The sequence below is a fragment of the Salinibacterium sp. 10G20-15 genome, assembly GCF_057365065.1.
On sequence record NZ_CP195118.1, the window covers coordinates 230687 to 345239 of the forward strand.

Here is a 114553-nt window from a genome sequence, read left to right on the forward strand (position 1 = left end):
GATTGAGCAGCCCGAGCCAGAGGTGAGCCGCGATGAACAGCAGCCAGAGCCCAATGGCGCTGACGGCATGACGCGTCAGCACTGCGGTCGGGTGTCAGTCGCGACCGCGTCCGTGCAGGCCGCGGCAAGTTCAGCGACGACCCGGGAGACATTGCTGCACAGCTCAAGAATGGTGAGTGGGCCGCCGTCGCTCGCGAGAGCTGCCGCGCGCCCGTGCACATAGGAGGCTGTGGCAGCGAGCCCCACGAGTAGTGCGGGGTTTGCCAGCACCGCAGGGCTATGAGTGGCCACGAGGGCCCCCAGGATGCCGCCCAGCGCGTCTCCGGCGCCGGCGGTAGCCAACCACGCGGGAGCAGCTGCAATCACGGCCGTCGTCGTGCCGTCGGACACGTACGTCGTGTGCCCCTTCAGCAGCACGGTGCAGTCGAGTTGGGTGGCGGCGGATTCCGCCCAGTCGCGCGGGGTTGCCGCAATTGACTCCGTGGGTTCGTCGAGCAACCGGCCCAGTTCGCGGTAGTGCGGCGTGATGACGGTGGGCGTCGTGACCCGGTGCACCACGTCGAGCGCTCCCCCGTCGAGCACAAGCGGTACGTTCTGGCCGAGCGCAGCAGTGATGTGGCGTTCGGCATCCGACTCTCTCGCGGCATGATCCATGCCCGAACCGATGAGCCACGCCTGAACCCTGCCATCGGCCATCACAGCTTCGGGTCGGCGCTGCAGAATAAGGTCTTGAGCTCGTTGCGCTCCGAGGTAGCGAATCATGCCCACGCCCGTACGTGCGGCAGCCTCGACGCCCAGCACGGCGGCGCCCGGGTACTGGGCCGATCCGGTGATCAGGCCGAGTACACCGCGGGAGTACTTGTCGTCGCTTTCGTGGGGCAGAGCGATGTGGCGTGCCGCGTCAGCAGCACTCCACATCGACTCAGCATCCATGGATGACAACGATAGTTGAGAACGTCGTTAGCGTCGCCGGGTGGCGTCTTGCACTTCGCCGACGAGCACCTCGATGATGTCCTCGAGGAAGAGCACACCGGTGGTCGCGCCGGTGGCGTCGAAGCTGCGCGCCACGTGAACGCCCGAGCGACGCATGGTCGCGAGGGCATCTTCGAGGTCGGTCTCGCAGTACATCGAAATGAGCTGGCGAATCCGCTTGGGCGGAACGGGCTCGTGGAACTCGCTCTCGTCGAGATCGATGACATCCTTGAGGTGCAGGTAGCCGGTGGGCTCCCCCGCGTCGTTCAGCAGAATGTAACGCGAGAATCCTCGTTGAGCTACCGCCTTCTCGAGGTCCGCCGGGGCGGCGTCCTCGGGCAACGTGACAAGCCCCGACATCGGAATGGCGACATCGCGAACCTTTTTCGACGTGAACTCGAACGCACCGGTGAGGGTGCCTCCAGCATCCGTCAGCACACCTTCCCGTGTCGACTGCGCGACAATCGTCGCCACTTCGTCGAGAGTGAAGACACTGTTCGCTTCATTCTTGGGTTCCACTTTGAAGAGGTGCAGAATTCCGTTCGCTGTCGCGTTGAGGGCGACGATGATGGGGCGGAATACTCGGGCGATGAACACGAGCGGCGGAGCCAAGATCAAGACCGCGCGGTCGGGAACCGAGAACGAGAGGTTCTTCGGCACCATTTCTCCGAGCACGACGTGCAGGAACGAGACAATGATGAGCGCCATGATGAAAGCGATCGTGCTGATCAGTTCTTCACTCAAACCAGTCAGTGCCAGTGGCACCTCAAGTAAGTGATGAATTGCAGGCTCAGACACGTTCAGAATCAGCAGCGAACACACCGTGATGCCCAGTTGGCAGGCCGCAAGCATGAGCGTCGCATGCTCCATGGCCCACAGCGCAGTCTTCGCTGATCGCGAACCGGATGCCGCAAGCGGCTCAATCTGCGAGCGACGTGCCGAGATGACAGCAAATTCTGCGCCAACGAAGAAGGCGTTGACGATCAGCAGTACAAATAGCCAGATGATTCCCCAGACGTCCATTAGCTCACCACCTCAGCATCGGTAGCGGTGACAATCGGATCAGGGGTAAACCTCACGCGGTCGATGCGTCGACCTTCCAGTCGTTCAATGCGGAACACTCCGCCCGCGGCGGTAATCGTGTCGCCCGTGCGCGGAACGCGACCGAGCTCACTCATGAGCCAACCGGCCACAGTTTCGTAGGGCCCTTCTTCGGGCACTTCAACGCCGGTGCGCTCGAGGAGCTCATCCGGGCGCAGAATGGCAGGGAAGGTAAACCAGTCGCGAGAACGAACCACGTCGGCCTTCGAGCGGTCATGCTCATCAGAGACTTCGCCGACGAGTTCTTCCACGAGGTCTTCGAGAGTGGCGACTCCTGCGGTCCCGCCGTATTCGTCAACAACGACGGCCATTTGGTAGCCGCGGCCACGCAGTTCGGCGAGCAGGGCATCCAGTCGCATCGTTTCTGGCACTTGGAGCGCTTCCGTCTGCAGAGCCGAAACGGGCACGTCGGCACGCTTCTTGTGGGGCACCGCGACAGCTTGCTTGATGTGCACGAGACCCACGACATCGTCGATGCTGTCGTCGATTACGGGGAAGCGAGAAAATCCGGTGCGCTTGGCCAGATCGATTACGTCTTGAGCGCTGTCGGTGCGGTCGATGCTGTCGACCCGTGGTCGCGGGGTCATCACGTCTTGCGCTGTGTGATCGGCAAAGGCAAGGGTGCGGGCGAGCAGAGTCGCTGTGTCCGCCTCGAGACTGCCCTCGCTCGCCGAACGACGCACGAGGGAGGTGAGTTCCTCCGCGGTGCGGGCGCCCGAAAGTTCTTCCTTCGGCTCGATTCCGACGGAGCGCAGGATCGCGTTTGCAGTGTTATTGAGCAAACTCACCGCGGGTTTGAACACCGCAGTAAAGAGCAATTGGAAGGGCACCACGAACTTAGCAGTCGCTCGGGGAAGCGCGAGTGCGAAGTTCTTTGGCACAAGTTCGCCCACGATCATCGACAGGAGCGTGGCCAAGGTGACAGCAAGAACGCTCGCAATAACGATGACGGCTGGCCCCGGGAGCACCCCACCGAGTGGGATCTCAAGCCACGTACTCAGGGCGGGCTCGAGGGTATAACCAGCTAACAGAGTCGTGAGGGTAATACCCAATTGCGCGCTCGAAAGATGCGTTGACGTGTGCTTCAACGCCGAGATGGTCGCAGCGAGTCGCTTCTCGCCTCGCTCTTGGCGGACTTCGAGATCAGAACGGTCGAGGTTTACGAGTGCGAACTCCGAGGCCACAAAGAAACCGGTTCCGACGGTCAGCACGAGGCCAGCGGCGAAGAGCAGCCATTCATTCATGACAAATCACCTCCAGCCGCGGAAGTGAAAAGAGAACGGGCGAAAAATAAGTGATGGTCGCACGGAACAGTGTTCCGGCGACAACTAGAGGGAGGGTCGTCCATTATGGGCTTGAGTATAGGACAAATCGCTGAGAAACAAGAGTTGAATTACCAGCTCACTGGCAAAGCCTTGCCCTCCTCGTACCCTGCCGCAGACTGGATTCCCACGAGCGCGCGTTCACGAAATTCGCGGAGGTTTGCGGCGCCTGCGTAGGTGCACGAACTCCGAACCCCCGATGTGATCATGTCAACGAGATCATCGATCGAAGGACGTGCCGGGTCGAGGTAAATTTTCGACCCCGAGATGCCCTCTGCGAACAATTCTTTGCGGGCGAGTTCGTAGGCGTTGAGCCCGCCGAAACGAGCGCGTACGGCCTTCGTGGATGCCATACCCCAGCTGGTCTTGTAGAGTGCGCCGGCATCGTCGGTACGCAACTCTCCCGGCGCTTCGATCGTGCCGGCGAACCAGGAACCGATCATGACGGATGCTCCCCCTGCTGCGAGGGCGAGCGCAACATCTCGCGGGTAGCGCACGCCGCCGTCTGCCCACACGTGCGCGCCCAGCTCTCGAGCGATGGCAGCGGTTTCGAGCACGGCAGAGAACTGCGGACGACCGACCGCGGTCATCATGCGCGTAGTGCACATGGCGCCGGGCCCAACGCCGACTTTGATGATCGTGGCGCCCGCTCCCACGAGATCGCGAACGGCGGCGCTCGTCACGACGTTACCGGCGACGATGGGCACGCCCAGGTCAAGCGCGGCCACAATCTCAACGGCTCGCACCATTCCTTCTTGATGGCCGTGCGCGGTGTCAAGAACGAGGGTGCTCGCGCCAGCAGCGACGAGGGCGCGAGCCTTCGCCGCAACGTCACCGTTAACTCCGAGGGCGGCAGCGACGGCAAGCTTGCCTTCGCTGTCGAGCGCTGGCGTATAGAGAGTGGAACGGAGCGCACTCGTCTTGCTTGTAGTGCCGACTACCGTGCCACCATCCACCACAGCGGCGAAGCTAAGGTCGCGCTCCACCAGAAGGTCGAAGAGTTCGCGGGCACTACCGAAGTCTGCGCGCTCGATGGCGTGGGTGTCAGCGCCGGCGATATCGCCCAGCTCAGCACCGGGCAACGCGGTGGTCAGGCGTTCGGCATCCACCACTCCGGCGAGCGCGCCGTCGTTCATCAAGACAACGCCGTGGCCCGCGAGCGGTGGAACCAGAAGCAACGCTTGTTCCACTGTGTCGTGCGGGCTTAAGAACACGGCGGAATCGAGATCGGTGGGCTGCGCGCGCACCCAAGCCAGAGCATCCGCCATGTCGGTGTCGCTGAGGTCTTGCGGCAGCACTCCGAGTCCACCGCGGCGAGCGAGACTCGCGGCCAACCGCGGGCCGGTGACCGAGTTCATATTCGACGCCACGAGCGGAATGGTCGCCGTCGTTCCGTCATCGGGCGCAAGCGAGACCGACATTCGACTCCCCACAGCCGACCGGCTCGGCACCAAAAACACGTCTGAGTAGGTCAAATCATGTGTGGGCGTGGTCTCGTAGAAATCCATACTCTCGAGCCTAAACGTCGCAAGTCGAAAGCATTCTGCAAAAAATTCACGAAAATAGCGAAGATCGCCGTCTCACGACCAGCAGACGCACAACAAAGCGATTAACATTGATGGGGATGTCTGGCGCGCAGACTGCGCGCCGTTTTTGTGAACACCAGAACTGAAAGTAGGCGGTTTGACGTGTCAGGCCAAGTAACCGGAATCGCAGCGGACGGAGATTCCTCGGGCGACTTCGGGGCCAACGAATGGTTGGTCGACGAGATGTACGCAAAGTACCTCGAAGACAAGACTCTTGTGGATGAGGCATGGTGGCCCTTCCTCGAGAACTATCAGCCATCGAAAGAGTCGACCTCCACCGCACCCGCTGCCGCACCGTCGACCTCAGATGCTCCTGCAGCGGCTGCCGAGCCGTCACCGTCGCACTCTTCGCCGTCAACCAGCGCGGCCGCCCCAACAGCATCAGGCTCTGCGGCGACGCCCTCTGAAAAACCCTTCGTTGATGAGGCGAATCCCGGCACGGGCAGTCAGCCTGTCGCTCGCACGACGTCTGTGGAGCCGAAGCCGCAACCCATCCCTGCCGAGGCACCCGCGACCACCCCGATCGAGACCACAAAGGCAGAAGCGGACGCGAAACCGAAGGCTGAGAACGTTGTTGCCCCACTTCGTGGCGCCGCGAAGGCCCTTGCCTCGAACATGGACTCAAGCCTCACTGTTCCCACCGCCACGAGTGTTCGCACGATCCCGGCGAAACTCATGATCGATAACCGCATCGTCATCAATAACCATTTGAAGCGTGCGCGCGGTGGCAAGGTGTCGTTCACTCACCTCATTGCCTGGGCGATCATCCAGACTCTCAAAGAGTTCCCCAGCCAAAATGTTTACTACGACGAGCCCGATGGCAAGCCCTCGGTCGTCACGCCTGCGCACATCAACCTCGGCATCGCAATCGACATGCCCAAACCTGACGGAAGCCGCGCGCTCGTCGTTCCCGGCATCAAGAACGCCGAGACCATGGGCTTCGGCGAGTTTCTCGCAGCCTATGAAGATGTTGTTTCTCGCGCCCGAGCGAACAAGCTCACGGGCGCCGACTATATGGGAAACACGATTTCGCTCACCAACCCCGGCGGCATCGGCACCGAGCACTCGGTTCCTCGCCTCATGCGCGGTGCTGGAACCATCGTCGGCGCTGGAGCACTGGAATACCCGGCAGAGTTCCAGGGTGCAAGCCTGCGTACGCTGACCGAGCTCGGCATTGGCAAAACCGTCACCCTCACGAGCACGTACGATCACCGAGTCATTCAGGGCGCTGGTTCGGGTGAATTCCTCAAGAAGATTCACGAACGCCTCATCGGCGAAAACCATTTCTACGAAGATATCTTCGCTGCCTTGCGCATCCCGTACGACCCCATCCACTGGGCCAACGACATCAACGTCGATCTTGCCGACAACATCAACAAGACCTCACGAGTTCAGGAGCTCATTAACGCTTTCCGTGTTCGTGGACACTTGATGGCTGACACCGACCCACTGGAGTACCGTCAGCGTTCGCACCCCGACCTCGATATTTCGAGCCACGGCCTTACGTTCTGGGATCTCGACCGCGAATTTGTCACGGGCGGTTTCGGTGGCAAGCGTCAAGCTTTGCTGCGCGAGATTCTCGGCATGCTGCGTGATGCCTACTGCCGCACCGTCGGCATTGAGTACATGCACATTCAAGACCCTGAACAGCGCCGCTGGATTCAGGATCACGTTGAGAAGCCGTACACGAAGCCCACTCACGATGAACAAATGCGCATCTTGGGCAAGCTCAACGAGGCCGAAGCGTTCGAGACGTTCTTGCAGACCAAGTACGTTGGGCAAAAACGCTTTAGCCTCGAGGGTGGCGAGTCTACGATTGCCCTGCTCGACGCCGTGATTCAGAAGGCCGCAGAAGCCAACCTCGAAGAGGTCGCCATTGGGATGGCTCACCGCGGACGCTTGAGCGTACTCACGAACATTGCCGGCAAAACCTACGGTCAGATTTTCCGTGAGTTTGAAGGAACTCAAGACCCCCGCACGGTGCAAGGTTCCGGTGATGTCAAGTACCACCTCGGCACTGAGGGAACCTTTACCGCTGCAGACGGTCGCCAGATCCCCGTCTACCTTGCCGCAAATCCGTCGCACCTCGAAGCAGTGGATGGAGTGCTCGAGGGAATCGTTCGCGCCAAGCAAGACCGACGCCCCATTGGGTCCTACGCTGTTCTCCCCGTTATGGTGCACGGAGACGCGGCCATGGCCGGCCAGGGAATCGTTGTAGAGATTCTGCAGATGTCACAGTTGCGTGCCTACCGCACCGGAGGCACCATCCACATCAACATCAACAATCAGGTTGGATTCACGACGCCGCCGAGCGAAGGTCGCAGCTCGCAGTACTCGAGTGATGTTGCCAAGACGATCCAAGCTCCGATCTTCCACGTGAACGGCGATGACCCTGAGGCCGTTGTTCGCGTTGCAGAGCTCGCGTTCGCCTACCGCCAGAAGTTCCACCGCGATGTTGTTATCGACCTGATTTGCTACCGCCGCCGCGGTCACAACGAGGGTGACGACCCCTCGATGACGCAGCCGCTCATGTACAACCTGATCGAAGCCAAGCGCTCCGTTCGTACCCTCTACACCGAGGGCCTCGTCGGTCGTGGCGACATCACTCAGGAAGAGTACGAAGCAAGCCACCAGGACTTCCAAGACCGCCTGGAGCGCGCTTTCGCCGAAACGCATGCCGCGCAGACCGGTTCGATGCCCATCCTCACCAAGGATGGCAATGGAGTGTCTGATCTCGAGCGGCCCGGTTCCCAGCGAGATGACGCCATTGGTGAGCCCATCACCACCGGCATCGACGAAAGTGTCATTCACCTCATCGGCGATGCGCACGCAAACCCGCCCGCTAACTTCTCGGTGCACAAGAAGCTCCAGGCGTTGCTCAAGAAGCGCACCGACATGAGCCGAAAGGGCGGTATCGACTGGGCCTTCGCTGAGTTGCTCGCGATCGGTTCCGTTCTACTCGAGGGCACTCCCGTGCGAATGGCCGGTCAGGATGCTCGCCGAGGAACTTTCGTGCAGCGTCACGCCGTGCTTCACGACCGCCAGAACGGTCAGGAGTGGCTGCCCCTGCAGAATCTTTCCGAAAACCAGTCGCGTTTCTGGATCTACGATTCACTTCTCAGCGAATATGCTGCACTCGGATTCGAATACGGTTACTCGGTTGAGCGCGCGGATGCTCTCGTCATGTGGGAAGCCCAGTTTGGGGACTTCGCTAACGGTGCCCAGATCGTCGTCGACGAGTTCATTTCGAGCGCCGAGCAGAAGTGGTCGCAGCGGTCAAGCGTTGTCATGCTGCTGCCGCACGGCTATGAGGGTCAAGGCCCTGACCACTCGTCGGCTCGCATCGAGCGCTACCTGCAGTTATGTGCTGAAAACAACATGATTGTGGCTCGCCCGTCAACCCCAGCATCGTACTTCCACTTGCTGCGTCGTCAGGCGTACTCGCGTCCGCGTCGTCCGCTGATCGTCTTTACTCCTAAGGCGATGCTCCGTCTACGCGGTGCCACAAGCGATGTCGCTGACTTCACGAGCGGTCGTTTCGAACCCGTTATTGACGATGTTCGTCTCGACGACAAGTCGGCCGTAACTCGCGTCATCGTCACCTCGGGCAAGACGTACTACGACATCGTCGCCGAACTCGACAAGCGGGATATTTCCCACATCGCCGTGGTGCGAATGGAACAGTTCTACCCCCTTCCCGTCACCGATATGACCGAGGTACTCGACCAGTACCCGAACGCCGACATCGTGTGGGCCCAGGATGAGCCTGAGAACCAGGGTGCGTGGCCGTTCATTAGTCTGGAGTTGCAGCGCCACATTCAGTCGCGCGAAATCAAGCTCGCGTCGCGTCCGGCATCCGCCTCACCGGCGACCGGTTCGTCGAAGCGCAGCGCTCTCGAGCAGGCCGAACTGATCGACCACGCGATTACCCAGCCGTAACCGCAACCGCGTTAACGACAAGCGGGCATCCTCTTCGGAGGATGCCCGCTTGTCTTAGGCGGTGAGCACTCGGGATGCTCAGCGTGGGAATTCTTATTACGCGTCTGCCAGCTTCGACAGAATTGCGCTCCGCAGATCATCGGGCGCTGTCTCACGACAAGCCTGTTTGACTTTGAGCTTCAGCGCGAGCGCAACGAGGTGTTCGCTTGAGCAGGACTCGCAGTTGTCAAGGTGATCCGAAACATCCTGAAAGTCGGCTTCGTTGAGTTCGCGGTCGAGGTATTCCTCGAGTTCGGCTTTTGCTTTTTCGCAACCGCAGTCGGTCATTTGGTGCTCCTTGATGCTGCTGGCGTGCCGGGGGTGCGGTCACGCGCGTAGTCGGCCAATAGTTCACGCAACATGCGACGGCCACGGTGCAGTCGACTCATTACGGTGCCTACGGGGGTTTTCATGATGTCGGCGATCTCTTGATACGAGAAACCCTCGACATCAGCGAAGTAGACCGCGAGGCGGAAGTCTTCGGGGATCGATTGCAGAGCATCCTTCACTGCGCTATCAGGCAAGTGATCGATGGCTTCTGCTTCAGCCGAACGCGTCGAGACCGACTGAGTGACCGACTCTGCGCCGCCCAACTGCCAGTCTTCGAGTTCATCGATGGTGCCCTGATACGGGTTCCGTTGGTTTTTACGATAAATGTTGATGAACGTGTTGGTCTGGATGCGGTACAACCAGGCCTTCAGATTCGTGCCCTGCTGAAATTGACCGAACGCCTGAAACGCCTTGATGAAGGTCTCTTGAACGAGATCTGCAGCGTCGGTGGGGTTACGAGTCATGCGCATAGCGGCGCCAAAAAGCTGGTCCATATAGGGCAGCGCTTGCTCTTCAAACTGTCGTCGTTTGTCGTCAGCGGCAGCATCGGTGGCGCTGGGCTCAACTCTGTCGGTAGTCATTAGCGACAATTCTAGTTCGCTGATCACTGCATCCTGCTGAGTACTCAGTACTGCTGTCATATGGGCGCCTCCTCCGTGGGGTCTAAAACGCCGATACTCTTAGTAACTGATGTTCGTATCTAAGTATTCCAACCCAGAGTTCAGCCCGTATGACGACGAGACGGTGCCAGACACCACGGTGCCCGGAAACTGGCCGGCGCCTACCGTCACTCACGCGCTCTCGGCATCGCTGAGTTTGCCGGGCAGCAAGAGCCTCACGAACCGCGAATTGATCCTGGCGGCGCTCTCCGATGCCCCCTCGCGCCTGCACTCTCCTCTGCACTCGCGCGACAGCGCCCTGATGATTCAAGCCTTGCGGGCGCTCGGTGTCGGAATCGCGGAGATCCCGACCGGAAATGCCTTCGGCCCCGATCTGCAGGTCACCCCCGGTGAACTCGAGGGCGGAACATCCATCGACTGCGGCCTCGCGGGCACCGTCATGCGCTTCCTTCCCCCCGTTGCTGCTCTCGCACTCGGCCCTGTCGCGTTCGATGGTGACGAAGCAGCTCGCCGTCGCCCGATGCGCACCACGATTGACTCGTTGCGCGCGTTGGGCGTCGATGTCTCCGACGACGGCCGCGGCACCCTTCCTTTTAGCTTGTATGGCAGGGGAAAGGTAGTCGGTGGCGAAGTCAGCATCGATGCTTCCGCATCCAGCCAGTTTGTCTCCGGCCTCCTACTCGCGGCGGCACGCTTTGAGAACGGCCTGACGCTGCGTCACACCGGCGAAAAACTACCGAGCATGCCGCACATCGAGATGACGATTGAGTGCCTCGCTGCGCGCGGCGTTGTTGTCGAAAGCCCCGAGCCTGGCGTGTGGGTTGTTCCCGCTGGACCGATCCGCGCCATCGATGTCGTTCTCGAACCTGATCTCTCTAACGCTGCTCCCTTCTTGGCTGCCGCTGTCGTTGCGGGCGGAACTGTCACGATTGAGGGCTGGCCCGATACCACCACGCAGGTGGGCGCTGATCTTGAGCAGTTGCTCCCGCTGTTCGGCGCAACCGCCATTCGCAAGGATGGCGCACTCACGATCGACGGAGGCGCGGGAGTCGTTGGCGGTCAGCGCTACCCCGGAATCGAGCTCGACCTTTCCACGGGCGGCGAACTCGCTCCCGCGATCGTCGCTCTTGCAGCGCTGGCGTCCTCCGCCAGCACAATCACCGGCATCGGCCACCTTCGCGGACACGAAACCGACCGTCTTGCTGCTCTGCGCACCGAGATCAACGCACTCGGCGGATCCGTCACCGAACTCGACGATGGGCTTCACATCGAGCCCGCCGATCTGCACGGCGGCATCTGGCACAGTTACGACGATCACCGGATGTCGACGGCCGGAGCAATCATTGGCCTTGCCATCGAGGGCATCGAAATCGAGGGCATCGAGTCAACCGCTAAGACGCTCCCCCAGTTCCCCGAGCTGTGGCGCACGCTGGTCGGCGACGCTCCCCTCACCACCGACACCCTCGGGCTGCTCTAACGATGAGTTGGCTCACAGGTGACGACGATGATGACGACCGCGCCTACAGCGAATACGACGAGAGTTCGGTGCGCATGCGCCCGAACCCCAAAGCCAACAAGCCACGCAGCAAAATTCGCCCGCAGCATTCGGATGCGATAGAAGGGCGCGTCTTCAGCGTCGACCGCGGCCGCTACGGCGTCTGGGTTGCCGAAGGAACCCCCGAAGAACGCCAGATCATTGCCGCCCGCGCTCGTGAGCTAGGCCGCAACCAGCACGGCAAGGTTTCTGTTGTCACGGGCGACTGGGTTGATCTCGTCGGCGACACGAGCGGCACCGAAGGAACCCTCTCGCGCATTGTGCGCATTCGCGAACGCACCACACTTTTGCGCCGAAGCGCCGACGACACGGATGCCGTCGAACGCATCATTGTCGCTAACGCCGACCAGATGCTCATTGTTGTTGCCGCAGCAGACCCGGAGCCGCGACCGCGACTCGTCGATCGCTATCTTGTTGCTGCGTACGACGCGGGAATCGATCCGATTCTCTGCATCACTAAAACTGACTTACAGGATCCGGCACCGTTCTTGGAGAACTTCGCCGGTCTCGACTTGAAGGTCATCGCGAGCCGCTCTGATGAGGTTCCCCTCGACGAGTTGCGCGCTGCTCTCGAAGGCCACACGACGGTAGCCGTTGGGCACTCGGGCGTGGGCAAGTCCACGCTCGTCAATGCCCTGGTACCGGATGCCAATCGTGCGGTGGGGCGCGTCAACTCGGTTACCGGTCGTGGGCGCCACACCTCATCGTCAACGATGTCGTACCGCGTCGGTTCTGGCTGGGTCGTTGATACCCCGGGTGTACGTTCGTTTGGGCTCGGGCACATCGACCCGAGCAAGATTCTTTCGTCATTCACTGATCTCGCCGAACTCGCTGAAGACTGCCCCCGCGGCTGCACGCACTTGCCGGATGCTCCCGACTGCGCCATCTCCGAGGCTGTCGCTTCCGGCGTTCTGGGCGAGGTCGGCCGGCTACGTCTTGACTCGTTCCAGCGGCTCATCACGACGCTCGGTTCCGCTAGCGTGTAACTGTGACCGAATACACTCTCGCCGACGATCTTTCTCTGGCCCTCGCTCTCGCAGGCGATGCCGACCTCATCTCCCTCGACCGCTTCACCGCGCTCGATCTTGAGGTCACGACGAAGCCTGACCGCACTCCGGTAACGGATGCCGACAAGGCTGTCGAGCGCAGCATCCGTGCCGGCATTGCTGCTGCACGCCCGGGCGATTCGATTCTCGGTGAAGAGTACGGCGAGGCCGGTGACTCGAACCGTCAGTGGATCATCGACCCGATCGACGGCACCTCTAACTTTTTGCGCGGAGTACCGATCTGGGGCACCCTGATTTCGCTCGTGATCGACGGCGTTCCGCAAGTGGGTGTCGTGAGCTCGCCGGCTCTCGGCAAGCGCTGGTGGGCCGCAACTGGTCACGGCGCGTTCGCGCAGGCCCGCGATGGCGAGGCCGAGCAGATTTTCGTCAGTAAGGTTGCTGCGCTGGATGCCGCATCCATCAGCTACAACAGCCTGTCGGGGTGGGATGGCGCAGGTCGCTTGGATGCCGCTATTGCGCTCACGCGCGCGACGTGGCGTTCGCGTGCCATCGGCGATATGTGGGCGTATATGTTGCTCGCTGAGGGCGCGCTCGATGTCGTCGGGGAGTTCGATTTACAGCCCTACGACATGGCGGCGCTCATCCCTATCGTGCAGGAGGCCGGCGGACGTTTCACCTCGGTCGACGGCGAAGAAGGCCCCTGGCACGGCAGTGCGCTCGCCACAAATGGCATTCTTCATAACGATTCGTTGAACTTTCTGCGGTCTCACTAGAAGTTCACCCTGTTGCGTTACCTGTGAAAAGCCTGTGTTAAGTAGTCTTATCTAGTACGAAGCGCGACACATTCACACGAAAGAGACTTACTTCTATGTCGACAGAGACAATCTGGCGCCGCACGATTGCCGTTGCCACAGTAGCGGCTGCCGCCGTGGCCCTGAGCGGATGCAGCATCCTCGATCAGGTCACCAACGGAATCAGTGACGCCGTTGACTCCGGCCCGGGCACCACGCAAGACATTTTCAGCCTCGTTATTGGTGACTGCGAAGTCGGCAACCAAGACGGTGGAGAGGTCTCCAGCACGAAGACCATCGACTGCGCTGAGCCGCACGACGCTGAAGTGTACGCCGCTTCGTACCTCGCCGATGGCGACTTCCCCGGCGACAGCGTCATCGAAGAGCAGGCCACTAACGACTGCTACGCCGAGTTCAGCACCTTCATGGGTGTCGAGTACGACGACTCCGTGTACGACTTCTCCTGGTACTACCCCACCGAGGGCAGCTGGTCTGAGGGCGACCGCGAGATCCTGTGCCTCATTTATGACCCCTCCGGCGACCAGATCACCGGATCGCTCGCAGGCTCCGGACTGTAACTAGCCACACTCCAACGGCCGGCGAAGACATGCTCTTCGCCGGCCGTTGTGTGGTTAAGGGAAGAAACCGCGCCCCCGGCGACGTTGCACTCTGTAACTCCCTACGAGACGCTGGGAGCAGTAAAGAACAAGGCGGTAGAGAACGATGAAGATTGAATTTCCCGGCTCCAACGGCACAATGCTTGCCGCCCGTCTCGATCTTCCCGAGGGAGCACCCTCGGCGTACGCGCTCTTTGCGCACTGTTTCACCTGCTCCAAGGACTCTTTCGCTGCGTCTCGCATCTCTCGCGCGCTCGGCGACTACGGCATCGCCGTACTACGTTTCGACTTCACTGGACTGGGCGGATCCGACGGAGACTTCTCCAACACCAACTTCAGTTCCAACATTGACGACGTCGTAGCAGCCACCGAGTATCTGCGAGGCAACTATCGGGCGCCGACCATCCTCATCGGCCACTCTCTCGGAGGCGCTGCTGTGTTGGCCGCCGCTCACCGCGTGCCCTCAGCCCGCGCGGTGGCAACTCTCGGCAGCCCGAGCGACCCCGCTCACATCAGCAACCTCTTCTCCCACGCGAGCGCCGAGATTGTGGCCGAGGGAGAAGCAACGGTTCAATTGGGCGGCCGCCCGTTCCGCATCCGCAAGCAACTGCTCGACGACATCGCCTCTCAGCCGCAAAGCGAACGCCTACGGGATTTGGATGCCGCGTTGCTCGTGCTGCATTCCCCCATTGACCAAACGGTGGGCATCGACAACGCTCGGGAAATTTTTGATGCGGCACGGCATCCGAAGTCCTTCGTCGCCTTGGATGGCGCCGACCACCTCCTGAGCGACCGGGATGACGCCGCCTTTGCTGCGAGCATGATTGCCGCGTGGGCCGCCCGCTACGCTTTCGATCGCGCCGATACCGCGGTGACGCCTCAGCCCGGGCCAGCGAACTCGACGGCGGCTTCTACCGCAACGACGCCTACAACCGCGTCAGCGCCTGCAGTCAACCCGAGCGCCACCGTGACAGTCGACGGGAGTGCCGTCATCGTCACCGAGAGCGGCCCCGCGCGCTACGAACAGCGCGTGTTTGCTTCCGGTCACGAGATTGTTGCCGACGAACCCGCACCACTCAGCGAAAACCACGGCCCGGCCCCGTACGACTTCATTCTGGCGGGCCTCGGCAGCTGCACCTCGATCACGATCCGCATGTACGCCGATCGCAAAAAGATGCCGCTCAAGGGCGTCAGCGTACGGCTCACGCGCGAACGGATCAAAGCCGCCGACTGCGACCACTGCACGTCGACCGAGGGAATGGTCGAGCACTTTACGCGCGAACTCACCTTCGACGGTGATCTCACCGACGAGCAACGCGATTCGCTCCTCGTCATCGCCGATAAGTGCCCCGTGCACCGCTCGCTCGAGGGCGAAATCTCGATCAGCACGACGCTGGCCGCCCAGAGCTAGAACGCCGCAACGGCTCGTAGCCTCAGGGCTAAGAACCTCAGCGCGTGGACGCTTCAAAGGTAATTCGAAGCAACTCTCCCTAGCCCTCACCAGCCTGGCGAGCTACAGTAGTTAGGTAACCCTAACTTCTTAGCGAAATGAGCCGGCGCCTCGCGCCCACAATCTATGACTTTTGAACGCGAATCCGTCAAGCACCCTCTCGCCGCACGCCGTCTTTCGGTGAGCGCCGTGAACTACCCCGCCCCGTCGATCGCTCGCATCACGCTCAGCGGAGACGAGCTCGAGGGGTTCATCAGCAGCGGCCCCACCGATCACGTCAAGGCCTTCTTCCCCGACCCCGCCACCGGTGTTTTGACGGCACCCACCATGACTGAAGACGGTCTCAAGCGCGTCGGCGAGGGTAAGGTCTTCTCCCGTGACTACACCCCGCTCGGCTTCCGCAGCCACGACGGGCACCACGAACTCGACATCGATTTCGTCGTCCACGGTGACGAAGGTCCCGCCTCCGCCTGGGCCGGACAAGCAAAAGTTGGCGACGAGATCGTCATTGCTGGCCCGCGCGGCTCGAAGCTTCTCCCGCAGGGCGCAACGCACGTCATCCTGATCGCCGACGAAACCGCGCTTCCGGCTGCATCGCGCTGGATCGAAATGTTGCCCACCTCGGTGCGCATCACCGCGCTGTTCGACGTGGCCGACGAGAGCGTCGAGAGTTACTTCAGCGAGGAGCTCAACGCCCGTATGGACGCCCAGTGGTTCTACCGTCGCGATGGCCTCGGACAGCTGGAAGCTGCGCTGCGTGCCCTCGGTGAGATTGGCGAATCTACCTTCGTCTTCCTCGCCGGCGAAGCGACAACGTTGGTGCCGCTGCGCCGTTACCTCCGTCGCGAGCTCGGGCTCCCTAAGCAGCAAGTAACCGCCGACGGCTACTGGCGTCGCGGTGTCACGGATGCCGATCACCACGCTCCCCTCGACCCGAGCGACCCCGAAGACTAGCGATCGCAGCGGGCACGCGCGGGCACGGTTTTCCGCCGACCGCCCGTGCTCGACTGAGCACCTGTTTCCGTGCACATTTCCGGCCGCCACATCGGCCCCGAGTGTATGCTGAGGGCACAAGTGAACAGCCGTCATTCCGCCGCGGGAGAGTCCTTCCGATCGATGGTTGGCGCCGTAGGAGCAAACCCTCTCCGGGAATCTCTCAGGCCCCAGTACCGCAGTGGATAGGCAACTCTGAAAAGTAGTCGGCCCTGTCCGACTCGCCGACGGGGCAACGCGACGCCACAAGCGTGCGGAAACTCTCAGGCCCAATACAGAGCGGAGAGGACTCAACGACGCCCGTACGACGCTGTGCGGTGAAGAAATGGAGTCACCGTGGCCATTCGCAATCTGACCCCCACCACCGAAGTACCCACTCCTTCTCTCGAAGAAGTGCCGCTCAGCAGCTTTGACCTCTTTACGGTCGGCATCGGCCCTTCGAGTTCGCACACCGTGGGCCCCATGCGCGCTGCGGCGTCCTTCGCCGTTGATCTTGCCGAGCACGGGATGCTCGACTCTGTCGCCACCGTGACGGTGCGCCTCTACGGTTCCCTCGCCGCCACCGGTGCAGGCCACGGCACGATGAGCGCTGTGCTGATCGGTTTAGAGGGCAAACTTCCCGACCAGGTTCTTCCTGCCGAGATGGAAGAGATTCTGGCGAGGATCGAAGAGACCGGAACTCTCAGTCTGGCCGGCAGCCGCGACGTGCCGTTCCGCGAGACCGAGATTGCCCTGCACCCGCTGACCGTTCTCGACGGTCACCCGAATGGTATGCGCTTTGCGGCATTCTCGGAAGCCGGCGAGCCCGTTCTCGAAGCAACTTACTTTTCCATCGGCGGTGGTTTCATCTATCGCGAGGGAGACAACCGCGATGGCAGCAACGGTCTCGATCACGTTGCCGATCCTTTGCCGTTCCGCACGGCGGCGCAGCTGCTCGCGCACTGCCGTTCCGAGGGCCTCTCGTTCAGTGGCGTGATGTTGCGCAACGAGCTTGCCCGCCGCTCTGAGGCGGAGGTTCGCGCCGGCCTGCTTCACATCCGCGACGTCATGGACGAGTGCAAGAACAACAGCCTCGAGCGCACCGGCAACTTGCCGGGCACACTCAATGTGCGCCGCCGCGCTCCTGATTGGCATGCGCGACTGCGCACCGAAGACCCCAACCGCGACCCGGCTTTCTGGCAAGAGTGGGTCAACCTCGTCGCCCTCGCGGTCAACGAAGAGAACGCCTCTGGTGGCCGCGTGGTCACCGCCCCCACCAATGGCGCTGCTGGCATCATCCCCGCCGTGCTGTTTTTCGCGACGCATTACGCTCCCGGCATGAAAGACGCCGATCAAGCGATGAAGGATGACGTTACCGTACGCTTCTTGCTAGCCAGCGCCGCTGTGGGCGTACTTTACAAGCGCATGGCCTCCATCTCGGGCGCAGAGGTCGGATGCCAGGGAGAGGTCGGCTCAGCCTCCTCGATGGCGGCTGCGGGCTTGGCCGAGATTTTGGGCGGAACGCCCGAGCAAGTCGAGAACGCTGCGGAGATCGCGATGGAGCACAACCTCGGACTCACCTGCGACCCCATCGGCGGTCTGGTGCAGATTCCCTGCATCGAACGCAATGCCATTGCCGCGGCGAAGGCAATCAACGCCGCCAAGATGGCTTTGTGGGGCGACGGTACCCACCGAGTCTCGCTCGACGAGGTCATCATTACGATGGCCGAGACCGGCAAGGATATGAGTTCGCGCTACAAGGAGACGTCGATGGGTGGCCTCGCCGTCAACGTCGTCGAGTGCTAGCAGCCAACACGCTTACGAGCGCGTGTAGCGCAGCAGCAGCGTCCCATCCGGAGCGCTTAAAGCGTGGACCAGCATCATGTCTTGAGGGGTTGCATCGGCGGCGTCGACAATGCGACGCGCAGACCCACCCTCAAGTCGTGGACTGACCGTAAGGCACAGCTCGTCGACAACGCCTTGAGCGATCATCGTCGCAAACAGCGTCGGTCCGCCCTCACTGTGCAGTTGAGGATACCCGCGCTCTGTCAGCGCGTGTTTCAACTCCACGGTGTCGACGTGCGACTCCCCCGCAACGATGACGTCCGCGACTTCTTCGATGCGTTTGCGTTGCTCAGCGGAGGCTTTCTCGGTGGTGATCACGAACGGCCGTGTGGCGTACGACTCGAGGTCTTTTGGCTCCAGCCGGAGTGATGCGGTGACAATCGCGAAGGGCGGCTGCGCGCTGAGTCCGTTCGTGGTTCGCCAAGACACCGACTCCTCGTCGAGAGCGAGATTGCGGTAGCCCTCGTGACGCACGGTGCCCGCACCGACGACGATGACATCCGCGAGTCTGCGCAGAAGCGGGAACACGCGCCCGTCCGCCGGTGTTCCGAGACCTCCCGAAACGCCCTCGTGAGTAGCGGCCCCGTCGATGCTCGACACGAAGTTAGCGCGCAACCACGGCGTCGCTCGATCAGCCACAGCGTAGCTCGCGAGCAGTTGCTCGTCACTCAGTGCAGTTCCTGCAGTCAGGGAGTGGATGTCGGATGCAGCGGCCACGGTCTACCTTTCGTTGGCGTCGGACATGTTGTGCTTCAGCACCGCCGGCTCGCGGAGCCCAAGAATCGCTTCAGCCATTCGTACGGCATCCACCGTCTCGGCCACTTCGTGCACGCGCACGACGCGGGCGCCGTTCAGCACGCAGGCCACCGCGGCCGCGAGCGAGCCTTCGAGACGCTGGCGCTTCGGCTTTTCGAGCACTTCACCGATGAAGTCTTTGTTCGATAGGGCAACGAGCGCGGGCAGCCCCAGCTCGGTAATCACATCGAGGCGACGCGTGAGCTCAAGGCTATGTAGCGTGTTCTTGTTGAGGTCGTGCCCGGGATCAACAAAGAGACGGTCATCCGGAACACCGGCCTTTATGGCCTGCTCGACGCGGCTCTGGAGAAAGTCCCGCACGTCGATAGCGACGTCGTCGTACTGCGGACGAGCGAATTGGGTTCGTGGCTGGGCCCGCGAATGAACCAGGATCAGCGACGCCTCGCTGTCGGCAACAACGCGGGCAAGATTGGGATCACTGAGCCCCGTGGTGTCGTTGATCACCGTAGCGCCAGCGGCGATGCTGCGACGCGCAACTTCAGAGTGGAAGGTGTCCACCGAGATAACGACATCGGATTCTGCTCGCAGCGCCTCGACAACCGGCACTACACGGTCGCACTCCTCCTCAACGCTGAGAGGGTCACCCGGAGCAAAGGGCACACCCCCGATGTCGATCCAATCAGCACCATCGCGTACCGCTCGCAGCGATGCTGCCACGGCATCGTCGAGCGCATAGTTTGCGCCGGCGTCGTAGAAGGAATCAGGCGTGCGGTTAACAATCGCCATCACTGCCACGCGCTGCGAAAAGTCAAAGGTTCGATCACCGATGGTGCGGCGGGGATTCCGCAGCGAAGGAAGCACAAAACTCATACTCCCTATACTGGGCGACGATACTGACAACTCCACCCACCTAGCCGGATTGACGCCGAGAACTTCCATGAACGTCACGAACCCGGAGCCGACTCATCGCGAAAGAGCCCGGATGACCACCGTCGCCATTGCCCGCATCTACGAGCAACCGCAGGCCGCTGATGGAGTCCGCGTGCTCGTTGATCGTTTGTGGCCACGAGGCGTGAGCAAGCGGGCGGCACAACTTGACGAGTGGAACAAGGATCTCGCGCCGAGCACAGAGCTGCGCACCTGGTGGAACCACGATCCCGATACCTTCGAGAACTTCGCCGACCGCTATCGAGCAGAACTGGAGGAGCGCCCTGAGGTAGCGGCAGCCGTCGAACGACTTCGCACCCACGACAGAGTGACTCTGCTCTATGCCGCGCGAGACCCAGCGATCAACCACGCGATCGTGCTCCGCGACTTTCTCCTCAGCGCCCTCGACAACTAACCGGCGCTAGTGTCGCTATGGAAGTGAGCAAGAGCCCGCTCCGACGACAACGCTCCGTTAGGTGCTGAGCAGCAAAATACCCGCGAGCACAGATGCGGCTGCGATCGCCATCGCAATCCCCAGCAGTACCGCGTGCACCCGATAGAACGCTGTCGGCGTGCCAGCGGAATCGCGTGCGCGCGGGTCACCGCTCACACGCTTGAAGAAGCGGGGCCAGGCAAGGACATTGAACAGTGCGCTGACGAATAGAACGATCGCGGCAAACAACTCCATGGTTCTCAAGCCTACGCCCGACGCGCAGCGCCCTGCACCCGTCATCCCTCGTCCGTCATCGCTCATCCCGCATCCCTCATCCCTCATCCCTCATCCCTCAGACACCCTCCCCATAAGCCACAATGGGTGGATGCTCGAATACACGCTTCGCGGAGGCCCCGGCGCCTCTGCCGAAGCTGAACTCGAAGTAAAGCGCTCGCGCTTTCTCTGCACTCTGGTGCGAGTCGCGAGCGAGGAGGATGCCCGCGACGTCATTGAACTCGCCCGCAAGACTCACTGGGATGCCCGTCACCACTGCTCCGCGTTCGTATTGGGTTCAGCAACTGAGCCCTCGCAGGTGCGACGCTCCAATGATGATGGCGAACCTTCTGGCACGGCAGGGCGACCCATCCTTGATGTGCTCACTGGCCGCAATCTCATCGATTGCGTTGCCGTGGTCTCCCGCAATTTCGGAGGGACCCTTCTGGGCACTGGTGGCCTGATTCGTGCTTACTCGGATGCTGCCGCACTAGCCCTCGATGGAGCGCGGGCCCAGCACCGCCTTGTGGTCCGCGAACGCCGGGAGCTGTTTCGCCTGGCTTTGTCTCACGCAGATGCCGGACGTGTAGAAGCCGAGCTGCGTCAGCACGGCGTGACAGTGCTCGGCACGGATTACGCAGCGCAGGCGATTCTCACGCTAGCAACGGATGCGCAGGGTGCAGTGGATCTCGCTTCCCGCGTCGCCGGCGTCACGGCGGGCACTGGCGCTCTGGAACCCGCGGGCGCCGAGTGGGTGGATGTCGAGGCCTAAGCCGTGACCCCTGAGCCCTGAGTTGTGGCGTTTAACGCTGTCGACGTGATGTTGGCCCACACGACGGCTGGCTCGTCGACGTGAGCGTTAACGCAAGAAAGCCACCCAGCAGAAAGTACTTTTCAGTACCCCTACGGGTGGCTCTCTCACAATTTAAGTCCGGCGGTGTCCTACTCTCCCACAAGGTCCCCCTTGCAGTACCATCGGCGCAGAGAGTCTTAGCTTCCGGGTTCGGAATGTAACCGGGCGTTTCCCTCTCGCTATGGCCGCCGAAACACTATTGATTTATGTATCAGTCTGGGCCAGTTCACATCACAGAGCATTCCACCGAAGTGGGTGCTCAGCAGTGTGTGCTGGGCGCAGTTCCCGACCGTAAATCGGGAACCACAAAGTGGACGCGAGAATTCTTCTCAGTCACCATTCACATCCGAAGATGTCAGTGAGGTGGGGTGTTATCAATTTGTCGACATATTAGTACTGGTCAGCTCCACAGGTCGTTAGTCCCTGCTTCCACATCCAGCCTATCAACGCAGTAGTCTAGCTGCGAGTCTCTCAGCCTAAAAGGCCATGGAAATCTCATCTTGAAGCTGGCTTCCCGCTTAGATGCTTTCAGCGGTTATCCATTCCGAACGTAGCTAATCAGCGGTGCTCCTGGCGGAACAACTGACACACCAGAGGTTCGTCCATCCCGGTCCTCTCGTACTAGGGATAGATCTTCTCAAATTTCCTGCGCGCGCAGAGGATAGGGACCGAACTGTCTCACGACGTTCTAAACCCAGCTCGCGTACCGCTTTAATGGGCGAACAGCCCAACCCTTGGGACCTACTCCAGCCCCAGGATGCGACGAGCCGACATCGAGGTGCCAAACCATGCCGTCGATATGGACTCTTGGGCAAGATCAGCCTGTTATCCCCGAGGTACCTTTTATCCGTTGAGCGACAGCGCTTCCACAAGCCACTGCCGGATCACTAGTCCCGACTTTCGTCCCTGCTCGACTTGTCAGTCTCACAGTCAAGCTCCCTTGTGCACTTACACTCGACACCTGATTACCAACCAGGTTGAGGGAACCTTTGGGCGCCTCCGTTACTTTTTGGGAGGCAACCGCCCCAGTTAAACTACCCACCATGCACTGTCCCTGAACCGGATCACGGTCCGAAGTTAGATATCCAATATGACCAGAGTGGTATTTCAACAATGACTCCACCTGAACTAGCGTCCAAGCTTCACAGTCTCCCACCTATCCTACACAGGCCACACCGAACACCAATACAAAGCTATAGTAAAGGTCACGGGGTCTTTCCGTCCTTCTGCGCGTAACGAGCATCTTTACTCGTAGTGCAATTTCGCCGAGTTCGCGGTTGAGACAGCTGGGAAGTCGTTACGCCATTCGTGCAGGTCGGAACTTACCCGACAAGGAATTTCGCTACCTTAGGATGGTTATAGTTACCACCGCCGTTTACTGGGGCTTAAATTCACAGCTTCGCCTTACGGCTAACCGTTCCTCTTAACCTTCCAGCACCGGGCAGGCGTCAGTCCGTATACATCGTCTTGCGACTTAGCACGGACCTGTGTTTTTAGTAAACAGTCGCTTCCCACTGGTCTCTGCGGCCCTGCAGCGCTCCCGGAGCAAGTCCGTTCACGCCTTAGGCCCCCCTTATCCCGAAGTTACGGGGGCATTTTGCCGAGTTCCTTAACCACGATTCTCTCGATCTCCTTAGTATTCTCTACCTGATCACCTGAGTCGGTTTGGGGTACGGGTAACTTGAACCTCGCGTCGATGCTTTTCTTGGCAGCATAGGATCACTGATTTCGTCCGTGAGGACTACCCATCGAGTCTCAGCCGTCATGAGAGACGGATTTGCCTATCTCTCGGCCTACATTCTTAGACCGGGACAACCATCGCCCGGCTCAGCTACCTTCCTGCGTCACACCTGTTAATACGCTAACCGCACCAGCATAGGGTCGTACGCTAGGCCTTGACTCTCACCCCGAAGGGATCGATATCAAGGATTCAGATACTTAGCATTACTGGATTAGTTGGGGCGGTTCTTCGTCAGTACGGGAATATCAACCCGTTGTCCATCGACTACGCCTGTCGGCCTCGCCTTAGGTCCCGACTTACCCAGGGCGGATTAGCCTGGCCCTGGAACCCTTGATCATTCGGAGGACGGGTTTCTCGCCCGTCTTTCGCTACTCATGCCTGCATTCTCACTCGTGTAGGCTCCACGGCTGGTTTACACCGCCGCTTCACTGCCCACACGACGCTCTCCTACCACTCCGTACGGCTGAACCACGAAGGCTTACCTAAAATACGAAATCTACAACTTCGGTGGTGTGCTTGAGCCCCGTTACATTGTCGGCGCGGAATCACTTGACCAGTGAGCTATTACGCACTCTTTCAAGGGTGGCTGCTTCTAAGCCAACCTCCTGGTTGTCTATGCAACTCCACATCCTTTCCCACTTAGCACACGCTTGGGGACCTTAGTTGGTAGTCTGGGTTGTTTCCCTCTCGACGATGAAGCTTATCCCCCACCGTCTCACTGCTGCGCTCTGACTTACCGGCATTCGGAGTTTGGCTAACGTCAGTAACCTTTTGGGGCCCATCAGCTATCCAGTAGCTCTACCTCCGGCAAGAAACACGCAACGCTGCACCTAAATGCATTTCGGAGAGAACCAGCTATCACGAAGTTTGATTGGCCTTTCACCCCTATCCACAGCTCATCCCCTCAGTTTTCAACCTAAGTGGGTTCGGTCCTCCACGCGCTCTTACACGCGCTTCAACCTGGCCATGGATAGATCACTTCGCTTCGGGTCTAGAACCAGCGACTATTTCGCCCTATTAAGACTCGCTTTCGCTACGGCTGCCCCACACGGGTTAACCTCGCCACTGATCACTAACTCGCAGGCTCATTCTTCAAAAGGCACGCTGTCACAGCTACTAAGGCTGCTCCAACGGTTTGTAAGCAAACGGTTTCAGGTACTATTTCACTCCCCTCCCGGGGTACTTTTCACCTTTCCCTCACGGTACTTGTCCGCTATCGGTCATCTGGAAGTATTTAGGCTTATCAGGTGGTCCTGACAGATTCACACGGGATTTCTCGGGCCCCGTGCTACTTGGGATACTCTTCGGACCATTGACACATTTCGACTACCGGGCTGGCACCGTCTATGGCTGGGCTTTCAATCCCATTCGTCTATATATCGTTGTAATCCTTGCTGTACGGCAGTAACAGCTGAAAAGTCCCACTACCCCGACCATGCAACGCCTGCCGGCTATCACACATGATCGGTTTGGCCTGATCCGGTTTCGCTCGCCACTACTAACGGAATCACGGTTGTTTTCTCTTCCTGTGGGTACTGAGATGTTTCACTTCCCCACGTTCCCTCTACCCGCCCTATATATTCAGGCGGGAGTCACTGAGTCGTCTTGCAACGCCCAGCGGGGTTTCCCCATTCGGAAATCCTCGGATCACAGCTCTATTATCAGCTCCCCGAGGCTTATCGCAGATTTATACGTCCTTCTTCGGCTCCAGATGCCAAGGCATCCACCGTTTGCTCTTAGAAAATTGATATCACATGAGTATAAGAATCGATCGCAACACCTTTCGATGTTGAGATTGACCAATGAGTGACCCAACACCGAAGTGTTGGATGTCATCGTTTTGTTCTTGTGACTCGACCTTTCGGTCGAATCTAAGATGCTCGCGTCCACTGTGTAGTTCTCAAAATACGGGCGGTATCCTCCACCATCCCCAACCAAAGTCAGAAACAGCACCAGGATCCATCAGACCCAAACACTCTTACGAGTGCCCCGGCCCTAAGGTACGAACACGAATCCAAAAGATCCGTAGCCCGGTCCCTCAGGACCCAACAACGTGCACAGACCAGCACCCCTGAAACCTCCCGTTCCAACCAGCAAGCTGGCGTACTAAAGAAACAACAGTTCCTCTGATCACAATGTCAATGTTCCACCCATGAGCGCCGTCCAACCCGAACAGGCTGGTACGACTCATGCAACATAAATTCGGTCATCCTTGACTCTGTGTATACCGCAGAGACGACAACCGAGTTGCACATGCTCCTTAGAAAGGAGGTGATCCAGCCGCACCTTCCGGTACGGCTACCTTGTTACGACTTAGTCCTAATCACCAATCCCACCTTCGACAGCTCCCTCCTTGCGGTTGGGCCACTGGCTTCGGGTGTTACCGACTTTCATGACTTGACGGGCGGTGTGTACAAGGCCCGGGAACGTATTCACCGCAGCGTTGCTGATCTGCGATTACTAGCGACTCCGACTTCATGAGGTCGAGTTGCAGACCTCAATCCGAACTGAGACCGACTTTTTGGGATTCGCTCCACCTCGCGGTATTGCAGCCCTTTGTATCGGCCATTGTAGCATGCGTGAAGCCCAAGACATAAGGGGCATGATGATTTGACGTCATCCCCACCTTCCTCCGAGTTGACCCCGGCAGTCTCCTTTGAGTTCCCACCATTACGTGCTGGCAACAAAGAACGAGGGTTGCGCTCGTTGCGGGACTTAACCCAACATCTCACGACACGAGCTGACGACAACCATGCACCACCTGTTTACGAGTGTCCAAAGAGTGAACTATTTCTAGCCCGTTCTCGTATATGTCAAGTCTTGGTAAGGTTCTTCGCGTTGCATCGAATTAATCCGCATGCTCCGCCGCTTGTGCGGGCCCCCGTCAATTCCTTTGAGTTTTAGCCTTGCGGCCGTACTCCCCAGGCGGGGAACTTAATGCGTTAGCTGCGACACAGAAACCGTGGAATGGCCCCTACATCTAGTTCCCAACGTTTACGGCATGGACTACCAGGGTATCTAATCCTGTTCGCTCCCCATGCTTTCGCTCCTCAGCGTCAGTTACGGCCCAGAGATCTGCCTTCGCCATCGGTGTTCCTCCTGATATCTGCGCATTCCACCGCTACACCAGGAATTCCAATCTCCCCTACCGCACTCTAGTCTGCCCGTACCCACTGCAGGCTGGGGGTTGAGCCCCCAGTTTTCACAGCAGACGCGACAAACCGCCTACGAGCTCTTTACGCCCAATAATTCCGGATAACGCTTGCACCCTACGTATTACCGCGGCTGCTGGCACGTAGTTAGCCGGTGCTTTTTCTGCAGGTACCGTCATGATGTGACAAGCACATCGCTTCTTCCCTACTAAAAGAGGTTTACAACCCGAAGGCCGTCATCCCTCACGCGGCGTTGCTGCATCAGGCTTGCGCCCATTGTGCAATATTCCCCACTGCTGCCTCCCGTAGGAGTCTGGACCGTGTCTCAGTTCCAGTGTGGCCGGTCACCCTCTCAGGCCGGCTACCCGTCGTAGGCTTGGTGAGCCATTACCTCACCAACTACCTGATAGGCCGCGAGTCCATCCTTGACCGAAATTCTTTCCAGCTCCTCACCATGCGGCGGAAGCTCGTATCCGGTATTAGACGTCGTTTCCAACGCTTATTCCAGAGTCAAGGGCAGGTTACTCACGTGTTACTCACCCGTTCGCCACTAATTCACCAGAGCAAGCTCCGGCTTCATCGTTCGACTTGCATGTGTTAAGCACGCCGCCAGCGTTCATCCTGAGCCAGGATCAAACTCTCCATAAATGTTTGATTGAACGGCTACAAGTAACCGAACACATCTTGCGTCACCCGCATCCGGAATAGGATGTCGAGGCGACAAGTTTGAAACTGACAGAACAAATCAATACTGACTTGCTTTGTTGTTTATATCTTTTCCAAAGGAATCCGCTGCACTCACAATCACGACCCGAATGGGACGATCCTGATAAGCACAGTCGGGTTTTTGGCATTTGACATTGTGCACGCTGTTGAGTTCTCAAGGATCGGACGCTCCTGACCTCCACCGAAAACGGCTTCACCCCAGGGCTTACAAACCTGTGTTGGCAACCTTCACATAACTGCGAAAGGCAACCTGTCTAACTTACCAGCTTCAGCCTGCATGTCAAACCAGCAATCCCGGACCGAAACAGCCCGAAACAACCAACCGACACACGCATAAAGCGGGTACTCATCCTAAGATCTGATACCGCCACCCACAAGGGGTAAACCAGCATTTGACTCGACCAAAACCATAAAAGAATCTGGAGGATGTTCGCCCCCACTTGAGGCCGGAAACTCAGCAGCGAAAGCTGACTTCGTTTTCCGCACCTTTGGGGTGACTAGAAAGAACAATACGTGCATTGTCAGCACCCCACCAACACGGTGTGCATCCCGGGCGTGTCGTTCGAATAGGGGTCGCGTATTAGCAGTTTTCCCGGGCCGATTCTTCGACCGTGCACCAAGATAGTTGGGTGCCCAGTTTCATCACCAGAGCCGCACGGCTCGACGACGCCACCGAGCTCGCCGCCGTGCATACGCAGTCGTGGCAAGAGACCTATACCGGATTGTTCCCGGCTCAAGCGTGGAGCGCCGAGTCCCGCGCCCGCCGCGAGGCCATGTGGAACGTATTACTCACCGACCACGACACCACCTCAGTCGTCGCTGAGGTCGATGGTGCAATTGTTGGTCTGGCGCACGCAGAACACAATCGCGACGAGCCAGACCTGCCTGCCGAAGAACTCAAGATGATCTACGTCCTGGCGAGCGCTCACGGCACCGGCGCCGGCCAAGCCCTCATTGACGCTGCGCTCGGCGGTGCCCCAGCTAGCGTGTGGGTACTCGAGCAAAATCCTCGTGCCCGTGCCTTTTACGCCAAGAACCGTTTCATGCATGACGGGACCGTGCGCGAAATGGATTTCAATCCGAACATCCGGGAACTTCGACTTCTTCGGCGTTAGCATCTCAAGTTCCCCGACACCACGGCACAGTCCAGAGAGGGCAACCCGTGCAGCATCGCGTGCCGTTCACGTGATGAGAGTAGACGCCTGTACTCAATAATCATATTATTGGACCAACATGGGGTGTGGAGCTGCAACCGCCGTTCCACCGCTGCTTCGACGTAAAGGACGACGATGACTTGGATGGTGACCGGCGGCGCCGGCTATATCGGCGCGCACGTGGTGCGCGCCCTCATCAGCGCGGGAATGAGAACCGTAATTGTGGACGACCTTTCGAGCGGATCCCCGAACTTCGTTCTCGAAGAAGTGCCCCTCGTGCAGGCAAGCATCCTCGACAAAACAACGCTCGTGGATGCGATGAAGACGCACGGCGTGACGGGAGTCATCCACGTAGCGGGCTTCAAGTACGCCGGCGTATCCGTGCACCGCCCGCTTCACACCTATACCCAGAATGTGACGGGAACAATCGTGCTGCTCGAGGCGATGGCAGAGTGCGACGTCGAGCAGATCGTGTTCTCGTCGAGCGCGGCTGTGTTCGGAACCCCGGATGTGGACCAGGTCACCGAAACGACCGCAAAAGCGCCCCTCTCCCCCTACGGCGAGTCGAAGCTCATCGGCGAGTGGCTGCTGCGCGATCAGGAGATCGCCACCGGCCTTCGCCACACGTCGCTGCGCTACTTCAACGTTGTCGGTTCCGGCGATGCCGCCGTCTACGACACGAGCCCCCACAACCTCTTTCCGCTCGTGTTCGAAGCCCTCGTTGCGGGTAAGACACCGCGGATCAACGGCGACGACTATCCCACCCCGGACGGAACAAACGTGCGCGACTACGTTCACGTCGCAGACATCGCCGCGGCCCACGTGGCCGCAGCACAACGCCTCGAAGCCCACGACAGCATCGAACCGGCCTACAACCTGGGAAGCGGAGATGGCCTCTCCGTTGCCGAGATAATGACGGCCGTCGCATCGGTCACGGGAATTGACTTCACGCCTGAAATCGCTCCCCGCCGCGCTGGGGATCCGCCTCGCATTGTGGCGAACGGCGACCTCGCTGCTCGCGATCTGAACTGGAAAATGCGGCATACCGCTGAAGAAATGGTTCGAAGTGCTTGGGAAGCTCGCCTGCGCGCCGAAGAAGGAAGTGCGAAATGACCTCGAAGATCACCAAGCGCCCGACTACCTTGAACGACGGTCGCGAACTCATTTACTTCGATGATGCGGACACGACGCTCGGCGAAGACCGCTCGGTCGACAGCCGCACGCTCGACCCTCGCCCCGCCACGGCCACCATGCGCCAAGACATCCTCACCGGTGAATGGGTATCGATCGCGGCAGCGCGCCAGAACCGTGTGTTCTTGCCGCCCGCCGATCAGGACCCACTCGCGCCACAAACGGCGAGCAACCCCTCCGAGGTTCCGGCTCTCTATGACGTAGCAGTGTTCGAGAACCGTTCGCCCTCGTTTGGCCCCGCCCTTGCCGGAAGCGAAAACGCCCCCAACGGGCTTGACGATCTGGCGGAGCTCGGACTCGGCCGCACACGCAGCTCCATCGGACGCTGCGAGGTCGTCTGTTTTAGCCCCGACCATGAAGGATCATTCGGCACACAAACCGAAAGCCGCGCCCGCACGGTAATCGAAGCGTGGGCCGACCGCACCGAAGCGCTCTCCGGGCTTGACGGCGTGCAGCAGGTCTTCCCCTTTGAAAACAGAGGCGAAGCAATCGGTGTGACGCTGCATCATCCGCACGGCCAGATCTACTCGTACCCCTACATCACGCCGAAAACTCAGCGGACCCTCGACTCCATCGAGCGCACCTCGCCCACGATGTTTCAGGACATTCTTGACTTCGAGCGAGCCGGTGACCGAGTTGTCTTGAGCGGGGAGCACTGGACCGCATTCGTGCCCTTCGCTGCCCGCTGGCCCATCGAGATTCACATGATGCCGCACCGTCACGTGCCGGACTTCGCGGCGACTTCTGAAGCTGAACGCGACGAACTCGCGGACCTTTACTTGAAACTGCTGCGCGGAGTCGATGCCATCTATGACACCCCCACTCCATACATCGCGGCCTGGCATCAAGCCCCCGTCAATCGAGCACGCGATACCTTCCGCCTGCACTTGCAACTGACGTCGCCGCGACGCTCGGCAGACAAGCTGAAGTACCTCGCCGGCTCCGAGTCAGCAATGGGCGCCTGGATTGGCGACGTCACGCCCGAAGCCGCAGCCGCCACCATCCGAGAGGCCATCGAACGAGCATGAGCACCACCGAACACGACCTCATCACGAATTTCACCGAACTGACCGGCCAAGCACCGGAAGGCATCTGGTCGGCGCCGGGCCGCGTGAACCTCATCGGCGAACACACCGACTACAACGAAGGCTTCGTGCTGCCGTTCGCCATCGATCGGCGCACCCGCGCCGCTGTCGGCCTCCGCGCTGACGGAACCATTCGAGTGACAAGCACCTTCGACGACACCTCGGTTCAGTTCGAGCTCGCCGCTCTCGATGCTGCCCGCGCTGCGGGTGAGATCACCGGCTGGAGCGCATACCCGCTCGGAGTCGCCTGGGCGCTCGGCCAGCACGGCGCTGACCTGAGCCGCGTGACCGGCGTAGACATCCTTATCGACTCGACCGTTCCGGTGGGGGCAGGGTTGTCGTCATCCGCCGCCATCGAAAGTTCGGTTGCCTTGGCGCTCAACGACCTCTGGAGCCTCGGCTTTACCCGCGAAACGCTCGCCAAGGTGGGGCAGCTCGCCGAGAATGAGGTCGTAGGCGCTCCCACCGGCATCATGGATCAATCGGCGTCTCTCCTCGGCGCTACCGATTCGGCAGTCTTTCTCGACTGCCGCTCGCTCGAGGCCGAAGTAGTGCCACTTGGCCTGGCGAAAGCGGAGTTGAGCATCCTCGTCATGGACACGCGCGTATCGCACTCGCATGCCACCGGCGGATACTCCGAACGTCGCGCCGCGTGCGAAGCAGGAGCTGCCGCAATGGGTGCTTCCTCGCTGCGCGACGTGAACGTCACCGACCTCGATCGCGCGAAGGAGCTACTTGACGACGTCACCTATCGCCGGGTGCGCCACGTCGTTACGGAAAACCAGCGAGTGCTCGACACCGTTCGGGCTCTGAGCGACGAAGGCCCGCTCGCCATCGGGGCGCTGCTCGATGCCTCGCACGTCTCGATGCGCGATGACTTCGAGATCTCGATTCCCGAACTCGACCTCGCCGTGGAAACGGCACGCGACAACGGAGCCATCGGCGCCCGGATGACCGGCGGTGGCTTTGGCGGAGCAGCAATCGCCCTCGTGCCGCACGCTCTCGTTACGACCGTGGAAACTGCGGTTCACGCAGCATTCGCCGCGGCTGGCTACACGGACCCCGTCACCTTCACGGTGACTCCGTCACGCGGTGCCGAGCGCAGCGATGTCTAGCCGCGGCGCGCTGAGGGCTGCCGCCGGCTAAGCGTCAACGAGTAATCGAAACGTATTCGCCCGGGAGCAATTCAAAATCGCCCTTTTTCTTGATTCGTTCCAGCTGAGAGATCGCCTTCTTCGGCTCTGAAAACGACAATCCTGAGAGGTGACGGGGGTGAAAATCCCACCACTCGAGCTTCTGCAAGCGCGCGATAACTTTCGGCTCGAAGCGGTAACGAATGATTTTGGCCGGAACGCCGCCGACGATCGCGTAGGGCGGAACATCCTTCGCCACGACGGCGCCAGCCGCAACGATCGCTCCGTCTCCAATCGTGACGCCACGCAACAGAGTCACGCGGTCGCCAATCCAAACGTCGTTACCGATAACGACGCGCTTTCCAAAAATTCGAGCAAACGACTTCAGTGGAATTGTCTCCGCTTCGAAGCCATCGAGCGAGGAATGCCATGACCATTTATCGCGAAAATTGTATTGAACCGGCGACGTGCTGAGCCAATCCACGGGATGATTCGGCTCACCGATTACGACCTCGCGCGCGATCGAGCAGTAGCGTCCGATATGGCTGCGCACTCGCACTCGTGCCGACATGATGTAGCTATACGCCCCGATAGAAAGCGGCGCAGCCTTGATGAGCTTCGCGGCTTCAAAGATTTTGACGGGCGCTTCGACCATCAACGTGGAATCTGCGCTCATCGATACACGCTCGAACCCCCACAGGCTCTCTTTGATAACGCCAGCGTCTTGGCCGCTGAGCTCGTTCGTAACCTTTAAGTCGAATTTTTTCATTAGGCATTCGATGCAGTCAGCATCAGTATCGCTCTCTGCAGGGCTCAAGGATGAGCTTTTTGGGCGTTCGGAATGCGGCAATCTCAGAGAAAAAGCGCACCGTGGTAGTGAGTACGTAACTCACAACGCGACAACGACCGGTGGTGGAGATGGGGGGAATTGAACCCCCGTCCACTGCTGTAATTCCATGCCTTCTACGGGTGTAGCTTGTGCAGACGTTCTACTCGGCTCTGACCTTTGCCACAAGCACCTAGGTCAACGAGCCCAGCCAGAGTGCAAGTCCCACGTAGCCCTCAGGCGTAACTACGCAGCAATCTCTCTTAATTGCGCCAGAATCCGAGTAGAGAGCATTCCCGGTCTGACGGACTTCTTTAGTGCGCTCGCTTAGGCAGCGAGGGCGAAGTCAGTGCGCTTTGAATTGGCACTTATAGTTTGCAGTCATCGTTAACGAGATAAGGCTGCATTCTCGACCCGCTTCTCACAGTTTTGCAGGCAATGTCGAAACCGATCATCCCCCTGTGTGGGTCGTTGTCGCGCTGTGGAGTTATCAACACTGCTCACGAATGGGCAGCCCTCAATGATAGGTCAGAAACCTGCGACAAACCAGTCCATGAAGCAAGCCCTCAGTTTTGAGCGCGGGCCAGGGCGGCACCTTTGCGTGTTCACCCACGCTTCCAGCGAACGCACCGCGCACATCCAGTCGACGAGAAGTAAGTTGGAGTTATGAGCGAATCCACTACAGCTAATCCCACCAAAGTAACGATGTACGGAGCAGACTGGTGCCGCGACTGCCGACGGTCTGAAGCACTCCTTAACTCGCTAGGCATCGAGTGGGACAAAGTCGACGTTGAGAAGGACCCCACGGCCGCCGATCGCGCACAGGCCATCAGCGGTCGCCTCAACATCCCCGTTGTTCACTTCACTGACGGGACCTTCCAGGTTGAGCCCAGCGATAACGACCTCAAGACGAAGCTGGCAGAGCTCGGCGCTATCTAGCGATGCCTCTTGTCATCACCGTTCGAGGTGAGCACGAGTCGTGGCACGCTGCCGAGCGCGGCATCGTGCACCTATCGGTGGCTATCGACGGCCCCGATCGGAGTGATGTGTTCGATGCCGCCATGCAGTCATCGGGGCGAGTGCATGCACTTCTGACTCAGCTCGCCTCGAACGATGGCGCAATCACCCGGTGGTCATCAGACACCGTCCGCGTGACATCGCAACGGCCGTGGAACAGCACCGGAGAGCAACTTCCCTTGGTCTACTCCGCCGCCATTGGTTTCGTCGCCCGTTTTCGCGACTTCGATGCTCTCGCATTGTTTATCGAATACGTAAGCGCGGTTGATCACACTTCCGTGACACTCGTTGAATGGGAACTCACTGAAGACGCCACCCGCATCGCACTTGCTGATGCGCGCCATCTCGCCGTAATCGATGCCTACACCAAAGCGCGCGAGTACGCCGAAAGTGTCGGCCTTTCCGAGGTCACGACAACGGCGATCGCGGACCCGGGGATGCTCGCCGATGTGGGCCCCGGCTCAGCCGCCAACAACCTGACGCGAGCCTCTACGCGGATGATGGGCGCTCCCGGCGACGGCGGCCAACTTGCACTCAAGCCCGAGAAAATAGCTGTCGCGGCCAGCGTCGAAGCACGATTCCACGCCAGTTAAACGCTACGACGAGACGTCGCGAAACGACTCGTTACTCCCCCATGTTCTTACGGGCGGCGATGGCTCGATCCGCTTCGCGCTTATCTTGACGCTCGCGAAGAGTTTGCCGTTTGTCGTACTCACGCTTACCTTTAGCAACAGCGAGCTCGACCTTGGCGCGACCATCCGAAAAGTAGATGGATAGCGGCACAAGGGTGTAACCCCCTTGCTTGATCTTGTTGCGGATCTTCAGGATCTGTTCTTTGTGCAGCAACATCTTGCGCTTGCGGCGGGGCGGATGATTGGTCCACGACGCTTGAAAAAACTCGGGAATGTGCACAGCATCCAACCATGCCTCGGCGTGATCATCGATATAGCCGTAGCCATCGACGAGACTCGCGCGCCCCAATCGCAGAGACTTTACCTCCGTGCCCGACAGCACGAGACCAGCCTCATAGGTGTCCTCGATGCTGTAATCGTGGCGGGCCTTACGGTTGCTGGCAACAACCTTCCGCTCACTATCCTTAGGCATGGTGCACTTCTCTCTCAGATACGAATGCCACTCAACTGCGGCGAGTGCCGACAGCGCAGCAGACCAGTTTAGCGCGAGCCACCCACCGCGGCTACACCCTGACGCTACCGGCTACACCTTCAGGTAGCGGCTGATGGCAACGCCCGCCGAAATTGCAGCCAACCCGGCGCCCACCGCGATCAAGATCGGCACCACCACCAACGCCTCATCCATTCCAAGCAAACTCGTGTTGACCGGCAACGTTGTGGCCAAATAGCCGCGGACGAAGAACTGAACTATCGCAACGATTGCACCACCGGCCAGCACGGAACCGATTAATGATGCGAAGACGCCTTCCAAGATGAACGGGGTCTGGATAAACCTGTTCGACGCCCCCACCAACCTCATGATTCCCAGCTCACGACGGCGAGAGAACGCACTGAGGCGAATGGTGGTTGCAATGAGAAGTACCGCAGCGACGAGCATGAGCCCGGCGACGCCGATCGCAGTGTAGCTAGCCGCATTCAGGATCGCGAAAATTGGCTCGAGATAGGCGCGTTGATCTTCCACACTCTCGACGCCGGCAAGGCCAGAGAGGCTCTCGATAAGAACATCGGCCTGCTCCGGGTCGACAAGATTCACTCGGAAACTCTCGTTCAGAGACTCAGGCGTGATAATGCCTTCAAAGGTCGTGTCTGCGAACTGCTCTGTGAAGTTCTCGTAGGCCTGTTCGTGCGTTTCGAACTGCACTTCGTTGATATACGGCGCGAGCGTTGGCGAATCTAACTGTTGCTGAACTGCAGCGATCTGGTCTTCCGTGGCTTCGGTCAACGTGCAGTTGCCTGTTGTGTCTATCTCAGTGCACATGTACACCGCGACCTGCGCCCGGTCGTACCAATACCCCTTCATCTGGCCGATCTGCATCTGCAGAAGAATCGAGGCTCCCACAAATGTCAACGAGATGAAGGTCACCAGCACGACAGAGACCACCATCGAAAGGTTGCGCCGGAGGCCGCTGCCAACCTCGCCCAGAATTAGCCCAAGCCTCATGCGTCGAGCCCCTCACCCTGCGAAGACGACTGCACGGAAGGACGCTGCGGCGAAGCCTGCATGGTTGTGGCAGAAGCCGGTTTGCTCGCGGCGGGATGCGGAACTCGGCCCTGAGTGGGAACGGCCTGTGTCTGGTACCCACCCTGACGCTCGTCGCGCACAATCTGGCCGCCAATGAGTTCGATCACCCGGCGCTTCATCTGATCTACGATGCCCGCATCGTGAGTCGCCATCAGCACGGTAGTGCCGCCAAGATTGATTCGCTCAAGAAGAGTCATGATGCCCGCAGCTGTAGCCGGGTCAAGGTTTCCCGTCGGCTCATCGGCAAGCATGATGGCGGGCTTGTTGACGACAGCGCGAGCAATCGCTACTCGCTGCTGCTCACCACCCGATAGTTCGTGAGGGAACCGATTCGATTTGCCAGCGAGCCCAACCATTTTGAGAGCATCCGGAACAGCCTCTTGGATGAAACCACGGCTCTTACCGATGACCTGCAGCGTGAAGGCAACATTGTCGAAGACCGTCTTATTCGGCAGCAGACGGAAATCCTGAAACACGACTCCCAAATTGCGACGGAAATACGGAACCTTGCGGCTCGACAGCGTGTTCAGGTGCTGACCGAGCACATGAATAGAACCCTTCGAGGGGTTTTCCTCTTTGAGGATCAAGCGCAAAAAGCTCGACTTACCCGAGCCGGATGCGCCAACAAGAAACACGAACTCGCCCTTGAGAATCTCAAGGTCAACAGAGTTCAGCGCCGGTCGTGTCGTGCCCGGATACGACTTCGAGACAGAATCAAAACGAATCATTTGGAGTCAGCCTAGGTATCCCCCGCTCAGAAACCGGCAGCGACGCACCGCACACGCCGACTCACAGGATGGCCCAGTTCAGGGCACAGCGTGCGCTCGAGATGTCTTAGTCGATCGCGCGTTTGCGCCACTTGATACCCGCTGAGATGAAACCATCGAGGTCACCATCAAAAACGTTCGAGGGGTTATTGACCTCGTGCTCGGTGCGGAGGTCTTTAACCATTTGGTACGGAGCCAAAACGTAGCTGCGCATCTGATCGCCCCAGCTCGCTGTGATGACACCCGCGATTTCCTTTTTCGTGGCGGCCTCCTGCTCGCGCTGCAAGAGGAGCAACCGCGACTGCAACACGCGCATAGCGGCCGCACGGTTCTGAATCTGGCTCTTCTCGTTCTGACAGCTCACCACGATCCCGGTCGGCAAGTGAGTGATGCGCACCGCAGAGTCTGTCGTGTTCACCGACTGGCCACCGGGGCCGGAAGAGCGGAAGACATCGACGCGGATGTCATTCTCGGGAACTTCGACAACATCCGTCGTCTCAATGAGAGGGACAACTTCGACCGCAGCAAAACTCGTCTGACGCTTACCAGCAGAGTTGAACGGACTCATGCGCACAAGTCGGTGCGTGCCGGCTTCGACGCTCAAGGTTCCGAATGCGTAGGGAGCGTCCACCTCGAACGTTGCCGACTTGATGCCTGCTTCTTCCGCGTAACTCGTGTCGAGCACACGCGTGGCATAGGAGTGCTGCTCGGCGTAGCGCAAGTACATGCGGAACAGCATGTCGGCAAAGTCGGCGGCATCGACGCCTCCGGCCCCGGCGCGAATCGTGATGACGGCGGGTCGCTGGTCAAACTCGCCGTTCAAGAGAGTTTGCACCTCGAGGTCGCCAAGAGTTTTGCGGATGCCTGCAAGCTCAGAACGCGCATCCGCCGCCGCCTGCTCGTCACTCTCTTCGTTCGCCAGTTCGACCATGACTTCGAGGTCGTCGAGGCGGCTAGAAATGGAAGTGATCTTGGCTAGCTCGGCCTGACGGTGGCTCAAGTCACTCGTAACCTTCTGCGCCTTATCGGTGTCATCCCACAGATCGGGGGCCCCCGCAGCCTCGCTCAAGCGCGCGATTTCCGACTCAAGTCGGTCAGTGTCGACCACCTGGCGAATGTCCGCAAAAGTGGAGCGCAGGGCCGCGATGTCGTCAGAAAAGTCAAGTTCATCCATGTCACCAACCAGACTACCTGCGAAGCCTGGCCAGCACGCGGTTCTGAGCGCGCCGACGATGCTCGGACTTGCGCGCTCACAGCCTACGATTGAGGGCGATGAGCTCAACAGAACAACCTTTTAGCTGGCGATCAATCGGACTGCCGGTGCTTTTGCCGACGCTGCTGTTTTCTATCGGTGAAGGTGCGATTATCCCGCTCATTCCGATTGCCGCTGACAGCTTGGGAGCGACGCTCGCGATTGCTGGTCTGGTGGCGGCGGTGCTGACCATTGGCGAACTCTTTGGCAACATTCCGAGCGGATGGCTCATCTCCCGCATTGGCGAACGACCGGCCATGATCGGCGCGAGCGCGCTCTCGATCATCGGAGTCGTGATTGCGATTCTTGCGCCCAACCCCGTGGCACTCGGCTTCGGCGTGCTGCTGCTCGGCCTTGCCGCTGCCGTGTTCGCCCTCGCCCGGCATGCCTTCCTGACGAGCTTCGTTCCGGTCTCGTACCGCGCCCGCGCGCTGTCGACACTGGGCGGAACTTTCCGCCTCGGCGTCTTCATCGGTCCGTTCATTTCGGCCGGCGTCATCCATCTCACCGGCACAGTTTTCGCCGCCTTCTGGATTCACGTGGTGGCCGCTATTGCTGCCGCCGCCGTGCTGCTGCTCTTGCCCGACCCCGCAACAACCTTTGGCGCCGTGCACACCACGCGCGTCAACAACCGTATGCTGCGGGATGGCGAGGCGCTCGTTGAGAAGGAATCACACGGGCTCCTCGCAACAGTTCGCCGTAACCGCGCTCTGCTCTCGCGCCTCGGCCTCGGTGCCGCTGTAATCGGCGCGATGCGCGCGAGCCGCCAAGTGATCTTGCCGCTCTGGGCTGTGAGCATCGGCCTCGCCGACACCAACACGGCGATCATCATCGGTATCGCCGGCGCCGTGGACTTCGCACTCTTCTATACCGGTGGCCAAATCATGGATCGCTTCGGCCGCCTCTGGACAGCAGTGCCCTCTCTCGTTGGCCTCGGACTCGGCCACCTCGTGCTCTCGGTCACTCACGACGCGAGCACGAACACCGCGTGGTTCATTTTCGCCGCGATGTTCCTGTCGCTCGCGAACGGCCTCGGCAGCGGGATCCTGATGACGCTCGGCGCCGACCTCGCTCCCCCGGCCAACCCCGCTCCATTCCTTGGCGCGTGGCGCTTCACGGGTGGCGTTGGGCAGGCAGCATCACCGCTGCTTATTGCGGGGATTACCGCGGTCGCGTCGATCTCGGTCGCGGCCGGAGCGATTGGAACTCTTGGCCTCGTCGGCGCCGGCATCATGCTGCGCTACGTGCCCCGCTACATCCAGAAACCTCAGCGGTAGCCACAGTGACCGCCATCCCCACCAGCAACCTCATCGCGTTCGTGCTGGTGGCACTCCCGATCATTCTGATCCCCGGACCGAGTGTGCTCTTTCTTATCGGCCGGTCGCTCTCGCTCGGCAAGATGGGCGGCATCGTCAGTTCGCTCGGCAACGCCACCGGTGGCGTCGTTCTGGTGTTCGCTGTCGCCTTCGGCGTGGGAACCGTGATTGCTCAGTCGGTGGTCGCCTTCACAATCGTCAAATACCTAGGCGCCGCCTACCTGATCTATCTGGGAGTACAGGCGATTCGACACCGTAACGCCCACACCGCGACGGATGCCGCGGCTCCCCGCGTGCGATCACGCTGGCGAATCTTCAGCCAGGGTTTTGTCGTGGGCATCACGAACCCGAAAGCCACCGTGTTCTTCGTGGCGGTGCTGCCGCAGTTCGTGAGCTTCGGAGCCGGCGCGGTGCACGTTCAACTGCTTGTTCTCGGCCTGATGTTCATGGCTATCGCTGTCGTGTCCGACACCTCATGGGCAGTTGCCGCAGGGTTTGCGCGCGATTGGTTCGCACGCTCCCCTCAGCGAATCACCACCCTCAGCGCGATCGGCGGCATAGCCCTAATCGCGCTGGGAGTGGGATCACTGTTCATTTCGCACGCTAGCGAATAGCGGCGATCGCATCCGAAATCTGCGTTGAGCCATCGGTGAACTCGATCGTCTGACCGATGGTGTTGTCGGCGTCAATCACTTCGGCAAGAACACGAGCAACGTTGTCGCGGCTCGTGTGCTCATCGTTGGCTTCGTCTCCGAGGCCAATCGCTCCCGAGGCGGGTTCGCTCGAGAGAGAACCCGGGCCGACGATGGTGTAGTGCAACGGGCTCTTGCGGAGGTGATCGTCGGCCGCCGCCTTAGCCTCGGCATACGCGAAGAAATCGTTGTCTTCGGGAACACCGTGGTCGAAACCAGCGCCCTTGTAAGAAACCATGACGTAACGCATGACGCCGGCGTGAGCCGCGGCATCCATGGTTCGGATGGCCGCATCGCGGTCGACAGAATAGGTGCGTTCGGCACTGCCGCCGCCAGCCCCCGCAGAGAAGACAACCGCGTCGTGGCCGGCGAAAATCTCGGACAATTCTTCGGCGCTCAACTGCTCGACGTCGGCAATGACTGGCATTGCTCCGGTGGCGCTGATGTCAGCCTCTTGCTCCGGCTTGCGGATGAGCGAGTGTACGTGGTGCCCGCGTGAGGTGAGAAGTTGGGCCAGGCTCTGGGCGATCTTGCCGTGACCTCCGACGATAGCGATACGTTTCATGGCTAACTCCTTTGCTTCGGTGGCGCACCCGCGTGGGATGCAGTCCCCACGCTACGGAGCCAAGCTCACTGTTGGCTGGAGAGAACTCGACCGCCAACTCACCGCTGCGCGCTAAAGCGCTCACTTTCGAGAAGCGCACAAGCACTAGCCCACAGCAGGGCACTACTCCGTAGCGCTCCCCACCGTGGCAATGTTGCCCAGACTCGCACTCGCAATGAGGTCCAGCATCAGCGCTCCCGCGGCAACGGGATCCATATCCGCAACGATGCGACTGGGGCCCTCACCAACAACGAAACTCGACGTTCCTTCGACAGTTTCGTCTCCATCAGCACGGATCGCGATTCGTCCGGCAGGGGAAAGTTGGAATAGCTCGGGGTGGGTAATTGCGAGCACCAGAAGCGGGTCATGAGGGACATTCCATGTTTCGGACCACATCGCGCGCCATTGTTCGATGTCCGCAAGAAGCGCCTGCGCGAGTGGCCCCTTTTGCGAGAGGTGAGCGACTTGCCCCTGATCAATCTTTACACGTTGCGTCATCTCAAGGCCGATGATCGTCGACGGTATCGAGCTTGCGAAAACCTCCGATGCAGCAACGACATCGCTGCGGAAATTGTGCTCGTTCTGCGCGTTCGCGAAATCCCCACCCATGATCCACAAGTGGTTGATCCGAGCAGCGGCTTCGGGAAACGTACGAAGCAAAACGGCGATATTGGTGAGCGGTCCGACGGCAATCACGTCAAGGGGTTCAGGTCCGTTGAGCAGTCGAGCCATTACCTCGACTCCCCCGGTGGAGTCGACCCTCTCTCGCTCAAGCCCGGAATGCAAAGTACCTTCGTGCCCGGCCCACCACACGGGCTTGCCAGAGAGCGTCTCTTGCTCTCCAGCAGCGACGCGGATGCTGCGGTCCGCTAAGCCCGCGTAGCGTTGAGCCAACTGAGCACGCAAGGTGGTGTCGCCGTAGACGGTGGTGACTGCGACCAAGTCAAGTTGTGGGCTACCGAGGATGACAGCCAACGCCATTGCGTCATCCACATCTGTTCCAATGTCAGTGTCGAGAATGACGCGAGTTGGACGGGGCGTATCGGGGTGAGAGTGAGCGGTCACTTGATTCCTGTAGTGGAGACGGACTGGATGAAGTAGCGCTGCATCGAAACGATGATGATGAGCGGGATGATCGTGAGAATGACCGCGCCCGCGAAAAGCACGCCGTAGTCAATCGAGAACTGTCCTTTGAGGTTGGCAAGGGCAACCGGCCCCAGAATGTGGTCTTGGTCGGTGCCGATCAGTAGCGGCCAGACGTAGGACTGCCATTGGAAAAGAAAGAGGGTCAATCCGGCCCCAAAGAGTGCGGGAGCCGATAGCGGGAGGTAAATGCGGGAGAAAATACCCCACCACCCCAGTCCATCGAGTCGGCCAGCTTCAACAAGTTCCGTTGGAACGGCAAGAAAGAATTGGCGAATGAGGAAGATAGCGAGGCCATTTCCTAGCCCTGGCAAAATGAGGCCGGTAAAAGTGTTGGCCAGCCCCCAGTCGCGAAACAAGTTGGCAAGGGGAATCGCAATAGCGTCGAACGGAACGAGGAAGCTGAGTACCACAATCGCAAAGACGGCTCCGCTGCCCTTGAAAGGGATCGCCGCCAGCGCGAAGGCACATGCTGCGCAGATCAGAACACCAAGAACTACCGTGACTGAGCTGACCCCAATGGAGTTGATGACGGCGCGCCCAAACGTTCCGCTGAAGAGCTCGACGTAGTTGCCGAGGATCGGGGACTCTGGCACAAACGTGAACCATTGGATGGGATCGATGTACTTGAAGATCTCCGCGCCTGGGCGGAATGAGTTGGTGATCGTCCACACTAGCGGCAGTGCGAATGTCAATCCGACGATGGCAGACAAAATGACGATTGCCACCGACCTCGCTCTGCGGCGAAAGTGCACGGCGCGGCGACCGGAAGACGTTCGAGATGCAGTTGTCACGATCTAGGAATCCTCTCGCAACAGTCGGAATTGAATAGCCACAACGACGAGCGTGATGAGCACCAAGATGACGACCTCAGCCTGGGCTGTATTGATGTCGTTCGTCGTATACGCCCGCGTAAAGATGTCATACATCAGCAGGTTCGTGCTCCCGTCTGGGCCACCGCGCGTGAGAATTTGCACGGGGGCGAACACGAGAAAGTTCGACACCGTGTCTGCAACAAGAACGAACGCGAGCGGTCTGCGCAACAAGGGCAGAGTGATCGAAAAGAACGAACGCCAAAAACCTGAACCGTCGAGAGCTGCAGCTTCGTAGTAGTCCTGGGGGATGTCGTTGATACCGGCGATGAGGAACATCATCCAGTACCCCACTCCGACCCACGACAAAAGAACGATGAGCGAGAACAGAGCCTGATCTGATGACGTGAGGAACGGCTGTTCAGGAATACCCACGAGCCGCAGCAACGAGTTTCCGATGCCATCGGGGCGATAAATGACACTCCAGATCACGGCTGCCACCGCGGGAGGAGCCGCAATCGGGACCACGACGAGTGCTCTCCAAAATTTTGCTCCGGCACTCGCGCGGGAATAGAGAACGGCGAGCAAGAGCGCCGAAGCCACTTGCACCGGGTTCACGATGAGCGCGAACAGCAAAGTAACGCCCAGTGAGTTCAAGAACCCTGAGCTCTGAAACATCGCGACGTAGTTGTCGAGCCCCACGAAACTTGTGCCGCCGAGAAGAGTTGTGCGCTGCACACTTTCGAACATTGCCGCCGCCGCCGGCAACAGACGCAGCACGATAAGTGCCACGAGGGCGGGGGCCATAAAGAGGATGGCCGCCAGCAGGTTGCGATGACGAATTCGACGACCCGCAGGCCGGCGCAATGGCGCCGACCCGCGGACACTGTGTGACGTCATTACTGAAGCTTCGCGAACGCTTCTTCGAGTTCCTGCGTGGCCTGCGCCAAGCGGGATTCCACGTCAGAGCCGTTTCGGATGTCTGCGAAAGCAGTGTTCATCACTTCTTCGAACTGAACGAAACCAACGGTGCTTGGTCGAGCGACGGCAGTGTTGGCCATTTCGTAGATCACCAGGTCGGCAACTCCGGCGCTCGTATCGCCCGCAGTTGCGTCGAATCCCTTAAGGTACTCGGCTGCGGCCGAGACGTTGGACGGAATGACCGTGAGCGCTTCAGTTGTAGCGAGGTTTCCCGCAGCGTCGAGGGATGCGAACTCAACGAACTCCTGAGCTGCTTCTTGGTTCTTGGAGAAGGGGCTCACGCCCCAAGACCATGAACCGGTTGCAGTGACAGGTTCACCGTTTTCGAAGTAAGGCATGGGAGCAATTCCCCAGTTGAAGTCAGCCGAACCCGCGAAGATGCCCACGTCCCATGGCCCGCCCACGAAGAACGCGACGTTTCCGTTGGAAAAGACCGGTCCGGTGTCGAATCCGCCAACTCCCCGGGGCGAGAGTCCGCTTTCGAAGGTCTCGGCATACCAGTTCATCGCTTCTACCCAGCCGTCGTTTTCGATGTCCGGCGTGAGGTTATCTGGCCCCGTGAGTCCTGAGCCGCCACCGAGGGATTCAGTAAGCTGCTGCATTTCGTAGTAGAGCTCTACCTGTTCGAAGAGGAAACCATAGTCAATTCCCGCCTTCGCCTGAGCTGTTGCCCCGGCAGTTTCGATCTCTTCCCAGGTCCAGCGTTCCTCGGGATCAATCGACGGCGCTTCGATACCGGCGTCAGCGAGCACGTCAGCGTTGTAGAACAGCATCTGAGTCGAGGTCCATACCGGCAATGCCCACATCTTGTCGTCGTAAAAATTGACGCCGTACTGATCAGGCGCAACCGCCGCTTCCGCTTCCTCTTTCAATTCGGTGAGATCGACGAGAAACCCTTGCGCTGCAAGCTGCGAGACGCGGGGTTGGTCAACGGTGTAGACGTCGATTCCGTCATCTTCAGCACCGAGGCGCTGCTGAATCGTGCTGTTGAACTGGTCTTGAGGCACCTGCGTGTATTCGATGGTGATTCCCGGGTGGGTCTCTTCGAACGCTTCGATCACAGGGACGAAGGTTTCGGGATTCTCCGGTCCCAGAAATTGTACGGTCGTGTCTCCGGATGCCGTTGTCGCCTCGCTCGCGCAGCCCGTCAGCACTAGTGCCAACGACGCCACACTCGCGGCAAGAATCATTCTTGCGCTCATGGTGGTGCCTTTCCTTCTCTTGGTGGTTCCTGATTCCTAGTGGTGGATGGTGGATGCTCGGCGCACGATCTCGTGCGGATACCTCTCGTGGACGGGTTTGGCGGGAGGGTCGAGCAAGATCTGCAGCGCACGGTCGATGAGTAAGTCGATTGGCTGGCGCACGGTGGTCAGCGGCGGAGTCGTATAGAGCGCGTCGTCGCTATCGTCAAACGAAATCACACTGAGTTCGCTCGGTACTGCGAGCCCGAGTTCACCGCAGGCGCGCAGCAGACCGACCGCTTGTTGGTCGCTTGAGACGAACATCGCGGTCGGTGCGTTCTCGCGATCCTCGAGGAACTCGAAGGCAACCTCGTAGCCCGCTTCGCGGGAGAACTCGACTCGGCGCGCACGATTCGGGCTGAGGCCCGCGCTGTCGAGAGCGGCCTTCCACCCGCTGAATCGAGAGTCCGCAGACGGAAGCCCGGGGTTTCCCCCGATGAATCCGATCGACGTGTGGCCCTCAGCTATAAGTGACGTGGTGGCATCGAAGGCCGCTTGAAAGTTATCAACCGACACGGAGGACAACGCGGCATTCAACTCTGCGGATCGCTCGTCGAGAAGTACGACGGGAATGCCGGCGTCGATCAGCGTTCCTGCTCGATTTTGCGGGTCAATCGTAAGGATCACACCATCCACTTGGTGTTCGCGAAAGAGCTCGAAGTATTCGCGTTCTCTCACCGGATCAGCAAGCGTGTTGCCGATGAGCACGACATAGCCGAGGTCGTACGTGAAACGTTCGATGCGCCGTGAAATGTCAGCGAAGAACGGGTGCGAACTATCCGGAACGATGAGCCCAAGAATCTTGCTCTTGCGCGAACGAAGAGTGCGACCGGCGCTATTGATGCGGTACCCCAGTTCGTCGACAGCGCGGAGAACTTTCTCGCGAGTTTCCGCCGAGACCGGGCGTGGTCCGTTATTGAGAACATAGCTAACGACCGCTGCGGAAGTTCCCGCGTGGCGAGCAACATCTTGCATAGTCGTCATGACGTAGCCGTTCTAATGGATTAGACGAATCGATTAGAACGGACTTTAGCAACGCAGCACGAACGATTGCAAGTAACGAGAATTGCTGAACTTCCACGCCAGCCGAGCGAACCGACGACGGACTCACAGCCCGTCATGAAAATACCGAGCGAGCATTCGCCGTCACTTCGATGCGCACGCCCTCCGGCACAAGCAGCGAAACGAAGGGAGGACGCCAATAGGCTGACAACGACACTGTCGCGCTCGAAGCGTCGAGACTCGTCGCCTGCTCCACACTGAGGCCCTCGAACTCGGCCGTGGGCGCGGACGCCAAATACTCCCCCACCGCACTCGCGACCTTCGCTGGCTCAAGCTGAGGCCGAAAACCCTGCGGTGTGCGCACGACATCGTCGAGATCGTAGGATTCCGCGCCGACGAGAGCCGCGCCATCCGCGAGGCTGAACAGCCGTTTGCGTTCAAGATACAGCGACGTTGCCGCGACAACGAGAAAGATGAGAACGAGGGAAAGGAAGCCGTAGAAGATCGTGAGCACGAGCGCCGAACCGTCGTCGTCGCGCATCCGTAGCGACATGATCATTACCGAGACCCCGCGAATTGAGAGACCTGCTGAGTCGCCGCGGCATCCAAAGGAATCTGCAGCGGGAAGTTGCCGGTGAGTACGGGCGGGGCCAGCGGGAGATCAACCGCGATCGCGACCTGCACAGTGACGAAGCTCTTGCGCGCGAGGCAGTCGCCGGGATCGGGTGCGCACGTGATGGTGACCGCAGCATCGGCAGCATCAACACCGTGATTGTCGAGGGCGAATTGCACTGCGCTCGACGCCGCCGCGTTAGCTTGCTCCAAAGTCTGCGCCTGCACGAAGACTCGGGCAGCTTGCCGGGCGGCGCCCTCAGCCGCCAAAGCGCCAACCTGAATCGACGACATAGTGAGCACAAGATAGACGAGCGGCACCAGCATTACGAGACCGACCGTGATGAACTCGAGCGAAGCCGAGCCGCGCTCGCTAGCGAACCTGTTCGATAGCTGCATGAGCTGACACCTCCAACCCATTTTCGATACCGACTAAACCAATGAGCGGCAGCGGGGTGTTGACGGTGATGATGACCGCGGGCTGCCCGAGGTGAGTAGTGGTGGCGGCGCTAACCTCCGACGCATAGCCGGGAGACAGGGCCGTAGAGATGAGGTCACGAGTGCGAGTCACGCCATCACCCAACGATGTGTCGGCCAGGGAGGCATAACGCGCACCTTCTGCCGCGGCATCCAGAACCGTATTGCGGATGTGGAGGGCCAGCGCCAGTTGAATAACACTGAGCGTCAACACCGTCAGCAACGCTGAGACGAGAACGAACTCGACGACCGCCGAACCGGACTGATCAGCGTGCAGCCGGCGCACCCTCTGGCGCCACCGCGCACGCATTAGAAGCCGGTGACGCGATCAATAGCCTGTTGGAAAACCGAGCTGAGTGCTGGGCCCGCGAGGCCCCAAATGATGATGACTAAACCTGCGGTCATCAGCGTGATCAGCACCCAGCCCGGCAGGTCTCCTCGCTCTGAGGTGAGCGCTCGGGTGCCTCGGGTAAGCCCGCTCTTCAGAAACAATTGAGATGATTTCACTCTGCAATCATTGAGCGAAACACAAATGTGCGTGAGGTTTTTCCACAGCCCCGGCAACGGCCGGCTCTCTCGTGAGAAGCCGTCCGTTGCCGTGCGGTGTTATTTGGAGTCGGGCTCTGCCGACTGCACGGTTTGAACCTCGTCTTCAACGATGGCATCGACTTGGCCGAGCTGGTCGTCGGGCTGCACGCCGCTGTCCGCGAGGATGGCCTCTTCGGTGGCCGCAGAAAGCCCACCACCGTTTTGCTTTGCCTTTCGACGCAGCTTCGACAGCGCAGCGCGAAGAGGATGTCCAGGCTCGCGATTGACCGGTTCTTCGACCTCAAGACCATAGAAGTCGCCGATGTGATCGACGAATTGCGCGCGTTGCGCTCGATCGTAGGCTCGACGCTCTCGACTGAACGCGATCACGGTTGCCACGCAAATCAGCAGCATCACAACACTGAAGGGCAACGCCGACAGGATCGCCGCTGTTTGCAGCGTTTGGAGCCCGCCCGTGATGAGCAGCGCGATAGCCAAGAACGACGCCAACAGGGCGAAGAAAACGCGGATGCGCTTGAGGGGCTCGGCGGAGCCACCGGTCGCAATCATCGACATCACCAGCGCGCCCGAATCGGCTGAGGTAACGAAGAAGATTCCGATCAGCAGGATGGCTCCGAACGTGAGAGCTGTGCCGGCCGGGAGACCAGCGAGCAGATCGAAGAGCGCGGAATCGGCATCCACCGATCCATCGGCAGCAACAAGCCCGCCCTGACCGTAGAGCTCACGGTAGATCGCGTTGCCGCCAAGAACACTGAACCAGAGGAACGTGAGCACGGTGGGAACAAGCATGACGCCGCCCACGAACTCGCGCACGGTGCGGCCCTTGGACACCCGCGCAATGAAGACGCCGACGAATGGGGCCCACGACATCCACCAACCCCAATAGAAGGTTGTCCAACCGGCCTGCCACTGTTCACCCGCTTCGCCGGCATAGGCACTGACATTGAAACTCAGGCCGATGAAGCCCTGCAGGTAGTTACCCATCGATTGCACAAAATCGCGGAAGAGGAATGTGGTCGGCCCGACGATGAGCAAGAAGATCATGAGCGCTGCAGCAAGCAACAGGTTCGTGGTGGAGAGCCACTTCATTCCGCGGCCAATGCCGGACACAAGCGAGAGGATGGTGAAGGCAACAATGACGATAATGACAATGATCTGGGTCGTCAGGTTAGCTTCTGCAACGCCCGCTTTCTCCAGACCCGCAGTGATCTGCAACACGCCCAGGCCGAGCGACGTAGCAACACCAAAAACGGTACCGACGAGAGCAATGACATCGATGGCGTTGCCCCAACCGCCACGAACACGCTTCCCGAGCAGCGGCTCCAGAGTCCAGCGGATGGAGATGGGTCGTCCACGACGGTGAATGGCGTAGGCGAGCGCGAGCCCCACGACCACGTAAATGGCCCAAGCATGTACACCCCAGTGCAGGAAGGTCTGGCTCATCGCCTTTTGCGCGAGTTCAATTTCTGTTCCGGAAACGCCGGGGCGGGGGTTCGCGAAGTGGCTGAGCGGTTCGGCGACTCCGTAGAACACCAAGCCGATGCCCATGCCCGCTGCGAAGAGGAAGGAGATCCACGAGATCATCGAGAATTCGGGCTCGTCGTCATCCTTGCCCAGTTTGATGTCGCCGTAGCGGCTGAAGCCCAACCACAGCGCAAAGGCGACGAAGAACGCGGCGATAAGCACGTAGTACCAGCTGAACGAGTTGATGACGCTCGCCTGCAGGGTGTCAAAAACGGTTTTCGCAAGGTTCGGCGCGATGATCGAAAACGCCGTGATCGCGATGATCAGGCCTGCTGCCGGCCAGAACACCCACGGCGCCAGCAGTCTGTCTGCGACCGGACGCCCGGGCGCACCCGGTTTCGTAGGAATGGTCGATTCTGCGGTCATTACATCTCCGATCGCGTGGGTTCGCTACTCGATTGGCTACGTACGTAGACTCTGAGTTCTAGCAGCGTAACCGGAGTGAGTAGCGCAGAGGTAGCTGGCGAGCATCCGCCGAACTACTCGGTTACTGTTCGGAGCCGAAGCGGTAACCGAGTTGCCAGCGAGCCGAATCGATCGTGTCGAGGATGGCGACGGTTTCGTCGAGCGAGTGCACCGGCGACTCCGTAAGGCCCTGCGCCACAAATCCGGCGAGCGCCGTGGCTTGGTAACTGAGACCGCGATGGCCGACCACACCGGTCTCGTCTTTCCAGTGAATTGATTCGCCGCTGAAGCCGGGCTTCGACAGCGTCAGTGCGGTGGGCGTGAAGAAGCCATTGCCCACCTGCAGCAGGGCGTCGGTGCCCGCGACGGATGCCGTGATGGGTGTGCGCGCGAGCAGCGTGGTGTTGAGCTGAGCTTGAGCCGCGCCTGCGTAGCTGAGAGTAAGGAGGGATTGAGCATCCACCCCACTCTCGATGAGCGAGCCGACATTGTGCACGGCAGTAGGTGCGCCCAGAATCTGTGACGCGAAGGCGATGGGGTAAATGCCGAGGTCGAGCAGGGCTCCTCCCCCGCTGTCGAGCGAGCGAACTCGGTGCCCCTCGGGAATGTGCTGGCCGTGGTCGGCAGTGACGAGGTGGATATCGCCCAAGGTTCCATCGGCAACAAGTTGGTTGATGATTGAGGTTTGGGGCAGGTAGCGAGTCCACATCGCTTCCATCGCGAACACCCCGGCGGCCCGGGCAGCGGCCACAATCTCGCGCGCTTCGGCACCGGTCATGGCGAACGGCTTCTCCACCAGAATGTGCTTGCCCGCAGCGATCGACTGCAGCGCTAGATCGCGGTGCACATGCTGCTGCGCGGCGATGTAGATCACGTCGACGTCGGGGTTGGCCAGCAGCTCGGCATAGTCGCCGTAGGCCTTCTCTATACCCCAGGTGTTCGCAAAGTCTTGGGCACGATCGAGACTGCGGGATGCCACCGCAACAAGCTTCTGCTCAGTGTGCGCTTGCACCGCCTCCGCGAACGTCGCGGCGATTCCACCGGGAGCCATGATGCCCCAGCGCAGTGCTGGAACGGAGTCTGCTGCAGGAATGATCGGGGCCGGGAACGTGGTGGGGAACACAAGCATCCTTCTTGTTGGGGAGGACTGCGGCGGCGCAGGCCTCGACCAGTCTAGGACTCGAACAGGGGTAGGCCCAGGTGCGCAGCTTGCCTCCGAAGTGGGCGCCCAGAAGAGCGATCTCTGCCTAAACGGCCCGGGGGTGGGACTGCGCCTGATAGCGTCAGCCCTTTGTGCTTGGGATTACCTCTCGTGCAGCTCCTCGACCCAACCAACCGGAGAACTACCGTGATTCCTCGCCCCAAAATCCTGCCTAGTGTTACCGCTGTCGCCCTTGCGCTTGCCCTGACTGTCGCGGGCGCACTTCCGGCGACAGCCGCAACGCTCCCCGTCACCAGTTGGGGCGGCCTGTTAATCGCGTTCGATGCTGCTCTAGACGGCGAGACCATTAACCTCGGCGACAATATCGTTGCTCCAGCCCACGAGTCATTAGCGGTCAAAGCGAATGAGTCGATCACGCTTGATCTCAACGGGCATGACCTCACCATCAACAGCGACGTCCCTGACTCCCTGGCGGCGATCGAGGTTCCCAGCACCTCCACGCTCACCATTGCTGCCACCGGCGGCGGAACGCTCACAGTAACCGGAGGCCGCTTCGGCGCAGGCATCGGCGGCAATGAAGGCAACGCTGGCGGCTCCGTCATTGTTAACAGTGGCACCATCACCGCAGAAGGCGGCCGCTCCGGCGCGGGCATCGGCGGCGGAGACGGAGGCGACGGCGGCACCACCACCGTCAACGGCGGCACCATCACCGCAACCGGCGGCTACCACGGCGCAGGCATCGGCGGCGGATACGAAGGCGACGGCGGCACCACCACCGTCAACAGCGGCACCATCACCGTCAACAGCGGCACCATCACCGCAACCGGCGGCTACCACGGCGCAGGCATCGGCGGCGGATACGAAGGCGACGGCGGCACCACCACCGTCAACAGCGGCACCATCACCGCAACCGGCGGCAACAGAAGCGCAGGCATCGGCGGCGGCCTTCACGGCAACGGCGGCACCACCTCTCAGAGCGGCGGCACCATCAGCGCGATCGGAGGCTTAGCGGCCGCAGGCATCGGCGGCGGCCAGGAAGGCGACGGCGGCACCACGACCGTTAGCGGTGGCACGCTAGACGCAACCGGAGGCGGCAGTGGCGCGGGCATCGGCGGCGGATATCAGGGCAACGGCGGCACCACCATTCTCACCGGAGGCACCACCACCGCTACCGGCGACAACTCAGGCGCAGGCATCGGCGGCGGCCAGGGTAGCTCTTCCTCTGGAGCACTCGACATTCACGGCATCGGCGCACCAGAGGCAGCTACTAATGGTGGAGACCCGAATGGTGCTCTCATCACCAATTCCACGACTCCGGCAGGGATCGGCTATACGGCCGCTACCGCCACTGTTGGCACCGGCGGTCAGATCAGTGTCGAATTCGTGCGCATCGCGACCTTTGACGCGGTCGGCGGAACGGCAACCGACACCGCGTTCGTTGCCATCGGCGACACCCTCACCGCACCCGCCGACCCCACCCGCGCCGGCTACACGTTCGCCGGCTGGACAGTCAGCGGCGCCGCCTACGACTTCACCAATCCGGTGACCGCATCGCTGACGCTGATCGCGACGTGGACAGAGGTGCCCGCGACAGTTGATGCCCCAGCAACTGACGCCACGCTCGCCGCTACGGGTTCTGCGATAACGCCCCACCTCTCAGTGGGTGCAATACTGCTCATGGCTGGCTTCGCTCTCCTCGTACTTCGCCGACCTGTCGCTGCCCGGCAGCGATAGCGGCAGCGGCAGCGGTAACACGACACGAGGCACCCGGGAACCCGCGCTGCGTTTCTCGTAACGCAACTTGTGGAAAACCTGAGACGTGATTCAGGTTTCACTGTACGGTGATTCCGACGGTGGCTCGCTCGACGGCGGCTGCCGTCAGCGTTGCGCTTTTGTCGCGGCGCGCAATGCGGCCGGGACATCCGCGCAATGACGCACGGAGCGAAGACCGCATTGCGACGTGCGGAGGTATTCCGAATGTCCACTGTTAAACGCCGGCTCACCATCCCGGCAGCACTCGCCTCTCTCGCCCTCGTCAGCGCCACGCTGGCGGGGGCCCCACTCGCGGCCCACGCGATCACGTGTCCACCCGGTTTCGAGATGCTTCCGGGGTGCAGCAACTCGTCCGACCCCGGCGGCTCTGACACCGTTCCGGGCACGTGGAGCACCGAAACGGTTGCCGGGATGAGCACTCGCATCTACACGCCATCCACTGCCGCTGAACTGCCGGCCGGACGCGCCCTCATGATCAGCCTCCACGGCTGCGCCCAGAAAGCGAGTGACTTCCAAGCGAACGCCAACTGGGTAGCCGCCGCTGAAGACTACGGAATGATCGTCGCCCTCCCCGATGCGCCCAACGGCGGCGTCGTGTTCGGCTGCTGGGATTACTACGACACCAACCACTCCCGCAGCAACCCCGCACGGCACGACGACAATCTGCTGAACCTCGCCACAACGTTGAGCGCGCGGGCTTCTCTCGGAATCGATGCCGACCAGGTCTATATTTCTGGGTTGTCATCCGGTGGCGGAGAAACCATGGTGATGGGATGCCTCGCCCCCGACGTCATTGCGGGAATGGGCATCAACGCCGGCCCCACGGTGGGCACCACTTCTGGCCAAATCTCGAGTGTCGCCGTATCGAAGGCGCAGGGTACGAACACGTGCACCAGTTTCGGTAGCGCGAATTCAGCTGCATTCTCGACCCAACTCACCTCGGTGATCTACGGCAGCAACGATTCCACCGTCTCCACTGGCTACAACACCTTGAATGGCCAGATCATGGCCGGCATCTACGGGGCATCCAGCACGTCGACGTTTAGTTTGAGCGGTTTGGCAGGCAACAACACTGCCGGCTCGGGCACGCTCTATTCGGATGCCGCGGGGCCACGGGTTTCGGTGATTCAGAATTCGAATCTCGGCCACAACTGGCCGGCGGGCGCAGGCACGGGAGGAACGTACATCAACGCGAACAGCCTTGACTACCCGGCATACGTGACCGAGTTCTTCTTCGACAACAACCGCCGCGTTGACCGGACCGGCACGCCAGGGCCGACGCCAACCCCAACGCCGACTCCCACCTCGACGCCAACGCCAACGCCAACGCCCGATCCTGGACCTGTGACGTGCTTCACTGCGACCAATGCCCAACATGCGGCGGCGGGGCGAGCCTTCGCCTACGGAGTCAATCCTTACAACCCGTATTACGCAAAGGGATCGCTGAGCTACCTCGGCCAGGGCGATGCGACGATCACGAGCCTCTCGCAAGTCTCTGCAACGAGTTGGGCCAAGACGGCGAGCTGCAGCTAGCCGTCGGCGCGGCCGAATAACTCTCTCGAAGGGCGTCTCCGGGACTCCTACTGTTCCGGAGACGCTCGACAGCGGTACCGCGCAGCGAGAAAGTTGAGCGAACTGGCGCCGCCCCAGCATGCTCGGTTCGTGAGCACCGCCCTGCGCCGACGCGAAACCGCACACCATAAATGGGGTCGCTCGCGCGCTCCCAGCCGAGCATCAACCTGCTAACTTCTAGATAACTACTGCGGAATGAATGATGTTCCGAACGATCACCCGGAGATCAGTCATGCTCGCACGCCCTTTCGCTAAGACCGCTGCGCTCGCAACCGCGCTGGCGCTCCCCCTAGCTCTCGCTGTGGCGGCCCCCGCAACAGCGGCAACCGTCACCGTCACCACTTGGGACGATTTGAAAGCCGCGTTCCTGATCGACGGCGACACCGTCGTCCTCGGCGCCGACATCACCGCCCCCAGCGCAGAATCGTTAGCAATCGACCTAGGTGAAGCCATCACCCTCGACCTGAACGGCCACACCCTCAGCATCACCACTCCGCCCAGCACTGCAGCCGCGGTCGGAGTGCCGGACACCTCGACACTCACCATCAACGCCACCGGCGGCGGCACACTCACCGCAACCGGCGGCCAAGCCGGTGCAGGCATCGGCGGCGGCATCGACGCTGCCGGCGGCACTACCACCATCAACGGCGGCACCATCAACGCCACCGGCGGCCAGGCCGGTGCAGGCATCGGCGGCGGCTACTACGGCGCCGGGGGAACCACCACCATCAACGGCGGCACCACCACCGCAACCGGGGGCCAGGGAGGTGCAGGCATCGGCGGCGGCTACAACCGCGCCGGCGGCACCACCATCATCAACGGCGGCACCATCACCGCAACCGGCGGCGAGAACGGTGCAGGCATCGGCGGCGGCCACCTCGGTGTTGGCGGAACCACCACCATCAACGGCGGCACCATCACCGCAACCGGCGGCAGCGGCAGCGCCGGCATCGGCGGCGGCGACGGCGATGGTGGCGCTGGTGGCGGCGGCAGCGACGGAGGTGGCGGTGGCAGCGACGGCGGCATCACCACTATTAACGGCGGCACCATCACCGCAAACGGCGGCGTCAACGGTGCAGGCATCGGCGGCGGTAATTTGAGCGCCAGCGGCGGCTTCACCACCATCACCGGCGGCACTACTACCGCAACCGGAGGCGCCTCCGCGGCCGGCATTGGCGGCGGCGGAGGTGGCGGGAACTCCGGTGCCCTAGATATTCACGGCATCCCGAATGCTGGTGCCGCAGTCGATGGCGGAGGCCGGAAACCTCCCTGATCACCAACACGGTCACCCCGACCGGGATCGGCTATTCGGCCGCCGCTTCCCTAGTCGGCGAAGGCGGAAAGATTATCGTCGGGTTCAATTACCTCGTCAGCTTCGACGCTGCCGGCGGCATCGGCGCCCCCGCTGCAGCGATCAACGCTGGCGACACCATCACCGCACCCGCCGACCCTGCCCGTGACGGCTACACCTTCACCGGGTGGACCCTCAACGGCGTTACCTACAACTTCGCCGCCCCCGTCACCGAACCAATCACACTGACTGCAACCTGGGCCATCGTGGTTGCCGCTCCCGGAGAACTCGCGGCCACAGGTATCGATCCGGTGCCGGGGCTGAGCGCGGCGGCGCTTCTGCTGTTGGCTGGCCTCGCTCTCATCGAGCTCCGTCGACGCACCAGCGCCCGCCAAGGTTAAAGATGGCGCGGTGGCTCGAACCGTGGGAGCCTTCGCGCGATACATTCGCGCGACGAAAGCTGAAAACACGGCCGCTGTGCATAACAAAAGTTAGCGAACTCGCCCGGCACCCGGCATGCTTAAGCAGTGACCGACAACAGTGCGCCCGCGATCCTCTCGCTTGAGCGCCTGCGGGCGTCTCTGGCGGATGCTGGATTGACCCTCGATCTCGACGGTGTTGTAACGCAGCGCGAAGCTGCCGCAGCCGCCGTCCGCCAGATTGACGACTACATCCGCCCCCGCTTGGCTGACCTCGATGCGCCGCTGCTGGCGGTGGTGGGTGGCTCCACGGGCTCGGGTAAGTCGACAATCGTGAACGCACTTCTGGGCGTTGCGACGACTCGGGCCGGCGTCATCCGCCCCACGACGCGTCAGCCGATTCTGGTGCACGCTCCTGTGGATGCCGGATGGTTCGCGAGCGACCGCATCCTTCCCGGGCTGGCGCGCGTGCGTGGCCACATCAGCGCTCCCGGAACGCCCGCCTCGAGCGCGGGAGATGCGCCGGAAGAGTCACGCATCGGCGAACTCATGTTGCTCGAACACGAGAGTGTTCCCCGTTCGCTCGCGATCATCGACGCTCCGGATATCGACTCGGTTGCCGACGAGAACCGCGCCCTCGCCACCCAACTTCTCGCGGCTGCCGACCTGTGGTTGTTCGTCACGACCGCCAACCGTTACGCCGACGCTGTGCCGTGGCGCCTTCTCGAAAGCGCCGCCGCCCGGTCAATTACCGTCGGCATCGTGCTCAACCGAGTGCCCCCCGGCGCGCTCGATGAGGTTCTTCCTGACCTGCAGTCGATGCTGACCGACCGCGGCCTCAGCGACGCTCCCATCTTCTCCATCGAAGAACAGCGCCTCGACGAACTGGGCATGCTGCCTGCCAGCGCCGTCGAACGCCCGCGCGAATGGCTGAGCTCCATCGCGGGCGACCGCGCCGAACGGTCCCGCATCGCAGCGCGCACTCTCAGCGGCGCGATCAACGAACTCGACCGCCAAGTGGTCGTGATTGCGGATGCCCGTCAGCAGCAACTCGACTGGCTCGACGCTGCGCGCGCTGCCGCCGCTGCGCATTACGAAACCGCGCTCGAAGCCGTGGACGCCGCAACCCAGAACGGCGCCCTCATGCGCGGTGAAGTGCTCGCCCGCTGGCAAGACTTTGTGGGCACCTCCGACTTCTTCAGAAAAGTTGACTCGTGGTTCTCGGCAGCCCGCGACCGCGCTACCGCGTGGATCACCGGCAAGCCCAGCCCCGTGGTGGAAGTCGAAACCCAAATCGAAACCGGGCTGCAGACCGTGATCGTCGACCAAGCGGGGCGCGCTGCTGCGGCAGCGTGGGCCGGGCTCGAACGAAGCGCGGCCGGCAAGGCCATCGCTGAACGGCATCCGGAACTCGCCAGCGAAAGCCCGGAACTGCCTCAGGCGACGACTGCGATGATTCGCGAGTGGCAGGGGGCGCTCATGCAGCTCATTCACGACAATGCGGGAGATAAGCGCATCCGGGCTCGCATTCTGTCGCTCGGGCTGAACGTTGTGACGGTCGCGCTCATGATCGTGGTGTTCGCCTCGACCGGTGGTCTCACCGGGGGCGAAATTGCCATTGCGGGCGGTTCGGCGGTGCTCGGCCAGAAGCTGCTCGAAACGATCTTTGGTGAAGATGCCGTGCGCCGGCTCGCAAGCGAGGCCCGCGAAGACCTGCATGCGCGCGTTCGTGTTCTGTTCGATGCGGAGATCGCCCGTTTGAGTGTCGCGTTGGAGCCGCTGCGTTTCGGTGCAACTCCCGATTCGCTACGACGGGAATCGCAAGCCCTGCTCGATGATGTCGCGCGTGCGGCGGGAGACAACTCGTGAGCGCCGCCAAGCCCAGCCTCGACGAGCGGATTGCCGCGCTGCGCACCGTCACTGAGGCGGGCGCCGGTCGCATCCCATCCGAGGTACTCGACGATGCCCGCGCGCTGCTGACTCAGACGGAAGCGCGCCGTTCCCGCTCCCCCGAACACACCGTGGTTGGCGTCTTTGGCGCTACCGGATCGGGCAAGTCGAGCCTGGTCAACGCTCTTGTGGGCGACGAGGTTGCGGTCGCGCACGTTCGCCGCCCGACTACCTCGCAGGCTCTCGCTGTGACGTGGGAGGCTGCCGGCGCAAGCGAACTGCTCGACTGGCTTGAGGTTCGCGAGCGGGTCGAGCGGTCGACACCCTTTGATTCTCGCGCCAGCAAGCTCGTTCTTGTCGATCTGCCCGACGTCGATTCGGTGGAGGCCAGCAATCGTGCGGTCGCCGAACGACTTGCCGGTCATGTGGATGCTCTGATCTGGGTTGTGGATCCGCAAAAGTATGCCGACGATGTGTTGCACGCGCAGTTCATCGCGCCGCATGCCAAGCACGCCGCCGTGACTCTGGTCGTGCTCAACCAGGTCGACCTGTTGAGCGCGGATGATCGTGCCGCCGTCGTGACGTCGCTGCAAGCCATTGTGGAGCGCGACGGTCTTCCGCGCGCCCGAGTGCTGCCTGTGAGCGCTCGCACTGGTGAAGGTGTCGATGCGTTGCGTCAAGCAATTGGCGACCTTGCCGCGTCGAAGGCGGTGCGGGATGCGCGGCTCAGCGCTGACGTGCAGACCATCGCTGCGCGCATCGATGATCCGGGTTCCCCGCAGAAGGTCAGCGCGAAGAGCACCGCTCGACTGCGCGATGAGGTGGGCACGGCTGCGGGCGTTGACATTGTGGCATCCGCTGTTGCCCGCTCGTATCGCAAACGTTCCGGGCAAGCCACCGGGTGGCCGCTCGTCTCTTGGATCGGTCGTCTGCGCGCCGACCCCCTCACCCGCTTGGGCCTCGGGCCAAAGCGTCGTGGCGACGACCCCGATGTGCATCGCACGAGCATGCCGCTTTTGAGCGCCGGCGCCCAGGCTCGGATGTCGATGGCCGTTCGCACGTTCACCGACGAAGCCGGCGCGGGAGTTTCTGCCCCGTGGCGGGCTGCCGCGCGCACCACGGCCGAGCACGCTCTCGACACTCTGCCGGCCACTCTCGATCTCGCCATCGCCCGCACGCCTTTGCCCGCGAAGGGTTCGTGGTGGTGGGTGGTCGTGGGGATCGTGCAGTGGATCGCCACGATCGCCGGCTTGGGCGGAGCCCTGTGGTTGATGGGTGCAGCACTGCTGCCGACGTTCGGATTGCCGGCGTTCCCGCTCCCCGCTGTCGATGAAGGTCCACTCACCGGGTGGGCGATACCGACGTTGCTGCTGCTGGCGGCCGTGCTCGTGGGCATCGTGCTCGGTCTGTTATCGGCAGCGCTCAGCGCGCTGACCGCCGTTGGCCGCCGTCGCCGTGCACGCCGCCGACTTCTCACTGCGGTTACCGAGGTTGTGCAGCGGGATGTCGTGACCCCCGTCGCGACGGCGCTCGAGCAGGCGCGGGCGGTGTCGGCCGCTCTGCGAATTGCGCGGCGCTAGAGCGCTCCAATCGAGCGAACCGCTAGAACCCCACCTGCAGCACGAAGATGCCGGGGAAGATCGCGAACGCGATAGTGATGGGCAGGATCAGGAACACGAGCGGGAACAGCATCGCGACCTCTTTCTTGCCTGCCAGTTCAAGCAGTTCGCGCTTGGACTCTTCACGAGCATCCTGAGCTTGGGCTTGCAGCACTTCAGAGAGCGGGGTTCCCCGATCGAGCGCTCCGAGGATCTGATCGACGCAGCGGGTGAACGGCGGCAGCTCGAGTTCTCGGGCGAGCACCCCCAGCGTCTCGCCAAATGGGAGCCCCGTATTGACCGAGGAGACGACGCGAGCGAGTTCGCGGGAAAGCTCACCGCCACTGACCTGCGAGACACGGCGCACCGCATCCAAGATTCCTTCGCCTGCGGAGAGACTCAGCGCCAGAAACTCCAACACGACGGGTAGCTCGGCGGTGAGCCGACGGATGCGGGCCTTCGCTGCGCGCTGCAGCAAGTAGTCGCGCACGGTGATTCCCACCACGCCACCGACAAGGACGAGAACGGCCTGGGCGATCAGCGGCACCTGTTGTTGGTTAGCGACCGCAATATCAAAAACGACACCGAGCATGGCACCGGCCAAGACTGCCAGCAGTTGTTGTGAACGATAGGCCTCAATGGTGAGCTCGGAGCCAGCCTGCCGAAGTCGGCGCGCGATGAGGTCTCCCCCACCAACCACTGACGCGAGGGTCTCGCGCAACCAGCGCGCAGCGGGGATAAGCAACACTCCGAGCACGGGAAGCGGGCCGACTGAGCGCGGGGCAAGATGCTCCCGAGCACCCGATGAGACATCGATCACATACGGGGCAACGCGAGTAGCCAAAGTTGGGCGGCTGAGACGCGGTATGAGGCTGAGAATCGACCAGAGCCCAAGACCACCAGCAATGCCTGCGACGATCGCCAACGCGAGTGCATCACTCATGCGAACCACCTCGGCTGTTCGGGAAGGCGGCCGATGCCCGCCATGATGCGGTACGCGATAACCGAGAGAACGAGCCCAGCAACGATGAGCGCGACGCCACCCGCCGAGTTGTAGGCGAGCGCTGCTTCGGGGCGAGTTGTTAAGAGGAACAGCACGACCCACGGCGCCGCCAATCCGAGCCGGGCGGCATTCATAACCCACCCCTGCCGAGCCTCTATCTCCGAACGGATGGCTGCCTCTTGGCGCAGGTAGACGCTGAGACTGCGAAGCACGTTGGTGAGTTCACTTCCACCGACTTCACGTGACATCCGCAAGGTTTCAAGGATGCGGTCGGCGACGGGATCGGCGAGCGCGACTTTCAGTTCGTCGACCGCGATAGCGAAATTGCCCGTGGCGCGATATCGCGCAGAGAACGCGGCAAAAGCGCTCCTCGTGACGAGCGGGCCGGTGTGCGCGAGCGTCATGAGGCTGTCGGGAAGGGCAAGCCCGGAGCGTACGGCAGACACGAGCTGGTCGACGACGTCGGGCCAGACAACCTGCGTTGCTTTGCGGCGAGCGCGCGCCCGCCAGCTAATCGCGAGGGCCGGAAGAACGAGTGCAGCGGCAGCAGCACAGATGACCACAGCGATCACCGAGGTGAGGACGAACGTGATGGCGGCGACGGCGATGCTGAAAACCAGAGACACGATCACGACAATGGAGGGGCTGGTGGTAGGAAGGCCCGCCTGCACGAGCCGTTCGCGCATCCGCAACGACCACGTTGAGCGGCCACGCACGTGACGTTCGGTCTGCATCGGCCACAGGAACGGAGCGCTGATAAGGGTGACGCCCACCGCAAGGATGATGCCCAGGATCAGACTCATGCGACAGCCTTGAGTAGGTGCGACACCGGGTCGATGCCCGCTGCCTGAAACTTGGCGAGTCGCGCAGGTACGGCGCCGGTGTGGAGGAGCGTACCCTCCGACAGCCGGAAGAGAACACTGCTGTCGATAACCCCGTCGCTGACGTCACCGGTGAGCGACAGAATCTCGACCACGCGCCTCGTTCCGTTGGCGGTCAACTCGCAGTGGACGACGACATCCACAGAACTGGCAACGGTCGGCATGACAAAGCTCGAATCGATGTTGCGACCGGCGAGCAGCGGAAGGGTGCACAGTTTCACGAGCGCTTCGCGGGCGCTATTGGCGTGGATGCTCGACATTCCCGGCAGCCCAGAGTTGAGAGCAATAAGGAGGTCGAGGGATTCGGCGTCGCGCACTTCCCCGACCACGAGGCGGTCGGGGCGCATTCGGAGTGCTTCTTTGATGAGGCGGCGGAGGCTGATTTCGCCGGTGCCCTCGAGGCTGGGCTGGCGGCACTGCATACCGACGTGGTCGTGACCAGCAACGCTCAGCTCAAATGTCTCTTCGACGGTGACGACGCGCTCGGTCGGTTTGCCCGCCGCGAGCAGGGCGTTGAGCATCGTGGTCTTGCCACTCTGGGTCGCGCCCGACACCACAATGTTCTGGCCGGAGAGCACACACAATCGCAGATAATCGGCGGCGTGCTGCGGCAGGCTGCCCAGCTCGACCAGACGATCCAGATCGCGGATGCTCTGGCTGAACTTGCGCACGTTCACCGCCCAGTGGCGCCGCGTGACATCCGGAATCACGACGTGCAGTCGCGAACCGTCCGGCAGGGACGCGTCAACAAACGGGGAACTCAAATCGACGCGGCGACCCGAGGTTTGCAGCATCCGCTCGACCAGATCGCGAACCTGACCATCAGTGAGGCGGATGCCCGTGAACTCGGGCACCCCGTTGCGGGCGACGAACACGTGCTCGGGTCCGTTGATCCAGAGCTCCTCGACGGTGTCGTCATCGAAGAACGGCTGGAGCGGACCGTACCCGGTCAACGCCGCCACGACCTCGCGGGCGGCCTGGGCTTCATCCGTGAGAAGCGGAACCGAACCGCCCAGCGCACGCTCGCTATAGCGACCCACCTCGTCGCGCACATACCGCGACGCCAACTCGCTGTCGCGCGACAGATCGACTCCGTCGCGGCGGACCCTTTGGCGAACCTGGTCGGCAATGGTCGTCACAGCATTAGACATGCTCATATTGTGCGGAGTGGGCGCCCAGCGCTGCGATGGTTGTCCACAGGAATCGCTTACCGCTCCATGAATCCCGCGGCGCGCGAGACGAGTAGAGAATTCGGCCGCCTCAGCGAGCGAGCGAATTCTTGTGGGCTCAGCCGCCCCGATCAGCCACCGAGCTCAAGCGCTCAGAATCAGTTGTTCGTCGCGAACCAGAGCATGGACAGCGCCGCGCTGAGGCAGAGGGCACAGTAGAGATTCCTGCGGGCCATTTTCATACGCGCGAGTACGACGACGGCGGCAATGATCAGGGCGCTACCGATGGTGGATGTCACCCGAGCAACGTCAAGTTTCCAGTGCTGGGAGCGAATCTCCTCGGGGGATGGCAGTTCTCCAAAGAATGCGATCAGCGAGAACTCATTCCAGAGTTGGAATAAGAGTGGGAGTGCGACATTGAGCAGCGGGATGATGACCGCCCAGGCGAGGACCGCCGCGACTGTAGCGAACGTAGCGGGGGTTTGTGAGACTTCGTTGGCCATTGCCGCGTTGGTCCGCTCTCGTGACCTGTCGATTCGACTAGGGGTTCTACGAACTGAGATTGTTGTGATTCATACTCTGTTCGGGATGGTCGATTAAGTCGATCCCCCGATGTGGTTACGCCTGAATTCGCTACGCACCTCGTGGACCATAGCCACTACAACGGCTGATATGATGATTCCATCAATTCAGCAAGTAAGCAGCACAGGTCAGGGACGGGGAGCACAGCAATGGTCGTTCTCGATGAGCGCAGGCCGCTCTATGAAATCAAGGCGAACCTCTTCAAGGGGCTCGCGCATCCGTACCGCATCCGGGTGCTCGAGATTTTGTCGGCCGCTAATGAAGCATCCGTCGCCGACATGCTCGCCGAAACCGGGCTCGAAGCGTCCCACCTCTCCCAACATCTCTCGGTGCTGCGCCGCTATGGACTCGTCCTCTCCGAACGCCGCGCTAGCGTCGTCTACTACCGCCTCGCACTCCCCCAGATCGCCGAACTACTGCGGGTAGCCCGCGTGCTGCTCGGCGAGATTCTTACCGACGCCGACAGCCAGCGTGAGCTCGTGAACAGCCTTCCCGCGATTCCGGATGCTCGATGAAACGCTCCTGGCGCACCCTGCTCCCCAGCCTGAGTGACTACCGCGAACTGCGCACGAGCTGGCGCGGAGACCTGCTCGCCGGCGTCACCGTCGGCATCGTCGCCCTCCCCCTCGCGCTCGCCTTTGGCGTGAGCTCCGGAGTCGGCGCTGAAGCCGGGCTCATCACCGCCATCGTTGCAGGGCTCGTCGCAGCCGTGTTCGGCGGCTCTAACATCCAAGTCTCCGGCCCCACCGGTGCCATGGTCGTCGTGCTCGCCCCCATCGTCGTCAGCCAAGGCGTTGAAGCCGTCGCGATTGTCACCCTGCTCGCCGGCATCATCGTCGCGATCGCGGGCGTGCTGAGACTTGGCCGCACCGTCAGCTACATCCCGTGGCCCGTGATCGAAGGCTTCACCGTCGGCATCGGCATCATCATCTTTCTGCAACAAGTGCCGTCAGCGCTCGGCACCGAGGGCACCGAACACCCCACCAACGCTGTGCTCGCCGCCGGCGCCTTCATCGGTGCTGCCGAGTGGCCCGCCGCACTGCTCCCCCTCGGCGTTGCCGCCGCCGTGATCGCGATCATGTTGCTGCTTACCTGCATCAGCGGCCGCCTGCCCGCCTCGTTCATCGCGATCGTCGTTGTCACGATTGCCGCTCAAGCCCTCAACTTGCCGCTGGCGACCATCGGCGAACTCCCCGCTTCCTTGCACGCGCCGGCCGTACCCTCGTTCGAGTTCGACCTCGCCACACTCATCGGGCCCGCCTTCGCCGTCGCCGCCCTCGCCGCGATCGAATCGTTGCTCTCCGCCCGCGTCGCCGCCAGCATGTCTGACACCGGGCCCTACAACGCCGACCGCGAACTCGTCGGCCAGGGGCTCGCTTCCATCGCCTCCAGCTTCTTTGGCGGGATGCCGGCCACCGGTGCCATCGCCCGCACCGCCGTGAACGTGCGCTCCGGGGCCCGCACTCGCGCCTCCGCCATCGTGCACGCCCTCGCACTGCTCATCGTCGTTTACCTCGCCGCGCAAGTTGTCGCCGTGATCCCGCTCGCCGCTCTCTCAGGAGTGCTCATGGCGACCGCCGCCCGCATGGTTTCACCCACCCTGATCAAGACCATGCTGCGCACTGGCAAGGCCGAAGCCGCCGTGTTCGTGATCACGGGCATTATCACCGTGAGCTTCGACCTCATCATCGCCGTCGGCATCGGCATCGCTGTCGCCGCCTTCTTCGCTCTCCGCGCCCTCAGCAAAGCCAGCGGCGTGCACCGCGAAGAACTCCCCGGCTCCCCCGAGCCCGGTGACGAACGCATCGCACTCTTCCGCATCGACGGGTCCCTGTTCTTCGGAGCAGCCGAACGTCTCATCGACCGCATCAACGAGCATCAGGGCATCGAAGTCGTGATCGTGCGACTGTCGCAACTGCACCTGATCGACGCGACTGGGGCACACACCCTCACCGAACTCATCACCGCCCTCGAACGCCGCGGCGTGACGGTGATCATCAAGGGCATCCGCCCCGAACACCGGGATGTGCTGCAGCGGCTCGGCGTGATCCGCTCGCTGCGGCATCCGAACCACCTGTTCGAAGAACTCGAGCCCGCAATCGAACATGCCCGCTCGCACATCAGGCGCGCGGAGCTGGCGCGCTAACTCAGACTCTCGCTAGGCCGCTAAGCCGCTAGCCAGTTCGCGCGCTAGCTCAGCGCCGGCGTCGCCTTGTTCTTAGCGACCTCAGAAACCCACAACCCGCTGTCTTTCACGATGCGATCTTGAGTGTCGTAGTCGACCCGTACGATTCCGAAGCGCTTCGAGTAGCCGTAGCCCCACTCGAAGTTGTCGAGCAGCGACCACACGAGATACCCCTGCAGGTTCACCCCGCGCTGCATCGCTCGGTGCGCGGCCGTGAAATGCCGGTTGAGATAGTCGACCCGGTCGGCATCGTGCACCCGACCATCCGTTACCTCGTCGTCAAACGCGGCACCGTTCTCGGTGATCATCAACGGCAGGTCAGGGAATCGCTCGCTCAGATCAACCAGCAGATCCTCAAGACCGTCGGGCGCGATGTTCCAGTTCATGGCCGTGTACGGGCCCGCCTGCGGCAAGAACTCGACATTACGGCTGCCCGGCCACGCGGAACCGCCCATGTCTTTGTGACCGTCGTTCATCGCCCGCTCGCTCACGCCATCCCACATCTTCACCGTGACCGTGGAGTAGTAGTTGACGCCCAAGAAATCAAGGGGCTGATGGATGGTCGCCAAATCGCCCGCGTGAACGAACGACCAGTCGGTCACCTCGCTCGTGTCGGCAATGAAGTCATCGTCGTAGCGACCGAGCAGCATCGGGCTCGTGAAGGCGCGGTTCGCGAGCGCATCGATGCGACGCTTGGCCTCGGCATCCTCACCGCGAATCACGTGAAAGTTGAGGGTCGCCGACACCTGGGGCGAATTCGTCGCGGCGGCACGGATGCGGGGCACGGCCATTCCGTGGGCCAGATTGAGGTGGTGCACCGCGGCCAGCGCGTCAGCATCACTCGTGCGACCGGGCGCGTGCGAGGCCGAACCGTAGCCCAAGTAGGCCGAGCACCAGGGCTCGTTGAGAGTCGTCCACGTGTGCACGCGATCGCCCAGAGCAGTGGCGGCGAGCTCGGCATATTCAGCGAACCACATGGCAGTATCGCGCTCAGGCCAGCCACCCTCATCCTCCAGTTCTTGCGGCAGATCCCAGTGATACAGAGTGGCGATGGGGCGGATGCCGCGGGCTAGCAGCCCATCGACGAGCCGCGAGTAAAACGAGACTCCCTCCGGGTTGATCGGACCCTGTCCGCCCGGCTGAAACCGTGGCCACGAGATGGAGAAACGGTAGGCGTCGAGACCCAGCTCGGCCATGAGATCGAGGTCGGACTCTAAGCGGTAATAGTGGTCGTCGGCAACATCGCCGGTGTCGCCGTTCCAGGTCTTGCCCGGAGTGTGGCTGAAGGTATCCCAGATGGATTCAGTGCGACCGCCATCACGCGCAGCGCCCTCCACTTGATACGCCGCCGTCGCGGAGCCGACGATGAAGTTCGGCGGAAAAACGAGACCAGAATCGCGGTAATCGGAGTTCATCTTGCAACCCTAAGACCGGGAGCTTCGATTTGGCCGAAACTATCCCGAGGTTACGTCAAGAAAGAACTAGAGCGCCGCGGGGTCTTCGAGGAGCGCAGCGAAAGCGAGCTCGGCCGCGCCGATCATGAGCAGGTCTGCACCGAGTTGAGCCGGCACAATCTGCACGCCCTCGAACGATGCTTCGAGCGACTGGCTGCGCACCCGCTCAATCAAAAACTCGGGATCAAACGCGAAGATGGATGCCAAGAAACCGCCGAGCACAATCACTTCAGGATTCAATACATTCACTGCGTTGCGCAGCGACGTGCCGAGCGACAGCAGCTGTCGGTGCACGAGCGCGCTCACCGCCGGATCCGTGGATTCGCGCAGTGCAGCATCCAGAGTTTCGGAATCAACGTTGGTGAGGCCAAGAGCCTGCAGCAGGTCGGCGCGGTTCACTTCGGTCTCGAGGCTGCCCTCTTCGCGCGTGCCTTTCTCGGCAGCACCGTTCTCGACGCGAACGTGACCGAACTCTCCCGCATAGCCGGCACGCCCGGTGAGGGGCCGCCCGCCGCTGATGATGCCGCCACCGATACCGCTGGCACCACCATTGAGGTAGATGAGGTCATCGATGTCGCGGCCGGCGCCGTAAATGTGCTCACCGAGCGCACCCACACTCGCGTCGTTGGCCGTAGAGACGGGGTAACCGGTTGCTTCAGCAAGCAGTTCGCTCACGGGTTCATCGCGCCAGTGAAGGTGAGGTGCCCAGCGCACGAGGCCGTCTTCGACGCGCACCAGACCAGGAGCAGCAACGCCGATCCCCACGATGCGCCCCGTCGTTTCGTACTCGCCCCGCAAGCTTTCGATGATCACGCTGGAGATCTTGACGAACTGCGAAACAGTCGGCGGCTCCTCCGTCTCATAGCGGATGCGCTTCAAGAGCGAACCGTCGAGCCCTACGACCCCGACGGTGATGGCGTCGATCTCGGGGTTGACCGCAATGGCCACCGTGCGAGCATCCGCGTTCACCATCGGCGACGGGCGACCGACCTGCCGAGTGGGATCTGGCTCACTTTCGTACGCCAAACCCAACTCGGTAAGTTCGGCCACGAGCGCCGCAATAGTCGAGCGGTTGAGCCCCGTCTGCGAGGTCAACTGTGAGCGGCGCTGAGCCCCACGATGAAGCAGGGTCAGCACGCGCGACAGATTGTGCCGCCGAGTGCGATCGCCGCGCCCTCCCGTGCCGGTCGGCGACGGCAGCGACGACGAGGGCGGGGTGTTCTGGTTCACGGGCGGTTCCACTCGGTTGGCAATAAAACGTTGATGCTAAGACTAGCGACGTCCGGCGCGACGCTTGCTCATGACATCAAATGCCACGGCAAGAAGCAGCACGAGTCCCTTGATCGTTTGCTGCCAGGCGGCATCCACCGACAGGATCGACAGCCCCATGTTGAGCACCCCCATAATGAGCGCACCGATCACCGCGCCGATGACGGTACCGACACCACCGGTGACCGCCGCGCCACCAATGAACACGGCAGCAATGGCATCCAGCTCGAAGCTCTGACCGGCGGATGCCACGGCACCACCAGCACGCGCCGTCGTGACCACCCCGGCGAGACCCGCCAGCACGCCCATGTTCACGAAGACGAAGAAGTTGATCCACGAGGTCTTCACACCACTCATCTGCGCGGCGAAGAGGTTGCCACCGATCGCATAAACGTGACGACCGAAGACGGTCTGGTTCAGCACGAACGTGAAGAGCAGAATCAATACGGCCAAGATAATCAGGATGATCGGGGTTCCGCGGTAGGCGGAGAGCTGGAACGTGAGCGCCAAGATCACAATCGCCGCAACACCGTTCTTGATCCAGAACGACGCACTGCGTTCCACCGGAAGGTCGAGCTTGCGCTGCTTGGCGCGAGTACGGATCTGCTGAGTGATCAGCATCGCCACCGCTAGAACTCCCAAGACGATGGTGAGGATGTCGCGGCTGCCGCGACCTTCACCAATCGTGCCGAACAGCTCGGGCAGCCACCCGCCACCGATCGCGTTGAACTCACCGGGAAGAGCGTTGATCGTGCCGCCCGTGAGGAACACGAGCGTGAGACCGCGGAACAACAGCATGCCCGCAAGCGTGACGATGAAGGCCGGGATGCCGACGAAGGCCACCCAGAACCCCTGCCATGCTCCGACCGCTGCGCCGAGCAGAATCGAGATGATGACGGCGGCCCACCAGGGCAGCCCCCACTGGCTCATCGATATTGCGGCCACCGCGCCCACCATGGCCACGACAGAACCCACCGAGAGGTCGATGTGTCCCGCGATAATCACGATGACCATGCCCACGGCGAGAATCAGCACATAGGCGTTCTGCTGGATGAGGTTGTTGAGGTTTCCGGGCAGCAGGAGCCGACCATCCGTCAACACTTGGAACAGGATAACGATGACGGCGAGCGCAGCGAGGATGCCGTACTGACGCAGGTCAACCTGCATCTTGGGCAGTTTACGAGTGGGGGTTGTGGTGCTCATCGGGTTAGTCCTTTCCCGCGGTCATCAAGTGCATGAGTCGTTCTTGGGTAGCGTCGGCGCGATCGACCTCGCCGGTGATGGTGCCTTCGGAGATCGCATAGATGCGGTCGCAGAGTCCGAGAAGCTCCGGTAGTTCTGAGGAGATCACGACGACCGCTTTACCCTGGCGGGCGAGGTCGTTGATGATTCCGTAGATTTCGTATTTGGCACCGACATCGATGCCGCGGGTCGGTTCGTCGAGAATCAGGATGTCGGGGCCTGAGAACATCCACTTGCTCAAGACAACCTTTTGCTGGTTGCCGCCCGAGAGGTTGCCCGAGAGCACCGATACGTTCGGAGTTTTGATGTTCATTTGGCCGCGGTAGCCCTCGGCGACTTTGTTCTCCGCGAAACGATCGACGATGCCGAAGCGCGAAAGCTTCGAGAGCGCTGCCGCTGAGATATTGACGGCGATGCTACCGATCAGGTTGAGGCCGAAATGCTTGCGGTCTTCGGTGGCGTAGGCGATGCCGTGGCCGATCGCCTCGCTGACAGTCTTGACCGAGATTTCTTTGCCCGCTTTGAAGGCGGTGCCGCTGATGTGGCTGCCATAGGAGCGACCGAAGATGCTCATCGCGAGCTCGGTGCGCCCTGCGCCCATGAGCCCGGCGAACCCGACGATCTCGCCTGCCCGCACTGAGAACGACGCGTTCTCGACAACCTTGCGGGTCGTGTCGACCGGATGATGCACCGTCCAGTTCTCTACCCGGAACAGTTCATCGCCAATCTCGGGCGTGTGCGGCGGGAACATGCTGTCGAGGTCGCGACCGACCATCGCGCGAATGATGCGCGCTTCGGTGGCATCCTCTTCCTTCATTTCGAAGGTTTCGATGGTTTGGCCATCGCGAATGATGGTGACGGTATCCGCAATACGGCGAATCTCTTTGAGCTTGTGCGAAATGATGATGCACGTGATGCCCTGACCGCGAAGACTGTTGATGAGGTCGAGCAAGTGTGCCGAGTCTTCATCATTGAGGGCCGCGGTGGGCTCATCCAGAATCAACAACTTCACTTGCTTAGAGAGAGCCTTGGCGATCTCTACAAGCTGTTGCTTGCCGACACCGAGTTCAAGCACGGGCGTGCTGGGTAGCTCGTCGAGACCGACGCGCGCGAGCAACATGGTTGCTTCGCGATTGGTCTTGGGCCAGTCGACAACACCGCGCGTGGCGATCTCGTTGCCGAGGAAGATGTTCTCTGCAATAGAGAGGTAGGGGCTCAACGCGAGCTCCTGGTGAATGATGACGATACCGTCGGCCTCAGAATCATTGATCGACCGGTACGCGGTCTCGTGATTCTCAAAGGTGATGCTGCCGCCGTAGCTGCCGACGGGATAGACCCCGCTCAGCACCTTCATGAGGGTTGATTTGCCGGCGCCGTTTTCGCCGCAAATGGCGTGCACGTGTCCGCGCTCGACCTCGAGGCTTACGCCATCGAGGGCACGAACACCGCCGCTGAAGTCTTTTGTGATCTGGTTCATGCTGAGGATGGCAGTCATGAGTGTGCTCCGCTCGCAGTGACTTTCGGGGGACGGCTACTGTGCCGTCCCCCGATCGTCGAATCGTATTACTGGGATCTAGCCGGGGCTAGAGTCCTACGTCTGAGGCCTTCAGGAATTCGGAGTCGATGAGCTTCGACTGCACGTCATCCTTCACAACAACCTCGGGCGCGATGAGGAACGCGGGAACAACCTTTTCACCGTTGTCGTACGTCTCGGTGTCGTTGATCTCCGGCTCCTCGCCGTTCATGATCGCCTCGATGAAGCCGAAGACGACGTTGCCCAACTCGCGGGTGTCCTTCCAGACCGTCATCGACTGTTCTCCAGCGAGGATGTTGACGACGCTAGCCTTGTCGGCATCCTGACCGGTCAAGAGAGGCCAGTCGGTGCCCGCGGTGTAACCGGCGCTGCGAAGCGAAGCGGCAATCCCCTGAGCGAGGCTGTCGTTGGGAGAAAGAACGACGTCGATCTTCTCGCCACCGGTGTAGAACGAACCCAAGCGGTTGTCGAGTTCGGACTGAGCCGAGTCAGACTTCCAACCGAGAATTCCGATGCTTGCCCAGTCATCGTTGCTCGCCGGAGCCTTGCCCGAGGGAACAACCAGCTGGCCGCTCTCTACATATGGAAGCAAGACATCCCAGGCGCCAGAGAAGAAGAACTTGGCGTTGTTATCGTCGGGGCTGCCGGCGAACGGTTCAAGGTTGAACGGGCCTGCACCGTCAGCGAGTCCGAGCTGTTCTTCGATGAACTCGCCCTGAAGCTGGCCGACCTTGTAGTTGTCGAACGTCGCGTAGTAGTCGACATCGGGAGTCCCGTTGATCAGACGGTCGTAGGCGATGACCGTGATGTCCTGTGCTTTCGCGTCGGCAAGCACGGGAGCAAGGAGCTCGCCGTCGATCGCCGCGATGACGAGAATGTCGACGCCGGAAGCGATCTGGTTCTGAATCTGGCTGATCTGAGTATCGGCCTTGTCATCCGCGTACTGCAGGTCGGCCGAGTAACCGGCGTCTTCGAGCTGAGCCTTGAGGCCTTCGCCATCGTTGATCCAACGTTCAAGGCTGCGGGTAGGCATCGAGATACCGACGCTACCGAGGTTGTCTCCTCCGCCTGCTGCTCCGCTGCTGCAGGCGGCGAGCCCTAGGGCCATTACGGTCGCTGCTGCGGCCGCAATTATCTTCTTCATTGACATCGTGTTGTCCCTTTCACATGTGATTGCCGGGCACCAAACCGGCCACACGGGGGGTTTGACCGGCCGAGGCGTGGCTGCGGTCCTCACGAGAGACGAAGAGCACGGGCCGGAACACCAGCGCCGTGGAGCGCTACTTCGTTGTATCGCGAGGGGCAGCGTAAGTGCCCCGTTTTGTTGATAGAGCGAACTTATATTGGTTTATACGTTGAATGCAACAACTTTCGCAAACTTTCGCCGAATTGATGCAGGATGCCCGGAATTATGTAGGTTTCGATTCACTATCGGAGATTGACGCGGCAGCGTTACCCACGTATGTTGCTTTCAATAACTTATTGCCAATGCTGTCAACGGAGAGCCTCAATGCCTACACAACCCACCCCCGCCGACAAGTTCTCCTTCGGGCTCTGGACTATCGGCTACAACGGAGCCGACCCCTTCGGTGGCCCCACTCGCGCCCCCCTCGATGTCGTTCACGGCGTAGAAAAGCTCGCCGAGCTGGGCGCGTACGGTCTCACCTTTCACGACGATGACCTCTTCGCCTTTGGATCCACGGATGCCGAACGCCAGAAGCAGATCGACCGCCTCAAGCAAGTGCTCAGCGACACCGGGCTCATCGTGCCGATGGTCACCACCAACCTCTTCAGTGCGCCCGTCTTCAAAGACGGCGGCTTCACCTCCAACGACCGCGGTGTTCGCCGCTTCGCTATGCGCAAAGCAATGCGTCAGCTCGAACTCGGCGTAGAGCTCGGCGCCAAGACCTTCGTCATGTGGGGCGGCCGCGAGGGCGCAGAGTATGACTCCGCGAAAGACGTGCGTTCCGCCCTGGAGCGCTACCGCGAAGCTCTCAACCTGTTTGGTGACTATGTCACTGAGAAGGGCTACGACATCCGCTTCGCTATTGAGCCCAAGCCCAACGAGCCCCGCGGCGATATCTTGCTGCCCACCGTTGGACACGCCATTGCGTTCATCGAGACCCTCGAACGCCCTGAACTGTTCGGCGTGAACCCCGAAGTTGGCCACGAGCAAATGGCTGGCTTGAACTTCACCTCGGGCATCGCTCAAGCGCTGTACCAAGACAAGCTGTTCCACATTGACCTCAACGGCCAGCGCGGAATCAAGTACGACCAGGACCTCGTCTTCGGTCACGGCGACCTGCACAACGCGTTCTCACTCGTCGACCTGCTCGAAAATGGTGGCCCCGACGGCGGCCAGAGCTACACGGGCCCGCGTCACTTCGACTACAAGCCGAGCCGCACCGAAGACGAGACCGGCGTGTGGGATTCCGCTGCCGCCAACATGCGCACCTACCTGCTGCTCAAGGAGCGCGCGGCAGCCTTCCGCGCCGACCCCGAGGTGCACGAAGCCCTCGAAGCAGCGCGCGTCTTCGAGCTGGCCGAGAACACTCTCGGCGAGAATGAAAGCTATGACGACCTGCTGGCAGACCGCGCTTCGTACGAAGACTTCGACTACGAGGCCTACTTCAACGGCAAGGGCTTCGGCTTCGTTCGCCTGCAGCAGCTCGCAACCGAGCACCTCATGGGCGCCCGCTAAATGACCCTCGTCGCGGGGATCGACTCCTCAACCCAGTCCTGCAAGATCGTGATCGTGGATGCCGCGACTGGTGCGCTCGTGCGTACCGGCCGCGCCTCCCATCCGGCCGGCACCGAGGTTGATCCGAACGCTTGGTGGGTGGCCCTCAACGAGGCCATCACCGCGGCGGGCGGATTGGATGACGTCTCCGCGATCTCGGTCGGTGGCCAACAACATGGCATGGTCGTGTTGGATGCCGCCGGCCGGGTCATCCGCCCAGCCCTGCTGTGGAACGACACGCGCTCCGCTGCCGCGGCCGACGCCCTCAGCGCCGAGCTTCCCGACCTCGCCGAGCGCACCGGCTCGAAGCCGGTTGCCTCGTTTACGTCGACGAAGCTGCGCTGGTTGCGCGACGCCGAACCCGAGAACGCCGCCCTTGTTGCCGCCGTGTGCCTGCCGCACGACTGGCTGACGTGGCGTTTGCGCGGCTTCGGCCCCGAGAATCCTGAACTGACGGAGCTGGTCACCGACCGTTCCGATGCGAGCGGCACCGGCTACTTCAACTCGGTCACCAACGAGTACGATCTCGAAGTTCTCGGTGCAGCCCTGGGCCGTGACGCCTCGGCGATCACCCTCCCCCGCATTGTTGCGCCCGGCGAATCTGCGGGAGCCGTCGCCGACTCGCTCGCGGCACCGACGGTCATATCGGTGGCGTGTGGCGCTGGTGATAACGCCGGAGCAGCACTGGGTCTCGGAGCCCGCGCTGGCGACGTCGTGGTGTCGATCGGCACGAGCGGCACCGTTTTCGCTGTCGCAACCACGCAGATCCCCGACTCCACGGGCACCGTGGCCGGCTTTGCGGACGCCAGCGGCAACTTTCTCCCGCTCGTCGCCACCATGAACGCCGCGCGCGTGCTCGACAGCACTGCCGCTCTCCTCGACGTGGACCACAACGGACTTGGCGCCCTCGCGCTCGAGTCCGAACCCGGCGCCCACGGCCTCGTTCTTCAGCCCTACTTCGAAGGCGAACGAACCCCCAACCTGCCGGATACCACAGCAACCCTGTTCGGCATGACGCTGGCCTCCACGACCCGGCCGTCACTCGCGCGCGCCGCCATCGAGGGACTGCTATGCGGTCTCGCGGATGGCCTCGACGCTCTCGTGCACCAGGGAGTCACCGCCGAACGCATCCTCCTCATCGGTGGAGCGGCTCAGAATCCGGCCGTCTCAACGATCGCGTCGCAGGTCTTCGCCGTGCCGGTTGTGGTCCCCGAGCCCGGAGAGTACGTCGCCCTCGGTGCCGCAGCTCAGGCGGCGTGGGTGCTCGACGGCACGCGCCCCGACTGGACAATCGCCACGGTTGCGGAGCCCGCATCCGACCACCGTCCCGTCATTCGCGAACAGTACGCGCGCTACGCCGTCTAGCCAGCGTCGCGCTCGTGCGCACTCAGCAACCCGCTGAGTAGAATCGCGAGTTGGTCGCGCTCATCGCTACCGAGCGACTCCAGTAGCCGTTCTTCGTTCTCGACGTGGGCGGCGAGCGCGCCTTCAATTACCTCGGCACCGTGAGACGTGAGAGCAACGCGAACAGTGCGCCGGTTCTCCGGGTCAGTTTCGCGCGAGATGAGCCCCTTGGTCACGAGGCGGTCGAGCCGGTTGGTGATCGCGCCCGAGGTGACCATCGCGCTGTCGGTGAGCGCGCCAGCGGTGAGCCCGCGTGGTCCAGCATCCGTTCGGAGCAGAGTGGCGAGGATGTCGAACTCCCCCGGCTGCAAACCGTGCGCTTCGAAGACATCGCTTTGCGCCCGCTCGAGCAGCCGCGTGAGGCGCGAGAGCCGGCCGAGCACGCCCATGGCGCTCACGTCGAGCTCGGGGCGCACGGTGGCCCACTGGGCGAGGATGCGGTCGACACTGTCTGTCATGGCTTCTCGATCTTTCAACGTTGAACTATTTGACGCTTCCAGCATAACCCTCTAGATTCTTTAACGTTAAACTATTGAACATTGAGGACTTCACATGCACTTGCGCGACACCCTCATCACCGCGATCGCACCCATCGCGTGGGGCACGACCTACGTCGTCACGACCGAGCTACTGCCCGACGGGCATCCGTTGTTCGCCTCCCTCGTGCGCGCCCTCCCCGCCGGCCTGACCGCCCTCGCCGTCACGCGACAACTCCCCCAGGGTGCGTGGTGGGGGAAGTCACTCGTGCTTGGCGTGCTCAACATCGGAGCATTCTTCCCCCTGCTCTTTATCGCCGCCTATCGACTGCCGGGAGGGGTTGCCGCCACTCTCGGCGCCGCCCAACCCCTCATCGTTGCGGTGCTGATCGTCGTCATCCTGCGCCAGAGCGCCCCGTGGCGGCTCGTCGCATGGGGCCTCGTCGGAGCCCTCGGCGTGGCCCTCGTCGTGCTGCGAGCGAGTGCCCAGCTCGACACCATCGGACTCATCGCCGGACTCGGCGGCACCGCATCCATGGCTCTCGGCGTAATCCTCTCCAAGCACTGGGGCAAGCCGCCGGCAGTTTCTGCGCTCAGTTACGCAGGCTGGCTGCTCACCGCGGGCGGGCTCTTTTTGCTGCCGATCACCCTGCTCGCCGAAGGCTTTCCCGGCGGCATCACAAGCTCCGCGATTGCCGGCTACGCCTGGCTCGGAATCGCCGGCGGGATCGTTGCGTACACGCTCTGGTTCCGCGGCATACGCATCGTGCCGATCGCGTCGCTCGCCGTACTCGGCCTGCTCTCACCACTCACCGCCGCGCTGCTCGGCGCTGCGCTTCTCGGTGAACGTTTCAGCCCCCTTCAACTGCTCGGTTTTGCCCTCGCGCTCACCGCCATTGTCGGGGCACAAATCTCGCCCCGAAAGCCGCTTGCGGCACCCGCCGGCGAACGCCGCGTCGGTCGAGCACAGTGAGTAATTGGTCTCGCGCAACGCTCAAAACCCGCGAAAACTCGCCACGTCTTGGGGGGACAGACAGAACGTTCTGGTCAGCATTTATGCGGACTATTTCGAACGACACCCAAACGGGGGTCTACTACCCCGCTTTGGGGGCTTGCATGCTTCAATGAGCAAGAACCGTAGAGAACCGTCTCATGAGCCCCTGGGGGGAGGATCAGATGTCAGAGCACGTCATACTATTCGCTGGACCGATGGGTGCCGGAAAGACAACTGCCATCCGCGCCCTCAGCGAGATCGAAGTCGTGAGCACTGAGGCTGCCAATAGTGATCAAGCGGCCGCTGCGAAAGCCACCACCACTGTCGCGCTCGACTACGGCGAGATCAGCGTCAACGAAGCCGAGAAGGTTCGCTTGTACGGCGTTCCCGGCCAAAAGCGGTTCGACTTCATGTGGACGATCCTTGCTGAACGCGCCGAGGGCGTCATCCTGTTAGTGAACGCGGATGCCGAGAATCCCGTCGAGACCGCTCTCGAATACGTCAAAGAGTTCTTCGCCCTGTATGAACGGGGCGGAATCGTGATCGGGCTTACTCGCGCCGACCTCGTACCCCATTCACTCATTGAGGACTATGCGAACGCGCTAGCCGATGAAATGCCCGACGTCATGATTCCCGTCTTCACCGTGGATGCTCGCTCCAACGCCGACATGACCGTATTGCTCATGACTCTCGTTGCCAACGTTGAACTCAAACAGGCTGTCGCTCCGGCGTTATCGAGGAGGGCACGATGAGTGTCATCACCCACCTCAACCCGAAGTACATCTCCCGGGGCGAGCTAGCCCTTGGGGGGCTCCGCTCGCTCGCCCCGTCGCTGAGCTATGCATCCCTCCTTACGGAGGATGGGTTTAGCGTCGTCACTGTTGCGGGCAAAGATTTTGATAGCAGTCGTTTCGCGAGCATGGCCAGCTCAACTCAGGCCCTCGCCGATGCTGTCGCACGAGAATTACGACTCGGAGACAACGAGTTTGTGATCGTCGCGGCCGAACAGGGCCACGTCGTTCAGGTGCGAGTCACCGATCACCCGCTGGTGCTCGCAGCCCTGTTCACCGACAAAGCAACCATCGGCATATCGTTGACCGCCGCACGACGCACCGCGCGAAGGCTCAATACTCTGCTAATGGCGAAGTAGACCAAACCCGACACCCGCCCCACCCGAATAACCAGAGCATCACTACCCGAATAACCCGCAGCAGGACCAGGAACTACGAACAGGTGTGATCACCGTCTAACCCGCAGATCACTTCCTGAATCGAGGATTTTTACCCGAAGAAGCTTGACCGCGATGCACCCTCGGCATTGCACCAGAATTCACGCAGGAGGCGTGAAGATGACTACTTACTCAACAAATATCCCCGCCGGCTGGTACCCCGACCCGCTTGGCCTCCCTCAGCTTCGCTGGTGGGACAACCACACGTGGACCGATGAGATCTCTGGAGCACGCGCGCCGCTCGTGCACCAGCTCGTCGATGTCGAGTTCGCCGACCCCACCGAGGTCGAGCACGAGGAGCAACCCCAGCACGACGCCGCAAGCGCGTCGGCTTCTCGTGAAACGACTCCCGAGCCCAATCTCGCCAGCACGTTGCGTGAACTTGAGGCGCCGCTTGCGGAGACCGCCGTTGATTCCGCGAGCGCCGGAGACCCCACCGTGGGCTACCGCGACAGCGATGACGACTCTGGCCTCACGGCCATCAGCTCGGAGTGGGCCCCGGTTGCTGAAGCCATCAAGATGGCCGCGAGCAGCGCTCAACCGACGGTGCTTGCCATCACCTCGCCCAGCTTTCCGATGCTCGTCATCGACGTTTCGGAGCGTGCGTACTGGTGGAAAGCAGAGCTGGCCGACTTTCCGATGTTCCCCACCGACATCAGCATCCGCACCCACGTTCGCGAAGAAGTCATCATGCCCACCGGCGCAGGCTTCGACCTGAACCCGTTGCTGTGGATGATCGGCACGACCGGTTACGCTCAGGCCGCAGCCCCGTGGCTCGCCGATGACGCGCGTTACCGCCTGCGCCGCTGGCCCAACATGACGAGTCTTCCGCACGATGCAGACCAGCTGCGGATGACCTCTATCCTCAGCCACGCGCCGTTGTCAGCGAAAGAACTCTCCGCCATCGCTGAAACCGAACAGTCGGCAGCGAATTCACTGCTCGCAGCTTTAAGCCTCATGAACATCCTGCGGGTACTTCCCGGCGCCACGAACGACGAAATGGGCGCTCCCGCGCCCACACCCGCCCCGCGTGGTTTCTTCGCTCGCTTGCGCGGTCGCCGCGCCAAGTAGTTCAGCACTGCGGTTACGAACACCAGCCGGGCGGGCGGGTGAGTTACCCGACTCGCCCACTCGGCTGAATATCCCTTGACTTCGGATGCTTACCGCTTAGGCTGTGCGAATGATCGCGTTGTCGCTGACCTCCGCCCAGTTCGCGCGCTGGGCCATCGCTGCCTTTCTGAGCTCCGCCCTCCTCGGAGCCAACCAGTTTCTGTTTGGCAGCTATGGTGCCATCGGCACACCTCCGGCGGACTTTCCTGTCTTCGTCACCGTCGTTGGTGCCGCTGTCGGAGTTTTCGCGATCGTGCTGCTCGCGTTCGCCGCTGTCATGACAGGGTTCGCGATCACAGCCGCCTGGAGCACTCGTTCGCAGCTGGCGCGAGAGGCCTCCGCAGCGACGGTCGAGGACCGCCGCTACACTCTCGATCCGCCGGCGACCGCGCCGCTCTCGCGTCGAACGCGATTGCTGATTAGCGCCGGTGCCGTCCTGGCAATGATGGCCGTAGTCACGATCGGAATCCTGAATATTTACGTCTGGAACCCGCTTGCCAAGGCACCCGGGCTCACGCTCGACGAAATCTACGCCGCCATGACCGCAGCGGGAGAACTCGGGCCCGACCCATTGCCGTGGATTTGGGCTATCTTCTGGCCCCTCGTCACACTCGCTTTCGCAGGCCTCACGGCGTTGCCCACTTTCGCCAACATCATCACCATTCGCGGGATGCTCATCATCAATTTTGTAATTCTGAGCGTTGCGATCTTCTTCCACTGGTTTGCCGGCTTCTCCATGGGAATGGGACTCGCCGACACCTTCTTCGTGAGCGGTGCGGATGCGGCAGGCCCCGGCATGCTTCTCAGCATTGCCGGGCAACTCTGTGCGGTGGCCGCGCTCTTCCTCGCTATCGCCCCCAAACGCACAAACGCGGGCCGCCTGCCGGAGCAGACGACCCGCGTCGTAACGAACTAGCTAGCTTTCGCTGAGCCTCTTAGCTGTGAACCGCAGCAAGGGTGCGGCGGTCCTCGAGCAGCTGAGGCCAGAGCTTGCGGCGGTCGCGCACAACGAAGCCACGAGCGATGAAGCGGTCCTTACCGTCAAAGCGGGGCTCGTACATCGAACGACCGTGCATGGCGCGCAGGTTGTCGAGCATCAATACGTCGCCCGGCTGAAGCACGTGAGCATCGCGGTGCTCGATGTAGGTTTCGACAACCTTGGCGAGCAGTCGCTGAGCTTCTGCCGTGATGCCATGCATGAGGTCCTGGTCAACCAGAATGTACGGGTCGTCTTCTGGCCCACGCAAGATGGGGAAGGGCCCGCGTACGTCATCCGGGTTCGGAATGTACGGCTGGAACGACTCGTCGATCGTGGTGGCCCACAGCGGCTGGCGCAGCTTGGCAACCTCTTCAGGAGTCATGTTTGCCACCAGCTTGCGACCCGAGAAAGCGTAGGTCTTGGCGTTCTCGTCGCCGCGAAGGGCACCGAGGATGACGTAGTCAGGCTTGAAGTCAGAGAAGCACTGCTCGGTGTGAGCTTCGAGCTCCACCTTCGAGCCCTGCGACTGCTGAGTTACAGCAAGCTTGGGGTTGGGGACCATATCTTGGATGAGGTGGCCGTTGCCCTCTGCCTCGTAAGCAACCATGCTTCCGAGAAGGTGGGCAAGCATTCCCATTTCTTTTGCAAAAACGGTGCCAGCGCCGAGGCCGCTCTTGTTGTTCAGCGGGGTGTCTGTGAGGTCTTCATCGACGTACAGGCCACGCACAACCATGATGCCGGCTTCAGAGCCAACCTCAGCAAAATTCAGAACAGCGGCACGGACCTCTTCAGGCAGGCTGAAAGCCGCAGCGAGAGCCTGGCGACCGAAGTCATCCGGGTTCTCGTTAGGGTGCGCGGTAATGCGCTCAGCAGCGGTGCGAATCTCAGCAGCCATGGCGGCGTCGACAGTGAAAAGGCTCGATTGGAGCTCGTGAACGGTAATGTCGCTCTCCTTGCTTCGTGCGCTGCGCAAGCTGTTGCTCTTGGTGGCCCTGGGAAGGCGCAGTCGCGGACGTTGTCTCCATAGGGAAGACACTTCATAAATTACACCCTCCGCCCCCTAAAACACGAGGATTGCGGGGTCGGCGGGGCCGTGCACAGCAAAAATGTAGCTATGTCATAGGTGATTCGCGGTTGCCCAATCTCGCGCTAAGATTGAGCGGCCAGCGGGAGTGGTGAAATTGGTATACACGCAGGATTTAGGTTCCTGTGCTTTCGAGCGTGCGGGTTCAAGTCCCGCCTTCCGCACAACACACAACACACAGCACACGGCGTTCAACGCCCGGCAGCGAGCGCACAGAAAAGGCGCACGCCGAGCTTTTGCTCCTCGTGCGCCTTCTCCAGACCTGATTCCCGGCTAGTGAACTGTTGCCACTTCTGCGGCGACTTCCGACGTCGCCACGGTCTTGCCGATCGCGCTCCCGGTTTCCACTAGTGCGTGGGCGGCCCGCAGTTGCTCGGCGTTCAGCGGACTAAACGTGCGGGTGAGCGTGGTGCGAATCTCGCCAGCATCCACCAGATCAGCCACTTCGTCCAGCAGCTCGTGCTGAAGCACCATGTCGGCGGTGTGCTGAGCGGAGCGAGTGAACATGAGCTCCCAGTGCCAGCTGAGAGCCTTGCCCTTGAGCGACAGCAGGTCGAGACCAGCCTCGTCGTCAATGGCCACGATCTCACCAAAGGGCTTGATCAGTTCGACGATCGCGGGCAGGTTCTTGCCGGTCTGCGACGTGAACACCCAGTCCACACCCTCGGGAGCGACTGCGGCGACGTTAGCCGCAAGGTCTCCCCGGTGACTGACGACGACATCCGCGCCGAGGTCCGTTACCCAAGCACTGGTTTCTTCGCGCGACGCGGTGGCGATTACCCGCACACCCGTGAGCTTCTTGGCGAGCTGAATGAGCACCGAGCCCACTCCCCCAGCGGCCCCCAGAACCAACAAGGTTCCTGTGCTGTCCTTACTGAGCTTCAGCTTGTGAAAGAGCGCTTCGTAGGCCGTGATGGTCGTAAGCGGCATCGCTGCGGCTTCGGCATGGCTCAGACTCGACGGCTTGCGACCCACAATGCGCTCATCAACGTGGTGCATACGCGAGTAGGTGCCAGGGCGCGTGATGTCTCCGGCGTACCACACCTCGTCTCCCGGCTGAAAAAGAGTGACGTCGGGGCCGACTGCGACGACAACGCCAGAGGCGTCCCAGCCAAGAACCCGATCAGCGACTTCTCCACCAGCGCGCACCTTCACATCAACAGGGTTTACCGAAACAGCAACGACTTCTACCAGGATGTCGTGGCCGGTCGGAGCGTCAACGGTCAGTTCGGTGTCGACCAGACTTCCTTCGGTCTCAATCGATCCGCCGGTGCGAGTGAGGACGGCGGGGGCTTTCGAGCCGATGCTGAAGTGGGAGGGGGCTGACGAGTTCACTGGGGGTCCTTTGCATGGTCGCTAACGTGTAGCCCTCACGCTAAACCCTCCCTAGTGGTGACCCGCAAGGGAGGCAAGTTACCCCGAGGTAAGTGCTAGACGAGCGCTTGCGCTGACTCAGCGTGCGCTTTCTTGGTGCGCGCGTTCTCGGTGCGCGCCGACTCAGTTCGCTGAGCGTGCTCGAGTTGCGATTCGGCCCACACACGCAGCGCTTCGAGGGGCACGCCTGCTTCGCGCCCGAGTGGCGTGAGCGAGTATTCAACACGCAAGGGAACTTCGGCAAAGACCGTGCGGTCAACGATTCCGTAGTCTTCGAGCTTGCGCAGGGTGCTCGTAAGCACCTTAGGCGAGATGCCATCGAGGTGACGCTGCAGCTCGCCGAAACGCAACTCGCCGCCCAGCAACGCTCCGATTGCGAGCGCGGACCACTTACTGGCGACGACATCTAGCAGATCGCGGCAGGGGCAGGTGGCGGAGAAAACGTTGCCGACATGAACGTGGTCGTGATCGTGACTCTGGTCGAGAATCATGGCGCCCTTTCGATAGTTACTATCTCCAAGATAGCAATGGTGCCCGAGTTTGGCGAGATCCGGGGGTATTCCCCACAGCGAAGCCCCCTCAGCACCCGTTACTCTGTGAGATACATAGCTACTGTCGCCGACTACGCGCACCTAGCCGACGATTCTGGAGAACCTCTTGGTAGGCACAGCCCTCATACCGTGGCTCGATCCCCAAAACCTGATCACCGGGTTCGGGGCATTCGCGCTGCTCGGCGTTGCCCTCATTGTGTTCTCCGAAACCGGGCTTCTCGTGGGTTTTTTCCTCCCCGGCGATACCCTCTTGCTCATCACTGGCGTTCTCACCTTTGCCGGCGTCATCGAGTTCGACATCTGGTGGGTCTGTTTGGCCATCAGCCTTGCGGCGTTCCTCGGCGGAGAAGTCGGCTACCTCATCGGACACAAACTCGGCCCTAAAGTGTTCGAACGCAAAGAAACCGGGCTCTTCAGCGTGGAGAATGTGCGCCGCACCAACGCGTTTTTTGAACGGTTCGGCGGCGCAGCGGTCATCCTCGCTCGTTTCGTTCCCATCGTGCGGACCTTCGCCCCCGTCGCCGCGGGCGTCGGCCACATGGACTACCGCAAGTACTCGCTGTACAACGCGATCGGTGCTCTCGTGTGGGGCTCCGGGCTCACCTTCGGCGGGTACCTTCTGGGCTACATCCCGTGGCTCAGCGATTTCATCGTCGAGTACATCGACCTCATTCTGCTCGCCGCCGTCACCCTCACGGTGCTGCCGACCGCGTTCCACTACTTCCGCTCGTCACTCCAAGCGAAGAAGGCTCGCGAAGCCGGCCAGCCGGATACGCTCAACGATGACGAGGCCGAGGCGCTCGCCCTCAAGCCCAAAGACTTCGACCAAAACCTCGACGACTAACAACGCCGCCGGATGCTCGGCGCGAGCTAGCCCTGAAGAGCTGGTTACTGCTCAGCGCAGGTTGCGACTGAAACGCTGGTTACTGCTGAAGCGCAGGCTACGGCTTCGACGAACGCTTTCGAATAGCAGTAACGGCCTGCTGAGCTGCGCGACGCACCTCGATGTCTTCATCCTTGACCAGGGCCGAAATCACTTCAACGTCGTCGAGAGATCCGACGGTGCCGAGGGCGCGAGCCGCGGAGGCGCGAACACGAGCAGTGTCGTCCTCAAGGAGCGCCACAAGTTCGTCGTGAGCGTCGACGCGACGAGTAGCAACAACACGCGTTGCCATCTCACGTACACGCCAGGCTTGGTTAGTGAGAGCGGCGCGTACGGCATCCGCAGCACTGTCGTTCCAGGCGTGCAAGAGCGCGCGCGTTCCCCAGAGTTCGGGCCAGTACAGCACCGGAGCACCATCGAGGATGCCCTGAGCGTGCTCGCCACCAACAACGAGCAAAAACTCTTTACCCTCGTTGTTGCCTTCGAGCAGCGAAATTGCGCGCTCGACTACGGTGTCTTCGCCGTGCCGCTCGCTGGCAGCCGCAATGCGGGCTGCGATAGGGAGAGCAAGGTCAACGGCGTGGGGATCATCATGTTCAGACACGCCTCAACCCTACGTTGTTGTGTCGCTCCGCTCGACCGCTGGCCTTTTACTGCTTGTCGCCGAGCAGTTGCGCGCGCACTACCGGCATGATCGCGGCGAATGCTTGCGCTCGGTGGCTGAGAGCATCCTTCTGGTCAGAAGTGAGATCTGCCGAGGTACCGGGCTGGCCGTCGGGGCAGAAAATCGGGTCGTAACCGAAGCCTTCTGAGCCACTGCGTTCGCGCGCCACGGTTCCCGGCCAGAGCGCGAGTTCCACGAACTCGTGCGGCTCGTCGCCGGGCACCACAAAGGCGGCGGCGCACGCGAACTGGGCGGCGCGGTCATCCACACCCTCCATGTTCGTTAGCAGCAGTTCGAGGTTGTCGACGTCGTTGCGCGTTCCTGCATACCGAGCCGAGTGGATGCCGGGGGCACCGCCCAGCGCATCAACGCAGATTCCGGAGTCGTCTGCCAGCGCGGGCAACCCGGTGTTGGCAGCCGCGGCCCGCGCTTTGATGAGCGCGTTGGCTTGGAAGGTGTCGCCGTCTTCGACAGGCTCGGGGCCGTCGTAGGCTACGAGTTCGAGCCCGTCGAGAGCGGGGCCGAGGATTCGGCGCAGCTCGGCGACTTTGTGAGCGTTGTGGGTGGCGAGAACGATGCGCATTGGCTAGTTGCCTGCTGCAGCGGAGCCGGGAGCGCCCTCGGCGAGTGAGGCAACCTGAAGGGCGGTGAGGTCGGCAGCTCCCCCGACGGCGAGGTCGAGCAGCGAGTCGAGTTCGCGGCGGTCGAAGGGTGCGCCTTCGGCGGTGCCCTGAACCTCCACGAAGAGACCGCGGCCCGTGACGACAACATTCATGTCGGTCTCGGCACGAACGTCTTCGACATAGGCGAGGTCGAGCATGGGCTCACCATCGATGATTCCGACGCTCACGGCAGCCAACGAGTCGAAGAGAGCCTTCGAGTTCTTGCCGATGAACTTCTTCTCACGGCCCCATTCGATGGCGTCGGCGAGAGCTACATACGCACCCGTGATTGCTGCCGTGCGGGTGCCGCCGTCGGCCTGCAGTACGTCACAGTCGATCACGATGGTGTTTTCGCCCAGAGCCTTCATGTCGACGACAGCGCGCAGGCTGCGACCGATGAGGCGCGAGATCTCGTGGGTGCGACCGCCGACCTTGCCCTTGACGGCTTCACGGTCCATGCGGCTGTTCGTGCTGCGGGGCAGCATCGAGTACTCGGCGGTAACCCAGCCTTTACCCTTGCCCGCCATCCAGCGCGGTACGCCGTTCGTGAAGGATGCCGTGCACAGCACCTTGGTCTTACCGAACGAGATCAGTGCGGAGCCTTCAGCCTGGTCGCTCCATCCGCGCTCGATCGTGACCTTGCGCAGTTCGTTATTTTCGCGGCCGTCGTGACGTGACATCTGTCTTCTCTCTCTCGGGGAAATCTGGAGTGTGGGGTGGGCGCGAAGGCGGAGTGCTCGCCGCCGGTGCGGCGGAGCATCCGAATCGCTAATTGAGGTCGGGCAGGCTAATCACGCCAGTGTCGAAAGTCTCGACGCGCACGATGTTGGGCCCCATGAACCGCGAGGCGAGGCGCGTGAAGCCAAGCTTGTCGGGCCCCGTGGCTTCGAAGGTGTGGCGGGCCGGTTCGGTGGAATCGCGCAGCAGATTGTGCGCGACGAGAGTGCTGTACACGTCGTAGGCGGTTTCTTCGGCGCTCGAGACGAGGGTTACTTCGCGACCCATCACGTACTGGATGGCCGCGGAAATGTGCGGGTAGTGCGTGCATCCGAGCACGAGAGTGTCGATCTCGGCGGCCTTGAGCGGTGCAAGATAGTCCTCCGCCACCGCGAGCACTTCCGGCCCGGTCGTGACTCCCGCTTCAACGAACTCGACAAAGCGCGGGCAAGCCTGGGTGAATAATTCGATGTCGGATGCCGCAGCAAAGGCATCCTCGTAGGCACGCGACTTGATGGTGCCGGTCGTGCCGATCACTCCGACACGGCGATTGCGGGTCTGACGCACTGCCGCCCTCGTCGCGGGCTGGATCACTTCGACCACTTCGATGCCGTAGGCCTCGGTGTAGCGCTCCCGGGCATCCCGCAACATTGCTGCCGAGGCGGTATTGCACGCGATCACGAGCAGCTTCACGCCGTCGTCAACCAAGCGGTCCATGACTTCAAGAGCGTAGCGGCGAACATCCGCTATCGGCTTGGGTCCATACGGTGAGTGAAGGGTGTCACCGACATAAACGATGGACTCGTGCGGCAACTGGTCAATGATGGCGCGGGCTACGGTCAGGCCGCCGACTCCGGAATCGAAAACGCCAATGGGTGCATCAGTCACGCCTTCAATCGTAGTGGTGGATGCCCGAAGACTCCCCGCCAACGGTGAGGGACCGTCGCGTACGCTGGTCGGGTGAGTACCGCTCTGCTAACAGACCAATACGAGCTGACCATGCTCGACGCCGCAATCGGCAGTGGCCGCCACGAACGCCAGTGTGTGTTCGAAGTGTTTGCCCGCCGCCTGCCCGATAGCCGCCGTTACGGCATTGTCGCTGGCACCGGCCGCCTACTCCAGCTGATCGAAGAGTTCCGCTTCGGCGACGACGAGCTCGGCTTTCTCGCACGCAATTCGATCGTGAGCGCCACGACCATCGACTGGCTTGCCAACTACCGCTTCACGGGAGACATCAGCGGGTATCGCGAGGGCGACGCCTACTTCCCCGGCTCCCCCGTGCTCACCGTCGAAGGCACTTTCGCCGAGGCAGTGCTGCTCGAAACTCTTGCGCTCAGCGTGCTGAACTACGACTCAGCCGTGGCATCCGCTGCTGCGCGCATGGTGTCTGCCGCCGGCGCGCGGCCCATCGCGGAGATGGGATCGCGGCGCACGGGAGAACGGTCGGCCGTGGCATCCGCTCGCGCCGCCTACATTGCGGGCTTCAGCGCCACCAGCAACCTCGAAGCGGGGCGCAGCTGGGGCGTGCCAACGATGGGCACCGCCGCCCACTCGTTCACGCTGCTGCACGATTCCGAAGAAGAAGCTTTTCAAGCCCAGGTGAACGCACTCGGCCCCTCGACCACGCTGCTCGTCGACACCTACGACGTGGAGAACGCCGTCGAGCTCGCGGTGAAGGTGGCCGGCACCGGGCTTGGCGCTGTGCGCATCGACTCCGGTGACCTCGCCACTCAGGTTGCGTCGGTTCGCGCTCAGCTCGATTCGCTCGGCGCCACAAAGACTCGCATTACCGTCACGAACGATCTCGATGAGCACGCCATTGCTGCGTTGCGCGCCGCCCCCGTTGACTCGTTCGGCGTTGGCACCTCGGTCGTCACCGGTTCGGGATCCCCGGCCGCTGGCATGGTCTACAAACTTGTCGCTCACCACAACGACGCGGGCGAATGGGTGTCGGTTGCCAAGAAGTCCACCGCCAAGGCGACGGTAGGCGGCCATAAGGCGGCGATTCGCACGCTGGAAAACGGCGTTGCGTCATCCGAACTGATCTATCAGACTCAGGATGCTCGACCCGATGTTGAGGGCCGCGGCTTAATCGTGCCGCTCATGTCGGCGGGAACGGCGGATGCCCAATGGCTCGGTGATGGCGGAACGCTTGCCGCGCGGGATCACCGCGAGAATGCCATGGCCGAGCTACCGCAAACAGCCTTCCGGCTTTCTCGCGGCGAGCCCGTGCTGCCCACGCTGTATCGCTAGGGCTTCATCTTTTCGTACACCTCTTTGCACGTGGGGCAAATGGGAAACTTTTCGGGGTCCCGACCGGGCGTCCACAATTTGCCGCACAGCGCACGGATCGGCTTGCCTGAGAGCGCCGATTCCATGATCTTGTTCTTGGGCGCATAGTGCGAGAAACGCTCGTGGTCGCCCTCCTCAACCTGCTCTTGGTTGAGCAGCTCTTCAAGTTCGCGGTCGAGCGTGTCGGTTCCGCCGCCTGTGATGTCGGTGTCAGCCATGGGCTCATTCTACTTCCGTCGCGGTGAGCTGGTGTCTGTGATTCTGCTGACACGGCTCAGTGGGGTTTGTCAGTTTTGTGAGGAGAGCGCCAGCAGCTCTGGGCCGCGGCGCACCATGATGCGGCCGCCCCAGTACACGCCGATGACGAGCACGAGCAGCCCGAGCGCTACGCCAACGATGAACGCAGCCCAGTGCGGTTGCAGTTCGGTGAAGGGGTTGAAGAACACCACGGCGAGCACGGGAAGTGCGAACAGGATCGAGAGCGCGAACGTGAAGGATTGCACGGTGGCCGCGTTCGAGACGAGGGCCTGGGGCTGGATGAAGGCACCGTGCCCGGGCAGCGGCGCTGCGTAGGGGAAGGCGGCGGAGCTGACGCTCGAGATGCCGAGCCCGGCGAAGAGCACGCAGAGGCTGAGCCCGATCAACCCCGGAAGTGCTTCGTCGTTGCCGACGATGACGACAGTAATGATGCTTCCGACCACAGCGAGCGGGATACCGACGAGGAGGTTGGGGACGATGCGACCCCAGCGGTCGTCGGCTCCGCGCGTATGTGCTGAAACGTGTGTCCAGAGTGCCGTGTTGTCGTGGGCGACATCGTTGTGGGCACTCCAGCCGAGGAACAGACACATGACGGGCACGGGAATCCAGGCGATGACATCGGCACCGATCCCGCCGACGAGAAGCGCTGCCACCATTCCGATGGGAATGATGGGGATGGCAGCGAGAGCAACAAAGTAGCGCGCATCCCGAGCCCAGTAGCTGAGGCTGCGGGCGGCGATTGCTCCGAGAGGTGTTGCCGGCATGAGACGAAACCAGCCCAGGCCCGAACGGTAGGTTTCGACGGCGCTGCGTTCGGGTCGAGCCAGAACATAGCTCATGAGGAAGTACCAGCAGGTCGCAAGAATCGCGAGGAACCCGAGAGCGATTGCGAGCTTGGCAACAACGTCACTGCTGTCACCGGTTGCCGCTGACGCTGGCGCGCTGAAGGCAACACCAAGAGGCGTCCATTCCAGAACCGCGGCGACTCGGCGAATCACAGGTAGCACTTGCGATTGATAGTCGGCGAGCGCCAACATCACGGCGATCGGTAGCGAGGCCACGACGAGGGTGATCGCTACGATGCCGAAGCCTTCGCGTAGGCGGCGGGTGCTCAGGTAGCGGGCGGCGATGAGGCTCGCGAGGCGCGCTCCGACTACCGCCGTGGCAATCACGATGAGCCCTGAAAGCACCGAGATGAGGGCTGATGCGACGGTTCCCGACCAGGCGACGATTTGCGCGATGGTGAGCCCCACCAGCATGACAGTGGGGATGCTGATAGCGCCGACGAGCAGCAGCAGGGCTGCGAGCTTGATGCGCGTCAGCGGCAGGTACGAGAAGCGGCGCGGATCGAGCGGGTCATCCGCGTTCCAGCCGAGTGGCATCACAAGGAATCCAATAAGTACCGCCGAGCCAAAGACCACGAGGGTTGCTCCGGCAACTTCTACAGTGGTGTTCCGCAAGTTCGCTACAGCGGAGATCGCAATGACAAAAAGTACGGCGCTGTAAATCAGCACCAATCCCATGGCAGCGGCGACGAGCGGCCCCCGGCGAAAGGCGTTCGCCAGCAGGGTGAGTTTCAGTCGGAGAAACTGCTTAACCACTCAAGCCCTCCTCCGCTGGAATTCTTGCCGGTCAGTTGCACGAAGCGGTCTTCGAGCGACATTCCGTTGCGTACTTCGTCGATGGTGCCGTCGGCAAGCAGCTTGCCTTCAACAATGACCGCGACGTGGCTGCAGACGCGTTGCACGAGTTCCATGCGGTGGCTCGAGAGCAGCACGGTGCCGCCGGCGTTGACATACTGCTTGAGGATGCGCGTGACGGTTGCGGCCGAAACCGGGTCAACCGATTCGAATGGTTCGTCGAGCACGAGCAGCCGCGGCGAATGGATCATGGCGGCGGCGAGCGCAACCTTCTTGAGCATTCCCGACGAGTAATCGCTGACGAGGCGTCCCATGACGTCGTCGAGTCCGAAGGCCGTCGCGAGGTCGGCGGAACGTTTGCGCACCTCGGTCGAGTTGAGACCGCGCAGCACTCCCGAGTAGTAGAGCAGTTGTGAGCCGGTGAGGCGGTCGAAGATGCGCAGACGGTCGGGCAGCACGCCAATGGAGCGCTTGGCTACCTCTGGTGATTCCCACACGTCGACGCCGTTGACGCTCGCGTTGCCCGAGTCGGGGCGCAGCAAGCCGGTGATCATGGAGAGCGTCGTGGTTTTACCGGCGCCGTTGGGGCCAACAATTCCGTAAAACACTCCCGCGCGCACGCTGAGGCGAATGTCGTCAACAGCAACCGTGTCACCGAAGTCCTTCGAGAGTCCGTTCACCTGCAAGACAACTTCTTCGGATGTCGCTTCGAGCCCGTGAGAAACGGTGGCGTCCACGGCAACCAGAGCCGCGCTCGCGTCCTCCGTTTCGGAAGCTACCACGTCATCGCTCTCGAGTTCGACCGCAATCGTCGGATTGTCCGAGCTGAGTTCCTCGTCCTCCGGCGCAGCAGTCTCGGGCTCTGCCTCTACAGGCACGGCCGTCGTTGACTCCGCGGCGTCCGCTCGCGCGGCGTCGTCGGTATCGGCTTCGGCTTCGGCTTCGGCTTCGGTTTCGTCAGCCTTTTCTGCCCCGTTGGGCTTGTCTGCCTCGTCAGCACTCTCAGCCTCGTCAGCACTGTCAGCCTCGTCAGCACTGTCAGCCTTGTCTGCTTCGTCAGCACTATCGGTCTCGTCAGCACTGACAGCTTCGTCAGCCTTGGTTTCGGCTACATCAGCTTCAGCATCAGCCGTCTCAGCCACAAGGCGCTCATCCTCAACGCGCTCTGCTTCTGCTGCTACGTCTGCCCCTTCAACTGCAGCTTCAACTTCGGCTTCGGCCTCAGCCTCGGCCTCGGCCTCGGCCTTTTCAGCTTCGGCCCGTTCCGCTTCAAACTTGTCGGTCTCGGCCTTGTCAGCCGCAGCTTTTTCGTCTGCGAGCTTCTGCGCGGCAGCCTTCTGAGCGGCAGCTTCGGCGGCCGGAGCCGCAAACTGCGAGGCGAGGGCGCGCAAGCGCGCCAGGCCGGCAAGTACAGCATCCGGCTTCTCTTCGGCAGCAGGCGCCTCGTCGGTGTCTTTCACGTCTGCCGTGGCTTCCACGGTGTCGTCGGCAAAGCTTTCTGTGTCGCTTGCGTTTTGGGCAGCGTCGCCGACCTCTGAGGCGTCAGTGTCTGCGTCACGCGCATCAACCTGCGCGGTCTCGACTTCAGCCTCTGCCGCCTCGACAGCGTCTACTTCAACAGCCCCCGCCGCGTTTTCAGCGTTCTCGACAGCGCGACCGGCGGCGGCGTTGTCAGTGGGCGCGGTCCGCTTTGGTGACGTGGACCGCGCACTCGCGGGCTTTGCGCCCGTCGGCGTCACGCCAGTCGACTTCGGGGCACTCGGTTTCGGGGCACTCGGCTTGGGAGCGCTCGGCTTGGGAGCACTCGGCTTGGGAGCACTCGGCTTGGCGGCCTCGGGCTTGGCGGCCTCGGGCTTGGCGGCCTCGGGCTTGGGCTCCGCAACCCGCGCAGCGTCAGTCTCGGCAGCAGCGGCAACCTCGTTGGGCGCCTCATCCGCGACATGCACCGACTCGCTCGTGCTGTTGTCGCTGCTGGTGAGGGTGCGCTCGGCATCCTCGGCTGCGGTAACAACGGTCTCCGGCTTCGCGCCAGCAGCGCGCGAGGCGGGCTTCTTGGCTGCGGCAGGCTTGGAGGTTCTGGAGTTCTTCGTGGCCGAAGTCTTTGCGCCAGCGCTGGCAGCAGGCGACGACTTCGACGCGGGGCGCTTTGCCGCAGCACTCGGCTTGGCGGCGCCCGGCTTCGCGGTAGCGCTCTTCGCCGCTACGGATGACGGCTTCGGAACCGTCGACTCTTCGGGAGCAGGCGTCGCGTTGGTCGCGGCGGCGCTCGTCGAGCGGGCAGGCGTCTTACGGGCTGCAGGCTTCTTGGCGGCAGGCTTACGAGTAGCAGAAGCTGAGGGCTTGGCGGCAGACGATTTCGCTTGAGAACCACGGGCCGTTGCCGGCTTTCGGGTGCTGCTCGCGGGCTTCGTTACCGGCGTTTCAACAGTCTTCTTGCCCTCGTCGGGTGTCTGGGCATTTTCCACTGTCCAAACCTACCAAGCAGTTGCCGTGAGAATGAGCGTGTATCACAAATAGGCAACAACCCAGTTAAATCTATGGAGTTCTCGGGCAGCACCGTTAGCCTGACTATCGCACAAAGGTGTGTCGATTTTGCCAATCTCGGGTTAACAGCAGGTTAACCATGCGCTGTTCCCGAGCCCCAGAACTACTGAGGAGACCACCATGACTACACAGGTCGTAATTTTAGCTGCCGGTATGGGCAGCCGCTTGGGCCGCTCGCTTCCGAAGCCCCTAACTGAGCTCAGCGATGGCCGCACCATCATGCAGCAGCAGTTCGACAACATCCACCATGCCTTCGGCAACAACGTCAAGGTCACGATCGTTGTCGGCTACAAGCTTGAACACATCATCGAGGCGTTCCCCGAGGCATCGTTCGTTTACAACGAGCAGTACGATCAGACCAACACGTCGAAGAGCCTCATGCGTGCGCTTCAGGCCTCCGCTCCCGGTGGAGTGCTGTGGATGAACGGCGACGTCGTCTTCGACCCCGCCGCTCTTGAGCGTGCCGCAGCCATGGTCGCACGCGATCAGTCATTCGTTAGCGTCAACACCGCGAAGGTATCCGACGAAGAGGTCAAGTACACGACCGACGCTGAGGGCTTCATCAAAGAACTCTCCAAGACCGTCAAGGGCGGACTCGGCGAGGCTGTCGGAATCAACTACATCTCGCGCGATGCCAAGGCCACTCTGCTGCGCCACCTCAAAAAGGTCGGTGACCAGGACTACTTCGAACGCGGCATCGAGCTCGCGATCGAAGAAGACAACCTCCTCATCGAGCCCATCGACATTTCAGACCTCTACGCCATTGAGGTTGACTTCGCCGAAGACCTCGAGCGCGCCAACCTCTTCGTCTAGGCACACTTTTCGGCTTCCACAGCCACACAGTTTCGTCCGTCCCGCACTGAGTGCCGGGCGGACGTTTCTGGTTAAACCCAAGAACCGCTCACTCGGCTGCGAATGAGTGCGGCAGTTTGTCGAATTGCCCGTTTACTATAGGGGCGTGGCGAACACAGCACTGGGCCGATCTGCATGGTCTCCCCTCACCCGATACCGCCGCACACTCTGGTTGCTCACTGTGCGTGACCTCCGCGTGCGGTACTCCACGTCGGCACTTGGCTACGTGTGGAGCATCCTTGACCCGCTTGTCATGGCGGGCATCTACTGGTTCGTCTTCACGCAGGTGTTTGATCGCACCGTGGGAGAACAGCCCTACATTGTTTTCCTGCTAGCGGCCCTTCTTCCCTGGATGTGGTTCAACGGTGCAGTCTCTGATGCGACTCGCGCCTACCTTCGCGAGTCGAAGCTCATTAGGTCGACCAAGATCCCGCGCACCATTTGGGTCGCGCGCCTCGTGCTGTCAAAGGGGATCGAGTTCGTCGCGAGTCTTCCCGTCTTGGCGATCTTCGCGATCGCCAATGGTGCCGTTCTGCACTGGGAAGCACTGTACTTTGTGCTCGGTATCGCTCTACAAGCTGTGCTCACCATGGGGGTGGGTCTCATCGTTGCGCCACTGGTCGTGTTCTTCCGCGATTTGGAGCGAGCGGTGAAGCTAGCTCTGCGCTTCTTGTTCTACGCCTCGCCCATCATTTACGGGCTGCCGGACCTCAGCAAACTCGGGCTCGAAACTCTCGCCGCATTCAATCCGCTCGCTGGCATCTTCTCGCTCTATCGAGCGGCGTTCTTCCCCGAACAACTCAATGGGTACGCCGTCGTGATTTCGGCACTCATGAGCCTGATTTTGCTCGCTGTTGGAGCCCTTGTCTTCGCCCGCACCGAGCGCGCTGTTCTGAAGGAGATCTAGTGACAAGCGATAGTGTCATTCGGGTGGAGGACGCCGGCATCCGGTTTCGTCTCAACCGCCGCTCTCGCCGCAACTTCAAGGACCTCTTTGCGGGCCGCAAACGGCGCGCTCGCGCAGACGAGTTTTGGGCTCTCCGCAACGTAAGTTTCGACGTGACAGCCGGCGAAGCGATCGGCGTCGTTGGGCGCAACGGCCAAGGCAAGTCCACGCTGCTCAAACTGGTAGCCGAAGTCATGCTCGCCGACGAGGGCACCGTTCACGTGGGTCAGGGTGTTGCCCCACTCATCGAAATCACGGGTGGTTTCGTCGACGACTTAAGCGTGCGCGACAACGTCTATCTCACGGCAGGTCTGCACGGCATGACCAAGGCTGAGATCAACTCACGTTTCGATGAGATCATTGACTTCGCCGAAATCAAACGCTTTATCGACACTCCCTATAAGCATCTTTCGAGCGGGATGCGCGTGCGTATCGCCTTCGCCGTGATCTCACGGCTCGAGGAACCCATCATTTTGGTCGATGAGGTACTCGCCGTTGGCGACAAAGCATTCCGCGAGAAGTGCTACCGCCGCATCGAAGAGTTACTCGAGGGCGGTCGCACCCTGTTTTTTGTCTCCCACAACGAGCGAGATCTCCGTCGTTTCTGCACTCGCGGGCTCTATCTCGACAAAGGCGAGCTCGTGCTCGACGGGCCCATCAACGACGTACTCGCCCGCTACAACGAAGACTACGGTTCGCAATAACGTCACGGTTAGCAAACGCCTGAGACTGTCTCGGGGTGCCGTCAGTGAGCTCCGCTACGGTTGAAACCATGGCTTCCAGCGATCTGAGCACGTCACACCCCATGGTGGTGCGCGGCATTGACCGCGTACTCACCGTGCAGCGTCCCGTTGTGTTGGCGCACATCCGCAGCATCCGTCGCAGCAAACCGAACGCGACCCCAGATGAGATCATCACGGTGCTTGAACGACGGTATTTGGCGGCGGTCACCACCGGCGGCGCGCTCGTCGGAGCCAGCGCTGCGATCCCCGCGGTCGGCACCGGAGCGTCGCTTGCCCTCTCCGGAGTGGAAACCGCAGGATTTCTCGAAGCCAGCGCGCTTTTCGCTCAATCGATCACCGAGGTGCACGGCATTGTCGTCGATGACCCCGATCGCGCTCGAGCCCTGGTGATGACGATGGTGCTCGGCGGTGCCGGCAGCGATCTCGTGAAACAACTCGCGGCCCAAGCCACGGGCTCAGGAGCGGCGCGCTCCGCCTTCTGGGGTGAAACCCTTACCAAGAATTTACCGAGCGCCCTTGTTGGACCGATTGCCGATCGCCTCAAGAGAACCTTCCTTAAGCGCTACGCCGCCGCGCAAGGCACCAACGTGGTTGGTCGTCTTATGCCGTTCGGTATCGGTGCGGTCATCGGAGGCGGCGGCAACAACATTCTTGGTCGTCAAATCATCCGCAGCGCCCGCCAAGGATTTGGACCGGCGCCAGCAACGTTACCGTCATGGCTTGAGCCTGTGATCACGCTACCGAAAGCCGCGAAGCACCCGCGAGTGAAGGGAGAACGCAAGCGCCGGCTAGCGCTGCCCCGCAAGCCAGAGAATTCTGAGCAAAGCGACTAGTCCGCCTCCGGTGACTCGTCATCGTCATCCTCAAACGGGTCAACTTCGGTGACTTGACGGTCGCCGATGTGGATCTGCGCGTGACGGTGCCAGAGCGCCACTAGCGACTCCACCGCCTCGTGGAAGCGAGCGGTTGCCGAACCCGGCGTCGTGTCTCCGAAGTGACGTTCTGCCCAGTAACCCAAGCGTTCGCGTGCTTCTGTGTCGAACTGCACTCGCTCAGCAATGGCGAGAATGTCTCCTGCCTGATCGGCGCGCAGCCACTCGCACGCGCCGAGGTAGCCGCCCTCGTCGATCTCCGCATGCTCCGAAACCGGACGCGTAACCAGGAGAGGTTTACCCGTAGCGAGTCGGTCATAGACCATCGCCGAAACGTCGGTGATCGCAACATCCGCCGCCATCAACTGCCAGCCCATCTCTTTGCCGTCGTCATAGATGTGCTGCCCCGACGGATCCGATTCATTGGCTTCGGCGATCGCCGCGATGATCTCGATGTTGGCACGCTTGTAGTCGCGATTCACTACGCCGCTGCGCGGATGCGGCCGGTAGATCAGTCGATGCTTATCGCTGGCAAGGACAGCCTCCGCAAGAGCGACACCGTGACTTTCGATCGACCCATAGGCTGCGGCATCGCGGTCCCCTTCCCAGGTGGGCGCGTACAACACCACCGTACGGTCATCTGGAACGTAAGGAAGTTCGCCCGCGAAGTGATCGGCCTGCGGACGCCCGATGGGAATTGCCTTCTTCTTGAGGTCGAAATCCCAGAGCTTGTAGCTCAAGCGGTCCAGTGCAGCATTCCCGGCCACGAAGCTGTAGTCATAGGCCTTGAACTGGTTGGTCGTCATGTACATTTTGTCGCTCTCACCGTGATTGATGAAAACATGCCACATGCGGCCGTAGCGGAACATCTGAAAGTTCTTGGCGTTTTGATTGACGTAGAACACGATCTTCAACGGTTGCTCGGCAACAAACTGCTCGAGTTCAGACACTCGACGTAAATAGACAGTAGGCACGGGAGCTTCATCCCACAGGGCGAGCACCGAACTCGGAGAACGCGCGATGATAGCCACCGGAAAGCGCTTCGAGAGCTCCGCGAGAGGCGCGTACCACTGACGCATCTGGTACAAATTCACCTTAGTATCAGCGAAATAAACGGCAATGCTCACTGAGCCGGGAACAGGCAGCGGATGCTCATCCATCAGCCCGGCAACGCGTCGACGATTGCGTCGTGAGCGCAACATCGTGCGCACCACCTTGCGTGCGGTTTTGAAGTCCTTCAGAAGAGCCATGGTCACAATCAAATCACTGGAAGTCTGGTGCGCTAGCGCACCCGCCACACCGTTATCTAGCCGATGCTGATCCTTGAGCGGGTGCCTTAGCGATGCTTTCGATAGTACTCGTCTCATATTCGCGGCAGATTACTGGGGATGCGCCCTTAAAACCGCAAGTTGCTAGGGGTTAAGCAGGTACTGTTGACACAATGACCGATTCTGATTCAACCGCACCGTCTGAACCCACCGAGACCGCGATCACTTTCTCCGACCTCGCTCTCAGCGATGCGGTATTGAAAGCGGTCCGTGACATCGGCTACGAGACGCCTTCGGCTATCCAAGCAGCCACTATTCCCACTCTTCTGGAAGGGCGCGACGTCGTCGGCCTGGCCCAGACCGGCACGGGAAAGACCGCAGCCTTCGCGCTGCCGATTCTCTCGCGCCTCGATGTATCCCAGAGCAAGCCTCAAGCGCTCGTGCTCTCCCCTACCCGCGAACTCGCTCTGCAGGTGTGCGAGGCCTTTGAGAAATACGCCACTCACATGCGTGGTGTTCACGTGCTCCCCGTGTATGGCGGACAAGCCTATGGCGTTCAGCTCTCGGCGCTGCGCCGAGGCGTTCACGTTGTTGTCGGCACCCCCGGCCGCATCATGGACCACCTCGCCAAAGGCACCCTTGACCTTTCTGAGCTCAAGTACCTCGTTCTCGATGAGGCCGACGAAATGCTCAAAATGGGCTTCGCCGAAGACGTTGAGACGATCCTCGCCGACACCCCCGATGACAAGCAGGTTGCTCTCTTCTCCGCGACGATGCCCGCACAGATTCGCCGCATCTCCAAGAAGTACCTGAACAACGCTGAAGAGATCACGGTCAAGGCCAAGACCACTACCTCCGCCAACACCACCCAGCGCTACCTGATCGTGTCCTACCCGCAAAAGGTGGATGCCCTCACCCGCATTCTCGAGGTAGAAAACTTCGAAGGCATGATCATCTTCGTTCGCACGAAGAGCGAAACCGAAAACCTCGCCGAGAAGTTGCGTGCCCGCGGTTACTCCGCAGCTGCCATCAGCGGTGACGTTGCTCAGGCTCAGCGCGAGCGCACCGTCAACCAGCTCAAGTCGGGCAAGCTCGACATCCTGGTAGCTACAGACGTTGCTGCTCGTGGACTCGACGTTGACCGCATCAGCCACGTCGTAAACTTCGACATCCCCGTGGACACCGAGTCGTACGTGCACCGCATTGGTCGCACGGGTCGCGCCGGTCGCAGCGGTTCGGCAATCAGCTTCGTCACCCCTCGCGAGCGTCGCCTGCTGAACGCCATCGAAAAAGCTACGCGCCAGCCGCTCACGCAAATGCAGCTTCCCTCGGTTGAAGACGTCAACTCCACGCGTCTCACGCGTTTCGACGATGCCATCACCGAAGCACTCAACCAGCAGGCGCGCATCACTGCATTCCGCGACATCATCGGTCACTACGTAGAGCACCACGATGTACCCGAAATGGATGTTGCTGCCGCTCTGGCCGTCGTCGCTCAGGGAGAGACTCCTCTACTGCTCTCGGCCGAAGAAGAGCGCGCCCAGCGCTTTGCCGAGCGTGACGAACGCAAGGCACGCACTGATCGCCCCGAGCGCGGTGGCGAACGTGGCGATCGCCCCGAGCGTCGCCCGCGTTCCACGAAACCCATGGCGGCCTACCGCATCGAAGTTGGCAAGCGCCAGCGCGTTGAGCCCCGCCAGATTGTTGGCGCACTCGCCAACGAGGGCGGCCTCAGCCGTGACGACTTCGGACACATTCAGATTCGACCTGATTTCTCACTCGTCGAGCTGCCCGCTGACATGTCGCCGGATGTGCTTGACCGCCTGCGTGACACTCGTATCAGCGGCAAATTGATCGAGATCGCACCGGATCGCAAAGCGAACGGTGGCGGAGCGCGCTCCGCTGGAGGCAAATACCCCAGCCGTGACCGTTCCTTCGAGGGCGGTGCCCGTGCCAATCGTGAACGAGAGGCCGCTCGTGGATACAACAATCGTGACGGCGACCGCACAAGTGGCGGTTACGGTGCTGGCCGCGAAGGCGGCAGCTACAACGATCGCCCCAAGCGCAAGCCTCGCTCCTAGAGCGTGAACTCGCGAAAGCGCGGTACTTCACTTCGGTGAGGTGCCGCGCTTGTGCGTGGGCGGTGCGGTGCAGCGGACGGAGCGTCTGCGTGGGCGGCGCGGCGTGCGGTGCGGTGCGGCGTGCGGTGCGGTGCGGCGTGCGGTGCGGTGGGAGCGTTGAATGACGGATGCCGCGAGCGAAGCCGGTGTGGTGGTGGCTAGATCACGGGAGGGCGACCGGCACGCGCCATCCGCCCCACTGTTGCCCAGCCAATGCTGCAACGACCGCCGGGGTTCTCGCGCCAGCCGGCGAACCAGCCGCCCCACCACGCACGCATCCCCACGGGGTTCTTCGCCGAGCGCAGCACCTGGATGGCCGTCCAGCTGGCCACGTAGATGGGCACGAGGGGCACGGGCAGGTTGCGCTTAGCTAACCAGATGCGATTGCGTGCGTTGAGGCGGTAGTAGTAGCTGTGACGGGCGGGGTCGATGGCAGGGTGGTTCGCCAGGAGGTTTCCGGCGTACCAGGCCCTTTTACCGGCGCCCCACACGCGCCAAGCGAGCTCTATGCCTTCGTGAGCATAAAAGTACGGGTCGCCCCAGCCGCCGATCTCGTCGAAGAGCGGGCGCGGCATGAGAACGGCACCCTCCCACACGGAAAAGACGTCGCTGGAGTGCGCGGGGTCACCCTTGCGGATGCGTGGGATCCAGCGGCGCGGGTTCTCTTTACCCTCGGCGTCTTCGACACGCGGCTGCAGGAGTCCGATGCTGGGCTCGGCCTGCATGATCGCGATCGCATCGCTGAGAAATGTCGGTGACGGGATGCTGGCATCGTCGTCGAGAAAGAAGATCCAGTCCCCCTGCACGTGCTCCACACCGCGATTGCGGCCCGCTGGAATGCCCACGTTGGATTCGAGGTGAAGCCCACGGACGCCATCCGGAAGCCCGCTGGGCTGCCAGCCGTTGCCGACGACAATCACATCGAGTTCGACGCCTTGCTGTGTCTGCAGCGAGGCGAGGCCGCGCGCCAGATCGTCGGGGCGCTTGCCCTGGCTGAGCGAGACGACGCCAACGCGGTGGGTCATGAGCGAACGCGCTTGGAGGCCATGATGGCGACGAAGTGCCCGCCGAGCGCGAGCAGCGCCAACGGAAGCAAAATGAGCAGCACGGTGCGCTCAGCGGCCAGAGCAGGCACGAAGAGCGCGATGATGGCGGTGGCGAAGGCGATCATCGTGAGTTCGACCGAGTGGTACAGGCGGTGGAACGGCACGAAACGGGCGAAGCGGCGCAGCTTAGCGACGAGGCTGTGGCTCGGCTCGGCCTCGCCCTTGCGGTCGCTGAGCTTCTCAAGGCCAGCGTTGGCGCGCGCGACGTGAACCATATCGTTGAGCGCTTTGTTGAGCACGATGATGAGCGCGAGCGCGTAACCTGCGGTTGTCCAGGCGAAGTCTGCCGGGAAGTCGAGAGGCCAGCCTGCGGCTCGGATGCCCAAAGCGATCGGGATGAGAGCTTCGGTGCTGTAGTGCCCCACTTTGTCGAGGAAGACCCCGGCGGGTGAACGAGTGTTGCGCCAACGCGCGACTTCGCCATCGCTGCAGTCAACGAGCATCTGCAATTGGCCGAGGATCAGCGCGAGCGCAGCGCCGGTGAGTCCGGGGATGAGGAGTGCTGCGGCGGTGAGCCAACCGCTGAGAATCATGAGCCCGGTAACACCGTTAGCACTGATGGACGTTTTGAGGAGCATCCACGTGAGGTAGGGAGAGAGGTCGCGCAAATACAGTGACGCGGTCCAGTGCTCGGCGTTGGCGCGGAGCCGAACCTCGGGAGGTTGCGTTATCTCGCGCAGCTGAGCGATGGAGGCGGGGCGCGCAGCGGGCTGCGAGGGTGTGTGGGGGGACACGGTGTTACCTTCCCGTTTGCGCAGTGATATTTTTCGTGAGCTTCAGGAATCCGAGAATGAACCCACTGCCCCATCCGAAGTGGATGCACGGCAACACGATCAGATACCAAAGACCTGATCGTAGCCCCTCTTGTGCGGCAGCGACAGCGGTTGCCGCAACGACAAAGAGGCCATAGACGGCGGGGGCCGCGTAGGCGAGAGCGAACCAGTTGATTCCAGTGACGCTGCCGATGATGCCGATGACGAGTCCGATGGCGGTTCCGAGAACTGCGAGTGGTGGCACGAAGTAGCGCAGCGAGTTCGCGGTGCCGAAGCGGCGCGCGAGTTCGCCACGCCAGATTCCCGTAGCGACGAACTGACGGATGAGCTTGCGTAGATTCGAGCGCGGGCGATAAACGACTTCGAGTTCGGGGGTGAACCACACGGTGCCGCCGGTGGCGCGAAGGCGCCGGTTGAGTTCCCAGTCTTGGCCGCGTTTGATGTCTTCGTCAAAAAGGCCAACTTCAACGAGTCGGTCACGTTGGAAAACTCCGAGGTAGGCGGTGTCGGCGGGACCTTCGTCGCCGCCGGTGTGGTGCTGGGTTCCGCCAAGCCCTTCAGGCGAACCGTAGGCATGGGCTACCGCACGCTCAAACGGGGTTCGCCCTTGCGCCTTCATGATGCCGCCGACGTTGTCGGCTCCGGTGCGTTCGAGCGTTTCGACCGCGATGCGTGTGTAGTTGGTGGGGAGCACCGAGTGGGCGTCTACTCTCACCACGATGGGATGGGTGGAGGCCCGAATGGCGGCGTTGAGCCCGCCCGGGGTGGAACCGAGTTCGTTGGGGATGTGACGGATGCGCGGGTCGAGTCGCGCCATTTCGTCGATGATGGCGTTGGTACCGTCAACGCTCGGACCGAGTGCGAGCACGATTTCGAAGGGTCCTTCGTAGTCTTGCGCTGTGAGGCTGTCGACGGCTGCCTCGATGTGTTCAACTTCGTTGAGTACGGGCATCACGTACGACACACCAGTGAGGGCTTGAGCCTTCTTTGCCATGAGTTCCAATACGTAGGACCGGGTTGTCCGGTAGAGCTTATCGCGTCGCTTGCGATCAGCGGCTTTTCTACACACGTATGCGGCGTGCACGAGCCGAGGGGCTCGCACACGCCGCATGCGTGGTTGGTTCGGTTACTGGAGGGAACCGAGGGTCACGTCGACGGTGTATCCCTTGCCGTCGCGGACGTAGGTGAGGGGAACGGTTTCACCTGCCGAGTAGGCCCGCACTTGAGCAGTGAGGTCGGTCTTATTGGTGATGGGGAGTCCGTCGAATCCGGTGACGATGTCGCCTACCTTGAGTCCGGCGTCCGCTGCCGCTCCTCCGTTGGAGATGTCTACGATGCTTGCACCGACCACTTCGGCGTCGCTTTGGGCGGGGTCGTCGGTGACGTCGGCGACGGATGCTCCGAGGAGGCCGTGCGTTGCCGTGCCGGTTTCGAGGATTTCGTTGGCGACTCGGCTGGCGACGTTGGAGGGGATTGCGAACCCAACGCCGATGCTGCCTTCGTTCCCGCCGGAGGACGCGATCGCCACGTTGATGCCGATGAGTTCTCCTTCGGAGTTCAGCAGCGCTCCGCCAGAATTGCCGGGGTTGATCGCGGCGTCGGTTTGGATGACGGCGAGGGCAACGCTGGCTTGGCTGGTCGCCCCTTGACCGCCACGTTGGCCATTTTCACCGAAGAGGTCGAAGTTCCACAGGTCGGGCGCTTGGCTGTCGTCGGGCGCATCAGGGCTGATTTCTGGATCTTCCGGCAGTGCCGCGGAGGCGATGGTGATGCTGCGGTTGAGGGCGCTCACGATGCCGCTGGTCACGGTACCGGAGAGGCCGAGGGGGGCACCGATTGCGACCGTGTTGTCTCCCACGTTGAGTTCGCTGGAGTCGGCGATGTTGATGTAGGGCATGTCGCTTGCGTCGTCGATGTTGATGACGGCGATGTCGGAGATTGGGTCGAATCCGACGACGGTCGCCGCAAGAAGTCTGCCGTCGGCGGTGGTGACGGTGACTTTGGGGTCGGCGACTTCACCGTCGAGGGTGACGACGTGGGCGTTGGTGATCACGTTGCCGTCTTCGCTGATAATGACTCCCGAACCGCTGCCGCCGCTGTTCTGGCCGGTCACGTTGATGGTGACGATAGCGGGGGCTGCTTTGGCGACGACGGAGGTGACGAGGGTGGCGTTTCCGGGGTCGTTGACGGTGATGGATGCGGGGCTCGCGGTTCCGCTGACTGCTGATGTGGCTTGGTTGCCAACAGCCCACAGCGCGACGCCAGCACCGGAGGCTCCGCCGAGCAGGGCGACGATGGCGAATCCGGCGACGAGCCCGAGAGTCATTCGTGGTTTCTTGGTGGGGCCGGACTCTGCAGGGGGCGTCGTGGCGGCAGCGCCGAAGGCAGCGCCAGGAGCGTTGGAGGCCGCGGGGCCGCTGAGTGTGGGTTCGGCGTTCGTGGGCGCGATGCCCGAAGTGACGGGACCGGCGGGGGCGACTGCAGCTCCCGGCGTGATGGGATCGGCGGCGGGCGACGTCTCGACCGAAGCGCTTTCTGCCGCGTCGGTGGAGGAAATATGTGGGGGTGCGTTGTTGGCACCGGCGGCAGTTTCTGCCGTGTTCGCTGCGGCGGTGGAGGCCGCGGTGGTTTCGGGGGCGCTGGAGGGTTGAGGGGCGCTGGGTGCGCTGTCGTTGTCGGGTGTGTTGTTGGCGGTGGGTTCTTCGGGGACCTCGGTCATGGTGTGCTCCTTTCAGCGGTGCTAGCCTCCACCGCGAACCTGTGCATTCTATTTAGTTCGCCTGTGGGCTGGCTGCGCGGTTGACTTGAGGATTCTTGGTGATTTTCGCTGAAGTGCCAGTTTTGTGCGGTTTTTGTGTTGGGCCGCGTTCAGGTTGGGGCTAGCAGCCGATGCCGGTGGGGTTCGCGTTGCAGTCTTGATCAACGAGGACGGTGGTGGCATGGCCTGCGGTAGCAGTCAGCGGCGGGGCGACGATAGTGAGGGTCCCGACAACGTTTTGCCAGCTACTGCCGGCTACCCGATATTCGGCGGCGTAGGTCACGGCGAGGGTGATGGTGTAGTCACCGGGGGCGTCGTAGACGTGGCTGGTGGGGGTGGGATCGAATTCGGCGATCCGGTATTTGGCCCAGGTTCTGCCGGGGTTGCTGAGGCTAGCGGTACTGCCATCGCCGTAGTCCCAGTCGTAACCGATCGGGGTGAAGCGGACTTGGGCGGTGCCACCGAAAAGAGTGCCATCAACAACATGGGTGGATGCGGTGGCGTAAAAGTTGGTGTCGAGGCCGACGATCATCCACTGGTTGGGTTGCATTGCTGCGGTCGGAGGTTGCGGGCGGAACGTGGCGATGTCGGTGATACTGAGCGGGCCCGTTGCGTCGGTAGCTTTTGGCGGTGGGGTGCCGATGACCTTGCACCCCAGAGGCACGCCCTCGCCACATCGCAAGTTGACGACGGGCTCAGCAATGGGTTCGAGTGCGACACCTTCGGCGTCGCCAGATCCGCCGCCAGGAGTTCCTGTAACCCCTCTCGTGCCTTCGATGTCGACTGCGCCTGGACTAGTAGAGGCCTCTGTCTGGCAATCAGGGCTCCCGTTCAATTCCGCGCCTGCTTGACACGTACGAGCGGTGACGGAAACCGCCCCCTCCCCATATAGCGGCAGAACGATCAGAACAATTGAGACAAGTAGAAATGCGACCCTCAACAAGGAGCCTCATCCCAGACCTGACGATCGGAGAGCCGCAATCCATAAACGGGTGCATTGTAGTCAAAAGTGAGCTGCATAGTCCGAGGAGGGATGTCATCTTCCCGGACGCGCTTGCCATCGGAATCTACAAGAAAGGCTTCCGACAAGTCCTCACACGCATAGATCGTAATCACCTCCGAGGGCGAGCCATCTCGCGAATACCGTTGGAGTACCACTTGGTCATAAGTGATGTCAGCTGTCGATCGCTTTCCTTCGGCCGCGATCCCAGAGTAGACGTCTAGAGCGTCGGTCAGCTCCGTGCCTGCCGTGACGGCTTCAAGAGCAGACTTATCGACATTTCCAGTTCTCAACGCGTCGTTGATCACCCGCAGGTACTCCGCATACGCGGCCTCTGCCGCAGCCAGCGCCTCTTCGTCGGTCGCGTAGGGGGCCACGAAGGTTGCCGTCGGGGAAGGTGGGGGCGGAGCGTCGGTGGTCGTGCATCCGCTCAGCACAACTAAGAGGAGCACACCAACCGATGCGCGTACGAGGTTCGGTAGCCGCATACAACGACGCTAAACACCCGGCACGGTTCAGGCCCTCAACTTTCCACAACCAGACGCGGCATCCGGCACCGCAAGTAGCTAGGCTTGGCGCACGATGACAGTCACCGGATCTTGGGAACGCGCCGCCAATGGCGCCATGCTGCTCGGCGCCGATGGGCAGCTGAGCCAAACAATCTTCGCCGAAATGTCGGCCCTCGCCGTCACCAGCGGCGCTATCAACCTGGGCCAGGGGTTTCCCGATGAAGACGGCCCCATTGAAGTGTTGGATGCCGCCCGCAAGGCCATCAGCGACGGCACCAACCAGTACCCGCCCGGCAACGGTCTCCCCGTTCTGCGCAACGCGATCGCCGAGCACCAGCAGCGGTTCTACGGCATTGACGTTGATCCCGACACCGAAGTGCTCGCGACTGCCGGAGCCACCGAAGCCCTCGCCGCGACGATTCTCGCCCTCACGAGCGAAGGCGACGAAGTCATCACTCTTGAGCCGTTCTACGACGCTTACGGGGCCATGATCAACTACGCGCGCGCCACCCACGTGACGGTGCCGCTGCGCTCCCCGAGCTTCCAGCCCGACCATGACGACATCCGGGCCGCCTTCAGCGGGCGCACTCGCCTCATCATCCTCAACAGTCCGCACAACCCCACCGGCAGTGTGCTCGACCGGGCGACGCTCGAACTAATCGTCGAGCTCGCCCACAAACACGACGCGCTCATCGTGACCGACGAAGTGTACGAACACATCACCTTTGGCCACGAACACATTCCTGTCGCGAGCCTGCCCGGCGCATTCGAGCGAACGATCAGCATCTCCAGCGGCGGCAAGACGTTCAACACCACCGGGTGGAAGATCGGCTGGATCACCGCGCCCCAGCCCATCCTGCAGGCCATTATGGCCGTGAAGCAGTACCTCACCTACGTCAATGGCGCACCGCTACAAGTAGGCATCGCGACCGGACTCGGGCTGCCCGATAGCTACTTCACCGACCTTGCCAGCGGCCTCGCCCGCAAACGCGACACCCTCGGCGCCGGGCTGCGCAGCGCAGGTTTCGACGTCACCACGCCTCAGGCCGGCTACTTCATCATTGCGGATGCCGCACCACTGGGAGTCACGGACGGTGCAGATTTCTGCCGCATCCTTCCCGAGATCAGCGGAGTCGTCGGAATCCCCGTAACTGCATTCGTGCATCCGGCAAACCACGGCGACTACAACACGCTCATCCGCTTCGCCTACTGCAAGAAGTCCGACGTACTCGATCGTGCCGCGGCTCAGCTTTCGGGGATGAAGCTGCGCAACTAGCGAACGACGGTCAAGATCTCTGCACCATCGTCGGTGATGGCGATCGTGTGCTCGCTGTGGGCCGTGCGGCACCCGGTCGCGCTACGCAAAGTCCAACCGTCGGCATCCGTGACGAGTTCGTCAGTGTCGGCCATCACCCATGGCTCAAGCGCCAGCAGCATTCCTGAGCGAAGCGGGAAGCCCCGACCTGGTCGCCCATTGTTGGCAACGTGAGGATCCTGATGCATCGTGGAGCCGATGCCGTGACCGCCGAACTCCATGTTGATGGGGTACCCGGCCTCGCTCAGCACCGTACCGATAGCGTGCGAAATATCGCCGATGCGATTGCCCGGTCGCGCAGCGGCAATGCCTTCGACGAGAGCCCGCTGCGTGACATCGATCAATGCGAGGCTCTCGGCGGGCTGCGACTCCCCGACCACGAAACTGATCGCCGAGTCTGCCGCGACACCGTCGAGAATCACCGCAAGGTCAAGGGTGAGAAGGTCACCCTCCGCGAGCGCATAATCGTGGGGCAGCCCGTGAAGTACCGCGTCGTTCACGGCCGTGCAGATGTAGTGTCCGAACGGACCGCGCCCAAACGACGGTGCGTAGTCGACGTAGCACGAGGTAGCCCCGGCCTCCACGATCATCGATTGAGCCCAACGGTCAATGTCGAGCAGGTTAGTGCCGACCTTCGCTCGACCTTTCAACGTCTGCAAGATGTGGGCGACCAGAGCCCCCGTCTGCCTCGCACGAAACAATTCTTCCGGGCTAAGAATTTCGATCATTGAGGCCTCCACACCAGAACGTTTCGAATAACTATACCGGCCATATTATCCCGGTATAGAATCGACGCATGGTCCGATTGCCGCTCTCCCCCTCTGAAGTCAACCGCGGAAAACGCCTCGGTATGGCGCTGAGGCGCGGGCGAGGCGCACGATCGATCCTCGACACCGCCCTTGCCGCGGGTATCTCGCCCGAAACACTGCGCAAGATCGAGACGGGTCGCATCGCGACCCCAGCATTCCCCACCATCGCGGCCGTCGCCGACGCTATCGGGCTTTCTCTCGATGAGGTCTGGGCCGAAGTTCGAGAACCGGAACAGCGGCGCTCGGCCTAACGCTCCTCGAGCGGGTGCACTCCGTAGCGACGCAACGAGAGCGCGGGGTTGGTCGCGCGCACCTCGTCGAGGCGAGCGTGCTCGATGTGAGCGACAGCGACATCCGTGCGCTCCCCAATCGTCACGAGCTCCACGCCCATCGGGTCGACGACCATGCTGTTACCGACACCGATCGGCGGGGCATGGTCAGCAGCTGCGACAAAGACGGTGTTCTCGATGGCCCGCGCCGTGAGCAGCGTGCGCCAGTGGTACTCCTTGAGCGGACCACGCACCCACTCGGCGGGCACCACAATGAGGTTGGCCCCGGCATCCACCAATCGGCGTGACACCTCCGGAAAACGGATGTCGTAGCAAGTCTGCAAACCGACGGTGAAGCCCTCCCACGCGAAGGTCTGCGGCGCGCCAATCGACCCGGGAATGACCCAGTCAGATTCGCGCTGACCGAAGGCGTCGTAGAGGTGCTGTTTGCTATAGGTCGCGACAATGGCACCGGTGGGAGCAACCGCGACGAGGGTGTTCCAGAAGCGGTTATCTTCGTCACTCGACTGCAACATGCCCGCAGCGACATGAATCCGCAACCGCTGCGCGAGCGAGGTCAACGCCTGCACGAAAGGACCATCGAGAGGCTCGGCGGCCGTGACCCAGTCTTCGCCCATCGAGGCGGTGAAGTACGACGAGTACTCCGGAAAGATCACAAAACTCGCGCCACGCTCAACGGCGCGCTCAGCGAGCTCGGTGATCTGCGCGATGTTCTCATCGCGATCATGGCCAGGAACGAACTGGGCAACGGCGATAGTCGAAGCGGGAGTCATAAGCCCAGCCTACGACCCCGCTTCTCCACTGCCCAGAGACCGCGGTTCGAGTGCGGCTACGCGCCGCCCTCCGCAATCTGCTTGCGATACGGCAACAGCGCGGCCTTCAGGCCAATTCCGAGTACGCCCACGAGACGGCCGTCGCGGTAGTAACCCACGGCAGCTTGGTCGGTGAGGTCTCCCTCGAGCACGCGAATGTCGTCATCCGATACCAAACCCAAGAGACCGTAAGCCTGCAGTTTGATCTCGAACTGGTTCGACCAGAACGACGGCATCGGAGCGAAAGGCTTCGCCACCACATCGGCGAAGGATCCGTCGTCGGCGAGGTGCGCTGCGAGCACGGCGCCCGCACGCTTGCCGGTGTCGGTCGGGATGTTCCAGTGCTCGATTCGACGGGGAACGTCATCGAACATGGGGTTCGGGAAGCGAGCGATATCGCCCACAACGTAGACGTCATCGAGAGCACGACCGTCGGTCGTGACTGCGCGCATCGCGTTGTCAGCGAGAACTCCGTCGGAGACGTCGAGGTTCGTTCCTTCGAGCCACTCGATGTTGCAGTGCGAGCCAACCGACTCGATCACGACATCGGCCTCGATAACGCGGTCATCGCTCAGCACAACAGACTCAACTGCAGTCTCGCCGTTGATCGCTGCAACCGTGACGCCGGAGACAATCTCCACGCCCTCATCGGTGAGTCGACGACGCATTTCCTTCGCGACGAGGTCGCCCAACGGACGCATCATGGGCTCAGCACTCGGCGTCACAATCGTGACCGCGCAGCCGAGCTTGCGAGCGGTGGCGCTCAGTTCGCAGCCCAAGAAGCCCGAGCCGACGACAACCACGCGCGCACCCTCGGTGAGTTCGGCGCGCAGAGCCATCGCATCATCCAGCGAACGGACAACGTGACGCCCGGCGATTGCGGCAAAATCCAAGCGGCGAGCGCGCAGGCCCGTCGCGATAACCAGGGCACGCCACTCCTGCACAGACCCATCGTCGGTGGTGAGAGTGTGCGCATCGAGATCGACCGCAGTTGCCCGCACTCCGAGCATCCATTCGACGTCGCCCATTTCGGCACGCGACGGGAACGCCACAGCCTCGTGGGTCACATCGCTGGCCAACACCTCTTTAGAGAGGGGTGGACGGTTATAAGGCGCGTGAAGTTCTTCACCAACCACGCGGATAGCGCCGGTGTAGCCCGAACGGCGAAGAGACTCCGCCGCGCGCAGCCCACCCATCGCCGCACCGACAATTACGACCGGTGCGGCGGGGTTAGCCTCAGACACTATTCGACGATTCGGATGGCCTGCATCGGGCATACATCAACAGCGGCTTCGATGTTGTCACGCTCCGAGTCGGGCGCTTCGGCCACGTACTCGAGCTTGTCGTCATCGTTGAGCTTGAAGTTGTCTGGTGCCTCAAAAACACACTGGCCATAGTGCTGGCACTGGTTCATGTCGACTTCGATTTTGATCATCGCTTTTCCTCAATCTTCGATGGGTACAGATCCTTCGACGGAGTTCGAATTCCTCGGAACTCCCAGTCGCCACCCAGTGCGGTCGACATTACCTCTTCAGACTCTGTGGGCTGTGCCCCCACGTCGGTACGGATCGCAGTCGGACCTGTAACGATACGGTTCGTCAGCGTGCCCAGACCTTCAACTTCGACCTCAACAACGTCGCCAGGCTGCACCGGACGCGAGAACGCGGGCGTTCCCGAGAACAGCATGTCGCCGGGACTCAACGTGATCGTGCGAGCGATATCGGCCACGAGGTAGTTCATGTCCCACTCCATGTTGTTGGTGTTGTCGTCTTGCTTGACCTCACCGTTCACGATGGTGCGCAACTGCTTGCCGCGGAAATCCCAATCCGTCACAAGACCGGGGCCGACAGGAGCGAGCGTGTCGCTGCCCTTGACTCGAAGCATGGAACCGGCATCCGTGTCGCGGAAATCGTGCAGACCGTAGTCGTTACCGATCGAGTAGCCGGCGATGTAGTCGCTGGCCTGGTCGGGCGAAACATTGCGGCACGTACGGCCGATCACAATGACGATCTCGCCCTCGAAGTTCAACCACTTGCAGCCCTCAGGCCGCACGACATCACCCTTGTGAGCGTTGAGCGCGGTGACCGGCTTCTGAAAGTAAGTCGGCGCAGCGGGCAGCTTTGTCATGAACTCTTCGGTGCGGCTGGCGTAGTTCAAGTGCACGGCGATGATCTTGCTCGGCTCGGTCGGCGGCAGGTGAATTGCCTCGTCGACTCCCACCTCGCGGCCATCACCGGCGACGAGAACGTCACCGTGACGCGTTACCTGCGTCGGGTAGCCATTAAGAAGTACTCTGCGGAACTCAGTCACGAGAAAGGACCACATCCTTTGCTGCCGGGAAGCCGCCTTCGGGCTTCGGGAACCAGACGTGCACCTGACCGGTGCCGATCGAATTTTCGTACTCGCTGTACATCACGCCAGGGGCGGTGCAGGCTTCTTCGCCGATCGCACCCGCGGTCATGAGCCAGTGTCCAAACATGGCCTCGGGGCGCACCTTCTGGAACGCGGGCATGGTCTGCAGCACCTGAGCGTGGTCGCCAGCTTTGAACCAGTCGAGGCGTTCGTAGTCTGCCTCGCGGGCAGCATCCGAGAAAATGTGGGCCGGATCGGCCATCTCGTGCTTGCGCAGATCGCGCAGCTTGTAGAACGTGTGCGAGAGCGCTCCCGAGGCGAGCAGCATGACGCGGCGATCGCTCTTGGCAATCGCTTCGCCAATGGCACGACCTGCCCGAAGGAAGTCTTCATCGGTCGCGGTCTGGCAGATGGAAACGCTGACCCACTTCTTGTCAGGAAGCCCCTTGCCGAGGTACTCCCACAGGTTGATTGTGGCGTACATGATCGGCAGGTACTCGTCGTCGATCGGGGTGATCCAGGTGCCGTTCTTTTCGGCCTGCTCCCCCATGAGTTTCGCGAGCTCGGGGTCGCCGATGAAGTCGTACGGCACCCCGCTCATTCCGCGGGGCAGTTCTTCTGACGTGAACTTGCCGTGGCGACGCTCGTGCGCCGTAACGACGAATTCAACCGTGGTCGCCCAGTGGCTGTCGAGCACGACAACAGTGTCGTAATCGTCGTTCTCGAAGTAGTCCTTGCGGAGTCGTTCGAGGCCTTCAACGAGCGTTGAGTCCTTGCCCTCATTGAGTTCCATACGGATCTCTTTGGGCAACATGATTGTAGGTACGTGGGCGATCAGCCCAGCGCCAACTACTTCTCCCATGACTATTCCTTCCATCCGTTCGGTGAAACCACCGTGTTCTTTACATCTGCGTAGAAATCAAACGACCACGTGCCACCCTCGCGACCAACACCCGACTTCTTGGATCCACCGAAAGGCGCTCTCAAGTCACGCACGAAGAAGCAGTTGACCCAGATCGTTCCGGCGACCAGTTGCTTGGCGATCACGTCAGCGTGCTCGCGGTTTCCCGAGACGAGAATGGCAGCGAGTCCAAACTCGGTACCGTTTGCCATCGCGACGAGTTCGTCGTCCGTCGAGAAGGTCTGCATCGTCAGCACCGGACCGAAGACTTCCTGCGTGACGATCTCACTACCGACCTCGGGGTTCTTGACGAGTGTCGGCGAGAAGTAGAGCCCACCAAGTTCGGCGTTCGGCTCACCACCGAGAACAATGTTGGCTCCGCCTTCCTTCGCGCGATCAACGAATCCCTTGATGCGCTCAAAGTGCACGCGGTGAACCTGCGGCCCGATGTCGGTTTCGATGTCGCGAGGGTCCCCCTGACGCAGGGTCGCAACCTTGGCCTTGAAAGCCTCGGCAAAAGCATCCGCAATGTTCTCGTGAACGAGGATGCGTGTGCCGGAAAGGCAGACCTGGCCAGCGTTGTCGTATTGCTCGACCGCGAGAGTTGCGGCGAGCTCGAGGTCGGCGTCTTCGAGGACGATGCACGGGCTCTTGCCGCCGAGTTCGAAGCTGCAGGGGGTGAGGTTGTCGGCGGCGGCACGGGCGATCGACTTGGCGGTCGGCACCGAACCGGTGAACGAGATGCGGCTGAGGTCGGGGTGAGCAACGAGCGAAGCGCCCGCTTCTTTTCCGTAGCCCTGAACCACGTTGAAGACGCCGGCGGGCAGACCAGCTTCGACGGTGATGTCTGCCAGTAGCGATGCCGTGAGCGGCGTCCATTCGGCCGGCTTGAGCACAACGGTGTCTCCCGCGGCAAGCGCCGGAGCGATTTTCCACGTAGCGAGCATGAGCGGCGCGTTCCACGGAGTGATGAGCGCGGCGACTCCCGAGGGGTCCCACGAGACGTGGTTGTTGTGGCCGCGAGTTTCGAAGTCCGGATGCCCGAGGTCGTTCACGAGGTAGTCGGCGAAGAACCGAAAGTTGTGGGCCACGCGCGGCATCACACCGCGCAGGTGGCTGCGCAGGAGCGCCCCGTTGTCCATCGTCTCGACGTTGGCAAGTTCGGAGACGCGCTCTTCAACGAGGTCGGCAATCTTGTGCATGATGGCTGCCCGGTCTTGCGGGCTGGTGGCTGCCCATGCGGGGAATGCTGCGCGAGCGGCAGCGACAGCCAGGTCGACTTCACGCTGACCGCCGCGGGAGATTTCTCCGAGGGGGCTGGCGTCGATCGGTGACGTGTTGGTGAACGTCTCGTCTGAGGCGACGCGTTTTCCATTGATGAAGTGCCGCGTATCGACGGTCACTCCGGCTACTTGAACGTTGGTCATAGTTGTCCCGTCTCGAATCGCTCGCCGTTAAGTCATTCGGATACTAATGACTTACCTTAGCGAGTGATTAGACCCCAAACAAGCGTTGAAGACAACAGATCACCAAAAAACGTGCTTTATCTAAGGCTTGGGCTCAACACCCGCCGTAATGAGGCGCAGCATCTCCGCGAGCTCTTCGCGACGCTCCGGAGCGACTGGCCCGGTAACGGCTTGCTCTTGCACGTTGAAGGCGGGGAACAGCTCGGTCATGAGTTCACGACCACGATCAGTGAGAGTGACGACGACGAGGCGGCCGTCGGTTGCGCTTCGCTCCCGAATCAGCCAGCCACGACGCTCAAGAGTGGAGAGCACACCGGTGAGGGTCGCCTTGGAGAATCCACCCTCGAGCGCGATTTGACGGGTTTCGATGGGCTCCCAGATCCACGTAACCCACAACACCACGAATGCCGTCCACGACAGGTTGTGTTCAGAGAGCACGGTGCGCTCGAAGTGGTTTCGTACCGCGTTAGCGGCGCGAAACAGGTTCGACGCAACTGCCATTGCTGAATAGTCGAGCGGCAGGCCGCCGACTCTCGCCTGTACTTGGCGTTCGGTTTCAGTGAGTGTGTGTGGTCCGGCCACGGAGGGTCCCCTCGCTCGCATTTAGCTGCGGTTACTCTATCCAACCCCTGCCGTCTATAAAGATTTGTGGCAAATACTCGCAGAAACTTGTTCCAGTATCGTATTGTTTGTATCCAAACAACCCACGGAGGATTGAGTTGACTTCAATGGCGAACGTCACCCTGGCAGACCTAGATCTGTTCGAAAATGGCACACCCTGGAACGTGTTCGACAAGCTTCGGGCAGAGGCTCCGGTGCACTGGTCAGAGGAACCAGCGCCCAACCACGGCTTTTGGTCGCTCACCCGCTACCACGACATCGTGTCCGTACTCCGGGACACCGAAACCTTCTCCAGCGAGCGCGGTACGGTCAACCTCGAAGAGCTCGACGACGAACAAATCGAAGCCCGTAAGTCGATGCTCGAAACCGATGGCGTTCGTCACCGCGCGCTTCGCCGCCTCATGCAGGGCGAGTTCACTCCCCGCGCGGTCGCCGGCTACGAAACCTTCCTCCGCGGCCTCACCGCCAGCACCCTCGATGCCGCCTTCGCTAACCCGGAATTCGAGTTCGTCGACCAAGTGGCTGCCGACTTCCCGATCCGTGTTCTCGCCAAGATGCTCGACGTACCCGACACCGACATTTACAAACTGATCGACTGGGGAAACCGGATGATCGGAAACGACGATCCGGAACACGCTGACGTCCTGGCGAGCTCCGCCGAGAGTGAAGAGTTCCGCCTTCTGCCCTTCCGCTCCCCCGCCGCTCGAGAGGTTTTCGAGTACGGCAATGACCTCGCCAACCAGCGTCGCGGCAAGGACGGCAACGACCTCGTGTCTCGCCTCGTCAACCAGACGCCGATGGACGGCCAAGAGCTCAGCGAGCGCGACTTCAACAGTTACTTCCTGCTACTCGTCGTTGCCGGCAACGAAACCACGCGCCACACCATTACGCACTCCATGAACTACCTCATGGACAACCCCGACCAGATGGCACTCCTGCAGGAGAAGCCCGAGCTCATCCCGTGGGCTGTCGAAGAGTTCCTGCGCATGGCCAGCCCGGTTTACCACTTCCGTCGCACCGCGACGAAGGACACCGAAATCAATGGTCAGGCCATCAAGGAAGGTCAGAAGGTTGTCACGTGGTTCGCCGCCGGAAACCGTGACCCCGAGATCTTCGAAAACCCCTACCAAATGGATGTCACCCGCAACCCGAACGAGCACATGGCGTTCGGTCGCGGTGGCCCGCACATGTGTCTGGGAAACTCACTGGCCCGTCTCGAAATCCGTATCATGTTTGAGAACCTGTTGCCCCGAATCTCGGGAATGACGAAGCTCAGTGAACCTGACCGTCTGCGCAGCAATTTCGTCAACGGAATCAAACGACTCCCGGTACGCGTCGAATTAGCAAAGTAGGCACATGAGCGAGGTAGTTGCATGAGCGAAGTGCGGCCACAAGGCAGACCCCACGCAGTC

At 61.5% G+C, this 114553-nt stretch carries 106 protein-coding genes, 1 tRNA gene, 3 rRNA genes, 1 other RNA gene, 1 pseudogene and 1 riboswitch (2 of these 113 cut by a window edge); of the genes and pseudogenes, 46 read left to right on the forward strand and 66 right to left on the reverse strand.

Features of this window, described 5'->3' with window-relative positions; all coding sequences use genetic code 11:
• The 5 genes from ACR3YK_RS01095 to guaB1 form a co-directional block, all read right to left on the reverse strand.
• On the reverse strand, positions 1-82 hold the 5' portion of the coding sequence (locus ACR3YK_RS01095; RefSeq protein WP_486175419.1) for a glycosyltransferase 87 family protein. It extends 1235 nt beyond the left edge of the window; 82 of the gene's 1317 nt are visible here — the first part of the coding sequence; its start codon is at positions 80-82; its stop codon lies off the left edge, out of view.
• Positions 76-933, reverse strand: a complete 858-nt coding sequence (locus ACR3YK_RS01100) for an ADP-dependent NAD(P)H-hydrate dehydratase (RefSeq protein WP_486175420.1) — start codon at positions 931-933, stop codon at positions 76-78. The genes ACR3YK_RS01095 and ACR3YK_RS01100 overlap by 7 nt, the downstream gene beginning before the upstream one ends.
• A 27-nt stretch (positions 934-960) precedes the next feature.
• A complete protein-coding gene (locus ACR3YK_RS01105; protein WP_486175421.1) occupies positions 961-1995 on the reverse strand; it encodes a hemolysin family protein in 1035 nt (344 codons plus the stop codon).
• On the reverse strand, positions 1995-3317 hold the full coding sequence (locus ACR3YK_RS01110; RefSeq protein WP_486175422.1) for a hemolysin family protein: 1323 nt from the start codon (positions 3315-3317) through the stop codon (positions 1995-1997). Before ACR3YK_RS01110 ends, ACR3YK_RS01105 begins: the two co-directional genes overlap by 1 nt.
• Before the next feature lie 149 nt (positions 3318-3466).
• Positions 3467-4903 (reverse strand): GMP reductase, encoded by a 1437-nt coding sequence (guaB1, locus tag ACR3YK_RS01115; protein WP_486175423.1) that lies wholly within the window; start codon positions 4901-4903, stop codon positions 3467-3469.
• A gap of 180 nt (positions 4904-5083) precedes the next feature.
• On the opposite strand from guaB1, the gene ACR3YK_RS01120 reads away from it, so the two are divergent.
• Positions 5084-8920: a multifunctional oxoglutarate decarboxylase/oxoglutarate dehydrogenase thiamine pyrophosphate-binding subunit/dihydrolipoyllysine-residue succinyltransferase subunit gene (locus tag ACR3YK_RS01120; protein ID WP_486175424.1), complete on the forward strand. Its 3837-nt coding sequence runs from the start codon at positions 5084-5086 to the stop codon at positions 8918-8920.
• Between the two features lie 96 nt (positions 8921-9016).
• On the opposite strand, the gene ACR3YK_RS01125 is transcribed toward ACR3YK_RS01120, so the two are convergent.
• Both ACR3YK_RS01125 and ACR3YK_RS01130 read right to left on the reverse strand, forming a co-directional pair.
• Positions 9017-9247: an anti-sigma factor family protein gene (locus ACR3YK_RS01125; RefSeq protein ID WP_341620734.1), complete on the reverse strand. Its 231-nt coding sequence runs from the start codon at positions 9245-9247 to the stop codon at positions 9017-9019.
• Positions 9244-9870, reverse strand: a complete 627-nt coding sequence (locus ACR3YK_RS01130; RefSeq protein WP_486175425.1) for a sigma-70 family RNA polymerase sigma factor — start codon at positions 9868-9870, stop codon at positions 9244-9246. Before ACR3YK_RS01130 ends, ACR3YK_RS01125 begins: the two co-directional genes overlap by 4 nt.
• A 109-nt stretch (positions 9871-9979) precedes the next feature.
• Here ACR3YK_RS01130 and aroA point away from each other — a divergent pair, with 109 nt between their 5' ends.
• The 7 genes from aroA (at position 9980) to ACR3YK_RS01165 (ending at position 18107) form a co-directional block, all read left to right on the forward strand.
• Positions 9980-11386: a 3-phosphoshikimate 1-carboxyvinyltransferase gene (gene aroA, locus ACR3YK_RS01135; protein ID WP_486175426.1), complete on the forward strand. Its 1407-nt coding sequence runs from the start codon at positions 9980-9982 to the stop codon at positions 11384-11386.
• Positions 11387-11388: 2 nt separating this feature from the next.
• Positions 11389-12450, forward strand: a complete 1062-nt coding sequence (gene rsgA / locus ACR3YK_RS01140) for a ribosome small subunit-dependent GTPase A (RefSeq protein ID WP_486175427.1) — start codon at positions 11389-11391, stop codon at positions 12448-12450.
• Positions 12451-12452: 2 nt separating this feature from the next.
• Positions 12453-13244: an inositol monophosphatase family protein gene (locus ACR3YK_RS01145; protein ID WP_486175428.1), complete on the forward strand. Its 792-nt coding sequence runs from the start codon at positions 12453-12455 to the stop codon at positions 13242-13244.
• 95 nt (positions 13245-13339) lie between these two features.
• Complete coding sequence (locus tag ACR3YK_RS01150) at positions 13340-13840, forward strand: septum formation family protein (RefSeq protein ID WP_486175429.1); 501 nt, start codon at positions 13340-13342, stop codon at positions 13838-13840.
• Between the two features lie 145 nt (positions 13841-13985).
• Positions 13986-15290: a bifunctional alpha/beta hydrolase/OsmC family protein gene (locus tag ACR3YK_RS01155; RefSeq protein ID WP_486175430.1), complete on the forward strand. Its 1305-nt coding sequence runs from the start codon at positions 13986-13988 to the stop codon at positions 15288-15290.
• A gap of 165 nt (positions 15291-15455) precedes the next feature.
• Positions 15456-16283, forward strand: coding sequence for a siderophore-interacting protein (locus ACR3YK_RS01160; RefSeq protein ID WP_486175431.1), 828 nt, complete (start codon positions 15456-15458; stop codon positions 16281-16283).
• 132 nt (positions 16284-16415) lie between these two features.
• Positions 16416-16511, forward strand: a riboswitch (glycine riboswitch).
• A gap of 147 nt (positions 16512-16658) precedes the next feature.
• Positions 16659-18107 (forward strand): L-serine ammonia-lyase, encoded by a 1449-nt coding sequence (locus tag ACR3YK_RS01165; protein ID WP_486175432.1) that lies wholly within the window; start codon positions 16659-16661, stop codon positions 18105-18107.
• 12 nt (positions 18108-18119) lie between these two features.
• Here ACR3YK_RS01165 and ACR3YK_RS01170 read toward each other — a convergent pair whose 3' ends face one another.
• A complete protein-coding gene (locus tag ACR3YK_RS01170; RefSeq protein WP_486175433.1) occupies positions 18120-18863 on the reverse strand; it encodes a pyrimidine reductase family protein in 744 nt (247 codons plus the stop codon).
• A gap of 3 nt (positions 18864-18866) precedes the next feature.
• Positions 18867-19772 (reverse strand): dihydropteroate synthase, encoded by a 906-nt coding sequence (gene folP, locus ACR3YK_RS01175; RefSeq protein WP_486175434.1) that lies wholly within the window; start codon positions 19770-19772, stop codon positions 18867-18869.
• 112 nt (positions 19773-19884) lie between these two features.
• On the opposite strand from folP, the gene ACR3YK_RS01180 reads away from it, so the two are divergent.
• Positions 19885-20244, forward strand: coding sequence for a DUF488 domain-containing protein (locus tag ACR3YK_RS01180; RefSeq protein ID WP_486175435.1), 360 nt, complete (start codon positions 19885-19887; stop codon positions 20242-20244).
• Between the two features lie 57 nt (positions 20245-20301).
• Here ACR3YK_RS01180 and ACR3YK_RS01185 read toward each other — a convergent pair whose 3' ends face one another.
• The gene (locus ACR3YK_RS01185; RefSeq protein WP_486175436.1) at positions 20302-20517 is read right to left on the reverse strand and encodes an SCO4848 family membrane protein; all 216 of its coding nucleotides are present in this window, start codon (positions 20515-20517) and stop codon (positions 20302-20304) included.
• Here ACR3YK_RS01185 and ACR3YK_RS01190 point away from each other — a divergent pair.
• Positions 20516-21307, forward strand: a complete 792-nt coding sequence (locus ACR3YK_RS01190) for an IMPACT family protein (protein WP_486175437.1) — start codon at positions 20516-20518, stop codon at positions 21305-21307. The genes ACR3YK_RS01185 and ACR3YK_RS01190 overlap by 2 nt on opposite strands.
• 157 nt (positions 21308-21464) lie before the next feature.
• Here the strand turns inward: ACR3YK_RS01190 and rrf are convergent.
• The 3 genes from rrf to ACR3YK_RS01205 form a co-directional block, all read right to left on the reverse strand.
• Positions 21465-21581, reverse strand: a 5S ribosomal RNA gene (gene rrf, locus ACR3YK_RS01195).
• Between the two features lie 177 nt (positions 21582-21758).
• Positions 21759-24879 (reverse strand): 23S ribosomal RNA (locus ACR3YK_RS01200).
• A gap of 514 nt (positions 24880-25393) precedes the next feature.
• Positions 25394-26929, reverse strand: a 16S ribosomal RNA gene (locus ACR3YK_RS01205).
• The 16S, 23S and 5S rRNA genes sit together here, the layout of an rRNA operon.
• A gap of 707 nt (positions 26930-27636) precedes the next feature.
• Between ACR3YK_RS01205 and ACR3YK_RS01210 the strand changes: the two genes are divergently transcribed.
• The 4 genes from ACR3YK_RS01210 to galK all read left to right on the forward strand — a co-directional run bounded on the left by ACR3YK_RS01210 (position 27637) and on the right by galK (position 31552).
• Entirely contained in the window at positions 27637-28122 is a 486-nt protein-coding gene (locus ACR3YK_RS01210; protein ID WP_486175438.1) for a GNAT family N-acetyltransferase, read from the forward strand.
• Positions 28123-28296: 174 nt separating this feature from the next.
• Complete coding sequence (gene galE / locus ACR3YK_RS01215) at positions 28297-29274, forward strand: UDP-glucose 4-epimerase GalE (protein ID WP_486175439.1); 978 nt, start codon at positions 28297-28299, stop codon at positions 29272-29274.
• Positions 29271-30380, forward strand: a complete 1110-nt coding sequence (gene galT / locus ACR3YK_RS01220) for a galactose-1-phosphate uridylyltransferase (protein ID WP_486175440.1) — start codon at positions 29271-29273, stop codon at positions 30378-30380. Before galE ends, galT begins: the two co-directional genes overlap by 4 nt.
• Entirely contained in the window at positions 30377-31552 is a 1176-nt protein-coding gene (gene galK, locus ACR3YK_RS01225) for a galactokinase (RefSeq protein ID WP_486175441.1), read from the forward strand. The genes galT and galK overlap by 4 nt, the downstream gene beginning before the upstream one ends.
• A 34-nt stretch (positions 31553-31586) precedes the next feature.
• Here galK and ACR3YK_RS01230 read toward each other — a convergent pair whose 3' ends face one another.
• Complete coding sequence (locus ACR3YK_RS01230; protein ID WP_486175442.1) at positions 31587-32339, reverse strand: CatB-related O-acetyltransferase; 753 nt, start codon at positions 32337-32339, stop codon at positions 31587-31589.
• Between the two features lie 141 nt (positions 32340-32480).
• Positions 32481-32855: a transfer-messenger RNA gene (ssrA, locus tag ACR3YK_RS01235) on the reverse strand.
• Between the two features lie 207 nt (positions 32856-33062).
• On the opposite strand from ssrA, the gene ACR3YK_RS01240 reads away from it, so the two are divergent.
• Complete coding sequence (locus tag ACR3YK_RS01240) at positions 33063-33335, forward strand: glutaredoxin family protein (RefSeq protein ID WP_486175443.1); 273 nt, start codon at positions 33063-33065, stop codon at positions 33333-33335.
• A 2-nt stretch (positions 33336-33337) separates the two neighbouring features.
• On the forward strand, positions 33338-34006 hold the full coding sequence (locus ACR3YK_RS01245) for an SIMPL domain-containing protein (RefSeq protein WP_486175444.1): 669 nt from the start codon (positions 33338-33340) through the stop codon (positions 34004-34006).
• A 31-nt stretch (positions 34007-34037) separates the two neighbouring features.
• Here ACR3YK_RS01245 and smpB read toward each other — a convergent pair whose 3' ends face one another.
• The 4 genes from smpB to prfB form a co-directional block, all read right to left on the reverse strand.
• The gene (smpB, locus tag ACR3YK_RS01250; protein WP_486175445.1) at positions 34038-34517 is read right to left on the reverse strand and encodes an SsrA-binding protein SmpB; all 480 of its coding nucleotides are present in this window, start codon (positions 34515-34517) and stop codon (positions 34038-34040) included.
• Between the two features lie 111 nt (positions 34518-34628).
• Positions 34629-35546 (reverse strand): permease-like cell division protein FtsX, encoded by a 918-nt coding sequence (gene ftsX / locus ACR3YK_RS01255; RefSeq protein WP_486175446.1) that lies wholly within the window; start codon positions 35544-35546, stop codon positions 34629-34631.
• Positions 35543-36355 carry a cell division ATP-binding protein FtsE gene (gene ftsE / locus ACR3YK_RS01260; RefSeq protein WP_486175447.1) on the reverse strand — a complete coding sequence of 271 codons (813 nt, stop codon included), beginning with the start codon at positions 36353-36355 and terminating at the stop codon, positions 35543-35545. The genes ftsX and ftsE overlap by 4 nt, the downstream gene beginning before the upstream one ends.
• Positions 36356-36461: 106 nt before the next feature.
• Complete coding sequence (gene prfB, locus ACR3YK_RS01265) at positions 36462-37568, reverse strand: peptide chain release factor 2 (protein ID WP_486175448.1); 1107 nt, start codon at positions 37566-37568, stop codon at positions 36462-36464.
• Positions 37569-37666: 98 nt separating this feature from the next.
• On the opposite strand from prfB, the gene ACR3YK_RS01270 reads away from it, so the two are divergent.
• Positions 37667-38923: an MFS transporter gene (locus ACR3YK_RS01270; RefSeq protein WP_486175449.1), complete on the forward strand. Its 1257-nt coding sequence runs from the start codon at positions 37667-37669 to the stop codon at positions 38921-38923.
• A gap of 5 nt (positions 38924-38928) precedes the next feature.
• Positions 38929-39576, forward strand: a complete 648-nt coding sequence (locus ACR3YK_RS01275) for a LysE family translocator (protein WP_486175450.1) — start codon at positions 38929-38931, stop codon at positions 39574-39576.
• Here ACR3YK_RS01275 and ACR3YK_RS01280 read toward each other — a convergent pair.
• The 12 genes from ACR3YK_RS01280 to ACR3YK_RS01335 all read right to left on the reverse strand — a co-directional run bounded on the left by ACR3YK_RS01280 (position 39566) and on the right by ACR3YK_RS01335 (position 50133).
• The gene (locus tag ACR3YK_RS01280) at positions 39566-40219 is read right to left on the reverse strand and encodes an SDR family oxidoreductase (protein WP_486175451.1); all 654 of its coding nucleotides are present in this window, start codon (positions 40217-40219) and stop codon (positions 39566-39568) included. The two genes, ACR3YK_RS01275 and ACR3YK_RS01280, sit on opposite strands and share 11 nt — an antisense overlap.
• Positions 40220-40381: 162 nt before the next feature.
• Entirely contained in the window at positions 40382-41323 is a 942-nt protein-coding gene (locus tag ACR3YK_RS01285; protein WP_486175452.1) for a nucleoside hydrolase, read from the reverse strand.
• Positions 41320-42129: a carbohydrate ABC transporter permease gene (locus ACR3YK_RS01290; protein WP_486175453.1), complete on the reverse strand. Its 810-nt coding sequence runs from the start codon at positions 42127-42129 to the stop codon at positions 41320-41322. The genes ACR3YK_RS01285 and ACR3YK_RS01290 overlap by 4 nt, the downstream gene beginning before the upstream one ends.
• Before the next feature lie 69 nt (positions 42130-42198).
• On the reverse strand, positions 42199-43113 hold the full coding sequence (locus ACR3YK_RS01295) for a carbohydrate ABC transporter permease (RefSeq protein ID WP_486175454.1): 915 nt from the start codon (positions 43111-43113) through the stop codon (positions 42199-42201).
• Positions 43113-44396, reverse strand: a complete 1284-nt coding sequence (locus tag ACR3YK_RS01300) for an ABC transporter substrate-binding protein (RefSeq protein WP_486175455.1) — start codon at positions 44394-44396, stop codon at positions 43113-43115. Before ACR3YK_RS01300 ends, ACR3YK_RS01295 begins: the two co-directional genes overlap by 1 nt.
• 36 nt (positions 44397-44432) lie before the next feature.
• Positions 44433-45419, reverse strand: a complete 987-nt coding sequence (locus ACR3YK_RS01305; protein WP_486175456.1) for a LacI family DNA-binding transcriptional regulator — start codon at positions 45417-45419, stop codon at positions 44433-44435.
• Between the two features lie 133 nt (positions 45420-45552).
• The gene (locus tag ACR3YK_RS01310; RefSeq protein WP_486175457.1) at positions 45553-45996 is read right to left on the reverse strand and encodes a Tad domain-containing protein; all 444 of its coding nucleotides are present in this window, start codon (positions 45994-45996) and stop codon (positions 45553-45555) included.
• Entirely contained in the window at positions 45996-46448 is a 453-nt protein-coding gene (locus tag ACR3YK_RS01315; protein ID WP_486175458.1) for a hypothetical protein, read from the reverse strand. The genes ACR3YK_RS01310 and ACR3YK_RS01315 overlap by 1 nt, the downstream gene beginning before the upstream one ends.
• Positions 46423-46836 (reverse strand): TadE/TadG family type IV pilus assembly protein, encoded by a 414-nt coding sequence (locus tag ACR3YK_RS01320; RefSeq protein ID WP_486175459.1) that lies wholly within the window; start codon positions 46834-46836, stop codon positions 46423-46425. Before ACR3YK_RS01320 ends, ACR3YK_RS01315 begins: the two co-directional genes overlap by 26 nt.
• Positions 46836-47018, reverse strand: a complete 183-nt coding sequence (locus ACR3YK_RS01325; protein ID WP_486176359.1) for a hypothetical protein — start codon at positions 47016-47018, stop codon at positions 46836-46838. The genes ACR3YK_RS01320 and ACR3YK_RS01325 overlap by 1 nt, the downstream gene beginning before the upstream one ends.
• Positions 47019-47132: 114 nt before the next feature.
• A complete protein-coding gene (locus ACR3YK_RS01330; protein ID WP_486175460.1) occupies positions 47133-48965 on the reverse strand; it encodes a BCCT family transporter in 1833 nt (610 codons plus the stop codon).
• A gap of 121 nt (positions 48966-49086) precedes the next feature.
• Entirely contained in the window at positions 49087-50133 is a 1047-nt protein-coding gene (locus tag ACR3YK_RS01335) for a Gfo/Idh/MocA family protein (RefSeq protein ID WP_486175461.1), read from the reverse strand.
• A 219-nt stretch (positions 50134-50352) separates the two neighbouring features.
• On the opposite strand from ACR3YK_RS01335, the gene ACR3YK_RS01340 reads away from it, so the two are divergent.
• The 7 genes and pseudogenes from ACR3YK_RS01340 to ACR3YK_RS01370 all read left to right on the forward strand — a co-directional run bounded on the left by ACR3YK_RS01340 (position 50353) and on the right by ACR3YK_RS01370 (position 58691).
• A complete protein-coding gene (locus tag ACR3YK_RS01340) occupies positions 50353-51900 on the forward strand; it encodes an InlB B-repeat-containing protein (RefSeq protein ID WP_486175462.1) in 1548 nt (515 codons plus the stop codon).
• A gap of 243 nt (positions 51901-52143) precedes the next feature.
• Positions 52144-53472, forward strand: coding sequence for an extracellular catalytic domain type 1 short-chain-length polyhydroxyalkanoate depolymerase (locus tag ACR3YK_RS01345; protein WP_486175463.1), 1329 nt, complete (start codon positions 52144-52146; stop codon positions 53470-53472).
• A gap of 271 nt (positions 53473-53743) precedes the next feature.
• On the forward strand, positions 53744-54784 hold the full coding sequence (locus ACR3YK_RS01350; RefSeq protein ID WP_486175464.1) for a hypothetical protein: 1041 nt from the start codon (positions 53744-53746) through the stop codon (positions 54782-54784).
• 74 nt (positions 54785-54858) lie between these two features.
• Positions 54859-55053: pseudogene (locus tag ACR3YK_RS01355) on the forward strand (InlB B-repeat-containing protein); the annotation flags it as partial.
• 15 nt (positions 55054-55068) lie between these two features.
• Entirely contained in the window at positions 55069-55203 is a 135-nt protein-coding gene (locus ACR3YK_RS01360) for a hypothetical protein (protein WP_486175465.1), read from the forward strand.
• A gap of 126 nt (positions 55204-55329) precedes the next feature.
• Positions 55330-57090, forward strand: a complete 1761-nt coding sequence (locus ACR3YK_RS01365; protein WP_486175466.1) for a dynamin family protein — start codon at positions 55330-55332, stop codon at positions 57088-57090.
• Complete coding sequence (locus ACR3YK_RS01370) at positions 57087-58691, forward strand: GTPase family protein (protein WP_486175467.1); 1605 nt, start codon at positions 57087-57089, stop codon at positions 58689-58691. The genes ACR3YK_RS01365 and ACR3YK_RS01370 overlap by 4 nt, the downstream gene beginning before the upstream one ends.
• A 22-nt stretch (positions 58692-58713) precedes the next feature.
• On the opposite strand, the gene ACR3YK_RS01375 is transcribed toward ACR3YK_RS01370, so the two are convergent.
• The 4 genes from ACR3YK_RS01375 to ACR3YK_RS01390 form a co-directional block, all read right to left on the reverse strand.
• On the reverse strand, positions 58714-59652 hold the full coding sequence (locus ACR3YK_RS01375) for a type II secretion system F family protein (RefSeq protein WP_486175468.1): 939 nt from the start codon (positions 59650-59652) through the stop codon (positions 58714-58716).
• A complete protein-coding gene (locus ACR3YK_RS01380; RefSeq protein WP_486175469.1) occupies positions 59649-60515 on the reverse strand; it encodes a type II secretion system F family protein in 867 nt (288 codons plus the stop codon). Before ACR3YK_RS01380 ends, ACR3YK_RS01375 begins: the two co-directional genes overlap by 4 nt.
• The gene (locus ACR3YK_RS01385) at positions 60512-61744 is read right to left on the reverse strand and encodes a TadA family conjugal transfer-associated ATPase (RefSeq protein ID WP_486175470.1); all 1233 of its coding nucleotides are present in this window, start codon (positions 61742-61744) and stop codon (positions 60512-60514) included. The genes ACR3YK_RS01380 and ACR3YK_RS01385 overlap by 4 nt, the downstream gene beginning before the upstream one ends.
• A 176-nt stretch (positions 61745-61920) precedes the next feature.
• Positions 61921-62265: a hypothetical protein gene (locus tag ACR3YK_RS01390; RefSeq protein ID WP_486175471.1), complete on the reverse strand. Its 345-nt coding sequence runs from the start codon at positions 62263-62265 to the stop codon at positions 61921-61923.
• A 228-nt stretch (positions 62266-62493) separates the two neighbouring features.
• Here ACR3YK_RS01390 and ACR3YK_RS01395 point away from each other — a divergent pair, with 228 nt between their 5' ends.
• Both ACR3YK_RS01395 and ACR3YK_RS01400 read left to right on the forward strand, forming a co-directional pair.
• Entirely contained in the window at positions 62494-62859 is a 366-nt protein-coding gene (locus tag ACR3YK_RS01395) for an ArsR/SmtB family transcription factor (protein ID WP_486175472.1), read from the forward strand.
• Positions 62856-64490 carry a SulP family inorganic anion transporter gene (locus ACR3YK_RS01400; RefSeq protein WP_486175473.1) on the forward strand — a complete coding sequence of 545 codons (1635 nt, stop codon included), beginning with the start codon at positions 62856-62858 and terminating at the stop codon, positions 64488-64490. Before ACR3YK_RS01395 ends, ACR3YK_RS01400 begins: the two co-directional genes overlap by 4 nt.
• A 44-nt stretch (positions 64491-64534) precedes the next feature.
• Here the strand turns inward: ACR3YK_RS01400 and ACR3YK_RS01405 are convergent, their stop codons facing one another.
• The 5 genes from ACR3YK_RS01405 to chvE form a co-directional block, all read right to left on the reverse strand.
• Positions 64535-65944, reverse strand: coding sequence for a GH1 family beta-glucosidase (locus ACR3YK_RS01405; protein WP_486175474.1), 1410 nt, complete (start codon positions 65942-65944; stop codon positions 64535-64537).
• Positions 65945-66010: 66 nt separating this feature from the next.
• Entirely contained in the window at positions 66011-67213 is a 1203-nt protein-coding gene (locus ACR3YK_RS01410; RefSeq protein WP_486175475.1) for an ROK family protein, read from the reverse strand.
• 42 nt (positions 67214-67255) lie between these two features.
• The gene (gene mmsB / locus ACR3YK_RS01415) at positions 67256-68455 is read right to left on the reverse strand and encodes a multiple monosaccharide ABC transporter permease (protein WP_100389832.1); all 1200 of its coding nucleotides are present in this window, start codon (positions 68453-68455) and stop codon (positions 67256-67258) included.
• A 4-nt stretch (positions 68456-68459) separates the two neighbouring features.
• A complete protein-coding gene (gene mmsA / locus ACR3YK_RS01420) occupies positions 68460-69989 on the reverse strand; it encodes a multiple monosaccharide ABC transporter ATP-binding protein (protein ID WP_486175476.1) in 1530 nt (509 codons plus the stop codon).
• A gap of 88 nt (positions 69990-70077) precedes the next feature.
• Positions 70078-71178: a multiple monosaccharide ABC transporter substrate-binding protein gene (gene chvE / locus ACR3YK_RS01425; RefSeq protein WP_486175477.1), complete on the reverse strand. Its 1101-nt coding sequence runs from the start codon at positions 71176-71178 to the stop codon at positions 70078-70080.
• A gap of 360 nt (positions 71179-71538) precedes the next feature.
• Here chvE and xylA point away from each other — a divergent pair, with 360 nt between their 5' ends.
• Complete coding sequence (gene xylA / locus ACR3YK_RS01430; RefSeq protein ID WP_486175478.1) at positions 71539-72729, forward strand: xylose isomerase; 1191 nt, start codon at positions 71539-71541, stop codon at positions 72727-72729.
• Positions 72730-74133, forward strand: a complete 1404-nt coding sequence (gene xylB, locus ACR3YK_RS01435; protein ID WP_486175479.1) for a xylulokinase — start codon at positions 72730-72732, stop codon at positions 74131-74133.
• Here xylB and ACR3YK_RS01440 read toward each other — a convergent pair.
• A complete protein-coding gene (locus ACR3YK_RS01440) occupies positions 74130-74630 on the reverse strand; it encodes a MarR family winged helix-turn-helix transcriptional regulator (RefSeq protein WP_486175480.1) in 501 nt (166 codons plus the stop codon). The genes xylB and ACR3YK_RS01440 overlap by 4 nt on opposite strands.
• A 94-nt stretch (positions 74631-74724) precedes the next feature.
• Here ACR3YK_RS01440 and ACR3YK_RS01445 point away from each other — a divergent pair, with 94 nt between their 5' ends.
• The 5 genes from ACR3YK_RS01445 to ACR3YK_RS01465 all read left to right on the forward strand — a co-directional run bounded on the left by ACR3YK_RS01445 (position 74725) and on the right by ACR3YK_RS01465 (position 78896).
• Entirely contained in the window at positions 74725-75621 is an 897-nt protein-coding gene (locus ACR3YK_RS01445) for an EamA family transporter (RefSeq protein ID WP_486175481.1), read from the forward strand.
• Between the two features lie 203 nt (positions 75622-75824).
• Positions 75825-76394 carry a GTP-binding protein gene (locus ACR3YK_RS01450; protein WP_486175482.1) on the forward strand — a complete coding sequence of 190 codons (570 nt, stop codon included), beginning with the start codon at positions 75825-75827 and terminating at the stop codon, positions 76392-76394.
• On the forward strand, positions 76391-76792 hold the full coding sequence (locus ACR3YK_RS01455; protein ID WP_486175483.1) for a roadblock/LC7 domain-containing protein: 402 nt from the start codon (positions 76391-76393) through the stop codon (positions 76790-76792). Before ACR3YK_RS01450 ends, ACR3YK_RS01455 begins: the two co-directional genes overlap by 4 nt.
• A 198-nt stretch (positions 76793-76990) precedes the next feature.
• Positions 76991-77941, forward strand: coding sequence for a DUF2510 domain-containing protein (locus ACR3YK_RS01460; RefSeq protein ID WP_486175484.1), 951 nt, complete (start codon positions 76991-76993; stop codon positions 77939-77941).
• A 109-nt stretch (positions 77942-78050) separates the two neighbouring features.
• Positions 78051-78896, forward strand: coding sequence for a hypothetical protein (locus tag ACR3YK_RS01465; RefSeq protein ID WP_486175485.1), 846 nt, complete (start codon positions 78051-78053; stop codon positions 78894-78896).
• 19 nt (positions 78897-78915) lie between these two features.
• Here ACR3YK_RS01465 and ACR3YK_RS01470 read toward each other — a convergent pair whose 3' ends face one another.
• Positions 78916-79932: a TauD/TfdA family dioxygenase gene (locus tag ACR3YK_RS01470; RefSeq protein WP_486175486.1), complete on the reverse strand. Its 1017-nt coding sequence runs from the start codon at positions 79930-79932 to the stop codon at positions 78916-78918.
• 193 nt (positions 79933-80125) lie between these two features.
• Between ACR3YK_RS01470 and ACR3YK_RS01475 the strand changes: the two genes are divergently transcribed.
• Positions 80126-80207 (forward strand) — tRNA-Leu (locus ACR3YK_RS01475).
• Between the two features lie 109 nt (positions 80208-80316).
• Here the strand turns inward: ACR3YK_RS01475 and ACR3YK_RS01480 are convergent.
• Both ACR3YK_RS01480 and ACR3YK_RS01485 read right to left on the reverse strand, forming a co-directional pair.
• The gene (locus ACR3YK_RS01480; protein WP_486175487.1) at positions 80317-81378 is read right to left on the reverse strand and encodes a zinc-binding alcohol dehydrogenase family protein; all 1062 of its coding nucleotides are present in this window, start codon (positions 81376-81378) and stop codon (positions 80317-80319) included.
• A gap of 95 nt (positions 81379-81473) precedes the next feature.
• Positions 81474-81908: a winged helix-turn-helix transcriptional regulator gene (locus tag ACR3YK_RS01485; RefSeq protein WP_486175488.1), complete on the reverse strand. Its 435-nt coding sequence runs from the start codon at positions 81906-81908 to the stop codon at positions 81474-81476.
• Between the two features lie 166 nt (positions 81909-82074).
• Between ACR3YK_RS01485 and ACR3YK_RS01490 the strand changes: the two genes are divergently transcribed.
• A complete protein-coding gene (locus tag ACR3YK_RS01490; protein ID WP_486175489.1) occupies positions 82075-82812 on the forward strand; it encodes a DedA family protein in 738 nt (245 codons plus the stop codon).
• Between the two features lie 97 nt (positions 82813-82909).
• Here ACR3YK_RS01490 and ACR3YK_RS01495 read toward each other — a convergent pair whose 3' ends face one another.
• The 4 genes from ACR3YK_RS01495 to murI all read right to left on the reverse strand — a co-directional run bounded on the left by ACR3YK_RS01495 (position 82910) and on the right by murI (position 85782).
• The gene (locus ACR3YK_RS01495) at positions 82910-83455 is read right to left on the reverse strand and encodes a HEAT repeat domain-containing protein (protein WP_486175490.1); all 546 of its coding nucleotides are present in this window, start codon (positions 83453-83455) and stop codon (positions 82910-82912) included.
• Between the two features lie 46 nt (positions 83456-83501).
• A complete protein-coding gene (gene rdgB, locus ACR3YK_RS01500; protein WP_486175491.1) occupies positions 83502-84098 on the reverse strand; it encodes an RdgB/HAM1 family non-canonical purine NTP pyrophosphatase in 597 nt (198 codons plus the stop codon).
• 3 nt (positions 84099-84101) lie between these two features.
• Entirely contained in the window at positions 84102-84857 is a 756-nt protein-coding gene (gene rph, locus ACR3YK_RS01505) for a ribonuclease PH (protein WP_486175492.1), read from the reverse strand.
• Positions 84858-84945: 88 nt separating this feature from the next.
• Positions 84946-85782, reverse strand: a complete 837-nt coding sequence (gene murI / locus ACR3YK_RS01510) for a glutamate racemase (RefSeq protein WP_486175493.1) — start codon at positions 85780-85782, stop codon at positions 84946-84948.
• A gap of 72 nt (positions 85783-85854) precedes the next feature.
• Here murI and ACR3YK_RS01515 point away from each other — a divergent pair, with 72 nt between their 5' ends.
• The gene (locus ACR3YK_RS01515) at positions 85855-87147 is read left to right on the forward strand and encodes a nicotinate phosphoribosyltransferase (RefSeq protein ID WP_486175494.1); all 1293 of its coding nucleotides are present in this window, start codon (positions 85855-85857) and stop codon (positions 87145-87147) included.
• Here the strand turns inward: ACR3YK_RS01515 and ACR3YK_RS01520 are convergent.
• The 3 genes from ACR3YK_RS01520 to ACR3YK_RS01530 form a co-directional block, all read right to left on the reverse strand.
• On the reverse strand, positions 87144-87404 hold the full coding sequence (locus ACR3YK_RS01520) for a DUF3039 domain-containing protein (protein ID WP_486175495.1): 261 nt from the start codon (positions 87402-87404) through the stop codon (positions 87144-87146). The two genes, ACR3YK_RS01515 and ACR3YK_RS01520, sit on opposite strands and share 4 nt — an antisense overlap.
• A 69-nt stretch (positions 87405-87473) precedes the next feature.
• A complete protein-coding gene (locus ACR3YK_RS01525) occupies positions 87474-89045 on the reverse strand; it encodes a hypothetical protein (RefSeq protein WP_486175496.1) in 1572 nt (523 codons plus the stop codon).
• On the reverse strand, positions 89021-91549 hold the full coding sequence (locus ACR3YK_RS01530) for an ABC transporter ATP-binding protein (RefSeq protein ID WP_486175497.1): 2529 nt from the start codon (positions 91547-91549) through the stop codon (positions 89021-89023). Before ACR3YK_RS01530 ends, ACR3YK_RS01525 begins: the two co-directional genes overlap by 25 nt.
• A gap of 199 nt (positions 91550-91748) precedes the next feature.
• Between ACR3YK_RS01530 and ACR3YK_RS01535 the strand changes: the two genes are divergently transcribed.
• The 4 genes from ACR3YK_RS01535 (at position 91749) to ACR3YK_RS01550 (ending at position 95002) form a co-directional block, all read left to right on the forward strand.
• On the forward strand, positions 91749-92441 hold the full coding sequence (locus ACR3YK_RS01535; protein ID WP_486175498.1) for a phosphocholine cytidylyltransferase family protein: 693 nt from the start codon (positions 91749-91751) through the stop codon (positions 92439-92441).
• A gap of 145 nt (positions 92442-92586) precedes the next feature.
• Positions 92587-93387 carry an ABC transporter permease gene (locus ACR3YK_RS01540; protein ID WP_486175499.1) on the forward strand — a complete coding sequence of 267 codons (801 nt, stop codon included), beginning with the start codon at positions 92587-92589 and terminating at the stop codon, positions 93385-93387.
• A complete protein-coding gene (locus ACR3YK_RS01545) occupies positions 93387-94130 on the forward strand; it encodes an ABC transporter ATP-binding protein (RefSeq protein WP_486175500.1) in 744 nt (247 codons plus the stop codon). Before ACR3YK_RS01540 ends, ACR3YK_RS01545 begins: the two co-directional genes overlap by 1 nt.
• A gap of 68 nt (positions 94131-94198) precedes the next feature.
• Positions 94199-95002 (forward strand): hypothetical protein, encoded by an 804-nt coding sequence (locus tag ACR3YK_RS01550; protein ID WP_486175501.1) that lies wholly within the window; start codon positions 94199-94201, stop codon positions 95000-95002.
• Here ACR3YK_RS01550 and ACR3YK_RS01555 read toward each other — a convergent pair.
• Positions 94999-96291, reverse strand: a complete 1293-nt coding sequence (locus ACR3YK_RS01555) for a CDP-glycerol glycerophosphotransferase family protein (protein WP_486175502.1) — start codon at positions 96289-96291, stop codon at positions 94999-95001. The genes ACR3YK_RS01550 and ACR3YK_RS01555 overlap by 4 nt on opposite strands.
• Before the next feature lie 191 nt (positions 96292-96482).
• Between ACR3YK_RS01555 and ACR3YK_RS01560 the strand changes: the two genes are divergently transcribed.
• On the forward strand, positions 96483-98390 hold the full coding sequence (locus ACR3YK_RS01560; protein ID WP_486175503.1) for a DEAD/DEAH box helicase: 1908 nt from the start codon (positions 96483-96485) through the stop codon (positions 98388-98390).
• A 197-nt stretch (positions 98391-98587) separates the two neighbouring features.
• On the opposite strand, the gene ACR3YK_RS01565 is transcribed toward ACR3YK_RS01560, so the two are convergent.
• The 6 genes from ACR3YK_RS01565 to ACR3YK_RS01590 all read right to left on the reverse strand — a co-directional run bounded on the left by ACR3YK_RS01565 (position 98588) and on the right by ACR3YK_RS01590 (position 104554).
• Positions 98588-99454 carry a glycosyltransferase family 2 protein gene (locus ACR3YK_RS01565; protein WP_486175504.1) on the reverse strand — a complete coding sequence of 289 codons (867 nt, stop codon included), beginning with the start codon at positions 99452-99454 and terminating at the stop codon, positions 98588-98590.
• Positions 99451-100269: a CDP-alcohol phosphatidyltransferase family protein gene (locus ACR3YK_RS01570; protein ID WP_486175505.1), complete on the reverse strand. Its 819-nt coding sequence runs from the start codon at positions 100267-100269 to the stop codon at positions 99451-99453. The genes ACR3YK_RS01565 and ACR3YK_RS01570 overlap by 4 nt, the downstream gene beginning before the upstream one ends.
• Positions 100270-100273: 4 nt before the next feature.
• Positions 100274-101302 carry a glycosyltransferase family 2 protein gene (locus ACR3YK_RS01575; protein ID WP_486175506.1) on the reverse strand — a complete coding sequence of 343 codons (1029 nt, stop codon included), beginning with the start codon at positions 101300-101302 and terminating at the stop codon, positions 100274-100276.
• Between the two features lie 132 nt (positions 101303-101434).
• A complete protein-coding gene (locus ACR3YK_RS01580; protein WP_486175507.1) occupies positions 101435-103027 on the reverse strand; it encodes a S1C family serine protease in 1593 nt (530 codons plus the stop codon).
• Positions 103028-103187: 160 nt separating this feature from the next.
• Positions 103188-103730, reverse strand: coding sequence for a PKD domain-containing protein (locus tag ACR3YK_RS01585; protein ID WP_486175508.1), 543 nt, complete (start codon positions 103728-103730; stop codon positions 103188-103190).
• A gap of 272 nt (positions 103731-104002) precedes the next feature.
• On the reverse strand, positions 104003-104554 hold the full coding sequence (locus ACR3YK_RS01590) for a hypothetical protein (RefSeq protein ID WP_486175509.1): 552 nt from the start codon (positions 104552-104554) through the stop codon (positions 104003-104005).
• 94 nt (positions 104555-104648) lie between these two features.
• Between ACR3YK_RS01590 and ACR3YK_RS01595 the strand changes: the two genes are divergently transcribed.
• Positions 104649-105851 carry an aminotransferase class I/II-fold pyridoxal phosphate-dependent enzyme gene (locus tag ACR3YK_RS01595; RefSeq protein WP_486175510.1) on the forward strand — a complete coding sequence of 401 codons (1203 nt, stop codon included), beginning with the start codon at positions 104649-104651 and terminating at the stop codon, positions 105849-105851.
• On the opposite strand, the gene map is transcribed toward ACR3YK_RS01595, so the two are convergent.
• Positions 105848-106618: a type I methionyl aminopeptidase gene (gene map, locus ACR3YK_RS01600; protein WP_486175511.1), complete on the reverse strand. Its 771-nt coding sequence runs from the start codon at positions 106616-106618 to the stop codon at positions 105848-105850. The genes ACR3YK_RS01595 and map overlap by 4 nt on opposite strands.
• 68 nt (positions 106619-106686) lie before the next feature.
• Between map and ACR3YK_RS01605 the strand changes: the two genes are divergently transcribed.
• Positions 106687-106950, forward strand: a complete 264-nt coding sequence (locus ACR3YK_RS01605) for a helix-turn-helix domain-containing protein (RefSeq protein WP_486175512.1) — start codon at positions 106687-106689, stop codon at positions 106948-106950.
• Here ACR3YK_RS01605 and ACR3YK_RS01610 read toward each other — a convergent pair.
• From ACR3YK_RS01610 to ACR3YK_RS01640, 7 genes are all read right to left on the reverse strand, one after another.
• The gene (locus tag ACR3YK_RS01610; RefSeq protein WP_486175513.1) at positions 106947-107762 is read right to left on the reverse strand and encodes a carbon-nitrogen hydrolase family protein; all 816 of its coding nucleotides are present in this window, start codon (positions 107760-107762) and stop codon (positions 106947-106949) included. The genes ACR3YK_RS01605 and ACR3YK_RS01610 overlap by 4 nt on opposite strands.
• A gap of 56 nt (positions 107763-107818) precedes the next feature.
• On the reverse strand, positions 107819-109045 hold the full coding sequence (locus ACR3YK_RS01615; protein ID WP_486175514.1) for an NAD(P)/FAD-dependent oxidoreductase: 1227 nt from the start codon (positions 109043-109045) through the stop codon (positions 107819-107821).
• Entirely contained in the window at positions 109045-109236 is a 192-nt protein-coding gene (locus ACR3YK_RS01620; protein ID WP_009774276.1) for a ferredoxin, read from the reverse strand. The genes ACR3YK_RS01615 and ACR3YK_RS01620 overlap by 1 nt, the downstream gene beginning before the upstream one ends.
• On the reverse strand, positions 109233-110111 hold the full coding sequence (locus tag ACR3YK_RS01625; protein ID WP_486175515.1) for a fumarylacetoacetate hydrolase family protein: 879 nt from the start codon (positions 110109-110111) through the stop codon (positions 109233-109235). The genes ACR3YK_RS01620 and ACR3YK_RS01625 overlap by 4 nt, the downstream gene beginning before the upstream one ends.
• Complete coding sequence (locus ACR3YK_RS01630) at positions 110104-111015, reverse strand: DODA-type extradiol aromatic ring-opening family dioxygenase (RefSeq protein ID WP_486175516.1); 912 nt, start codon at positions 111013-111015, stop codon at positions 110104-110106. The genes ACR3YK_RS01625 and ACR3YK_RS01630 overlap by 8 nt, the downstream gene beginning before the upstream one ends.
• Positions 111016-111017: 2 nt before the next feature.
• Positions 111018-112481: an aldehyde dehydrogenase gene (locus ACR3YK_RS01635; RefSeq protein ID WP_486175517.1), complete on the reverse strand. Its 1464-nt coding sequence runs from the start codon at positions 112479-112481 to the stop codon at positions 111018-111020.
• Positions 112482-112601: 120 nt separating this feature from the next.
• Positions 112602-113102: a MarR family winged helix-turn-helix transcriptional regulator gene (locus ACR3YK_RS01640; RefSeq protein WP_486175518.1), complete on the reverse strand. Its 501-nt coding sequence runs from the start codon at positions 113100-113102 to the stop codon at positions 112602-112604.
• A gap of 146 nt (positions 113103-113248) precedes the next feature.
• Here ACR3YK_RS01640 and ACR3YK_RS01645 point away from each other — a divergent pair, with 146 nt between their 5' ends.
• Both ACR3YK_RS01645 and ACR3YK_RS01650 read left to right on the forward strand, forming a co-directional pair.
• Positions 113249-114493, forward strand: a complete 1245-nt coding sequence (locus ACR3YK_RS01645) for a cytochrome P450 (RefSeq protein ID WP_486175519.1) — start codon at positions 113249-113251, stop codon at positions 114491-114493.
• Between the two features lie 21 nt (positions 114494-114514).
• A protein-coding gene (locus ACR3YK_RS01650; RefSeq protein WP_486175520.1) for a pyridoxal phosphate-dependent decarboxylase family protein crosses the window boundary here: on the forward strand, positions 114515-114553 show its beginning. 1332 nt of this gene lie beyond the right edge of the window; only the first 39 of its 1371 coding nucleotides appear in the window; it begins with the start codon at positions 114515-114517; its stop codon lies beyond the right edge, outside the window.

Bases quoted from the DNA above. Each gene is read 5' to 3' on its own strand.
- guaB1 (WP_486175423.1), bottom strand. From the start codon at position 4,903: ATGGATTTCTACGAGACCACGCCCACACATGATTTGACCTACTCAGAC.
- ACR3YK_RS01390 (WP_486175471.1), bottom strand. From the start codon at position 62,265: ATGGCCAACGAAGTCTCACAAACCCCCGCTACGTTCGCTACAGTCGCG.
- ACR3YK_RS01565 (WP_486175504.1), bottom strand. From the start codon at position 99,454: ATGACCCACCGCGTTGGCGTCGTCTCGCTCAGCCAGGGCAAGCGCCCC.
- mmsA (WP_486175476.1), bottom strand. From the start codon at position 69,989: ATGACTGCCATCCTCAGCATGAACCAGATCACAAAAGACTTCAGCGGC.
- ACR3YK_RS01375 (WP_486175468.1), bottom strand. From the start codon at position 59,652: ATGAGTGATGCACTCGCGTTGGCGATCGTCGCAGGCATTGCTGGTGGT.
- ACR3YK_RS01635 (WP_486175517.1), bottom strand. From the start codon at position 112,481: ATGACCAACGTTCAAGTAGCCGGAGTGACCGTCGATACGCGGCACTTC.
- ACR3YK_RS01535 (WP_486175498.1), top strand. From the start codon at position 91,749: ATGACTACACAGGTCGTAATTTTAGCTGCCGGTATGGGCAGCCGCTTG.
- rsgA (WP_486175427.1), top strand. From the start codon at position 11,389: ATGAGTTGGCTCACAGGTGACGACGATGATGACGACCGCGCCTACAGC.
- ACR3YK_RS01630 (WP_486175516.1), bottom strand. From the start codon at position 111,015: ATGGGAGAAGTAGTTGGCGCTGGGCTGATCGCCCACGTACCTACAATC.
- smpB (WP_486175445.1), bottom strand. From the start codon at position 34,517: ATGCCTAAGGATAGTGAGCGGAAGGTTGTTGCCAGCAACCGTAAGGCC.
- ACR3YK_RS01300 (WP_486175455.1), bottom strand. From the start codon at position 44,396: ATGAGCGCAAGAATGATTCTTGCCGCGAGTGTGGCGTCGTTGGCACTA.
- folP (WP_486175434.1), bottom strand. From the start codon at position 19,772: ATGAGTTTTGTGCTTCCTTCGCTGCGGAATCCCCGCCGCACCATCGGT.
- ftsE (WP_486175447.1), bottom strand. From the start codon at position 36,355: ATGATTCGTTTTGATTCTGTCTCGAAGTCGTATCCGGGCACGACACGA.
- ACR3YK_RS01555 (WP_486175502.1), bottom strand. From the start codon at position 96,291: ATGGCTCTTCTGAAGGACTTCAAAACCGCACGCAAGGTGGTGCGCACG.
- ACR3YK_RS01440 (WP_486175480.1), bottom strand. From the start codon at position 74,630: ATGACAGACAGTGTCGACCGCATCCTCGCCCAGTGGGCCACCGTGCGC.
- ftsX (WP_486175446.1), bottom strand. From the start codon at position 35,546: ATGAGGCTTGGGCTAATTCTGGGCGAGGTTGGCAGCGGCCTCCGGCGC.
- ACR3YK_RS01610 (WP_486175513.1), bottom strand. From the start codon at position 107,762: ATGACTCCCGCTTCGACTATCGCCGTTGCCCAGTTCGTTCCTGGCCAT.
- ACR3YK_RS01240 (WP_486175443.1), top strand. From the start codon at position 33,063: ATGAGCGAATCCACTACAGCTAATCCCACCAAAGTAACGATGTACGGA.
- ACR3YK_RS01350 (WP_486175464.1), top strand. From the start codon at position 53,744: ATGCTCGCACGCCCTTTCGCTAAGACCGCTGCGCTCGCAACCGCGCTG.
- ACR3YK_RS01110 (WP_486175422.1), bottom strand. From the start codon at position 3,317: ATGAATGAATGGCTGCTCTTCGCCGCTGGCCTCGTGCTGACCGTCGGA.
- ACR3YK_RS01620 (WP_009774276.1), bottom strand. From the start codon at position 109,236: ATGATCAAAATCGAAGTCGACATGAACCAGTGCCAGCACTATGGCCAG.
- ACR3YK_RS01595 (WP_486175510.1), top strand. From the start codon at position 104,649: ATGACAGTCACCGGATCTTGGGAACGCGCCGCCAATGGCGCCATGCTG.
- ACR3YK_RS01485 (WP_486175488.1), bottom strand. From the start codon at position 81,908: ATGATTCTCGACCAGAGTCACGATCACGACCACGTTCATGTCGGCAAC.
- ACR3YK_RS01400 (WP_486175473.1), top strand. From the start codon at position 62,856: ATGAAACGCTCCTGGCGCACCCTGCTCCCCAGCCTGAGTGACTACCGC.
- ACR3YK_RS01130 (WP_486175425.1), bottom strand. From the start codon at position 9,870: ATGACTACCGACAGAGTTGAGCCCAGCGCCACCGATGCTGCCGCTGAC.
- ACR3YK_RS01280 (WP_486175451.1), bottom strand. From the start codon at position 40,219: ATGAAACGTATCGCTATCGTCGGAGGTCACGGCAAGATCGCCCAGAGC.
- ACR3YK_RS01335 (WP_486175461.1), bottom strand. From the start codon at position 50,133: ATGCTTGTGTTCCCCACCACGTTCCCGGCCCCGATCATTCCTGCAGCA.
- ACR3YK_RS01590 (WP_486175509.1), bottom strand. From the start codon at position 104,554: ATGCGGCTACCGAACCTCGTACGCGCATCGGTTGGTGTGCTCCTCTTA.
- ACR3YK_RS01330 (WP_486175460.1), bottom strand. From the start codon at position 48,965: ATGACCGCAGAATCGACCATTCCTACGAAACCGGGTGCGCCCGGGCGT.
- galT (WP_486175440.1), top strand. From the start codon at position 29,271: ATGACCTCGAAGATCACCAAGCGCCCGACTACCTTGAACGACGGTCGC.
- ACR3YK_RS01180 (WP_486175435.1), top strand. From the start codon at position 19,885: ATGACCACCGTCGCCATTGCCCGCATCTACGAGCAACCGCAGGCCGCT.
- ACR3YK_RS01315 (WP_486175458.1), bottom strand. From the start codon at position 46,448: ATGCAGCTATCGAACAGGTTCGCTAGCGAGCGCGGCTCGGCTTCGCTC.
- rph (WP_486175492.1), bottom strand. From the start codon at position 84,857: ATGTCACGTCACGACGGCCGCGAAAATAACGAACTGCGCAAGGTCACG.
- ACR3YK_RS01455 (WP_486175483.1), top strand. From the start codon at position 76,391: ATGAGTGTCATCACCCACCTCAACCCGAAGTACATCTCCCGGGGCGAG.
- ACR3YK_RS01645 (WP_486175519.1), top strand. From the start codon at position 113,249: ATGGCGAACGTCACCCTGGCAGACCTAGATCTGTTCGAAAATGGCACA.
- ACR3YK_RS01100 (WP_486175420.1), bottom strand. From the start codon at position 933: ATGGATGCTGAGTCGATGTGGAGTGCTGCTGACGCGGCACGCCACATC.
- aroA (WP_486175426.1), top strand. From the start codon at position 9,980: ATGTTCGTATCTAAGTATTCCAACCCAGAGTTCAGCCCGTATGACGAC.
- xylB (WP_486175479.1), top strand. From the start codon at position 72,730: ATGACCCTCGTCGCGGGGATCGACTCCTCAACCCAGTCCTGCAAGATC.
- ACR3YK_RS01230 (WP_486175442.1), bottom strand. From the start codon at position 32,339: ATGAAAAAATTCGACTTAAAGGTTACGAACGAGCTCAGCGGCCAAGAC.
- ACR3YK_RS01310 (WP_486175457.1), bottom strand. From the start codon at position 45,996: ATGATCATGTCGCTACGGATGCGCGACGACGACGGTTCGGCGCTCGTG.
- ACR3YK_RS01450 (WP_486175482.1), top strand. From the start codon at position 75,825: ATGTCAGAGCACGTCATACTATTCGCTGGACCGATGGGTGCCGGAAAG.
- ACR3YK_RS01380 (WP_486175469.1), bottom strand. From the start codon at position 60,515: ATGAGTCTGATCCTGGGCATCATCCTTGCGGTGGGCGTCACCCTTATC.
- ACR3YK_RS01105 (WP_486175421.1), bottom strand. From the start codon at position 1,995: ATGGACGTCTGGGGAATCATCTGGCTATTTGTACTGCTGATCGTCAAC.
- ACR3YK_RS01575 (WP_486175506.1), bottom strand. From the start codon at position 101,302: ATGGCAAAGAAGGCTCAAGCCCTCACTGGTGTGTCGTACGTGATGCCC.
- ACR3YK_RS01150 (WP_486175429.1), top strand. From the start codon at position 13,340: ATGTCGACAGAGACAATCTGGCGCCGCACGATTGCCGTTGCCACAGTA.
- prfB (WP_486175448.1), bottom strand. From the start codon at position 37,568: ATGGATGAACTTGACTTTTCTGACGACATCGCGGCCCTGCGCTCCACT.
- galE (WP_486175439.1), top strand. From the start codon at position 28,297: ATGACTTGGATGGTGACCGGCGGCGCCGGCTATATCGGCGCGCACGTG.
- ACR3YK_RS01190 (WP_486175437.1), top strand. From the start codon at position 20,516: ATGGTTCTCAAGCCTACGCCCGACGCGCAGCGCCCTGCACCCGTCATC.
- ACR3YK_RS01465 (WP_486175485.1), top strand. From the start codon at position 78,051: ATGATCGCGTTGTCGCTGACCTCCGCCCAGTTCGCGCGCTGGGCCATC.
- ACR3YK_RS01405 (WP_486175474.1), bottom strand. From the start codon at position 65,944: ATGAACTCCGATTACCGCGATTCTGGTCTCGTTTTTCCGCCGAACTTC.
- ACR3YK_RS01245 (WP_486175444.1), top strand. From the start codon at position 33,338: ATGCCTCTTGTCATCACCGTTCGAGGTGAGCACGAGTCGTGGCACGCT.
- ACR3YK_RS01270 (WP_486175449.1), top strand. From the start codon at position 37,667: ATGAGCTCAACAGAACAACCTTTTAGCTGGCGATCAATCGGACTGCCG.
- ACR3YK_RS01520 (WP_486175495.1), bottom strand. From the start codon at position 87,404: ATGGCTGACACCGACATCACAGGCGGCGGAACCGACACGCTCGACCGC.
- xylA (WP_486175478.1), top strand. From the start codon at position 71,539: ATGCCTACACAACCCACCCCCGCCGACAAGTTCTCCTTCGGGCTCTGG.
- chvE (WP_486175477.1), bottom strand. From the start codon at position 71,178: ATGTCAATGAAGAAGATAATTGCGGCCGCAGCAGCGACCGTAATGGCC.
- rdgB (WP_486175491.1), bottom strand. From the start codon at position 84,098: ATGCGCATCGTTCTCGCCACCCACAACGCTCACAAAGTCGCCGAGCTG.
- ACR3YK_RS01295 (WP_486175454.1), bottom strand. From the start codon at position 43,113: ATGACGTCACACAGTGTCCGCGGGTCGGCGCCATTGCGCCGGCCTGCG.
- ACR3YK_RS01605 (WP_486175512.1), top strand. From the start codon at position 106,687: ATGGTCCGATTGCCGCTCTCCCCCTCTGAAGTCAACCGCGGAAAACGC.
- ACR3YK_RS01320 (WP_486175459.1), bottom strand. From the start codon at position 46,836: ATGCGTGCGCGGTGGCGCCAGAGGGTGCGCCGGCTGCACGCTGATCAG.
- mmsB (WP_100389832.1), bottom strand. From the start codon at position 68,455: ATGAGCACCACAACCCCCACTCGTAAACTGCCCAAGATGCAGGTTGAC.
- galK (WP_486175441.1), top strand. From the start codon at position 30,377: ATGAGCACCACCGAACACGACCTCATCACGAATTTCACCGAACTGACC.
- ACR3YK_RS01305 (WP_486175456.1), bottom strand. From the start codon at position 45,419: ATGACGACTATGCAAGATGTTGCTCGCCACGCGGGAACTTCCGCAGCG.
- ACR3YK_RS01345 (WP_486175463.1), top strand. From the start codon at position 52,144: ATGTCCACTGTTAAACGCCGGCTCACCATCCCGGCAGCACTCGCCTCT.
- map (WP_486175511.1), bottom strand. From the start codon at position 106,618: ATGATCGAAATTCTTAGCCCGGAAGAATTGTTTCGTGCGAGGCAGACG.
- ACR3YK_RS01185 (WP_486175436.1), bottom strand. From the start codon at position 20,517: ATGGAGTTGTTTGCCGCGATCGTTCTATTCGTCAGCGCACTGTTCAAT.
- ACR3YK_RS01395 (WP_486175472.1), top strand. From the start codon at position 62,494: ATGGTCGTTCTCGATGAGCGCAGGCCGCTCTATGAAATCAAGGCGAAC.
- ACR3YK_RS01385 (WP_486175470.1), bottom strand. From the start codon at position 61,744: ATGTCTAATGCTGTGACGACCATTGCCGACCAGGTTCGCCAAAGGGTC.
- ACR3YK_RS01445 (WP_486175481.1), top strand. From the start codon at position 74,725: ATGCACTTGCGCGACACCCTCATCACCGCGATCGCACCCATCGCGTGG.
- ACR3YK_RS01125 (WP_341620734.1), bottom strand. From the start codon at position 9,247: ATGACCGACTGCGGTTGCGAAAAAGCAAAAGCCGAACTCGAGGAATAC.
- ACR3YK_RS01155 (WP_486175430.1), top strand. From the start codon at position 13,986: ATGAAGATTGAATTTCCCGGCTCCAACGGCACAATGCTTGCCGCCCGT.
- ACR3YK_RS01580 (WP_486175507.1), bottom strand. From the start codon at position 103,027: ATGACCGAGGTCCCCGAAGAACCCACCGCCAACAACACACCCGACAAC.
- ACR3YK_RS01560 (WP_486175503.1), top strand. From the start codon at position 96,483: ATGACCGATTCTGATTCAACCGCACCGTCTGAACCCACCGAGACCGCG.
- ACR3YK_RS01160 (WP_486175431.1), top strand. From the start codon at position 15,456: ATGACTTTTGAACGCGAATCCGTCAAGCACCCTCTCGCCGCACGCCGT.
- ACR3YK_RS01550 (WP_486175501.1), top strand. From the start codon at position 94,199: ATGGCTTCCAGCGATCTGAGCACGTCACACCCCATGGTGGTGCGCGGC.
- ACR3YK_RS01460 (WP_486175484.1), top strand. From the start codon at position 76,991: ATGACTACTTACTCAACAAATATCCCCGCCGGCTGGTACCCCGACCCG.